Below are 85,552 nucleotides of genomic sequence, written 5' to 3' on the forward strand. Positions count from 1 at the left end.
ACGTTCTGGAAAACGAAATCACTCGACATCGGATCACCTCCTTTCGATTTGTTGAACACACCCTCATGATGGGGTGCGTTGCAGCAAAAGACAAGGCGTCGGTTTGGAAAAGCTATGCAGGCAGCTCCCGAGCCCGAGGTGGGTTGCGACCAGCCGAGCTGACGGGCAAACTGCCGGACCACGCCATGGTCTGGGAGGAAAGCGGCATGGAGGCAGCCGAGAGGGCAGCTCGGATCGTTCGAACGATCATCGAGACGTTGAAGCCAGGCTTCGCGGTCAGATTGTGGACCGGCGAACGGATCGGCCCCGTCACCGGCCCCGTGCTCACCATCAACGACCAGGACATCGTCTGGCAGATGGTCCGCCACCCCACCTTGTCGACGCTGATCGAAATGTGGATTTCCAAGACCGTCGACATCGAAGAGGGATCGCTGTTCGACTTCTACGCGCTGCCTTCGCAGGGCAAGCTGAGGACGAAGCTCAAATCGCTGCCGAAGCTGGCGATCCTGCGAGACCTGCCGGCAGTTCTGTTTTCGCGAAAGCAGATGACGGCGCGGACCGATCTTTCGGGACGCAATCCCTTCGTCAGCGGTTCAAGCCAGGAGGCGATCCAGCATCACTATGACATCTCGAACGCTTTCTATCGGCTCTTCCTCGACGAGCGCATGGTCTACAGCTGCGGCTACTTCAAGGATTTCGCCAACAGCATCGATCAAGCCCAGATCGACAAGCTCGACCATATCTGTCGCAAGCTCCGGCTGAAGCCCGGCGAAAGGCTGCTCGACATCGGCTGCGGCTGGGGAGCGATGCTCATCCATGCCGCGAAGAACTATGGCGTCATCGGCCACGGTGTCTCGCTGTCGCATGCGCAGACCAATCTTGCCCGTGAGCGCATCCGCGCAGAAGGGCTGGAGGACCGCATCACCATCGAGATAAAATCCTATGCCGAACTCTCCGGCTCGTTCGACAAGATATCGTCAATCGGCATGTTCGAGCATCTCGGCCTTGCCAATCATGCGGCCTATTTCTCGACCGTTCATCGCCTGCTCAATCCGGGTGGCATCTACCTGCATCACGCCATCACCAGGCGCAGCAAGGGCGATATGAAAAAGACCTTGCGCAAAGGACCGGAATACAAGGCGCTGATCAAATACATCTTCCCCGGCGGCGAACTCGACACCATCGGCATGACGCTCGGCAATCTCGAGGCCCATGGTTTTCTCGTCTACGATGTCGAGAACCTGCGCGAGCACTACGCCCGCACCTGCAGGCTGTGGGCCGAGCGCCTGCACGCACGCTTCGGTGAGGCAATCGCCGAGGTGGGCGAGCCGAAGGCACGCCTGTGGCTGCTCTACCTGACCGGCTGTTCGATCACCTTCGAGCGCGCCTCGGCGCAGATTTTCCAGACCGTTGCCACCAAGCGCGCGCGTGGCCCGAGCGGCTTGCCGCCGACGCGGGCGGATCTGTATCGGTAGCTTACCGGAAGCGCATCATGTCGCCGATCTCGATGCTGGCCGGCCGGTCGACCGTGCAATAGACGCCGAGATTGTGCGCGTTGTGGCGAACCAGATTGCGCAGGATCGCCGGATCGTTGTCGAAGCCATCCTGGGCGATGATGGTGAAACCGCAGCGGCGGCACGGTTCCGAGATGGTTAGCAGGAGATCACCGATGGCAAGCTTGCGGCCGATCCATTCCGTCTCGGGAAACGACCCTTCGATTGCCGCCATGTCGACGACGATGTTGGGGCGGAAGCGGCGTGGGTCGGTGGCCCCTTCCGGATGCAGCGCCTTCAAGCGGGCCAGTGAAGCCGTGGTCAGAAGATGGATCGGGGCCTTGCGATAGCGTTCCGCCGTCAGCGGGCCGGAATAGCCCGAGGCGGCGTTCTCCCGGCGAAACGGCCGGATCGAGGCCTCGAAGCCAAGATAGGCCGATACCGCGCGGTCGCTCTCGATACCCGGCGCAGCCAGCCAGTCGCCGTTCGGAACGGCGATCTCGAGTTCGCGGCCAGGCGACAATCGGGTCCGGATGCGCGGCACCTTGTGCCACTTCGCCTCGCGGTCCGGTCGTGCGATCTCGTTGTCGGACGCGTCGACAAGGCCGAACAAGCGGTCGCCGTCGATGCTTTCCGAGCCGACAAGGATCGCGTCGAGCCGCTCGCCGGCGAGCGAACTCGCCGGATAACGCCAAAGCTCGGTGACGGAACCCAGTGCGGTCCTGGTTTGCATCAAGCCTTCTTGTTTTGCCGGTTGGCGATCAGGTCGTCGACGACGGCCGGATCGGCCAGCGTCGAGGTGTCGCCGAGTGCCGAAAAATCATCCTCGGCGATCTTGCGCAGGATGCGGCGCATGATCTTGCCCGAGCGGGTCTTCGGCAGGCCGGGCGCGAACTGGATCTTGTCGGGCGAAGCGATGGCACCGATCTCCTTGCGGACATGGGCGATCAGCTCCTTGCGCAATTCCTCGCTCGGCTGCTCGCCGGCCATCAGCGTGACGTAGCAGTAAATGCCCTGGCCCTTGATATCGTGCGGATAGCCTACGACGGCGGCTTCCGAAACCTTGTCGTGACTGACAAGCGCGGATTCGACTTCCGCCGTGCCCATGCGATGGCCGGAGACGTTGATGACATCATCGACGCGGCCGGTGATCCAGTAATAGCCGTCGGCGTCACGGCGGCAGCCGTCGCCGGTGAAGTACTTGCCCTTGTAGGTCGAGAAATAGGTCTGGATGAAGCGGTCGTGGTCGCCATAGACGGTGCGCATCTGGCCGGGCCAGGAATCGGAGATGCAGAGATTGCCGTCGGCGGCACCCTCCAGCACCTTACCTTCGCCGTCGACCAACTGCGGCTTGACGCCGAAGAACGGCCGCGTCGCCGAACCTGCCTTGAGATCGGTGGCGCCAGGCAGCGGCGTGATCAGGATGCCGCCGGTCTCGGTCTGCCACCAGGTGTCGACGATCGGCACCTTGCCGTTGCCGACGACTTTGAAATACCACTCCCAGGCTTCCGGGTTGATCGGCTCGCCGACCGAACCCAGCACGCGCAGCGACTTGCGCGACGTCTTGGTGACATGTGCATCGCCGGCGCCCATCAGCGCGCGCAGCGCCGTCGGCGCGGTATAGAAGATGTTGACCTTGTGTTTGTCGATGACGTCCCAGAAGCGCGACTGCGACGGATAGTTCGGTACGCCTTCGAACATCAGCGTGGTGGCGCCGTTGGCGAGCGGGCCGTAGACGATGTAGCTGTGGCCGGTCACCCAGCCGACATCGGCGGTGCACCAGTAGATGTCGCCGTCATGGTAATCGAAGACATATTGGTGCGTCATCGAGACGTAGACGAGGTAGCCGGCAGTGGTATGCAGCACGCCTTTCGGCTTGCCGGTCGAGCCCGAGGTGTAGAGGATGAACAGCGGATCCTCGGCCTTCATCTTCTCGGGCTTGCACTCGGCCTTCACCGTCGCGACCTCGTCATGGTACCAGACGTCGCGTCCGGCGACCCAGCCGGTCTTGCCGCCGGTGCGGCGCACGACCACCACCTTTTCGACTTTCGTTCCGGCTTTCGCCGCGATCTCGATCGCCTTGTCGGTGTTGTCCTTCAACGGGATCGGCTTGCCGCCACGCAGGCCCTCGTCCGCGGTGATAACGAAGGTCGACTTGCAATCGTCGATGCGGCCGGCCAGTGCATCCGGCGAAAAGCCGCCGAAGACGATGGAGTGGATGGCGCCGATGCGCGTGCAGGCCAGCATCGCATAGGCGGCTTCCGGGATCATCGGCATGTAGATGGTGACGCGGTCGCCCTTCTTGACGCCGTGCTTCTTCATCACATTGGCAAGCCGGCAGACGTGCTCGTAGAGCTCGTTGTAGGTGATCTTCTTGTCGTCGTAGGGATTGTCGCCTTCCCAGATGATGGCGGTCTGGTTGCCGCGCTTCTTCAGGTGCCGGTCGATGCAGTTGACCGAGACGTTGGTCAGTCCATCCTCGAACCATTTGATCGAGACCTTGCCATCGAAGGAGGTGTTCTTGACTTTGCCGTAGGGCTTGAACCAGTCGATGCGCTTGCCGTGCTTGCCCCAGAACTTGTCCGGGTTCTTGACGCTGTCGGCATACCATTTCAGGTAGGTGTCATTGTCGATCAGCGCGTTTTTCTTCCACGCCGGCTGGACGCGATGGACATGAGCCTCGGACATTCCTGACTTTCCTCCCAAACCGATCCGCCGACTTGAAACGCCGGCGGGATCGCGGCAAAGCCGCCGCGAATTCGGCGGCATTATTACCAGTTCGTCCGCCATCGCAATATTAGACGTTGGATTCGCGTGGCGGGATGCCGCAGGGACTTTCTCCAGGGCTGTCAGCACTCAGTTCGGCTCGCTGCTAACTGCATGTTTTCGCGCGGAAAACCCGTTTTCGATCAGGAAAAATCAATAGACAGTTAAGCAACGGCGCGCACAATCTGACGTTGGGAGGAAAGGAGACTCAACCAGAGACCGCCCAAGGGGACCGCCATGCGCGACCATTCCGAAATGGATCTGATGTTCAAAGGCTATGGCCTGACCACGGCCAAGATTCTCTATCATTTTCCCGACCACCCGCATCTGCTGCAGAGCTTCATCTGGCAAGACTACGATCTGGCGCCGAAGTTTCCGGTGCTGATCAAGTTCATCGAATTCTGGAAGGCCGAGCTGGACGGGCCGCTGCATTCGATCAGCTACACACACCAGAAGCTGATCGCACCGAACGAATGGCGGAAGGTCGACGGCGAGTTCGTGCTGCATTAGTTTCTTGGCGCAGAAGTTTGACGCCAGCGAACCGCATACCTTGGCGATTGGCGGAAACGCCCATCATCTTCGTCATCCACGGGCGGAGCAAGGAGCGTAGCGACGCAGCGCAGACCCGAGGATCCATGCCGCGATTTCAGAGCGTTGCTGCGGTCCAGAATCTGCTCCGTCGCATTCCTCGACAGCCGTCACGGAATGGATCCCAGGGTCTCCGCGACGGAGCTTCGCTCCTGCTTCGCCCAGGGATGACGAAGTTGGGGAAGCATCGGCCAATCTCGAACGTTCCGCCGACACGAACGATCACGATATCAAACCGCCGGCGGGTTGAGCCGGGCGAAACCTTCCTGACGACGATAGGGGAAATACGGGTAGGGCGCGGTGACTTCGCTCGCCGCCTCGAGCTTTTTCATCTGATCCGGCGTCAAATTCCAGCCGACGGCGCCGAGATTCTGGCGCAACTGTTCCTCGTTGCGGGCGCCGATGATGACGGACGACACGGTCGGGCGCTGCAGCAGCCAGTTGATGGCGATCTGCGGCACGGTCTTGCCGGTTTCCTCCGCCACTGCGTCAAGGGCATCCATGACCCGGTAGAGATGCTCGTCCTCGACCGGTGGCCCGAAGCTTGCTGTGTCGTGCAGCCGGCTCTTTTCCGGCAAAGCCTGGCCACGGCGGATCTTGCCGGTCAGGCGGCCCCAACCGAGCGGGCTCCACACCAGCGCGCCGACGCCCTGGTCGAGGCCGAGCGGCATCAGTTCCCATTCATAGTCGCGGCCGGCCAGCGAATAATAGACCTGATGCGCGACATAACGCGGGTAGCCGTGCTTGTCGGCTTCTCCCAGCGACTTCATCACTTGCCAGCCGGAGAAATTGGAGACGCCGACATAGCGCAGCTTGCCGGCGCGCACGAGCTCGTCCAGCGTCGACAGCACCTCCTCGATCGGCGTGCCGGCATCGAAGGCGTGCAGCTGCAAGAGGTCGATGTAGTCGGTGCAGAGGCGCCTGAGCGCATCGTCCACGGATTTGATCAGCCGCGAACGCGACGAGCCGTAATCGGCCGGACCGTCGCCCATCGGCAGCGAAGTCTTGGTCGAGATCAGCACGGCATCGCGGCGGCCTTTTATCGCTTCGCCAAGCACCTCTTCCGAAGCGCCGTTCGAATAGACGTCGGCGGTGTCGAACAAATTGACGCCGGCCTCGAGGCAAATGTCGATCAGCCGCCGCGCTTCCCTGGCATCGCTGTTGCCCCAGGCGCCGAACAGCGGGCCGGAACCGCCAAAGGTTCCCGCGCCAAATGAGAGTGCGGGCACTTTCAGGCCCGATGCACCGAGGCGTCGATAGTCCATTTTCTTGCTCCTGATGGTGTGAAAAGATGGGTGTCGAAAGCGATCCGGTTTAGGTATTCACGACCGGACGGAGGCTGGTGCGCCGAGCGACTGGGTGCGATCGAGACGCAGCGCCAGCCCCGCCACGGAAAGTGCCGCGAGCGGCAGCAGGGCGGCGACCCAGGTCAGCGAACCAAGGCCAAGGCCATGCGCAATCACCGCACCACCAAGCCAGGCGCCCGCGGCGTTGCCGAGATTGAAGGCGGCGATGTTGAAGGACGAGGCGAGGCTCTGGCCGGCACCTTGCGCCTTGTCCAGCACCCACATCTGCAGCGGCGCCACGGTGGCGAAGGCGGCAGCACCCAGCAACCCGACATAGATGACGGCCATCACCTGGCTGTGGATGGCGAAGGTCATGGTTGCGAGCACCAGGGCCAGCACCACGAGACTGCCCAGCACGGCGGGCACCAGCCAGCGGTCGGCGACCTTGCCGCCGGCGAGATTGCCGGCGATGAGACCGCCACCGAAGACGAGCAGGATCGGCGATACGGCGGTTTCCCTAAAGCCGCTTATCTCGGTCAGCAACGGAGCGATATAGGTGAAGACGGCGAATACACCGGCATAGCCGAGCACGGTGGTGGCGAGGCCGAGCAGGACAGGCGTGCGGCGCAAAACGGCGAGATCGGCGCGCAAATCGCTCTTTTCGGGCGCCGTCCGGCTGCGCGGCACCAGAGCCAGGATGACGGCGAAGGCCGCCAGGCCGACCAATGTCACCGCCCAGAAGGTCGCCCGCCAGCCAAAGGCTTGGCCGAGCCACGTGCCGAAGGGCACGCCGAGGATGTTGGCGATGGTCAGGCCGGTGAACATGAGCGCGATCGCCGAGGCCTTCTTGTTAGGCGCGACCAGCCCGGTGGCGACCACGGAGCCGACGCCAAAGAAGGTGCCATGGGCAAAGGCGGTGATGACGCGGGCGCCCATCAGCGTCCAGTAGTCCGGCGCCAGCGCACAGGCGAGATTGCCGAGCGTGAAGATCGCCATCAGCGCCAGAAGCACGGTCTTGCGCGGCCAGTTGCCGGTGGCGATGGTCAGCAAGGGCGCGCCGATGACGACGCCGAGCGCGTAGCCCGAAATGAGCTGGCCGGCGGCCGAGATCGAGACGCCGAGATCCTTGCTGACATCGAGCAGCAGACCCATGATGACAAATTCGGTGACACCGATGCCGAAGGCACCGGCGGCGAGCGCGTAGAGAGCAAGAGGCATGGCGAGTTCCACTTCGATGACGAAGAGCGCCGTCCCGCGCCCCGACCCGAAAGATCGTGTTGCCATGCATTGTGAACCAGACTTGCCTCGGGCACATTTTCTGTGAAATAGATTCACAGATGGCTAGACCCGACGTCAATCGCTCCGGCGAGATCGAAGTGTTCGTGCGTGTCGTCGAGGAAGGTAGTTTTTCCTCCGCCGCACGCGCATTGCGGATGACGCCGTCGGCGGTCAGCAAACTGATCGCGCGGCTGGAGGCCCGGTTGGGCGCGCGGCTGGTCAGCCGTTCGACGCGAAAACTGCAGCTGACGCCGGAAGGCACCGCGTTCTACGAAAGCGGCCTGCGCATTCTCGCCGACATGGCGGCGGCCGAGCAGGAGGCCGCGGCGGGTGCGGCACCGCGCGGACGGCTGCGCGTCAACAGCTATGTGCCCTTCGGAGTGCACCGGCTGATCCCGCTTCTGCCGCGCTTCCTCGAGCGCTACCCCGAGATTTCGGTCGATCTGGTGCTGAGCGACAGCGTCATCGACCTGATGGCGGAACGTGCCGATGTCGCCATTCGTGCCGGGCCGCTCAGCGAATCACGGCTGATGGCGCGCAAGCTTGGGCAAAGTCCGGTGGTCGTCGTCGCGGCGCCCTCATACCTCGAAACGCACGGCACGCCGCCGACACCGGCCGATCTCGACAGCCACAACCGCATGGGCTTCGGTTTCGTGCGGCACCTCGACGGCTGGCCTTTTCTCGATGCGGCCGGCAATTCCATCATGGTTCCAATCATCGGCAACACGCTGGTGAGCGATGGCGAGGCGATGCGGCTGATGGCGCTGGCGGGCGCGGGCATCGCCCGGCTGGCCCGCTGGCATGTGGCGGCCGATATAGCTGTCGGACGGCTGGTGCCGATGCTCGAGGATTTCAATCCAGGCGACGAGGAGGCCACCCACGCCGTCTATGTCGGCCAAGGCCGGCATCTGCCAGCGCGGGTGCGCGCCTTTCTCGATTTTCTCGGGGAAAACGTTCGGCTGAGCTGACTGGTACTCGGGAGCCCATGGGCTCCCGAGATGTCGGCGTTGGCCGCGTTATGCTTTCGGCGAGAACGGGGCCGGGCGTCGGCCCGCGGCCTGACGCTCCAGCATCCAGCCGGGATATTCGGCCGGCAAGGCGCTGATCTCATCGAGGCGGACGAGATCATCGGTGTCGAGCTCCAGCCGTGTCGCCGCAAGATTCTGCTCCAGCTGCTCCATGCGGCTCGCACCGATGATGACGCTCATCACAAAAGGCTTGGCCAGGACATAGCCGAGCGCCACGGTGGCGACACTCACGTCATGCTTTTTGGCGATCTCGCGCATGACGGCCACAGCCGCCCAGGCACGGTCCTCGTTGACCGGCGGGAAGTTGAAGGAAGCGCGGCGTCCTTCGCCATTGCCCGGTGCGCCGGGGCCGTATTTGCCCGACAGCAGTCCGCCGGCCATCGGCGACCACACCATCAGGCCGAGCTTCTCCTCATTGAGCAGTGGGACGATTTCGCGTTCAAGGTCGCGACCGGCGATCGAGTAATACGACTGGACGGTCTCGAAACGAGCAAAACCCTTGCGCTCAGCGATGCCGAGCGCCTTAGCGATGCGCCAGGCCTGCCAGTTGGAGACACCGACATAGCGGACCTTGCCGCTGGCAACGAGGTCGTCGAGCACCCGCAGCGTCTCGTCGATCGGCGTCACCGTGTCGGTGCCGTGCAATTGATAGAGATCGATATGGTCGAGCTGCAGCCGCTCCAAGCTGGCGTCGACCGAGTCCATGATGTGGCCGCGCGACGAGCCGCGCTGGTTGGGGCCGTCACCCATGGCGCCGTGGACCTTCGTGGCGATGACCACGTTCTGTCTGTCGACGCCGAGATCCCTGAGCGACTGGCCGAGCAGCCGTTCGGACTGGCCGAAGGAGTAGACGTCGGCGGTATCGAAGAAATTGACGCCGGCGGCGAGCGAGCGGGCGACGATCTCGTTGACGCCCTTCTGGTCGAGGCTGGCGATCAGGCCCCATTGGGCATTTTCACCGGCGGCACCGAACGTCATGGTGCCGAGGCATAGTTCGGAGACGAACATCCCCGTATTTCCAAGCTGGTTGTAATGCATGGTCGAGCTCCAGAGAGTGCTGTAACATCCGAGTAAATAGGAACGGAACGTTTCGTTTCCAGCCCTTGCTCAAAAAATTCCTCATCTAGCCGGGCGTCGATAGTGCCTGCCGGCGTTCAGCCGGCCAGCAGCGCCACGATCGCGAAAGCCGTCATGCCGAAAGCGACGGCGGCGAGCGGCAGCAGAATTTCAAGCGGCGCTCGCTTGGTGGTGACGCGGTTGCCCTGGCCGAGATCGAATTCGCCAGCGATCCAATCCTCGAAACTGACGTTCGAAGGTGTCCAAAGCCGGCGCCGATGCCGGATATGTCCGGCGATCGCCGGCAGCGCCACCGCGATGACGAGGAATCCTGTCATGACGACAAGAAGGTAGTCGGCGTAGCTGCTGCCGCCGAAACCCACCCAGGCAGACAGCGCATACCATCCGGCAAGCCGGCCATCGCAAGATAGACGTCTGAATGCAGCCTGTCGGAGACATGCCTGTTGTGAGGCCGGTCACTGGGCTGCTGCCCTTGGTGGGCGTGTTGGTTGCTCATGATGCCTCCTTCGACATTGCAAAGGAACGGCCATGATGGTCGCTCGGGTTCCCTGCTGGAATTAGGGAACGCCACCGACTTCGCAATGCGGTGCCATGACGCGGCTACCTGGCTCCGAAGATCGCCGAACCAACCCGGACACTGGTGGCGCCGAAGGCGATCGCCGTCTCGTAGTCGCCGGACATGCCCATCGACAGTTTGGCGACGCCGGCCTCTTGGCCAAGCTTCTCCAGCAGGGCAAAGTGCGGACCGGGATTTTCGTCGGCCGGCGGGATGCACATCAGGCCTTCGATGGCGAGGCCATGCACATCGCGGCAGCGGGCGACGAAGGCGACGGCCTCGCGCGGCTCGATGCCGGCTTTCTGCGGCTCGGAACCGGTGTTGACCTGGACGTAGAGTTTTGGTGCCAGGCGTTGCCTGGCAATCTCCTTGGCCAGTTCGGCGGCGATCTTCTCGCGATCGACCGTCTCGATGACATCGAACAACGTCACCGCTTCCTTGGCCTTGTTGGATTGCAGCGGACCGATCAGATGCAGTTCGATATCCGGGAAAGCCTCCTTCAGCGCCGGCCATTTGCCTTGCGCTTCCTGCACCCGGTTTTCGCCGAAGACGCGCTGACCGGCCTCGATGACCGGGCGTATATCGGCGGTGTCAAAAGTCTTGGAAACCGCGACCAGCGTCACCGCGCCAGCCTGGCGGCCAGCCTCGTGTTCTGCCGCAGCAATCTTGGCCTTGACCGTGAAAAACCGCTGAACGGCGTCGCCCATATGTAAATCCCGCTGTTTTGGCCCGCGTTTTTGTCAGACGCGATACCCATATGGTTGACGGGTTTGCCAAACCATGGTGAACACCCGGACCACATTCCCTGAACTGCCGAGCCGTCGCCCGCGGTTCGCGCATGCTTTTAAGTGAAAATAATCCCATGGCAACCGAACGATACAATCCGCGCGCGTCAGAGCCCAAATGGCAGAAGGCCTGGGACGCCAAGAAGCTGTTCGAAGCGCACAATGACGATCCGCGCCCGAAATACTACGTGCTGGAGATGTTCCCCTATCCGTCGGGGCGCATCCATATCGGCCATACCCGTAACTACACGATGGGCGACGTCGTGGCGCGCTACAAGCGGGCCAAGGGCTTCAACGTGCTGCACCCGATGGGCTGGGACGCCTTCGGCATGCCGGCCGAGAACGCGGCGATGCAGAACAAGGTCCATCCCAAGGAATGGACCTACCAGAACATCGCCACCATGCGCGAGCAGCTCAAGGTCATGGGCCTGTCGCTGGACTGGGCGCGCGAATTCGCCACCTGCGACGTCGACTACTACCACCGCCAGCAGATGTTGTTCCTCGATTTCGTCGAGAAGGGGCTGGTGACGCGCAAATCCTCCAAGGTCAATTGGGACCCGGAGGACATGACCGTGCTCGCCAACGAGCAGGTCATCGACGGACGCGGCTGGCGCTCGGGCGCGCTGGTCGAACAGCGCGAACTGACGCAGTGGTTCTTCAAGATCACCGACTTCGCGCAGGACCTGCTGGATTCGCTTGAGGGCCTCGACGAATGGCCGGAAAAAGTGAAGCTGATGCAACAGAACTGGATCGGCCGCTCGGAAGGCCTGCTGATCCGCTGGCCGCTGGCGGATGCTGCCGGTGGCGAGCATGAGCTGGAAGTCTATACGACACGGCCCGACACCATTTTCGGCGCTTCCTTCATGGCCGTCGCCGCCGATCATCCGCTGGCCAAGAAGGCCGCCGAGAGCAATCCGGCGCTGGCCAAGTTCATCGAGGATATCAGCCATGTGGGCACCTCCGCGGCGGCGCTGGAGACGGCTGAGAAGAAGGGTTTTGATACCGGCGTCCGGGTTGTTCACCCGTTTGACGACACATGGACGCTACCTGTCTACGTCGCCAATTTCGTGCTGATGGAATACGGCACCGGCGCCATTTTCGGTTGTCCGTCCGGTGACCAGCGCGACCTCGACTTCGCCAACAAATACGGCCTGCCGGTGATCCCGGTGGTGATGCCGGAGGGCGAGAATCCGGCGAGTTTCCAGATCATCGATGAAGCCTATGTCGACGACGGCGTGATGATCAACTCGCGCTTCCTCGACGGCATGAAGCCCGATCAGGCTTTCGACGAGGTGGCGAAACTGCTGGAACAGAAGACCATCGGCAACCGGCCGATGGCCGAGCGCAAGGTGAATTTCCGCCTGCGCGACTGGGGCATTTCGCGCCAGCGCTACTGGGGCTGCCCGATTCCGATGATCCATTGCGAGGATTGCGGCGTGGTGCCGGTGCCGAAGGCCGACCTGCCGGTCAAGCTGCCCGACGATGTCGATTTCGACCGGCCGGGCAATCCGCTCGACCGGCATCCGACATGGCGCCATGTGAAATGTCCGCGCTGCGGCAAGGATGCGCGGCGCGAAACCGACACGATGGATACATTCGTCGATTCGTCCTGGTATTTTGCCCGCTTCACCGCACCCTGGGCGCATGAGCCGACCGATCCAAACGCTGCGAATGAATGGCTGCCGGTCGACCAGTATATTGGTGGCATCGAGCACGCGATCCTGCATCTGCTCTATTCGCGCTTCTTCACCCGCGCCATGCGCGAGGCCGGCCATGTCGATCTGGCCGAGCCGTTCAAGGGCCTGTTCACGCAAGGCATGGTGGTGCACGAGACCTACCGCGTCGGCTCGGCATCGAATGGCCGCTGGCTGGCGCCCACCGAGGTTCGGCTGGAGGACGTCGACGGCAAGCGCCGCGCCATCGAGATCTCTACGGGCGAGACGGCGACGATCGGTCCGCTCGAAAAGATGTCGAAGTCGAAGAAGAACACGGTCAGTCCGGAAGACATCACCGATGGCTACGGCGCCGACACGGCGCGCTGGTTCATGCTGTCGGATTCACCGCCAGAGCGCGACGTCGAGTGGACCGACGAAGGCGCCGCCGGCGCGCATCGCTTCATCCAGCGCATCTGGCGCCTGGTGTCGACGGCGGCCGAGACGCTGGCCGGCATCGAGCCAACGGCGGCTGACAGCGGCGAGGCCGTTGTGGTTTCCAAGGCCGCGCACAAGATCCTGAAGGCGGTCGGCGAGGATATCGAGAAGCTCGCTTTCAACCGCGCCATCGCCCGTATCTACGAACTGGCCAACGCGCTGACCACGCCGCTCAATGAGGTGGCCGAAGGCAAGGCCGAAGCGGTGCTGAAAGGCGCCTGCCGGCAGGCCGTGGAGGTTCTGGTGCATCTGATCGCACCGGTCATGCCGCATCTGGCCGAGGAGTGCTGGAAAACGCTCGGCGGCACCGATCTGGTTGCCGAACGGCCGTGGCCGGTGTTCGATCCGGCGCTGGTCGTCGACAACGAAGTCACCTATCCGGTGCAGGTCAACGGCAAGAAGCGGGGAGATTTGACAATTGCCCGCGACGCGGACCAAGGTGCTGTCGAAAAAGCGGTATTGGCTCTCGACTTCGTGCAGAAAGCGCTCGAAGGAAAGGCTCCGCGCAAGGTGATCATCGTGCCGCAGAGGATCGTCAATGTCGTTGCCTGATCAGGAAAAAACAGGGCTGAGCCGTGTGCTGCGCCATATCGCGTTCGCCGGCCTGGTCGGCTCGCTCGCGCTTGTCTCGGCCTGCACGGTGCGGCCGCTCTATTCGAGCGCGGCGCTGTCGGGTTCGCAGGCGAGCGCCAGCGCCGAACTGGCTTCGATCGCCATCAAGCCGGTCGGCTCGCGTTATGCCCAGCAGGTGCGCAACAATCTGATTTTCGGGTTTGGACGAGGTGCCGGCGAGCCGGCCTCACCGGCCTATTCGCTCAATCTCGGCGTGACCGAAGCCGTCGAATCAGCGGCGCTTGTGCAGGTGGGAACCAACGAGGACGAACCGACCGCCGGTTCCGTGACGCTGACTGGCAACTATACGCTGTCCGACGCGAAGTCCGGCGTGGTCATCGCATCCGGCAAGCGTTCGATCACCTCGTCGTTCGACAGGCCGCGTCAGGAGTTCGCCGCGTACCGGGCGCAGATCGATGCCGAGAATCGCGCCGCGCGCGAACTGGCCGAAGCGCTGCAACTGTCCATCGCCCAGGATCTGGTCAGGCACGCGAAGGCCGGCTAGCGCGGCTTATCGGTCTAGCGCCCAAGCATCATCAAACTCCCCACGGCACAGCGAGCAGATCGCGCCACCGGCGTGCGCTGTGAGATGACGATCCGGCGGCGTCGTCCGCAAAGGTTTGTCACGACGATTTCGCTGCCCAAGGATCGTTGCCGATCCATCCGGGAAGCAACTGTTAACCACTCGCTCCCTATTGCTCGGCAGACATTTCAGAGTGAGTCTTGAGAATGGAAGCCAGGCGTTTTTCCCGGGTCAATTTACTGAAGGCAGCGTCGCCCGATGATCCCGAGGTGAAGCGTTACGACGGCATCGGCGACAAGGGCGGGCAGCGAACGTCTTCAGCTGCGGCAGGCAATCTTGATCGTCCGGCTCACACGGGGCTGGACGGCCGGCGGCCCGGCACACACCAGGCCGGCTATTCCGCGCCGGTTGTCGATCTCGGCGGCAACAAGCGGCCCTACATGGAGCCGAGGGGTAGCTCGAAGGAGGCGCCTTCGAAAGTCGGCGATATCGAAAGTCCTGCCTGGCAAGAATATTTCTTCCTCGCGCCCAACGTGCGTTTTACCCGCACACCGGACTATGAGGCCAAGAAGCATCGTCCGCGGCACGAGCGTATTGTCGAGCAAGGCAATGCAGACGCGCTCCCAAAGCAGCAGGCAGTCGCGCAAGCCATGGTTGACGAGGCATCCTCCGCGCCCTCGCTCCTGGCATTGCCGGCGTCGGTGAAAAGCCATGCCTCCCAGCCGCTGGCCGACCGAGGAGCCGCGCAAAGGCCGTCACCGCCGACCGCGGCTTTCGTTCCCCCGGGGCGCGCCAGGGAGAACGCGCGCGTCGTTGCTCCGGTGCCGCCGGTGACGGCCGCAACGGGACGAGCTTCCGCGCGCGGGATTGCCGCTCCGGGCGCGCCGATCAAACCGGCCACTGCCGAAAAGCCGCGCTGGCCCTATCTTTCGGATCACGCCTTCTTCGAGGCCATGGCACCCTATCTGGTCGATGTTTCGTCACAGGCCCGGCAGGCCAGCCCAGCCTCGCCTGCACCGGTCGCCGCGGTGCCTGTCGCCGCTGCGTGGGTCGGCATCCGCCCGCCGATAGTGACCGATGCCACCTCGCTGTTTCGCGTCATCGAATGTCTTCCAGGCCAAGCCTCGAAGCCGTTGCCGGATGTTTGGCCGGCAACCTCGAACGAGGCTCTCGCCCAGGCTGAAGTGCCAGCGAGCAACGCGTCACTGAAGGCCCAGCCCGCTGCAATCCCCGCTGCGGCGCGCGATGCCGTTCCCGTGCCCGCCCTCGCAAGTGGAGACGCCACTATCAGGGTGGCGACCGCGCGTCCTTCTTCACGCTTGCCTCGGACCGGCAAAACTGTGCCATCAAAATCGGGCGATCCCTATGAGCTTCCCCCGGAAGACCTGTTGCAACAGCCACCGGAGGGACAAGGCTTCTATATGTCGCAGGAGCGGCTCGAGCAGAACGCCGATTTGCTGGAAAGCGTGCTCGAGGATTTCGGTGTGCGCGGCGAGATCATTCATGTTCGCCCCGGCCCGGTCGTCACGCTCTATGAGTTCGAGCCGGCGCCGGGCGTCAAATCCTCTCGGGTCATCGGGCTTGCCGATGATATCGCCCGCTCCATGTCAGCGATTTCGGCGCGCGTCGCGGTCGTGCCTGGCCGCAACGTCATCGGCATCGAGCTTCCGAACGAGACGCGCGAAACCGTCTATTTCCGCGAGCTGATCGAATCGGAGGGCTTCCGCAAGACCAGCTGCAAGTTGGCGCTTTGTCTGGGCAAGACGATCGGCGGTGAGCCTGTCATCGCCGAGCTGGCGAAGATGCCTCACCTGCTCGTGGCCGGAACCACCGGCTCCGGCAAGTCGGTTGCCATCAACACCATGATCCTGTCGTTGCTCTACCGGCTGAAGCCGGAAGAATGCCGGCTGATCATGGTCGATCCCAAGATGCTCGAGCTCTCCGTCTATGACGGCATCCCGCATCTTCTGACGCCCGTCGTCACGGACCCCAAAAAAGCCGTCACCGCGCTGAAATGGGCGGTGCGCGAGATGGAGGACCGCTACCGCAAGATGGCGCGGCTCGGCGTGCGCAACATCGATGGCTACAATGAGCGCGCGGCCGCTGCCCGCGACAAGGGCGAGACGGTCGTCATGACCGTGCAGACCGGCTTCGAAAAGGGCACCGGCGAGCCGCTTTTCGAACAGCAGGAAATCGACCTTGCGCCGATGCCGTACATCGTCGTCATCGTCGACGAGATGGCCGACCTGATGATGGTCGCCGGCAAGGAGATCGAAGGCGCGATCCAGCGTCTGGCACAGATGGCGCGCGCTGCCGGCATTCACCTGATCATGGCAACGCAGCGCCCCTCGGTCGACGTCATCACGGGTACGATAAAGGCCAACTTCCCGACCCGGATTTCCTTCCAGGTAACATCGAAGATCGACAGCCGCACCATCCTTGGCGAGCAGGGCGCCGAACAGCTGCTCGGCCAGGGCGACATGCTGCACATGATGGGTGGGGGGCGCATTTCCCGCGTGCATGGTCCCTTCGTTTCAGATGCGGAGGTCGAGCACGTCGTGGCGCATCTGAAGGCTCAGGGCCGGCCTGAATATCTGGAAACCGTGACAGCCGAAGAGGATGAGGAAGAAGCCGAAGCCGACCAAGGCGCGGTCTTCGACAAGGGATCGGTTGCAGCCGAAGACAGTGATGCCATCTACGACGAGGCGGTCAAGGTGGTGGTGCGCGACAAGAAGTGTTCGACGTCGTACATCCAGCGCCGCCTCGGCGTCGGCTACAACCGCGCCGCATCCCTGGTCGAGCGGATGGAAAAGGAAGGGCTGGTCGGCGCCCCCAACCATGTCGGCAAACGCGAAATCATCATGGGCCGGCGCCAGCAGGCGAGCACGCCTGTCGACGATGGCACGGATTGATAGGCAGGTCGTTTGAAGCGCATATGAAAAAAGGCCGGTTGCCCGGCCTTTTTGTTGTTGACACGGTGTGACCTCAGCCGATCTTCTGGCCGGTCTTTGCCCAGTCGGCGAGGAAAGCGGCGAGGCCCTTGTCGGTCAGCGGATGGTTGACCAGCGCCTTCAGGGTCGCCGGCGGCGCGGTAACGACATCGGCGCCGATCAGGGCGGCCTGCTTGATATGGTTCACGGTGCGAACCGAAGCGACGAGGATCTCGGTCTGGAAATCGTAATTGTCGTAGATCTGCCGGATTTCCTGGATCAGCTCCATACCGTCCGAGCCGGTGTCATCGACGCGGCCGACGAAGGGCGAGATGAACGACGCGCCGGCCTTGGCCGCCAGCAGCGCCTGGTTGGCCGAAAAGCACAGCGTGACGTTGACCATACGGTTCATCTGGGTGCGGATCGTCTTGCAGGCCTTCAGTCCGTCGAGCGTCAACGGTACCTTGATGCAGACATTGGGCGCGATCTTGGCCAGCACCTCGGCCTCCGCCATCATGTCCTTGAATTCGGTCGCCACGACCTCCGCCGAGACCGGACCCTCGATGATATCGCAGATCTGCCTGGTGACGTCGGCGATCTTGCCGCCCGATTTGAGGATCAGCGACGGGTTGGTGGTGACGCCGTCGAGCAGTCCCAGATCGTTCAGCTCACGGATATCCTTGATGTCGGCGGTGTCGACAAAAAATTTCATGGCGGGTCTCCTGAAGATTTTTATGTGCATGCCATGCACATTCGGGGTCGGCCTTTGATCTAGACCAAAGTCAGGGCAAGGTCACGCCTCATGATCGAAGATTCGCCCTTTGTCGCGGCCGCACCGGTGCTGGTGCCGATGCCCGCCGAACGCCCCTACACCTATGCCGTGCCCGCCGGCATGCGCGTGGTGCCGGGCTCGATCGTGCGCGTGCCGCTCGGCCCTCGCCAGGTCGCCGGCATCGTCTGGGATGGCGCCGTCGAGAAGGTCGACGCGAAAAAGCTGCGCCCCATCGAACAGGTCTTCGACTGCCCGCCGATCGATCGCGCGATGCGCCGCTTCGTCGACTGGGTGGCGCAGTACACGCTGTCGCCACCGGGCATGGTGGCGCGCATGCTGCTCAGGGCACCCGAAGCATTCGATCCCGAACCATGGATCGAGGGGCTGCAGCGCACGCTTCTCGCACCCGATCGGATGACGGCTGCCCGAGAGCGTGTGCTGGAGACGGCTGAAGGCGGGCTGGCCTGGACGCGGTCCGGCCTCGCCCATGCTGCCGGCGTGTCGTCGACGGTGATCGACGGCCTGAGGGCGCAAGGCGTGTTCGAGACGGTGATGATCCCGCCGCGCCCGGTCGTGGCGGCACCCGATTCCAGCTACGCCATACCGGAATTGATGCCGGACCAGCGCGACGCCGCGCTGATGCTGCGCTCCAATGTCGCAGCCGGCGTGTTCAACGTCGCGCTGCTCGACGGCGTCACCGGATCGGGCAAGACGGAGGTTTATTTCGAGGCGGTGGCGGCCGCGCTCGACCAGGGCAAGCAGGTGTTGATCCTGCTGCCGGAAATCGCGCTGACGCATGCCTTTCTCGAGCGCTTCCAGCAGCGCTTCGGTGCCAAGCCGGGCGAATGGCATTCCGACCTGCCGCCCAGGATGCGCGAAAAAGTCTGGCGGCAAGTGGCGGAAGGCGGCGTGCGGGTCGTCGCCGGCGCGCGCTCGGCGCTGTTCCTGCCGTTCAAGGAGCTCGGCCTGATCGTCGTCGACGAGGAGCACGACCCTGCCTACAAGCAGGAAGACCGTGTTTTCTACAATGCGCGCGACATGGCAGTGGTGCGCGGTCATATCGGCAGTTTTCCGGTGGTGCTGGCATCGGCGACGCCATCGGTTGAAAGCCGCGTCAATGCGAGCCAAGGCAAATACAACAGAGCCGTCCTCTCTGCCCGTTTCGCCGAGGCGGCGCTTCCCCATCTCAAGGCAGTCGATATGCGCCGGGCACCCCCGGCGCGCGGCGGCTTCCTGTCACCGGTGCTGCTCGACCAGATGCGCCAGACGCTGGAGAGGAAGGAGCAGTCGCTGCTGTTCCTCAACCGGCGCGGCTATGCCCCGCTGACGCTGTGCCGGGTCTGCGGCCATCGCTTCGGCTGCCCGGTCTGCTCGGCCTGGCTGGTCGAGCACCGGTTTCGCGGCCAGCTCGTCTGCCATCATTGCGGGCACAATGAGCGCCGCCCCGAAGCCTGCCCTGAATGCGGGACACTGGATCATCTGGTCGCCTGCGGGCCAGGTGTCGAGCGCATCGCCGAAGAGGTCGTCGCGCATTTTCCCGACGCGCGCACCATCGTGCTGTCGTCCGACCTGATGGGCGGTGTGCGGCGGCTGCGGCTGGAGCTGGAAGCGATCGCCAATGGCGAGGCCGACATCGTCATCGGCACGCAGCTCGTCGCCAAGGGCCACAATTTCCCCAACATGACGCTGGTGGGCGTCGTCGATGCCGATCTCGGCCTTGCCAATGGCGATCCGCGCGCCGCCGAGCGCACCTTCCAGCTGCTCAGCCAGGTGACCGGCCGCGCCGGCCGCACCGGCAAGAAGAGCCTTGGCCTGCTGCAGACCTTCCAGCCCGAGCATCCGGTGATGCGGGCGATCGTCTCCGGCGACGCCGAGGCGTTTTACGAGCGCGAGATCGCCGAGCGCGAGCGGGCCGCCCTGCCGCCCTTCGGCCGGCTGGCCGGTGTCATCGTCAGCGCGGTGACGCGGGCCGAAGCCGAGGGCCATGCGCGCGGCCTGCGCCGCGCCGCGCCCGAGGCCGCCGACCTGTTCGTGCTCGGCCCGGCCGAGGCGCCGCTCTCCTTGCTCGGCGGCCGCCACCGCTTTCGCCTGCTGATCCAGGGCGAACGGCGCGCCGACATGCAAGGCTTCATCCGCGCCATGCTGGCCAACGGGCCGAAGCAGCGCGGCTCGGTCAGGGTGCAGGTCGACATCGACCCGCAGAGCTTTTTGTAAGTTGAACGCCGTCGGCCACTCTCGGCAAATGGGTTCATCGAGAGCGGATCAAAATTCGACGTCCCTCAATGGCGATTCATTTCGCTCAAGTTCGATGCCGCCCGGATACCGAAGCAAAAAGTCCCCGAAATTTTCCTGGCTGTCTTGCGGATAAAGCTTTCGCCCTTCAGCAACCGGAATGACCATGGTGGTCGGCCTGCCGTTTCTCGTGACAATGGTTGGCTCGTCGTTTCCTGCGGCATCGACGATTGCCGAGAGTCTCGCCTTGGCCTGCCGAAGCTCAATAGTTTTCACGACGACCTCCCTTATAGTCTCGTGTGTTTATGATATCGGGATTACCCAGCAAAGGAACAGCCCTTATGAAAACCCTTGGCCTTCTGGGCGGCATGAGCTGGGAATCGACCGCCATCTACTATCGCCTGCTGAATGAGGTCGTGCGCGAGCGGCTCGGCGGGCTGCATTCGGCCAAATTGCTGCTGTGGTCATTCGACTTCACCGAAATCGCCGAGCGGCAGCATCGTGGCGACTGGGACGGCGCCGGCGTGCTTCTCGTCGAAGCGGCGCGCAAGCTCGAGGCGGGCGGCGCGGAAGGCTTGCTTCTGTGCACCAACACCATGCACAAACTGGCCGACCAGGTGCAGGCGTCGGTGTCGATCCCGCTGATCCACATCGCCGACGCCACGGCGGTCGCGGTCAAGCGCGCCGGCATGCAGCGCCCGGCACTGCTGGCGACGCGGTTCACCATGGAGCAGGATTTCTACAAGAGCCGGCTCGCCGACAAATACGGCCTGCGGCCCGTCGTCCCCAATGCTACCGGGCGCGACATGATCCATCGCGTCATCTACGAGGAATTGTGCCAGGGCATCGTCACCGAAGCCTCCAAGGCGGCTTATATCGCCGAGACCGAACGCCTGCGCCGCGATGAGGCCGCCGACAGCGTCATCATGGGCTGCACCGAGATTACCATGCTGATCGGTCAGCAGGATTTCGACATTCCGGTCTTCGACACGACGCGCATCCATGCCGAGGCGGCGGTCGAATTCGCGCTGGGCTGACAGGCTTCCGCAAATTGCCGGACTCCATCTGGCGTCGTTTCTTTCCTTCGCTAGAATGCCCGGAATTTCAAAACAGGCATTCGAGGGGACAAGATGGATTTTGCGCTTCCGTGGCCGACGAGCCAGGGCGAATGGCTGGCATGGTCGAGCGCCGTCGTCACCGTGTTGCTCGGGCTTTTGTTCTTTCTGGCACCCAGCCTCGCCTTCCGTGCCCTGCGCTTGCAAGTCAAGCCCGAGAAGACGGCGGCGATCGCCGAGGGGCGCGGCAGGATGTCGGGCTTCTATCTGGGTGTCGGCCTGTGCTGTATCCTGCTGGCGCAGCCGCTGATCTACATGGCGCTCGGCTTCTCCTGGCTGTTCACCGCCTTTGGCCGGCTGCTGTCGATGATGTCGGATGGCGCCAACACGCCTTTCAATTGGGTTTCCATCGTGGTGGAATTGGTGCTGGCGGCGTTGCCGCTCGCCTTTGCCTTCGGCTTTCTGCCTTGAATCGTTGGGTATTCCGCGATGGAAGACGGGTGACTTTCGCCGGATGCGACAATAGTGCCTGAAAACCATGCGGAACGACGCATTGCGGTCTTAAAATGCCTGTGCTAGACGGCAATCGACTTTCGGCCGGGGATAGCGGAAGCCGCGCCTCCGTGCTCGAAAAAATGCAGTAAGGTCAAAGATTTAGCCAGAGTTTTTGCTCGCGCCAACAATCTACGGCCTGTCAGACAAGAGAAAAGACGGTCCGTGGCTCAATCGTCATCGCCAATCTCAGGTGTCGCAGAACGGTATGCGGGTTCGCTGTTCGAACTCGCCCTGCAGGCAAATTCCGTCGCCAAGGTCGAAGCCGATCTCAACAGCTTCGAAGCCATGCTCGCGGGCAGCGCGGACCTTACCCGGCTGATCAACAGCCCGGTGTTCTCCAGCGAGGACCAGGCCAAAGCCATCGCGGCGATCGCCGACAAGGCCGGCATTACCGGCCTCACCGGCAATTTTCTGCGCGTCGTCGCCAGAAACCGCCGGCTGTTCGCCATTCCCGGCATGATCAGGGCGTTCCGCCAGATCGCCGCCGAACATCGTGGCGAAACCGCTGCTGAAGTGACGTCGGCTCACGAGCTGACGGCTGCCCAGCAAACCGAACTCAAGGCGGCGCTGAAGAGCGTTGCCGGCAAGGACGTGGCCATCTCCGTCACCGTCGATCCGTCGCTGCTCGGCGGGCTGGTGGTCAAGATGGGCTCGCGTCAGATCGATACGTCGCTCAAAACCAAACTCAATTCGCTCAAGCTTGCACTGAAAGAGGTCGGCTGATGGACATCCGCGCCGCGGAAATTTCCGCAATTCTGAAAGACCAGATCAAGAATTTCGGCAAGGAGGCCGAGGTCTCCGAAGTTGGACAGGTGCTGTCCGTCGGTGACGGTATCGCCCGCGTCTACGGTCTCGACAATGTCCAGGCCGGCGAAATGGTCGAATTTCCCGGCGGCATTCGCGGCATGGCGCTCAACCTCGAAGCCGACAATGTCGGCGTCGTCATCTTCGGCGCCGACCGCGACATCAAGGAAGGCGACATCGTCAAGCGCACCGGCGCCATCGTCGACGTCCCCGTCGGCCCCGGCCTGCTCGGCCGCGTCGTCGACGCGCTCGGCAATCCGATCGACGGCAAGGGGCCGATCAAGGCAGTCGAGCGCAAGCGCGTCGACGTCAAGGCGCCCGGCATCATCCCGCGCAAGTCGGTGAACGAGCCGATGTCGACCGGCCTCAAGGCCATCGATGCGCTGATCCCGGTCGGCCGAGGCCAGCGCGAGCTGGTCATCGGCGATCGCCAGACCGGCAAGACCGCCATCATCCTCGACACGATGCTCAACCAGAAGTCGGTGCACGACAACGGCCCCGAAAAGGAAAAGCTCTACTGCGTCTACGTCGCCGTCGGCCAGAAGCGCTCGACCGTCGCGCAGTTCGTCAAGGTGCTGGAAGAGCGCGGCGCGCTCGAATACTCGATCATCATCGCCGCCACCGCTTCCGACCCGGCGCCGATGCAGTTCCTGGCGCCGTTCGCCGGTGCCACCATGGGCGAGTACTTCCGCGACAACGGCATGCATGCGCTGATCAGCTATGACGATCTGTCGAAGCAGGCCGTCGCCTATCGCCAGATGTCGCTGCTGCTGCGCCGCCCGCCGGGCCGCGAAGCCTATCCCGGCGACGTCTTCTACCTGCATTCGCGCCTGCTCGAGCGCGCCGCCAAGCTCAACGACGATCTGGGCGGTGGTTCATTGACCGCTTTGCCGATCATCGAAACGCAGGCCAACGACGTGTCGGCCTACATCCCGACCAACGTGATCTCGATCACCGACGGCCAGATCTTCCTCGAAACCAACCTGTTCTTCCAGGGCATCCGTCCTGCGGTGAACGTCGGCCTCTCGGTCAGCCGCGTCGGCTCCGCCGCGCAGATCAAGGCGATGAAGCAGGTTGCCGGCTCGATCAAGGGCGAGCTCGCGCAGTACCGCGAAATGGCGGCTTTCGCGCAGTTCGGCTCGGATCTCGACGCCGCCACGCAGCGCCTGCTCAACCGCGGATCGCGCCTGACCGAACTCCTGAAGCAGCCGCAGTTCTCGCCGCTGAAGACGGAAGAGCAGGTCGCGGTGATCTTCGCCGGCGTCAACGGCTATCTCGACAAGCTGCCGGTCAACCAGGTCGGCAAGTTCGAGCATGGCCTGCTCAGCCACATGCGTGCGGCCGGCAAGGACGTTCTCGAAGCCATCCGCAACGAAAAGGCGCTGTCGGACGATCTGCGCGCCAAGCTGAAGGCTGAGATCGATGCTTTCGCCAAGACCTTCGCCTGAGCGAAGCGCAAGACGGGATCAGGTTTGAAGCATGCCTTCATTAAAAGACCTTCGTAACCGTATCGCCTCGGTCAAGGCGACGCAGAAGATCACCAAGGCGATGCAGATGGTTGCCGCGGCGAAGCTGCGCCGTGCGCAAGAGGCCGCGGAAGCAGCGCGCCCCTATTCGGAGCGCATGGGTTCCGTGCTGGCCAACATCACCCAGGCGATCGGTGGCGGCGGCGATGCCCCGGCGCTGATGACCGGCACCGGCAAGGACGACGTGCATCTGCTCGTGGTCTGCACAGCCGAGCGCGGCCTGTGCGGTGGCTTCAATTCGCAGATCGCCCGCGTCGCCCGCGACCACATCCGCAAGCTGCTGGCCGACGGCAAGCAGGTCAAGATCATCTGCGTCGGCAAGAAGGGTTTCGACATCCTGCGCCGCGACTATGCATCGCTGATCATCGACCGTGTCGATCTGCGCGAGGTCAAGACGCTCGGCTTCGTCAATGCCGACGCCATCGCCAAGAAGGTCATCCAGCTCTTCAACGAGGGCGGCTTCGACATCTGCACGCTGTTCTATTCGCAGTTCAAGTCGGTGATCAGCCAGATTCCGACCGCGCAGCAGATCATCCCGGCCGGCATTGCTTCGGCTCCGGCGGAAGTGACGGATGGCGGCAACGCCGTCCACGAGTACGAACCGGAGCCGGGCGAAATCCTCTCCGACCTTATTCCGCGCAACATCTCGGTGCAGGTTTTCCGGGCGCTGCTCGAAAACGCGGCCGGCGAAATGGGCGCCAAGATGAGCGCCATGGACAATGCGACGCGCAACGCCGGCGAGATGATCAACAAGCTGTCGATCACCTACAACCGCCAGCGGCAGGCGCAGATCACCAAGGAACTGATCGAAATCATTTCGGGCGCCGAGGCGCTCTAGGCGCGGTCCGCGGGTCATCGACCCGCGACCGGACCGCGTGAGAAACAAAGGACGAAAAAGGGTAAAGACGATGGCGAAAGCAGCGACCCCCCAGAAGGCGGCCCCCAAGGCGGCAGCCGCGAAGACCGCGGCCCCCGCGAAAGCGGCGGCCAAGGCTCCAGCAGCGAAGGCGGCTCCGCCCAAGACGGCCGCAGCACCGGTGAAGGCCGCTGCGGCCAAGACATCGGCAGTGGCCAGCAAGGCAACCGGCGTTGTCGGTAAGGTCCGCCAGGTCATCGGCGCCGTCGTCGACGTCCAGTTCGGCGATCACCTGCCGGCGATCCTGAACGCGCTCGAGACGACCAATGTCGGCAACCGCCTGGTGCTCGAAGTTGCCCAGCATCTGGGTGAAAACACCGTCCGCTGCATCGCCATGGACTCGACCGAAGGTCTGGTTCGCGGCCAGGACGTGCGTGACACCGGTGCGCCGATCACCGTGCCGGTCGGTCCGGGCATGCTCGGCCGCATCATCAACGTCATCGGCGAGCCGGTCGACGAAGAAGGTCCGGTCGACGCGATCGAAATGCGCTCCATCCACCAGCCAGCTCCGACCTATGTCGAGCAGTCGACGGAAGCGCAGATCCTGATCACCGGCATCAAGGTGCTCGACCTACTGGCTCCCTACGCCAAGGGCGGCAAGATCGGCCTGTTCGGCGGCGCCGGCGTCGGCAAGACCGTGCTGATCCAGGAACTGATCAACAACATCGCCAAGGCGCATGGCGGCTATTCGGTGTTCGCCGGCGTCGGCGAGCGCACCCGCGAAGGCAACGATCTCTATCACGAGTTCATCGAGTCCGGCGTCAACAAGAAGGGCGGTGGCGAAGGCTCCAAGGCGGCGCTCGTCTATGGCCAGATGAACGAGCCGCCGGGCGCGCGCGCCCGCGTCGGCCTGACCGGCCTGACGGTCGCCGAATATTTCCGCGACCAGGGCCAGGACGTGCTGTTCTTCGTCGACAACATCTTCCGCTTCACGCAGGCGGGTTCGGAAGTGTCGGCTCTGCTCGGCCGTATCCCGTCGGCCGTCGGCTATCAGCCGACGCTCGCCACCGACATGGGCGCGCTGCAGGAACGCATCACCACCACCACCAAGGGCTCGATCACGTCGGTGCAGGCCATCTACGTGCCCGCCGACGACTTGACCGATCCGGCGCCGGCGACCTCGTTTGCCCACCTTGACGCGACGACGACGCTCAACCGCGCCATCGCCGAAAAGGGCATCTACCCGGCCGTCGATCCGCTCGATTCGACCTCGCGCATGCTCGACCCGCTGGTCGTCGGCGACGAGCACTATGGCGTCGCGCGCCAGGTGCAGTCGATCCTCCAGCGCTACAAGTCGCTGCAGGACATCATCGCCATCCTGGGCATGGACGAGCTGTCGGAAGAGGACAAGCAGACCGTGGCCCGCGCCCGCAAGATCGAGCGCTTCCTGTCGCAGCCCTTCTTCGTCGCCGAAGTGTTCACCGGCGCGCCGGGCAAGCTGGTCGATCTCGCCGATACCATCAAGGGCTTCAAGGGCCTCTGCAACGGCGACTACGATCACCTTCCGGAAGCTGCCTTCTACATGGTTGGCGGCATCGAGGAAGCAGTCGAGAAGGCACAGCGCCTGGCGGCTGAAGCAGCATAAAAAAGCGAATAGCGAATAGGGAGTAGCGAATAGGGGATATGGGGCGGCGAATTCTTCTGACTACTCGCTACTCGCTATTCGCTATTCGCTAAATTGACATGGCTGAAGCTTTCAAGTTCGAACTGGTCTCGCCGGAGCGCCTGCTGGTTTCCGAGCAGGTCGAATCCGTCGTCATTCCGGGCGCCGAAGGCGAGATGACCGTGATGGCGCATCACGCCCCGGTCATGACCACGATCAAGCCTGGCGTCGTCACGGTGAAGACCGTGTCGGGCGGCGAAGAGCGCTATGTGGTGTTCGGCGGCTTCGCCGACATCGTTCCTGCGGGCTGCACGCTGCTGGCGGAATCGGCTGTCGCGGTGAAGGATGTCGACCGCGCCGATCTCGCGCGCCGCATCCAGGAAGCCAGGGAAGACGCCGCCGACGCCAAGGACGACCAAGCGAGAAGCAAGGCCGAACAGTTCCTTAGCCAGCTCACGACGCTGGAAGCTGCCATCCTGCCGGCGTAAGGGCCGGCTATCTCCTCGCCATCCGGGTAGAGCGAACGCGAGGCGGAGCGCAGTAGCGCAAAGGAGCGTTCTGTAGCGATCCTTCACGCCCCCCTCTGTCCTGCCGGACATCTCCCCCACAAGTGGGGAGATCGGCCGTCATCGCGGCTTTCGCAAATCTCCAGCGTTGTAGGGTTGGCGCCGGCATCCGAGCTGCCAATCTCCCCCTCGAGGGCCCTCGTGGGGGAGATGTCCGGCAGGACAGAGGGGGGCGCTGTCCCGCCGACGTCAACGGTCTGCGCCCATCACAACCATCAAGTCATAGCTCAGGATTGCTCGCAAGGGCTGGCCCGCCCTGCTTGAGATGGACGATGTGGGTGGCCACGAACTCGATCAGCGTCTGACGCGAGGCGTGGTCCTTGGCGAAGCCGGCGAGGTCGAATACAGCCGCTACCGTCTCTTCCGTCGGCAGATTCCGACCGAAAAGCGTGGCCAGTGCTGAGTCAAGCGGATCAGTGAAATGGCCCTCCGGCAAGGTCTTGCCGCGCGCCTCGCAGGCCGCGATCCAGGCGGCGATCACCAGCGTCAGATGTTCGGGCACAGCGCCGGCCTCGATGCTCTCCAAGGCGGAAGCGACGATGCGCTGCGGCAGTTTCTGGCTGCCGTCATTGGCGATCTGTGCCGTGCGGTGGGCAAGAGCGGTGTTTGAAAACCGCTCGGCCAGTTCAGCCGTATAACTCGCCGTGTCGAGCCCGGCATTCCTGGGCAGTGTCGGGATGGCCTCGGCCCAGAGCGCATCGACAAAGGCCCGTATCGCCGGATCGGCGAAGGCGCGGTCGACGGTGGCGTGACCGCTGAGCAGGCCGAGATAGGCGATGGCCGAATGCGAGCCGTTGAGCAGGCGTAGCTTCATGTCCTCGAAGGGGCCGACGTCGTCGACCATGGTGACGCCGAACTGTTCCCAGGCCGGGCGGCCCCCCGGGAAATCGTCTTCGACCACCCATTGGCAGAACGGCTCGGTCATCACAGGCCAGGCGTCCTCGACGCCGAGTTCTTCTGCGATCCGCACCCGGTCGGCATCGGTGGTTGCCGGTACGATGCGATCGACCATGCTCGACGGAAAGGCGACCGCATCGGCGATGTGTTTGGCGAGCCCGGCATCGCCCTTCGCATCGAGCTTGGCATCCCGCAATTCGGCGAATTCGATCAGCAGCCGGTGCAGCGTGGCGCCGTTGGCCGGCAGGTTGTCGCAGCACAGCACGGTGAAGGGCGCCGTGCCGGCGGCGCGTCGCCGGGCAAGCGCCTCGGTCAGAAAACCATGCGCCGTCTTCGGCGTCTGCGGCTCTGCCAGGTCGTGGACGATATCGGGATGAGCGGTATCCAGTCCACCGCCCGCTGCCCGCAGATACGCCTTTTCGGTGATCGTCAGCGTGACGATGCGGGTGCGCGGATCGGTCAGCGCGGCCAGCACCGCGCTTGGGTCTTCCGGCGCCACCAGCATCGAGGCGATCGAACCGATGACGCGAAGCTTTTCCTCGCCGCTGCTTCTGATCGCCAGCGTATAGAGGCCGTCCTGCGGCGTGAGCGCGTCGCGTGTGTCGGCGCTGCGCAGCGACACGCCTGTTATGCCCCAGCCTGTCTCGCCAGCAGCCAGGCAGTCGTCGACATAGGCCGCCTGATGGGCGCGATGGAAGGCGCCGACGCCGAGATGCACGATGCCCGGGACGACGCGGCTGCGATCGTACAAAGGTGTCGCGATCGAAGCCGGCAATGCCCGCGCCGTTATCGAGGAAAGGCGTTTGGTCGTTGTGGCGCGGCTGGTTCGGTCGGATGGCATGAAAAAAGCCTCAGGGAGTGGTCGGCAAGCGGCGTAACATTCGATTTCCTGCCACACAATGGGCCGAAAAGTCATCATACAACAATCTAATTTTTGTATGTTGACATTATTTCTTGCCGACCCTACCGATAGCCGCTCTGGGAGGATGATCGTGGCACTGACCGATGCGGATTTGCTGTTTCCCGCCGAGGCGCATTCGCGCTCGGTCGCCCGCGATCTTTATGCCGGGATCAAGGATCTGCCCCTGGTCAGCCCGCACGGTCACACCGACCCGCGCTGGTATGCGCTGAACGAGCCGTTCCCGGATCCGGCGCAACTGCTCATCGTCCCGGACCACTACATTTTCCGCATGCTGTTCAGCCAGGGCGTCCGCCTCGAGGATCTCGGCGTGGCGACGCTGGACGGCGCGCCTGTCGAGACCGACGGCAGGACGATCTGGCGGCGCTTTGCCGAGCACTATTTTCTGTTTCGCGGCACGCCGACCCGGCTGTGGTTCGACCATGTGCTGGCGCATCTGTTCGGCATCGACGAACCGTTGACCGCCGCGACCGCCGACAGCCACTACGACACCATCGCGACGCTGCTGCAGTGGGAGAATTTCCGCCCGCGCGCGCTGTTCGAGCGCTTCAACATCGAGGTCATCGCGACGACCGAAGGCGCGCTCGACGATCTCAAATGGCACCAGATGATCCGCGACAGCGGCTGGGAGGGCCGCGTTATCACCGCCTACCGGCCGGACGCGGTCGTCGATCCCGACTTCGAAGGATTCTCGGCCAATCTCGACCGGCTCGGCGAAATCACCGGCTGCGACACCGGCAGCTGGGCCGGCTATCTCGATGCGCATCGCCGGCGGCGCGCCTTCTTCAAGAGTTTTGGCGCGACCTCGTCCGATCATGGCCATCCGACGGCGGAGACCGCCAATCTCTCGGATGCGGCGGCCGAGGAGCTGTTCAATCGGATTCGCCGTGGTTCCGACGACGAGCGCGAGCGCAAACTGTTCCGCGCGCAGATGCTGACCGAGATGGCCAAGATGAGCCTCGACGACGGGCTGGTGCTGCAGATCCATCCCGGCTCCTGGCGCAACCATTCGCCGGCAATCTTCCAGAAGTTCGGCCGCGACAAGGGCTTCGATATCCCAACCCGGACCGACTATGTGACGGCGCTGAAACCGCTGCTCGATTGCGTCGGGCTGGAGCGTGATCTCACCATCATACTCTTCACGCTCGACGAGACCAGCTATGCGCGCGAACTGGCGCCGCTCGCCGGCGTCTACCCGGCGCTGAAACTCGGGCCGGCCTGGTGGTTTCACGACAGCCCGGAAGGCATGCGGCGCTTCCGCGAGATGACCACCGAGACGGCCGGCTTCTACAACACCGTCGGCTTCAACGACGACACCCGCGCCTTTCCATCCATTCCGGCGCGTCACGATGTGGCGCGCCGGGTCGACTGCGCGTTCCTCGCGCGTCTCGTCGCCGAGCACAGGCTGCGCGAGGACGAGGCGCATGAGCTTGCGCGGGAGCTCGCCTACACGCTTGCCAAGAAGGCGTACCGGCTCTGAGCCGGGCGCTCCGATTTTTAAAAGGGAGGAAGTCATGTTGCATTTTTCGAAATTGACGGCGGCTACGTTTGCCTTCGGCTCACTGCTGGTCGGCATTGCCAATGCCGACACCGTGCTGAGGTCATCGGATACCCATCCCGACGGCTATCCGACCGTCGAGGCGGTCAAATACATGGGCGACCTGATCAAGCAGCGCACCAATGGCCGCTACTCGGTCGAGGTCTACCATTCGGCGCAGCTCGGAGAGGAAAAGGACACGATCGAGCAGACCCAGGCCGGTGTCATCGACCTCAACCGCGTCTCGATGGGACCGTTCAACGGCGTCGTGCCGGAAACGGCGGTTCCGTCCCTGCCCTACATGTTCCGCTCGGTCGAGCATATGCGCCATGTCATGGACGGCCCGATCGGGGACGAAATCCTGAAAGCCTTTGAGACTCACGATCTCGTCGGCCTCGCCTTCTACGATTCCGGGGCGCGCTCCTTCTACAACACCAAGAAGGACGTCACCTCGATGGCCGATATGAAAGGGATGAAGTTCCGCGTCATCCAGTCGGACGTGTTCGTCGACATGGTCAATGCGTTGGGTGCCAATGCCACGCCGATGGCCTATGGCGAGGTCTATTCGGCTCTGCAGACCGGTGTCATCGACGGCGCCGAGAACAACTGGCCGAGCTTCGAATCCGCCAAGCACTACGAGGTCGCCAAGCATTACACCATGGACCAGCACCAGATCGTTCCGGAAGTGCTGGTGCTGTCGAAGGCGAGCTGGGATAAGCTCGCGCCGGAAGACCAGGCGATCGTCCGGCAAGCGGCAAAAGACAGCGTCGTCAAGATGCGCGAATTGTGGGACGCGCAGGAGAAGAAGTCGCGCGACATCGTCGAGAAGGCCGGCGTCAAGGTCAGCGAGATCGACAAACAGCCGCTGATCGATGCGATGAAGCCGGTCTACGACAAGTATCTGTCGACGCCCGAGTTGAAAGACCTCGCGTCGCGTATCCAGGCAACCAAGTAATCCGTTCGTGGCAAATGATGGCGCGATTGTCCGCGCCATCATCCGGGGGAGGTGTGCATATGAAATCATTTTGGCTCGCAATAGAGCGGCTGCTGTCAGGATTGGCGAGGCTTGCGCTATGGGTCAGCGGCATCGGGCTGACCCTGATGACGGTGATCATCTTCTGGCAGGTATTTTCGCGTTATGTGCTCAACAGTTCGCCAAGCTGGACGGAACCCTTCTCGGTGCTCTTGATGGGTTGGTTCATCTTCCTGGGCGCAGCAGTCGGTGTTCGCGAGCGCACCCATCTGGGTTTCGATGTGTTGCTCTATTTCCTGCCGTCCGCCGCCAAGGCGGTGCTGCGCAGCATTTCGGATATCGTCGTGCTCGCCTTCGGTGCCGGCATGATCGTCTACGGCGTCCAGCTTGCCAGGCTGACCTGGAACACGGTGATGCCGTCTCTGGCTTTCCCGGGCGGCATCGGCTTCCTGCCGGTCATCCTGGGCGGCGCGCTTGTCTGCCTGTTTTCGCTTGAGCGGCTGGCCGGACGGTTTGCCGGATTGCCGGTCGATGCCGATCAGTACGCCACGGGCGAGGAGGGTCTGTGATGGCACTGACGGTTCTGTTCGGCACCTTCGTCTTCCTGCTGATCATCGGCACGCCTATCGCGTTCTGCCTCGGCGTCGCCAGCTTCGCGACGGTTCTGGTGCTGGGTCTGCCCCCGCTTGTGGTGTTCCAGCGCCTCAACTCGGGCGTTTCCGTGTTCTCGTTGATGGCAATCCCGTTCTTCATCTTCGCCGGCGACCTGATGGTGCGCGGCGGCATTGCCGCCCGGCTGGTGGCGCTTGCAGGGTCACTGGTCGGCCATCTGCGCGGCGGCTTAGGTCAGGTCAACATCGCTGCCTCGACCATGTTCGGCGGCATTTCCGGCTCGGCGGTGGCCGATGCCTCGGCGGTCGGCGGGCTGATGATCCCGCAGATGAAGGCGCGCGGCTATGGCGTCGACTATGCCGTCAACATCACCTCCGTCGGCGCCATCATTGCGCTGCTGATCCCGCCCTCGCACAACATGATCATCTATTCGATCTCGGCCGGCGGCCGCATCTCGATCGCCGACCTGTTCACCGCGGGCGTCATACCCGGCTTGCTGTTGGCGCTGTCTCTCATGATCACGGCTTATTGGGTCGCCAGCCGTCGCGGCTATCCGACCGAGCCTTTCGCGGGCTTCGGCCGCGCATTGCAACTGCTTGTCGCCGCGATTCCAGGCCTGGTCCTGATCGGCATCATCTTCGGCGGCGTCCGCTCCGGCATCTTCACGGCCACTGAAAGCTCATGCATCGCCATCGTCTACGCCTTCCTGGTGACGCTTTTCATATACCGCTCGATGAGCTGGAACGACTTCGTCGCCGCCACAACGGCTGCCGTGCGCACGACGGCAATGGTGCTGATGATCATCGGCTGTGCTGCTGCCTTTGGCTGGCTGCTGGCCTATCTCAGGGTCCCCGCCGCGCTCGTCGCCTTCCTGCAGTCCGTGTCCGACAACAAGCTGGTCATCCTGCTGATGATCAATGTCGTCTTGCTTATCCTCGGCACGTTCATGGATATGTCGCCGCTGATCATCATCACCACGCCGATCTTCCTGCCCGTGGTGATGGCCTACGGGGTCGACCCCGTGCATTTCGGCGTCATCCTGATCCTCAATCTCGGCATCGGCCTGTGCACGCCACCGGTGGGGGCGGTGCTGTTCGTCAGCTGCGCCATCGGGCGCATCCCGATCTGGACGGCGATGCGCTCGATCTGGCCGTTCTACGGCGCCGCTTTCGTCGTGTTGATGCTTGTCACCTACATACCGGAAATCTCATTGTGGCTGCCGAGCCTGTTCCACTAGAGTTTTGACGCAATTCCGGACGGAAAACCGTTTCACACTTTTCCTGGAATTGCTTAAGGAGACCATCAAGTGTCCGCTGCATCCGCCGACCTCAAGGTCGAGAGAAAACCCAAGCTGTCGGAAACCGTCGTCGCGGCGATCCGTAGGCAGCTGCAGGCGGGCGAGATTCAGCCTGGCCACAAATTGCCGACCGAGGGCCAGCTGACCGAGACCTTCGGCGTCAGCCGCACCGTCGTCCGCGAGGCGTTGGCCAAGCTTGCCGCCGACGGGCTGGTCGAGCCGCGCCAGGGCGCCGGCGTCTTCGTCACCGAGCACATCTCGACGATGTTCGGCGCGCTGGCCGCCGACATGGGCAGCAAGGATTCGATCGCGCTCAACGTGCTCGAAGTGCGGCTTGCGATCGAGATCGAATCTGCGGGGATTGCCGCCATCCGTCGCAACGCCGCGCAGGAAGCGGCAATCCAGGAAGCTTTCTTCGAGTTCGAGCGGCTGCTGCTTGCCAGCGAGCCGACCGGTCCGGCCGATCTCGCCTTCCACCGCGCGATCGCCAGCGCCACCAACAACCCGTTCTATGTCGAGATGCTCGACGTGCTCGGCCGGCGCGCCATTCCGTGCGACGTGACCTCGCCCTGGTCGACAGAGCTGGTGCAATCCGACAGCTACCAGCGCGGGCTGCAGCGCGAGCATCTGGTGATCCTCAACGCCATTTCATCGGGCGATGCCGAGGCCGCGCGTGAAGCGATGCGGACGCATCTCACCGCCAGCCAGCAGCGCTACCGCGAGCGCCTGCATGCGCGTCAGGCTTTTTACACCGACTCGGTCAAAGCCGCCGCTACCGGCGAATAATTATCTCAAGTCAGGACAACAATGAGCCAGAGCCATATCGACTTCACCTCCCGCTTTGCCATCGATCCGGTCGCCGCCGCGGCGATGGGAACCGACGAGCTGCGCCACAATTTCCACATCGAAGACCTGTTCCAGCCCGGCCGCGTCAGCCTGACCTATACCCATTACGACCGCATGATCGTCGGCGGCGCCGTGCCGACCGGTTCGCCGCTTCAACTGGAGGCGATCAAGCCGACCGGCACCAAGAACTTCCTCGACCGCCGCGAGCTGATCGCAGTCAACATCGGTGGGGCAGGCGTCATCGAGGCCGGCGGCCAGTCCTTTGAATTGCAGGCGCGCGACATGCTCTATCTCGGCATGGGGACAGCCGACGTGTCGTTCGCGTCGGCGGAGAAGAGCGCGCCGGCCAAATTCTACCTGCTCAGCGCGCCGGCGCATCAGGCTCATCCCAGCCGGCTGATCCGCATCGGCGATGCCAAACGCCTCGACCTCGGCAGCAAGGATGCCTGCAACGAACGCTCGATCTTCCAGTTCATCCATGCCGAGGGCGCAAAGACCTGCCAGTTGGTGGTCGGCATGACGCAGCTCGCTCCTGGCTCGGTGTGGAACACCATGCCGTGCCATGTGCATGACCGGCGCATGGAAGCCTATCTCTATTTCGACCTGGCCGAGACGGCGCGCGTCTTCCACTTCATGGGCGAGCCGGACGAGACGCGCCATCTGGTGATGCGCAACGAGGAAGCGGTGCTGTCGCCGGGCTGGTCGATCCATTCGGGCGCCGGCACATCCAACTACGCTTTCATCTGGGCGATGGCCGGGGACAATGTCGACTATACCGACGTTGACCCGGTGGCCTTGGACGAATTGCGGTGAGCGACCTCTCCGCCTTCAGCCTGGCCGGAAAGCGCATCCTCGTCACCGGCGCCAACACCGGCATCGGCCAGGGCATCGCGGTGTCGATCGCACGCGCCGGCGGCGTGGTGATCGGCGTCGGCCGCTCGTCGATGGACGAAACGGCAAGCAACGTCGCCGCGATGGGCGGGGAATTCGAGGCGGTGAGCGCCGACCTTGCCGACACGGCTGCCGCCGGCCCGATGCTCGACCGTATCTGGGACGGAAGCGGTCCGCTCGACGGGCTGGTCAACAATGCCGGCATCATCCGGCGCGCCGATGCCGTCGATCTCAGCGAGACCGATTGGGACGACGTCATGGACGTCAACCTGAAGACGGCTTTTTTGCTCTGCCAGTCCTTTGCCAGGCGTGTCCTGGCCGGCGGGCGCCAGGGAAAGATCGTCAACATCGCCTCGGTGCTGAGTTTCCAGGGCGGCATCCGCGTTGCGTCCTACACCGCCTCGAAGCATGGCGTGCTCGGCATCACTCGGCTGCTCGCCTGCGAATGGGCGCAAAAGGGCATCAACGTCAACGCCATCGCGCCCGGCTATATCGAGACCAACAACACGCAGGCGCTGCGTGCCGATCCCGATCGCAGCGCCGCCATCCTGGCGCGCATCCCGGCCGGCCGGTGGGGCGAGGCGGGTGATATTGGTGACGCCGCCGTCTTCCTGCTGGCGCCGGCGTCGAACTACATGCATGGCGCGGTGGTGCCGGTGGATGGCGGCTGGCTGGCGCGCTAGCACGGTTCATCGTTTTACGGAAGCGCCGAACTGCGCTACCTCTTTGTTTTGACGCAATTCCGGACGGAAGACCGTTTCACACTTTTCCTGGAATTGCTCTGAGGAGATGACGATGACCGCAAGGATTTTCGCGCACGCCGGCGAGGGCGCTTGGACGGCGACGCCGGACGGCAACAGGCGACGCGTTCTCCTGTACACGGACGAATTGATGATGGTCGAGTTCGCCTTCGACAAGGGTGGGGTCGGCGCCTTGCATTCGCACCCACATGTCCAGGCGAGCTACGTCGCCGAGGGTCGCTTCGAGGTGACCATCGACGGCCGGACCGAAATCCTCGCGGCCGGCGGCAGCTTCATCGTGCCGTCCGGTCTGGTTCACGGCGTCAAGGCGCTGGAAGCGGGGCGGCTGGTCGACAGCTTTACGCCGCACCGGGCCGATTTTCTCGCCTAGCCGAAGAGATCGAGCAGGGAAGACCCGCGCCCCAAAGGGAGGCGCGGGTTGTTGCCTGGGCGCTTGTGGCGCCGCGGTACTCAAGACATGACCGCAGGATGCGGAAGCTGCCGCATGATGGTGAAGATAGTCTTAACGCGCCGGTGCAGAGTGGTGACGATGGCTGATGGCCGCGTTCGGTCGGGTGATGTGCCGTAGCAGGCTGAAAAGCCGCTCGAACGTCTTGCCGTAAGGCGGGCGCAGCAAGGCCCCGGCGCTCAGGCGGGATTGAGCACGCGGTTGCCGGCGGCGAGCGCCGCCGTGACCGGCGCGACGGCGAGCTGGAAAGGATAATTCCAGGGCGACACGATGCCGAGCGGCTGCGCGACGAGGCGATTTCTGCCCGGCAGGAACGGCATGGCGGTGGCAATGTGACGCTCGCGCATCCAGCCCCTGAGATGGGACAGCGCGTGGCGGATGCCGGCGCACGACAAACAGTTCCGCAAGTCGCGTCTCGCGCGCGGAACGGCCGCCGAAGTCGGCATCGATGGCCGAGCAGATCTCGGCCTCGTGCCGCCCGGTCAGCGCCAGCAGGCGCCTCAGGCGATCCTTGCGGACGCCATTGTCGGGGAAAGGCTGCGCCTCGAAGGCCGCACGCTGCAACCGGAACCGCTCGCCGAGAGCATCCTGTCTGGTCCGCAGCATCGCGCCCTCCCTGGCTTGCCTGGCCGAGCTTACATCGTGGTGCGTGAGGGAACCAGCGGGGGTGGAGCTGCCCCTGGAGAAGGCCTGCCCTTGCTCAATGCCGCCGATCGGTCGGCCTGCTTATACCGACCTGTTCATGTTGTGGTCCGATGCCGGCTGCGCTAAGCCAAGGCGTCCATGCAGAGAGTCGTTTTGACCGGTTTCCACATCCTCTCCAATTCACGAAATTCCAGCCCGGTGTCTGCCTGATGCAGGCATCGGCAATGAGCGTCCCAGCCGAGGATCCCAAGCGGCGTGTCCTGAAGGACGTGTTCGGCTTCGATGATTTTCGTCCCGGCCAGGCCGATGTCATGGACGCGCTGCTGGCCGGGCGCCATGTGCTGGCTGTCATGCCGACGGGCGCGGGCAAATCGCTTTGCTATCAGGTGCCGGCGCTGGTCCTGGGCGGGCTCACCATTGTCGTCTCGCCGCTGGTCGCGCTGATGCAGGATCAGGTCGCCGCCTTGCGCCTTGCCGGCGTGGCGGCCGACACGATCAATTCCTCGATCGACCGCGATGCCAATATCGCCGCCTGGCGGCGCGTCGCTTCGGGCCAGACGCGCCTGCTCTACCTCGCGCCGGAGCGGCTGATGACCGAGCGGATGCTCGACGCGCTGGCCAGGCTCGATATCAGCCTGATTGCCGTCGACGAGGCGCATTGCATCTCGCAATGGGGCCCGGCGTTCCGGCGCGAGTATGAGGACCTGTCGCGGCTGCGCGGCATTTTCCCCAACGTGCCGATCATCGCGCTGACGGCGACAGCAGACGAGAGCACGCGCACGGATATCGAAGCCCGGCTGTTCGGCGAGCGTGTCGAAACCCTGGTGCTTGGCTTCGACCGGCCGAACATCAAGCTTGCCATCGAGGCCAAGCAGGACAGCAAGCGCCAGTTGCTGCGCTTCGTCGAGCGTCATCCGGGCCGCAGCGGCATCGTCTATTGCCTGTCGCGCAAGAAGACGGAAGAGATGGCGGCCTTCCTCGAAAAGAACGGCGTCACCGCGCTCGCCTATCATGCCGGCATGAGCAAGGAGGCACGTGATGCGAATCAAAACGCCTTCATGACGCTCTCCGGCGTTGTCATGGTGGCGACCATCGCCTTCGGCATGGGCATCGACAAGCCCGATGTCGCCTATGTCTTCCACACCGATATGCCGGGCAGCCTGGAGGCCTACTATCAGGAGATCGGCCGTGCCGGCCGCGATGGGCGAGATGCGGAAGCGCATATGCTGTTCGGCCTTGGCGACATCCGCATGCGCCGGCTTTTCATCGACGATGAGGACGCTGCCGTGGAGCACAAACGGCGCTCGCATCGCCGGCTCGACACGCTGATCGGCTATTGCGAGACGGCGCAGTGCCGCCGCCAGGTGCTGCTTGGTTATTTCGGTGAAGAGGCTTCGCCCTGCGGCAATTGCGACACCTGCCTCGATCAGGCGCCGCGCGCCGACGGCGGGGCGGAGGCGCGGGTCATCCTGGCGGCCATCGCGCAGAGCGGCGAACGTTTTGGTGCCGGTCATGTCATCGACATTCTGCTCGGCCATGAAACCGAGAAGGTGCTGACCAGAAGCCACCAGAGGCTTGCCAGCTTCGGCAGCGGACTGGCGCACAAGAAGGATTTCTGGCTGTCGCTGATCCGGCAGCTTGCCGCGGGCGGGTTCCTGGAACCTGATCCGAGCGGCCATGGTGGCCTCGCCATCTCCGAAAAAGGCCATGCGCTCGGCCGTGGCGAGACGCCCTTCCACTATCGGGTCGAAGTCCGCACCCGCGCCTTGCGCAAGATGCGAGCGACCGAGGGTATGAACGCCGAAGGCGTGGACGCATCTCTGCTGGCCACGCTCAAATCCTTGCGCCTGCGGCTCGCCAAGGAGCGTCAGGTGCCGGCCTATGTGGTGTTCTCCGATCGCACGCTGATCGATATGGCCGAACGCTGCCCTCGCGACCTCGACGCCTTTGCCGAGGTGAATGGTGTGGGGGCGGCGAAGCTGAAGGAGTTTGGCCAGGTTTTTCTGAGCGCGATCAAGGGGCATCGGGCGGGTGGTGCGGGCTGACGTCAGGCCTTCCCCCTGCAGAGAATACCTAAACCCCATGTCTCCTGGCTACGACTTCGGTCCCGATCTTGAGGAACTCAGATCGGCGCCGGATTGACGCCCGCGGCCCTTAGCTGAGCCCCCAGTTTGGTCCGGGTAGCACAGGCGGACTTGTTGCCGGCAATGCACTGATTATTGGCTGACGACCAATCCAGTAGGGCGGTATTTATCCAGCTGCCAGGTGCGCGCTGCTGGCCAAAGCCACCGGCCGGAGTGGCCGGATTGGCAACTGCGGCCGACGCCTTTCCTTGAGGTGCCCGTTTCCAGCCGCTGATGATCAGACAGTTCTTCATGTATTGATCTTCGGCTATCGCATTGCCGAGTGCGTTGCCAAGGCCAGCGCCGGCAACAAAGGCCGGCGATCCGATGGCAAGATAACCTTGGTCCACCGACCCTTTCCGCATCTCACACTGAGCATGCGCAACCTCGAAACTGGGTCCATATCCGATTTGCATGTAGTCGGCTTGATTGCTTGTTTGGCAGCCACCGAGCAGCACAATGGCAGTGAGTGCCATCAATGTTCTTCTTTTCATCCCCAAGCCCTCCCAAGGCCAGGGATCAGCATCTCCTAAAGCGAATATTTCCGCAAGAGACGGCAGTTATTTCAGCAAATTCTCGTCGGCGCGGATCGCAAAGTATATCCGGGTCACCGCGAGAGGTATATCCGGTTATTACTCTTCTGCATCGGAGGGGCGGAGATGTGCGACCACGAACTCGCGGATGGCCCCGGCCGTGGCTGGACGCCTTCGGTGCCGAGCAGCAGGATGTCGGACAGGCATGCTTCGACCGCATTGCGGATCCTGCGAGCGTGGTCCGATCCCCGACGCATTCGACGTTGCGAAGTCGCGCAGATGGATAGGATCGACAGCCATGTTCCGGTGAATGATCCATCCAGTGCCCTGTCGGCAGCGATCAGGTGCGTGGGCGCTCGTTGATCCGGCAGTCCATGCGCTCGCGGCGCTGTAGATTCGTGAACACTATCAGCAGGCGATGCCGATGCTGATCAGCGTGATCGGCGCCAGGCCGGTAAGCGTGACGAGCAGGCTCTGCCAGGAGTTGAAATCAAACGCTATTTCCCGAGTTCGTGTGTCCGTCTCGTCCTGGCGATGTGGCGGAACAGCAAAGGTTTTTGACAAAGTTTGCCAAAATACCCCATAATGGCAATCAATGGAGGCCGATATGGCGACTATGAACGTATCCTTGCCCGACCCCATGAAAGACTGGGTCGAGGCGCAAACTAGAACAGGTCGCTATGCAAATGCCAGCGACTATGTGCGTGATCTGATCCGCCGGGATCAGGAGCGCAATGACAAGATTGCGGCCATGCAGCGCTATGTCGATGACGGGCTGAAAAGTGGCATCGGGGGTCGTTCCAAAGACGCACTTTTTGCAGCCGCGTTGACGCGGGCCGATGCGACGCGCGGCAACGGGTAATGGGGTTCCGCCTTTCCCTGGCGGCGGAAGAAGACGTTGTCGCTATTGCCGAGCAGGGAGTGCGTCTGTTCGGCGCGGTGCAGGCTAGACAGTATCATGAGGGGTTGTTTGCGGTCTTTGAGTTGATCGCCGCCAATCCGCGCATGGCGCGGGAGCGCCGGGAGATCTCGCCGCCAATGCGCATCCACCCGTGCAAGGCCCATCTTGTCGTGTACCGGATCGAAGCGGACGGCGACATCCTCATTGTCCGAATCCGCCACGGACATGAGGATTGGGCGGGCGACCCTTTCTAGATTGGATTAGGGCCAAAAACTGCCGTATCCTTCCAGATACTCGGTGATTTTCGGCAGCGGAATGGACCGAAGCAGAGTGGCGGAGAGGGAGGGATTCGAACCCCCGATGGGCTTGCACCCATGCCGCATTTCGAGTGCGGTGCATTCGACCACTCTGCCACCTCTCCGCGGTCATGGTCGGCCGTTGCCGGCGCGGCGCACTAGATAACGGCTGAACGGGCAGGTTACAAGGCCAAATCCGTCAGTTATTTGGCTTGCCGGACAAGCGGCGGATTCGCGGCGGGTCCGGTGCAGGGAGACCGAGGCAGGTTGCCGACCAGTCACGCATCCTTGCCTCCACAGCGCGGCGCGGTGCTGTCGACACGGCCAGTGCCTGCCGCCAATAACAGTCCCCGGCGCGGCTGTCTGCCTTGACTCACACTCAACCTTCGGTTAGGGACAGCGCGCAATCGGCGTGGAGGGTTCTTCCGCGCCGCTTGTTTTTTGAACCCGCAGACTGACAAAAAGACGGCTGAACCGCCCGAGGCGGTTCATCAAGGCCGACCGAACAGCGAAAGGCAAAAAATGTTCGCAGTCATTAAAACGGGTGGCAAGCAGTATCGCGTTGCCGCCAACGATCTCCTGAAGATCGAAAAAGTCGAAGCCAATGTCGGCGATATGGTCGAGATCGGCCACGTTCTCGCGCATGGCGAAGGCGAAAATGTCACGTTCGGCGCGCCGTTCGTCGACGGCGCGGTGGTCACCGCCGAAGTCGTCGAGCAGGGCAAGAACCGCACGGTCATCGCCTTCAAGAAGCGCCGCCGGCAGAATTCGCGCCGCAAGATCGGCCATCGTCAGCTTCTGACCACCGTGCGGATCTCCGAGATCCTGCTGGGTGGTGCCAAGCCGACGAAGACGGCAGCGGTCAAGGCGCCGAAGAAGGAAGCCAAGGCAGAGGCAGCCACGGAAGCGAAGGCGGAAGCCGCGCCGAAGAAGGAGCCCAAGGCCAAGGCAGCCGAGACAAAGGCAGCCGAGACCGCGTCAGCGCCGTTGTTCAAGGCGCCGAAGGGCGAGCCGGACGATCTGACCGTGATCAAGGGAATCGGCCCGGTCGCAGCCAAGGATCTGAACGAGCAGGGCATCATCACCTTTGCTCAGCTCGCCAAGCTGACCGACAAGGATGTCGCCAAGATCGACGAGCACATGCCCTTCAGCGCCGACCAGATCAAGGACTGGCGCGAGCAGGCCAAGGAATTGGCGGCGAAGTAATTTTTCTGGCGATCAGGTCGCCGGATCGGACTTGAAACGGAACGCGAACGCGTTCATAACGCCTTTTAGGCGCCTTGCGGCGCAACGGAGTTAGTTAGATGGCACACAAGAAAGCTGGCGGCTCGTCGCGCAACGGTCGCGACTCGCATTCCAAGCGTCTGGGCGTGAAGAAGTTCGGCGGCGAAGCCGTCATCCCGGGCAACATCATCATTCGTCAACGCGGCACCACGTGGCATCCCGGCGTCAATGTCGGCATGGGTACGGACCACACGCTTTTTGCGCTCGAGACCGGCGCCGTGACGTTCAACAAAAAAGCCAACGGCCGAACCTACGTATCGGTCAACCCGATTACCAAAGCCGCGGAGTAGCCGGTTCCGCACTAGAACACCGGCGCCCATCTCGGGACCGGTGTCTGGCAAAACCAGGAAATGGATCAGGGGAGATGGGTTTCCATCTCCCTTTTTTCTTGTGCCTGGAGGACTTCAAATGGTTGCCGAAGCGGAAGACTCAGAAGACGAAAGTTACGCGATAGACTGCCCGGTGCTGGTCACCGAGCGACTGGTGATGCGAGCGCCGCACGAAGGCGATATCGCGCAGCTGGTCGAGCTTGCCGACAACCGTCATGTCGCCGAAATGCTGGCCCGCATGCCGCACCCCTATGGAGAGGCCGAGGCGCGCGCCTTCCTCGCCATGACCAAGTCGCGCCGGGCGGGCATCGCCTACGCCCTGACGCTGGCCGGCACCGACACTTTCGTCGGTTGTGCCGGTCTCAACACCACCGATCGCGGACTGGAACTCGGCTACTGGATCGGCGAGCCCTACTGGAAGAAGGGCTATGCGACGGAAGCAGCGCATGCGCTGGTCGATCTCGCCTTCCAGAGGACGTCGATCCAAGTGCTGCATGCCTCGACGCGGGTCATCAATCCGGCTTCGCGCCGTGTCATCCACAAATGCGGGTTCCAGTATGCCGGCCAGGGCATGCTGAACTCGATCGTCGCCGGCCAGGTGCCGGTCGAGCGCTACCGGCTCGACAGGAAGACCTGGACCAGCCTGCGGAACTGGGTGCACTTTTAGATATGTTGATATTCAGGTGAGGCCGGCCTGCAAACGTTGGTTTTCTGCGCTTCCGGTGCTCGCGTACTTAAGTACGCTCCGCTCCGGTTCTCGAAAACCAGCGTTTTCGGCTCGGCCTGACCTGAATCTCAACACATCTCGGCGCGTCGCGTTGAAACCAAGGGTTCGGGCTAAACTTGTGTCAGCCCAGTTCGACCCAGACCGGCAAGTGGTCCGAGCCGACGGCCTTTCGGTCGACCCATAGGCGCTGCAGGGATTTGGCAAGCGAAGCGCTGGTGAAGATGTAGTCGATGCGCTTGTGGCGGTTGGGGTCAGTGGGTTGTTTGGGGTCGACCCAGCTGACGAGATCGTCGCCGGCGGCGTTCAGGCGCAAGGCGACATCGACGGCGAAATCGGCGGTCAGCGGCATGCCGAATTCGTGGTCCGGCCGGCCGGCGAGTTCGACATATTCGGGCGAGCCGGCCAGCATGTTGAAATCGCCCATGCCGACAAAGGCTTCGGGATGCGGCAATTCCGGCAGGCCGATCTCGGCGACGCCGGACAGCGCGCCCCCCTCGAGCGCATAATTCAACAGGCGCCGGCGCAGGAACTGGATCTGGCTGGCGCGTTCGACCGGGCTGCGGTGATCGAGATGGATGGAATAGAAGCGGATGAAACCCAGCGGTGTCTCGATCAGCGCTTCCAGCGCGCCACGCTGGAAGTTCATCATCTCGAAGCTGCGGCTGCGCGGCAAAAGCAGGTTGCGCGACAGATGAATAGGCGTCTTCGACAGCACCATATTGCCGAGCTGGAAGGTTTTCGTGATGGCGCGGCCGTTCTCGAGGTGGGAGCCGATGTTGGCTTCGAAATTGCTGCCATAGACGGCGAAGTAATCGGGCAGTGCCTCGCCGATCTCGGCGACCATGTCGCGGCCGCCGTTCCTGGGGTTGTTGCGGGTAACCTCCTGCAGTGCGATCACATCGGCGCCGCGCACGGCGTCAGCGACGCGCCCGACGTCGTACTGCCCGTCGAGACCGATACCGTACTGGATGTTGTAAGTTACAAGCTTCATTCCAACATCTCTCCGGCCGATCCCGCGCGGCCATTGTCATAAAACGCCCTCGCCCTTCGCCGCGCCTTGGTTTAGAGCAAGGCCCAAGGTTTAGAGCAATGCCGCAAAGCCACTAGTAGAAACTGCGAAATCCCATGAAATTTCTCGATCAAGCCAAAGTCTACATCCGCTCCGGTGACGGCGGCGCCGGCTCGGTGTCGTTCCGGCGCGAAAAATTCATCGAATTCGGAGGGCCGGACGGCGGCGATGGCGGTCGTGGCGGCGATGTCTGGGTGGAGGCCGTCGACGGGCTGAATACGCTGATCGACTATCGCTACCAGCAGCATTTCAAGGCCAAGACCGGAGTCCATGGCATGGGCCGCAACATGACCGGCGCCAAGGGCGCCGATGTCACGCTGAAAGTGCCGGCGGGAACGCAGGTGTTCGAAGAGGACAACGAGACGCTGATCTGCGACCTGACCGTGGTCGGCCAGCGCTTTCTCTTGGCCAAGGGCGGCAATGGCGGTTTCGGCAACCAGCATTTCAAGACCTCGACCAATCAGGCGCCGCGCCGCGCCAATCCCGGCCTGCCGGGCGAAGAGCTCAACATCTGGCTGCGGCTGAAGCTGATCGCCGATGCCGGGCTGGTCGGGCTGCCCAATGCCGGCAAGTCGACATTCCTGGCCGCGGTCACCGCCGCCAAGCCGAAGATCGCCGATTATCCGTTCACGACGCTGCATCCCGGCCTCGGCGTTGCCCGCATCGATGCACGTGAATTCGTCATCGCCGACATTCCGGGCCTCATCGAAGGCGCGCATGAGGGCGTCGGCATCGGCGACCGCTTCCTTGGCCATGTCGAGCGCACCCGCGTGCTGCTGCATCTGGTTTCGGCGCAGGAGGAGAATCCGGGCAAGGCCTACAAGACCGTGCGCGCCGAGCTCGATGCCTATGGCAACGGCCTGACCGACAAGGTCGAGATCGTGGCGCTTTCCCAGGTCGACACGCTCGACGCCGAGGCTCGCAAGAAGAAGGTCGCCTCGCTGAAGCGTGCCGCCGGCCGCGCGCCGATGCTGTTGTCGGCGGTCACCGGCGAGGGTGTCGAGGCGGTGCTGCGGGCGCTGATGTCGGTGGTGGCCGAGGCACGCGCGCGGATCGCTGCACCGGTCGAGACGCGCTGGGACAGATAGGACTATGCAGTCGCTGAAAAAATATCGGCGCATCACCGTCAAGATCGGCTCGGCGCTGCTCGTCGACCGCGCGACGGGCCTGAAGCGCGACTGGCTGGATTCGCTCGCCGACGACATTGCCGTGCTTGCCCAGGGCGGTGCTGAAATCCTCGTCGTGTCGTCCGGCGCCATCGCGCTCGGCCGCACCATCCTTGGCCTCGGCAAGCGCGCCTTGAAGCTCGAGGAGAGCCAAGCCGCGGCAGCCGTCGGGCAGATCGCACTGGCCGGCGCCTGGTCGGATGCGCTCGGCAAGGGCAGCCTGAAATCGGGCCAGATCCTGCTGACACTCGGCGACACCGAGGAGCGCCGCCGTTACCTCAACGCGCGGGCCACGATCTCGACGCTCCTGAAGATGAAGGCGGTGCCGGTCATCAACGAGAACGACACGGTTGCCACCTCCGAAATCCGCTACGGCGACAATGACCGGCTGGCGGCTCGCGTCGCCACCATGATGGGCGCCGACCTTTTGGTGCTGCTTTCCGACATAGACGGGCTCTACACGGCGCCTCCGGCGCGGGACCCCAATGCAAAGTTCATTCCGGTGGTCGACCGGATCACATCGGACATCGAGGCGATGGCGGGAGCCGCCGCTTCCGAGCTGTCGCGCGGCGGCATGCGCACGAAACTCGATGCCGGCAAGATCGCGACCGCCGCCGGCACGGCGATGATCATCACGTCCGGCACGCGGCTGTCGCCGCTGATGGCGATCGAACGCGGCGATCGCGCCACCTTCTTCCGGCCGAGCAGCAACCCGGTCAAGGGCTACAAGACCTGGATCGCCGGCCAGCTCGAACCGGCTGGCCGGCTGACGGTCGATGCCGGCGCCATTGGTGCGCTTCTGTCGGGCAAGTCGTTGCTGCCGGCCGGCGTCAAGCTGGTCAGTGGCAATTTCTCGCGCGGCGACACGGTGGCGATCCTGTCGCCCGAGGGCCGCGAGATCGCCCGTGGGCTGGTTGCCTATGATGCCGCCGATGCCGTAAGGATCGCTGGTCTGAAGACGGCCGAGATCGAAACCGTGCTCGGCTACGAGGCGCGTTCGGCGATGATCCACCGCGACGACCTTGTGGTGAGCCATTCCAGTGACCAAGTAGGAGCCGGTAACCAAGTGCTGGCCGGTGGCGATGTAAGCGGAGGATGAGCATGCTGAAATTGCATGAAAAATCCGGGGACGACACCGTCGCGCTGATGGCCGATATCGGCCGCCGCGCCCGCGCCGCCGCCCGACCGCTGGCCATTGCCACGACCGCCGCCAAGAACGCCGCACTCCTCGCCATGGCCGAGGCGATCGTCGCGCGTGGGCAGGATATCCTCGACGCCAACGCCATCGATGTCTCGAATGGTCAGGAATCCGGGCTTTCCGTCTCCTTCATGGACCGACTGAAGCTCGATCCGGCGCGCATTCTGGCCATGGCCGAAGGCATCAGGGAGATCGCCGCGCTGCGCGATCCGGTCGGCGACGTGATCGCGCAATGGGACAGGCCGAACGGCCTGCATATCGAGCGCGTGCGCACGCCACTCGGCGTCGTCGGCGTCATCTACGAGAGCCGGCCGAACGTCACGGCCGATGCCGGCGCGCTCTGCCTCAAGGCTGGCAATCCGGTGATCCTGCGCGGCGGCTCGGATTCGCTCAATTCGTCGGCCGCCATCCATGCCTGCCTCGTCGAGGGGCTGAAGGAAGCCGGCCTGCCGGAAGACGCCATCCAGCTGGTGCCGACCACCGACCGCGCCGCCGTCGGCGAGATGCTGAAAGGACTGGACGGTACGCTCGACGTCATCATCCCGCGCGGTGGCAAAAGCCTCGTCGGGCGGGTGCAGACCGAGGCACGGGTGCCGGTCTTCGCGCATCTCGAAGGCATCTGCCATCTCTACATCGACCGCTCAGCCGAGCTCGACATGGCGGTGCGGATCGCCGTCAACGCCAAGATGCGGCGCACCGGCGTCTGCGGTGCCGCCGAGACGCTGCTGATCGACCGTGCGGTTGCCTCCACGCATCTGGTGCCGATCCTCGACGCACTTCGAACGGCCGGCTGCGAAATCCATGCCGATGCCGAAGTGCTGAAAGTGTTTTTCGACGCCAAGCCGGCAACCGATGCCGACTGGGTGGCCGAATATCTCGATGCCATCATCGCGGTGAAGCTGGTCGACGGTATCGCTGGTGCGATCGAGCACATCGAGACGTTCTCCTCGCATCACACCGAGGCGATCGTCGCCGAGGACGCGCAGGCGGTCGAGCGCTTCTTCAACGAGATCGATTCGGCGATCCTGCTGCACAACGCCTCGACCCAGTTCGCCGACGGCGGCGAGTTCGGCATGGGCGCAGAGATCGGCATCGCCACCGGCAAGATGCATGCGCGCGGACCGGTCGGCATCGAGCAGCTGACTTCGTTCAAATACCGCGTGCGAGGGTCCGGACAGGTGAGGCCTTGACGTCTTTTGCCCGAAGGGCCTGAAGCTTGCGCCCAGACACCCCCCTCTGTCCTGCCGGACATCTCCCCCGCAAGGGGGGAGATTGGCTGACATTTCTGATTTCGCCAATCTTCAACGCTGCAAGATTGACGCCTACGCCGAAACTGCTGATCTCCCCCCTTGCGGGGGAGATGCCCGGTAGGGCAGAGGGGGGTGCCTAGCGCGATGCTATCCCCTTCCCCACCCGCAATCCCCTCCCACTATCTCAAGATGCCGCATGCCGAGAAGGGGCTGGCCGTCGGCCTGTTCGGCGGTTCGTTCAATCCGCCGCATGCCGGCCATGCGCTGGTTGCCGAGATTGCGCTCCGGCGCCTGGCACTCGACCAGCTCTGGTGGATGGTGACGCCCGGCAACCCGCTGAAGAGCACAGGCGAGCTGGCGCCGCTCAGCGAACGGCTGCAACTGTCCGAGCAGATCGCCAAGAACCCCAAGATCAAGGTCACCGCTTTCGAAGCCGCGCACCATGTGCGCTATACCGCCGACGCGCTGGCGCTGGTCAAGGCGCGCAATCCCGGCGTCGACTTCGTCTGGATCATGGGTGCGGATAGTTTGCGCGATTTCCATCGCTGGCAGCGCTGGCGCGAGATCGTCATGACCCTCCCGATCGCGGTGATCGACCGGCCGGGAGCGACGCTGTCGTTCCTGTCGTCGGTTGTCGCCAAGACCTTCGACTATGCCCGCGTCGACGAAGGCGATGCGCCACGGCTTGCCCGCAGGAAGGCGCCGGCCTGGACGTTCATCCACGGCCCGCGTTCGTCGCTGTCGTCGAGCGCGATCCGCAAACTGGCACAGGGGTAGCGTCCGCGCGGATTTCCCTTCTCCCACAAGGGGAGAAGGCAAGACCGGTCATGTCGCTTTTATCGCTCCCTTTGCCTGTTTCGTGGGCAATCCTGAGCAGGCATGTCGATTCCCAGGGAAAACCGCAGCGAAGTCGAGCAGGGCACCGAGCCCACGCCGCTGATCGCGATTGCCAGCGTCATCGCGTCGATGGCGCTGATCGCCGTCGGCAATGGGCTGATGTTTGCCTATATCCCGGTCCGGCTCGGCGCCGAGGGCTTCGATCCGACCTGGGCCGGGCTGATCATCACCGGACTTTCGGCCGGCGGCCTCGCCGGCTGCATCCTGACGGGACCGCTGGTCAGAAGGGTTGGCCATGCCCGCGCCTTCATGGTGCTGTCGGCGCTGATCGCGCTGGCCAACGCCGCTGTCGGCGCCGGCCCGCATCCGCTGCTGTGGATCGCCGCCCGCGCGCTCTACGGCTTTGCCATATGCGGTCTGTTCATCGTCGCGCAGAGCTGGCTGAACGATGCCATTGCCAATGCCATCCGCGGCAGGGTGATGGCTTTCTTCTACGTTGCCTATGTCGCCGGGCTCGGCGTCGGCTACGCGACGCTGGCGCTGATCGATATCAGGACCGCCGATGCGCCGCTGATCGGTATCGCCTTCACCGCTTTGTCGATCCTCCCCGTCGGGATGACCAGGCTGGCCCAGCCGCCGGCACCGCGGGCGGCCTCGGTGGCGCTCGGACGGGCCTGGCGGATTTCGCCCGTCGGCGTCGCCGGCATGCTGGCGGTCGGCGGCCTGTCGATGTCGATCGCGGGCTTCGCGCCGATCCACGCCACGGCCAAGGGCTACAGCCAAGCCGATGTGGCGCTGCTGCTTTCGGCGATGCCGGTCGGCACGCTGATCCTGCAGATCCCGCTTGGCTGGATTTCCGACCGCACCGACCGCCGCTATGTGCTGGTCGCCGCATCCGCACTCGCCATGGTCGCCGGCCTGTTCGCGCTTGGGTTCGACGGCGGCGCGCTGGCGGCGCTGGTGGTGATCTACATCATCTGGGATGGCGCCTCGGAATCGATCTATTCGCTTTCCAGCGCGCATGCCTCCGACCGTGCCGGTAAGGAGGACATGGTGGCGATGTCCAGTACGCTGTTGTTTGCTTGGTCGCTTTCGGGCTTCATCGTGCCGGGCATCGTAACGGCGCTTTCGGCAGTCTTCGGGACGCGGACCTTCATCTATGTGGCGATCCTCATCGCGGCAGCCTTCTGCCTGTTCGTGCTTCTGCGTGTGTTCACGACACGTCCGGTTCCCGCCGGTGAAACCGGCAGTTTCGCACCGATGACCGCGCAGGCGCCTTTGCCGGTCGAACTTGCGTTCGCGCCGGATGAGCAAGACCGGCGCAACGGCTAACCGATCATTGCCGGCGGGCCTCCGGCGCCGGCGCTTCCGGTGGCGGCAGCGGAATCGATATGCCTTCCGAGTCGAATTGCTGCTTGGCACGTTTGGTGAGGTCGGTCTGGGTGGCGAAGAAGTCCGCCGAAGATGTCCAGTAGCGCAAGGCGATCGACACGGTGCTGTCGCCCAATGTCGCGACGAAAGCGATCGGCGCCGGCTCACGCTTCACCCGCCGGTCGGCGGCGGCAATGGCGAGCAAGGTCTTCTGGGCGCGGTCGATGTCGTTCCAGGAGCCGATGGAGAGTGTGATGTCGGTGCGGCGCACACCGTTGCGGGTGAAGTTGCGCACCGGCTGATTCCACAGCGTCGAATTGGGCGCCAGGATATAGACGCCTTCGGCGGTCCTGAGCTTGGTCGCGAACAGGCCGATCTCCTCGATCGTGCCGGCAATCGAACCGACCTCGACGGATTCGCCGATGCGGAACGGCCGCAGCGCCAGAAGCATGATGCCGGCGGCGATGTTCTGCAGCGTGCCTTGCAACGCCAGGCCGATGGCCAGGCCTATGGCGCCGATGGCGGCGATGATCGACGCCGTCTGCACGCCGAATTGGCCAAGCACCATGATGGTGACGAGGATCAGGATGGCATAGCGGACGATCTTGGAGAAGAAATGCCGCAGCGTTTGGTCGAAGCCATGGATATGGCCGAGTCCGGCGAAGATCGAACGTTCGGCAAGCCCAGCGATGATGTAGCCGACAACCAAAAGGATGACGGCGCCGATGGCCGAGAAAGAGTATGAAATGATCAGCGTGCTCAGTTGCGCGAGGCCGGCCTGGACGGTGGCAAGGGTGTTTTGTGGGTCGATCGGCATGGTGAAAATCCGGTTGGTCGGTGAGCCGATAACCCATGCGGGGAGCGAGGGTTCCGATCTTTTCCGGCGTGCGGCGGTACCACAGGAACGAGAATACGTTCGTGCCAGGCAGCTCCCGTCTTGAAACTGTAAGGGAACTCTGCCTATCTAAGTGGCGTCACCTGCTTTCAAGGGTGATTTGGTTGTTCTTGCTGCGAAAGGAAATACACTGAGAACAGCACTGCGGAAGAAGGCCGATATCATGCCTTCGCCGGCCAGGATCAGCGTAGACGACGCCGTGTCCCGCGCCATCAAGACAGTCCTTGCCAGTCTGGAAGACTCCAAGGCCGAAAACATTGTCTCCATCGACATCCAGGGAAAATCGAGCCTCGGCGACTACATGGTCGTCGCTTCGGGTCGATCGCACCGTCATGTCTCGGCTGTCGCCGATCACCTTCTCAAAGCGCTCAAAGATGCCGGGCTCGGCATGGCGCGCGTCGAGGGGTTGGCAGGTGCCGACTGGGTCCTGATCGATTCGGGCGACATCATCGTCCACGTCTTCCGCCCCGAGGTCCGCGAATTCTACAATCTTGAAAAGATGTGGCAGGCGCCGGATCTCGAGGAAGAGACCCTCCACTAAGCCGCCTTTGTTTTGATGCATGTCATCGCATGCATCAGCGGCTTATAGGGGCAAGGATGAAGATATCAGTTCATGCCGTGGGCCGGATGAAAGCCGGCCCCGAGAAGCTGCTCGCCGACCGCTATTTCGAGCGCTTCGCCAAGAGCGGCCCGGCGGTGGGGCTTGAATTCGCCGGCATTGCCGAGATCGCCGAAGGTCGCGGTCAGACCGCCAACGAGCGGCGGCGCGAGGAAGGTCAGAAGCTGCAGACGCAGTTGCAACCCGGCACCGCGCTGATCCTGCTCGACGAACGCGGCAAGAGTTTTTCCTCGGAAGATTTCGCCGGGCGCCTCGGCCTGTTGCGTGACGGTGGCCGCAAGGCGCTGATCATCGCCATCGGCGGCGCCGACGGCCACGACCAGTCGCTGCGCGATCAGGCCGACCTGGTGATGTCGTTCGGATTGCTGACCTGGCCGCACCAACTGGTGCGCGTGATGCTGGGAGAGCAGCTTTATCGGGTGGCCACCATCCTTTCGGGACATCCCTATCATCGCTCATAAACTGGTGAATTGGCGCGACCCGCCCGGATTTCCGCCCCAATGCCGCGCAAGATTGGACCTTTGGTTTTGCATTCGTTTTTCCCAAACCGGGACCACTTTTGGGCGACATGCATTCGGAAACGGGCCTCTCAAACATGGTTGATGGTTCGTTAACGAAGCCGCGGATAGAGTCGACGCCGAATGTCTGAAGGTTGGAAATCGAGAACGGGCTCATGGCGCGCGCGCTGCGGCATCGCGGCGGCGGTGCTTGTCCTGTCGCTGCATGCGGGGCGGGCCGAGAACTCGCTCGACTTGGCTCCAGATCCGGACCAGAGCCGCGCCGAATACGAACGGGTCTCGAAGGAGATCACGCTGTCGTCGGAACGATTGGCCAAGCTCTCCGCCGACATCGCGACCATCAAGAAGGATCACGCTTCGATCACGGCAGCCCTGATCCAGTCGGCGATGACCGAGCAGAAGCTCGGCCAGGACATAGAGGACATCGGCGCAAGGCTGGAAGGGCTGAAGGGCCAGGAACAGAAAATCCGCGTCTCGCTTGCGTCTCGGCGTGACGTGCTGGCCGAAGTGTTGGGTGCGCTGCAGCGCATGGGGCTGAACCCGCCGCCGGCGATCCTGGTCAAGCCGGAGGACGCGCTGTCGTCGGTGCGCAGTGCCATCCTGCTTGGCGCCGTGGTGCCGGAACTGCGTCAGCAGACCGAGAGCCTGTTGGCGGATCTCAAGGAGCAGTCGCGGGTCACGGGCTCGATCGAGGCCGAACGAGCGCGGCTGACTGCGGCGGTCGGCGATCAGACGACGGAAAAAAAGCGTCTAAGCATGTTGCTGGAGGCCAAGCAGAAGCTCGAAGCCGACACGCAAACCCAAATGGCCGCTGAAAAGCAGCGATCCGAGGCGCTGGCGGCCAAGGCCGGCAGCTTGAAGGAATTGATCGCATCGCTCGAAGCGCAGGCCGACAAGACCCGCAAGGCAGCCGATGCGGCCAAGGCCGCCGAGCAGAAGACGGCGGACGGCGACAAGCCATCAACGCCGGCGGAACTGGCGTCGCTGCCGGTGCCGGAAGGCAATCGGCTTGCCGCTGCGGCACCTTTTTCAGCGTTGCAGGGACAGATCGCGCTGCCGGTGACCGGCCGCATCAAACGGCGATTCGGCGCCGATGACGGTAACGGCGCGATGATGCTTGGCGACATGGTTGCGACACAATCAGGAGCCATCGTTACCGCGCCGGCGGATGGGAATGTGCTTTATGCGGGGCCGTTTCGCTCTTATGGTCAACTCTTGATCCTTAACGCAGGCGACGGCTATCATGTCGTTTTGGCGGGGATGAGCAGAATCAGCGTCGCGACCGGTCAATCAGTGCTCGCAGGAGAGCCGGTCGGCGCGATGGGAGAGGCCAGGGTGGCGAGCACCTCGGTTTCGAAGAATGGAAATGCCACGCCGGAACTCTATGTCGAGTTCCGCAAGGATGGAAAACCCGTCGATCCGGCCCCATGGTGGGCGGACCGTTTTTCTGGAAGGACGTGAATAATGCGGAAACTGTCGCTTCTGTTTGCCGGTGCGCTGATGGGCGCGTCCGCCATGAGCCTTGTTTATGGCACGCCCGGCTCGGCGGCGAACGCCGCAGGGTCGGAGACCTACAAGCAATTGGCGATCTTCGGCGATATCTTCGAGCGGGTGCGGGCGCAGTATGTGACGCCGCCCGACGACAAGTCGCTGGTCGAGAACGCCATCAACGGCATGCTCGCCTCGCTTGACCCGCACTCCTCCTATATGAACGCCGAGCAGGCGCAGGATATGCGCGTCCAGACGAAGGGCGAGTTCGGCGGGCTCGGCATCGAGGTCACCATGGAGAACGATCTGGTCAAGGTGATCACGCCGATCGACGACACACCGGCCGCCAAGGCAGGCGTGCTGGCCGGCGACTATATCGCCAAGATCGACGGGGAAGAGGTTCGCGGCCTCACCCTCAACGATGCGGTCGACAAGATGCGCGGCCTGGTCAACACACCGATCAAGCTTACCATCCTGCGCCAGGGCGCCGACAAGCCGATCGAACTGACGGTCGTGCGCGACATCATCAAGGTCAAGGCGGTCAAGTTCCGGGTCGAGAACGACATCGGCTACATGAAGATCACCTCCTTCACCGAAAAGACCTATGACGACCTCGAGAACGCCATCGACACCATCAAGAAGCAGGTGCCGGACGACAAGCTCAAGGGCTATGTGCTCGATCTGCGCCTCAATCCGGGTGGCCTGCTCGACCAGGCGGTGAGCGTGTCCGATGCCTTCCTCAACCGCGGCGAGATCGTCTCGACGCGCGGCCGTGATCCCAAGGACGTCACTCGCTTCGACGCCAAGCCTAAGCAGGTCGACGACATCAACGGCAAGCCGATGATCGTTCTGGTCAATGGCGGTTCGGCCAGCGCGTCGGAAATCGTCGCCGGCGCGCTGCAGGATCTGCGCCGTGTCACGGTGGTCGGCACGCAGTCCTTCGGCAAGGGTTCGGTGCAGACCATCATTCCGCTCGGCGAGAATGGCGCGCTCAGGCTGACGACGGCGCTCTATTACACGCCGTCCGGCAAGTCGATCCAGGGCAAGGGCATCACGCCCGACATCAAGGTCGACCAGCCGCTGCCGCCGGAACTGCAGGGCAGGGACCTGACGCGCGGCGAATCCGACCTCAAGGGCCATATCAAGGGCGCCGACGAGAGCACGACCGGTTCGGGCTCGGCGGCCTATGTGCCGCCGGATCCGAAGGACGATCTGCAGCTCATCTATGCCGAGCAGCTGCTGCGCGGCCAGAAGACCGATCCGTCCTTCCCGCCCAATCCGCAGAAGGCCGTTCTCAACCAGTAGCGGTGGGGCCGGACAAGTAGGTCTGGCCGCCCGATGGAAGCAATGCGATGCTGCCGGGACCGAAAGGTTCCGGCAGTTTGATTCGGGGGCAAGGCAAAGCCCCAAACACGGCGCCAGGGGTGCGCCAGGATTGATGAATTCGCGCATGTCCTTTCGAAGCGGTTTCGTCTTCGAAGCTGATGCGCCCCGGGGATTAGGCTTGGCTGATATAGGCAAGGACATCGAACGCCCGCTCGGACAGGCTGTCCGGTCGCCGCGCGCTGCTGGCAAGGTCAGCGGCGGTGCGATCATGGCAACGGTGGCCGTGCTCGCGGTGGTCGGCGTCTCCGGTGCGATCGCGCTCCGGGAAAAGCCGTTTCGAAAGCCGCAGGAGGTTGCCGTTTCGACGCCGAAAGTAACAGCGGCAGCCGAACCCGCTGCCGCGCCGACCGCATTGGCCCCAGTGACGGCACCCAAGACGGAGACGCCGACAAAGACAGGCGGGCCGCAGATCATCCGCGTGCAGACGGAAGAGGGCGATGGCCCGCCCAAGGCGGCGATCGTCATTCGCGACCCGTCGACCATCGGCCAGAACCTGAAGATCGCGCATATTCCCGACAAGGCGCTGATCGAAGCCAGCGATACCGGACCCTTGCCTGTGCGCGCCACCGATGGAAGGCGGCCGTTCGACGTCTATGCGCGGCCCTGGTCGGGCGGGCGCGGCGCGCGGGTGGCGATCGTCATCGGCGGGCTTTCCGTTTCGCAGACAGGCACCCAGGCGGCCATCGCCAAGCTGCCGGCGGAAGTGACACTGGCCTTCGCGCCGCAAGGCAACAGCATCGGCCGCTGGATGCAGGCCGCCCGGCAAAGCGGCCACGAGATCGTCATGCAGGTGCCGCTCGAACCGTTCGACTATCCGAACATCAATCCCGGCCGTAACACGCTGACGGTGGCGGCGAGCGCGGACGAGAATTTGAAGAACCTGCATTGGGCGCTGTCGCGGACGACCAACTACACCGGCGTCATGAACTATATGGGCGCGCGCTTTTCCGCCGACGCGGCGGCGATGGAGCCGTTCATGGCCGAACTCGGCAAACGCGGCCTCGCTTATATCGATGACGGATCGTCGGCGCGCAGCCTGGCGCCCGACCTCGCGCTCAGGGATGGCGTGCCCTTCGTCTCCGGCGACATGGCGATCGATGCGGTGCAGGATCGTGGCGAAATCCTCAAGAAACTGGACAGTCTCGAAGCGACCGCGCGGGCCAAAGGCACTGCCGTCGGCATCGGCTCGGCCTTCGACCTGACGGTCGACACCGTGTCGTCGTGGGTGGTCGAGGCAAAGAAGCGCGGCATCGAGATCGTGCCGATTTCAGCGGTGGCGATCGATCCGCAAAAAGGCTAACAGCCGTCTTGATAATTCTACTCCGGCGGGCATCTGGCGACGTTTTCTGCGCTTCCGGTGCTCACGTACTTTAAGTACGCTCCGCTCCGGTTCTCGAAACCGCTCGCCACCTGCCTCACCGGAGCGAATTCTCAAAACGGCTGGACCCCATCACGCATGGCTAAAAAGATTGACCGCGAAACGCTGCCTTATCGCCCCTGCGTCGGATTGATGATCCTCAATGCCGAGGGCCTGGTCTGGGTCGGGCATCGCATTGCCGAGCCGGACAGTGAATTCGCCGGCACGACGCAGCTCTGGCAGATGCCGCAAGGCGGCATCGACAAGGGCGAGGAGCCGTTGCAGGCGGCCGAGCGCGAACTCTACGAAGAGACCGGCATGCGCGGCGTCTCTTTGCTGGCCGAGGCGCCGGACTGGATCAACTATGATTTGCCGGACCATCTCGTCGGCGTCGCCTTCAAGGGGCGGTATCGCGGCCAGACGCAGAAATGGTTCGCGTTTCGCTTCCACGGCGATGTCAGCGAGATCCAGATCAATCCGCCGCCGGGCGGCCACACCGCCGAGTTCGACAAATGGGCATGGCGGCCGATGCAGGATCTGCCCGACCTGATCGTGCCGTTCAAGCGCCATGTCTATGAGGACGTGGTGGCGGCATTTCGGCATCTGGTGCAATAGGCTCAACACAACGACCCTGGTTGCTGCGCCGGCCCGGCGGTCCTATTGATGTGTCTATCCACTGCGCAAAGGGTCGCCATGAACGACGCCCCCAAAAAGTCGCTGCCCGAAGAGGTCACCGCCACAAGCGAAGTGGCGGCCGGCGCCGTCCTCACCATCGATCTCGGCGCGATCCGTGAAAACTACCGGCGGCTCAAAGCGCGGTTGGGCGATGTTCGCTGTGCCGGCGTGCTCAAGGCCGACGGCTACGGTGTTGGTGCCAGCCAGGTCGCGGCGGCGCTGCTGCGCGAAGGCTGCGATACCTTCTTCGTTGCGCTTCTGGCCGAAGGCGTCACCTTGCGCCGCTCGCTTGGGCCGGATCCCGCCATTTTCGTCTTGAACGGCATTCCGCCCGGCGCAGAGCCGGACGCCGTGGCGGCGGACCTTTGCGCCGTCATCAACAGCCCGGAACAATTGGCGGCCTGGCGTGCGGCGGCTCGGCGCGCCGGCCGAAAACTGCCGGCCGCGATCCAGGTCGACAGCGGCATGTCGCGGCTCGGCATGGCGCCCCGGGATGTGGAGCGCGTTGCCGCCGATCCGCATGCCTTCGACGGCATCGACATCCACTTCGTGATGAGCCATCTGGCCTGCGCCGACGAGCCCGAGCATCCGGCCAATGAGCGGCAGCGGCTGGCGTTCGAGCGGCTGCGCGCACTATTGCCGAAGGCGCCGGCCTCGCTCGCCAATTCGTCCGGCATCTTTCTGGGGCGGCGCTTCCACTACGATCTCGCCCGCCCCGGTGCCGCGCTCTACGGCATCAATCCGACACCGGCCAGGCCGAACCCGATGCTGCCGGTGGTGCGGCTGGAGGCCAAGGTCGTGCAGACACGCATGCTGGAGGCCGGCGTCGGTGTCGGCTATGGCCACATGTTCCAAACGACGGCTCCGCTCGCTGCCGCGACGATCTCGCTGGGCTATGCCGATGGCTGGCACCGGCGGGCGGCGTCCGCAGCCTGGTTCGAGGGCGCGCGCCTGCCCTTCCTCGGGCGGGTGTCGATGGATTCGATCATTCTCGACATCTCCGCTCTGCCGTCCGGCAGGCTACGCGAGGGTGATCTCGTCGAACTGCTCGGTCCCTCACAAAGCGTCGATGTGGCTGCCGGCCATGCCGGCACCATCGGCTACGAGATCCTGACCAGCCTCGGCCCGCGCTTCCATCGGCGCTATGTCGATAGCTAACGCTTAGCGTGTAGCCCCTTGGCGGGCGCCACAGAATCCGGCAGACAGAAGATGGCCGGTTTGGGCGTCGCCGTGGGAGTGTTGTACGATGAAGATCATGGTGCTGGGCGGTGGCGTCATCGGGGTGACCACGGCGTATTATCTCGCCGAAGCCGGTCACGAGGTGACGGTTCTCGACCGCCAGAAAGGCCCGGCGCTGGAAACCAGCTTTGCAAATGCCGGCGAGATATCCCCCGGCTACGCCTCGCCCTGGGCCGGACCCGGCATTCCGCTGAAGGCGATCAAATGGCTGCTGATGAAGCATGGCCCGCTGGTGGTGCGGCCGGCCTTCGATCCGCATATGTGGACCTGGCTGATCAAGATGCTGCGCAACTGCACGGCCGAGCGATACGCGATCAACAAGGCGCGCATGGTGCCGCTGGCCGAATACAGCCGCGACACGCTGAAGGCGCTGCGCGAAGCGACCGGCATCGCCTATGACGAGCGGACCCAGGGCACGCTGCAGCTGTTTCGCACGCAAAAACAGCTCGACGGCACCGGCGGCGATGTCGAGGTGCTGAAGAAGTATGGCGTGCCCTACGAGATCCTCGACCAGGACGGCTGCATCGCGGCCGAGCCTGGCCTGGCCGGGGTGCGCGAAAAGTTCGTCGGCGGCCTCAGGCTGCCGCATGACGAGACCGGCGACTGCAAGATGTTCACCGACAGGCTGGCCGAACTCTGCGTGGCGCGCGGCATCAAGTTCGAATACGACGTGACGATCTGGCGTGTCATCCGCAGCCGAAACCGCATCGCAAATCTCAGCACCAGCAAGGGCTGGAAGGCCGCCGACGCCTATGTGATGGCGATGGGCAGTTATTCGGCGGGTTTCATGCGCCGGGTGAAGCGGCCGATCCCGGTCTATCCGGTCAAGGGCTATTCGATCACCGTGCCGATCAAGGATGCCGCGGCGGCACCGGTGTCGACGGTGATGGACGAGACATACAAGGTGGCGATCACCCGGCTAGGGAACCGCATTCGGGTTGGCGGTACGGCGGAGATTTCCGGCTTCGACCTCAGGCTGCATGAATCGCGACGGCGCACGCTGGAGCACTCGGTCGGCGATCTGTTTCCGGGCGCCGGCGCGATGCGGGACGCGACCTTCTGGTGCGGGCTGCGGCCGATGACGCCGGACGGCCCGCCGCTGATCGGCCGCACCGAGCTTTCCAATCTCTACCTCAACACCGGCCACGGCACGCTCGGCTGGACCATGGCCTGCGGCTCGGGCAAGGTTCTGGCCGATATCATCTCCAGCCGGGTGCCGGACATCGATGTCCGCGACCTCGCACAGGAGCGCTATCTGCGATAAAAGGTCGGAACGACTGCCGGACCCAGTCTTCGTAGAATGGGCGCCATTGGCGGACAAGGGTTGAGCGTGTGGTGAATTCGTTTGTGCTCGACCCGCCCCAGATGGCGGATTTATTTTGCCGGATTTGCGAAATCAGGTGAAGAGGCCCCGCTCCCGCTCCACCATCTTAGTGATGAAGCTGGCGACGATCTGGACGCGGCGCAGCGGCCTGACCGATTCGTGATAGACCAGCCAGTAGGCGCGACGGATGGGTGCGACCACATCGACCGGCACCAATTCCGGCATCGAGCGGGCGACGAAGGTGTGCAGGATGCCGATGCCGGCGCCCGAGCGCACCGCCTCGGCCTGGCCGAGTGCGGAGGAGATGGCGAAGCTGGTGCGCCAGTCGGCGCTGAACTCGGCCGCGTAGTCGAGCGAGGGACTGACGATGAGGTCCGGCACGTAGCCGATGAGGGTGTGCTGGCCAAGCTCGGCGGCAGTTTTGGGCAAGCCATACGCCTCGACATAGTCACGCGAGGCAAACAGGCCGAGCGAATAGTCGACCAGCTTTCCCGCCACCAGCCGGCCTTCGGTCGGCCGCTCGACGGTGATGGCGATATCGGCCTCGCGGCGCGACAGGGAGAAGGAACGCGGCACCGGCACGAGCTGGATCGTCAGTTCGCGGTGCAGCGCGGTTAGTTCGCCGAGGCGCTTGGCCAGGAAGGCGACGCCAAAGCCGTCCGGCGCGCCGATGCGCACCGTGCCGGAGACGTCGTCGCCTTCGCCGGCAATGGTCGAGCGCGCGGCGATCATGTCGCCCTCCATACGCTCGGCAATGTCGAGGAAGCGCTCGCCGGCCGGCGTCAGTTCGCTGCCGGTGGTCAGCCGGCGAAACAGTTTTGTGCGCAGCGCATCCTCGAGTGCGGCGATGCGGCGCGAGACGGTGGCGTGGTTGAGCTCCAGCCGTTTGGCCGCGCCAAGGATCTGGCCGGCGCGGGCCACGGCCAGGAAGATGCGGACGTCATCCCAGTTCATGGCGATCCTTGAAATGTATGTTGCGGTCTCATCCTTTGCGGGAATTGATGCTCGCCCGTCAATCGTTATCTACTTTCCGCACAACGGTTGCGTTCTCCCTCGCGTTGCCATCGCCGCTGCAAAGGCGGACAATACGCCATCATAAACAAAGGGAGAGAAATCATGATCGACTACGGTCATTTCATCGGCGGCAAGCATGTCGCCGGGACCAGCGGCCGCAAGCAGGATGTCATGCAGCCGATGGACGGCTCCGTGCGCGGCACGGTGGCGCTGGCTTCGCAGGCGGAACTGCGCGCGGCGGTCGAGAATGCCAAGGCAGCGCAGCCGAAGTGGGCGGCAACGAACCCGCAGCGCCGCGTGCGCGTGCTGATGAAGTTCCTCGAACTCGTCGCCCGCGACTATGACGAATTGGCCGACATTCTGGCGCGCGAACACGGCAAGACGATCGCCGACGCCAAGGGCGACATCCAGCGCGGCCTAGAAGTGGTCGAAGTCTGCATCGGCGCGCCGCATATGATGAAGGGTGAATTCACCGACGGCGCCGGCCCCGGCATCGACGTCTATTCGATGCGCCAGCCGCTCGGCGTCGTCGCCGGCATCACGCCGTTCAACTTCCCGGCGATGATCCCGCTGTGGAAGATCGCGCCTGCCATCGCCTGCGGCAACGCCTTCATCCTGAAGCCGTCGGAGCGCGACCCGGGCGTGCCGATGCGCATTGCCGAACTGTTCCTCGAAGCCGGCCTGCCTGCCGGCATCCTCAACGTCGTCAATGGCGACAAGGACGTGGTCGACGCCATCCTCGACGATCCCGACATCAAGGCCATCGGCTTTGTCGGCTCGACGCCGATCGCCCACTACATCTATTCGCGCGGCACCGCCGCCGGCAAGCGCGTGCAGTGCTTCGGCGGCGCCAAGAACCACATGATCATCATGCCCGACGCCGACATGGACCAGACCGTCGACGCCCTGATCGGCGCCGGCTACGGCTCGGCCGGCGAACGCTGCATGGCGATCTCGGTGGCCGTTCCGGTCGGCAACGACACCGCCAACCGGCTGATGGAAAAGCTGATCCCGCGCGTCGAGAGCCTGAAGGTCGGACCTTCGACCGACTCTTCCGCCGACTTCGGCCCGCTGGTGACGGCGCAGGCGCTGGAGCGGGTCAAGGGTTATGTCGACACCGGCGTCAAGGAAGGCGCCAAGCTGGTCGTCGACGGCCGCGGCTTCTCCATGCAGGGTTATGAAGACGGCTACTACATGGGCGGCTGCCTGTTCGACAACGTCACGTCGGACATGCGCATCTACAAGGAAGAGATCTTTGGGCCGGTGCTCTCGGTCGTGCGCGCGCCGACCTATGAGAGCGCGATCAAGCTCGCCAACGACCACGAGATGGGCAATGGCGTCGCCATCTTCACCCGCGACGGTGACGCGGCGCGCGATTTTGCCTCGCGTGTCCAGGTCGGCATGGTCGGCATCAACGTGCCGATCCCGGTGCCGATCGCGTACTACACGTTCGGCGGCTGGAAGGCATCTTCCTTCGGCGACCTCAACCAGCACGGTCCGGACGCGTTCCGCTTCTACACCAAGACCAAGACGGTCACCTCGCGCTGGCCGTCCGGCATCAAGGACGGTGCGGAGTTCGTCATCCCGACCATGAACTAGACGGACGATTTCTTGCTTGCGCGTCCTCGCCTACCTACTGCCGCGGGCGGGCAGGCATCAAGAACAGTGCGGAATTCGTTATCCCGACGATGAACTGGCCGAACGACAATCGATTTTGAACTCAAGGCCCGGGCGCGCTGCGCCCGGGCCTTTTGCAATCCGGTCGCGGGCCGTATCGGCCTAAACGTTAATGTGATGGAACCGGACGGGCGTTTGTAGTCTTAAGTTTCAATCCTGCCGCGAAGGAGGTGCGGCAGATCAACCAACGGCGCTGGCGACAGCTTCGGGGGTACCGCGTGGCGCAAGGAGGTGTCTGATGACACGTCTCATGGCAATGATACTTTGTGCTGCGTCTTCGTCTTTTGCCGTCCCGGCCTTGGCGGCCGGACAATGCGCGGCCCGAGCGGACATGATCAAGGCGCTCGGCGAGAAGTTCCACGAAAGCGAGGCGGCGCGCGGCGTGGTCAACCCGAGCGTGATTCTCGAGATCTTCGTTTCCGACCAAGGCACCTGGACTATCCTGGCCACCGATACGCAGGGTCAGAGCTGCGTCATCACGGCAGGTGAAGGTTGGGACGGTCCTTTGGTGGAGGCTGCCTTGCCAGGCACCTAGACCGAAGCGTTGGAAAGACACCGAACGCCCGGCGGACCTAACGGCGCTCAGCGTGTCGCCGCCACCTCGGCGTGGCCGCGCAGCAGCGCCATCAGCCGCTTGGCGTCCTTGGCCGCGGCCTCCTCGTCGCCGTCGAGGATCGAGCGGATCAGAGCGACATGGTGTTCTGCCGATTCCGCCAAGCCGGTGTCGGCCTTGTAGCGGAACCAGAAGCGGCGGCTGTGGGTCTGCAAGGGGGCGGCCAGCCGAGCGGCGAACGGATTGTCGGCGGCCAGGGCCAGCGCCTCGTCGAGTGCCTTGTCGGCCTGGATGAAGGCAAGCACATTGCCCGCGATCACTGCTTTCTGCATGGCAAGGGCTGCTTCGTGAAACAGGTCGGCGGCTTCGCGGGTGACGAAGCGGGCGGCCGAGCGGGCCAGGACCACCTCGACACCGCGGCGCGCATCAAGCACGCGCAGCCAGTCGCCGGGATGGAGCGGAGCGATCGCGATGCCCGCGCGCGGCCGCACGTCGAGCAACCCTTCCCAGGCTAGCCGCTGGATCGCCTCGCGCACCGGTGTCCGCCCGAGCCCGAGCCTTTCGATCAGGGCGCCCTCGGTGACGAAGCTCGCAGGGGCCAGTTCGAGCGTGACGATCATGTGCTCGAGCACGTGATAGGCCTTGGTCGCGGCTGGCTCGGTCACGGTGCTGGCTTCCATGGATATCAAAGGCGCTCTCCTGATATATCTTGCATATATCATAACGGAATCCGTGTTGACAGGCCGTTTCTTAACAGATATACGGCTGATATATCAGATGGAGAGATGATCATGTGGAGCGGAGTTTTTCCAGCCGTCACGACCAAATTCACCGCGGATGATCGTCTCGATCATGCCGAGATGGAGCGCTGCTTCAACCTGCAGATGGAGGCTGGCTGCGACGGTATCATCGTTTGCGGATCGCTCGGCGAAGGGCCGATGCTGTCGCCCGACGAGAAGATCGAGGTGCTGAAGACCGCGCAGAAGGTCGCCGGCAAGAAGCCGGTGCTGCTGACGGTCAACGAGGCCGGCACACGCGAGGCGGCCAGCATTGCCAAGCGTGCGGCGAAAGAAGGCGCCAACGGCCTGATGGTCGTGCCGAGCCCGATCTACCACACCAATGCGGAAGAGACGGTCGCCGCACTTCGTGCCGTAGCCGAGGCCGGCGACCTGCCGGTCATGATCTACTCCAACCGGCTTGCCTACCGCGTCGACGTCACTGTGGACCAGATGGAGGAGTTGGCGTCGGACAAGCGCTTCGTCGCCATCAAGGAATCATCCGACGACATCCGCCGCTCGACCGAGATCATCAATCGCCTCGGCACTCGCTACGACCTGTTCACCGGCGTCGACAATCTCGCCTTCGAGGCGCTGTCGGTCGGCGCCATCGGCTGGGTGGCCGGGTTGGTCACCGCGTTCCCCCGCGAGACGGTCGCCATCTATCAGCTGATGAAGCAGGGCCGCCGCGAAGAGGCGCTCGCCATCTACCGCTGGTTCCGGCCGCTGCTCGATCTCGACGTCTCGACCTATCTGGTGCAGAACATCAAGCTTGCCGAAGTGTTCGCGATCAACACCAATGATCGCGTGCGCATGCCGCGCCAGCCATTGTCGGGCGAGCGCCGCAAGGCAGTCGAGAAGATCGTCAAGGACGCGCTGGCGGTGCGGCCGACGCTGCCGTCGTTCTGAGGCTGACCGCAGGGTGAAGCGGGGCGGAGACTGGACATGCGGCTTGGCGTGCAACGATGAATAGCAACGTTGCAATCGACATCGCCATCATCGGTGGCGGCATCATCGGCATCTGCGCCGCCGCCGCTCTCGCCGAGGCGGGACGCGATGTCACGATCTTCGATCGGACGGGCATTTGCGAGGAGACGAGCTCCGGCAATGCCGCCGCCTTTGCCTTCTCCGACGTGCTGCCGATGGCGCATAAGGGCATGATGCGGCAGCTGCCGAAATGGCTGGCCGATCCGCTCGGCCCGCTCAGCATTCCGCCGGCCTATCTGCCAAAACTTCTGCCCTGGCTGATCCGCTTCTGGCGCGCCGGCGCGCCGGGAAAATACGAGGCGAGCCTCGCCGCTCAGGCGGGCATGATGAAGCTCGCCGAAGCGGAATGGATGGGCCTGCTCGATCGGTCCGGTACACGATCGATGCTGCGCGAGGATGGTTCGCTCGAACTCTACGAAAGCGAGGCCGAGTTTCAGGCTGGGCTGCCTGGCTGGGCGGCGCGCGGGCGTTTCGGCATCGGTTTCCGCCATGTCGAGGGCGAGGACCTGGCTGCCTTGCAGCCGGGGCTTTCGCCGCGCTTCGTCAAGGGCACGTTCGTCCCGGGATGGATGACGGTCGCCGACCCGAAACTGCTCGGCAAGGCGGTGTGGGCCTACGCGCAGACCAAGGGGGCACGCTTTGAGATGGCTCGGATCGAGCGCGTCGCGGCGGATCATGACGGCGCCGCGCTGACATTGGCCGACGGCACGACGAGGCAAGCCAGGCACCTTGTCGTCGCCGCCGGCGCCTGGTCGCATCTGCTGGCGAGGCAACTCGGCGATCGCATTCCGCTCGAAACCGAGCGCGGCTACAACACGACGCTGCCGACCAGCGCCTTCGACGTGAAGCGGATGCTGATCTTCTCCGGCCATGGCTTCGTCATCACACCGCTCGAAACGGGGCTGCGCGTCGGCGGCGCCGTCGAACTCGGCGGTATCGAGCGACCGCCCAATTATGCCAGGTCGAAAGCGCTGCTACGGAAGGCGCAGAAATTCCTGCCGGGGCTCGATCCCTCGGGCGGGCGCGAATGGATGGGGTTCCGTCCCTCGCTGCCGGATTCAGTGCCCGTCATCGGTCATGCATCGGGAAGCCGATCGGTGGTTTATGCTTTCGGCCACGGCCATCTCGGCTTGACCCAGGCAGCCGCCACCGGACGGTTGATCCGGGAACTCGTCCTGGGGCAGACTCCGTCGATCGATCTGGCCCCCTTCAGTCCACATCGTTTTTGATTTTCGTGAGTTTCGATTTTTCGAGGAGCGTCATGGCCAAGAAATCCTTCTTTTGCATAGACGGCCACACCTGCGGCAACCCGGTCCGTCTGGTCGCCGGTGGCGGCCCGCTGCTGCAGGGTTCGACGATGATGGAACGGCGGGCGCATTTTCTGGCCGAATATGACTGGATCCGCACCGGGCTGATGTTCGAGCCGCGCGGCCATGACGTGATGTCCGGCTCGATCCTCTATCCGCCGACGCGCGAGGATTGCGACATCGCCATCCTGTTCATCGAAACCTCCGGCTGCCTGCCGATGTGCGGCCACGGCACGATCGGCACGGTGACGATGGCGATCGAGCACGGGCTGATCAAGCCGAAGACGCCGGGCGTGCTCAGGCTCGACACGCCGGCCGGCCTGGTCGTCGCCGAGTACAAGCAGGTTGGCGATTATGTCGAGGAGGTGCGCATCACCAATGTGCCGTCTTTCCTCCATGCGGAAGGGCTGACGGTCGAATGCCCGCAGCTCGGCGAAATTGCCGTCGACGTCGCCTATGGCGGCAATTTCTACGCCATCGTCGAGCCGCAGAAGAACTATCGCGACATGGCCGACTATTCGGCGGGCGACTTCATCGCCTGGAGCCCGGTGGTGCGTCAGCGGCTCAATGAGAAATATTCCTTCGTGCATCCCGAGAACCCAGGCATCAACCGGCTGTCGCACATGCTGTGGACCGGCAAGCCGACCAACCCCGAGGCCGACGCCCGCAATGCCGTTTTCTACGGCGACAAGGCGATCGACCGCTCACCCTGTGGCACCGGCACCTCGGCGCGCATGGCGCAGCTTCATGCCAAGGGCAAACTCAAGGCCGGCGACAGCTTCGTCCATGAATCGATCATCGGTTCGCTGTTCAAGGGCAAGGTCGAAAAGGATGTCACCGTCGCGGGCAAACCGGCCATTGTTCCCTCGATCGGTGGCTGGGCGCGGATGACCGGATTGAACACCATTTTCATCGACGACCGCGATCCGTTCGCGCATGGTTTCGTGGTCAAGTGAAGGGAAAGCTGACCCTACGGAAAGGAGCGGAAGGAAAAACGGTCTATGTCAGTAACGCAATGATTCTTCTCATCACCTAATTTTGACGGCGATTTCTTCGAAACGAGGCGCATCATGCAGTCGAATCGTCAAAGACATTGCGTTATGCCAATGGTAGGGTCCGCGATAGTCCAGGGGCCGGGTGGGAAAAAACGGGCAATCCGACGGCGTGTCGGCAAAACGCGCATGACGATTGAAAAATGACGTTGCAATCCGGGCTCGAAACTTTACGACTAGGGGAAATACGAAAAGGAATGCGTCTGCATGGGCGACATTCCAGGGGAGCCACGTACACATGCAGTACTTTGTCCAGCAGCTTATCAATGGGCTGACGCTGGGATCGATCTATGGGCTGATCGCGATCGGCTACACGATGGTCTACGGCATTATCGGCATGATCAACTTCGCTCATGGCGACATTTTCATGGTGGGTGCCTTCACGGCCCTGATTGTCTTCCTCGCTCTAGGCGCGCTGTTCTATTCGGTGCCCGTGGTGCTGGCGCTGCTGCTCATGATGATCGTGGCGATGCTGCTCACCAGCCTCTACAACTGGACGATCGAGAAGGTTGCCTACCGGCCACTGCGCGGCTCCTTCCGGCTGGCGCCGCTGATCACCGCGATCGGCATGTCGATCGCGCTGTCGAACTTCGTCCAAGTGACGCAGGGGCCGCGCAACAAGCCGATCCCGCCGATGGTCAGCCAAGTCTACAACATCAACGGCATCAGCGTGTCGCTGAAGCAGATCATCATCGTCATCGTCACGGCGCTGCTGCTGGCGCTGTTCTGGTACCTGGTCAACAGGACTTCGCTTGGCCGAGCGCAACGCGCCTGCGAGCAGGACCGCAAAATGGCGGCGCTGCTCGGCATCGATGTCGACCGTACCATATCGATCACCTTCATAATGGGCGCGGCGCTTGCCGCCGTCGCCGGCACCTTGTTCCTGATGTATTACGGTGTCATCGCCTTCTCGGACGGCTTCACGCCGGGCGTGAAAGCCTTTACCGCAGCGGTGCTGGGCGGCATCGGTTCGCTGCCGGGCGCGGTGCTCGGCGGGCTGATGATCGGCTTCATCGAGAGCATGTGGTCGGCCTATTTCTCGATCGACTACAAGGACGTCGCGGCGTTCTCGATCCTGGCGATCGTGCTGATCTTCCTGCCTTCCGGCATACTGGGCCGGCCAGAAGTCGAAAAGGTCTGAGACCATGGCCGTCACCGTATCTCCGGAGCGCGACGTCGTCGCCACCCCTGTCCAACGCGCCCTCAAGGAAGCCTTCTATGCCGGCGCCATCGCGCTTGGCCTGTTCGTGCTGTTCATCGGGCTGAAGACCGGTCAGAACATCTCCAATGAACTGGTCCTGACCGCGCGCTGGGGCCTACTTGCCGCAGTGGTGATCGCCACGGCGGTCGGGCGGTTTCTTTATGTCGCCTATGGCCAGCCCTTCTTGGCCAACCAGAAGATCGCCGATGTCGCCACCGGCCTGTTGCCGGCCAGCGTCGCATCACGCTTCTTCCAGTTGCCGGCCTTCATAGCGGCCGTCATCGCCGCGGTGCTGCTGTTCGTTTTCAGCAATTCTCTCCCCGGATGGGTCGGAGCAGAACCGGCCGGCTATCTGCAATTCCTGCGCGCGCTCGCGGTCATCTATCTGCTGGCTTGCGTGATCTATTATTTCCGCGCCTTCATCCATGCCAACTTCAACAAATTGGGCGTCACGGCTCTGGTGCTGTATCCGATCCTCGTGGTGGCGGTGCTGTCGCTGAACGCCTGGTCGATCGCCAGCGGGCTGCAGGGTTCGCTGAAATGGGTCGACAATTTCGGCATCCAGATCCTGATCTATGTGATGCTGGCCTGGGGCCTGAACATCGTTGTCGGCCTCGCCGGCCTGCTCGACCTCGGCTACGTCGCCTTTTATGCGCTTGGCGCCTATTCCTATGCGCTTCTCGCCACGCACTTCGGCCTGTCGTTCTGGATCCTGTTGCCGGCCGCCGGCGCCATGGCCGCCCTCTGGGGCGTGCTGCTCGGCTTCCCCGTGCTGCGCCTGCGTGGCGACTATCTGGCTATCGTGACGCTGGCTTTCGGCGAGATCATCCGCCTGGTGCTGATCAACTGGCGCGACGTGACCAACGGTTCGGCCGGCATTTCCGGCATTCCCAAGGTCAGCTTCTTCGGCCTGATGTCGTTCAACGTGTCTGACTCGAACTACATCGCCAAGGTGCTGGGCATCGCCCAGTCCGGCGCCTACTACAAGATTTTCCTCTATTATCTGATCCTGGGCCTGTGCCTGCTCACCGCCTTCGTCACCATCAGGCTGCGGCGTCTGCCGGTCGGCCGCGCCTGGGAAGCGTTGCGTGAGGATGAGATCGCCTGCCGGTCTCTGGGCATCAACACGACGACGACCAAGCTCACGGCTTTTGCCACGGGCGCCATGTTCGGCGGCTTCGCCGGCTCGTTCTTCGCCGCGCGGCAAGGCTTCGTCAGCCCGGAATCCTTCGTCTTCCTGGAATCGGCCATCATCCTGGCCATCGTCGTTCTCGGCGGCATGGGCTCGCTGGTCGGCATCGCGGTTGCCGCGATGGTGATGATCGGCGGCACCGAGGCGCTGCGCGAACTCGACTTCCTCAAGCAGATATTCGGGCCGGACTTCACACCGGAGCTCTACCGCATGCTTCTGTTCGGCATGGCCATGGTCATCGTCATGCTGTGGAAGCCGCGCGGCTTCGTCGGCAGTCGCGAGCCGACCGCCTTCCTCAAGGTGCGAAGAGCGGTCTCCGGTTCCTTCACCAAGGAAGGCCACGGCTGATGAATGCGAGCACACCCATGAACGAGGCGATCCTGCGGGTCGAGCATCTGTCGATGAAGTTCGGCGGCCTGGTCGCCATCGGCGACCTGTCCTTCACCGCCAAGCGCGGTGAGATCACCGCGCTGATCGGACCCAACGGTGCCGGCAAGACCACCGTGTTCAACTGCATCACCGGCTTCTACAAGCCGTCGGAAGGCATGATCACGCTCAACCGGAACGACGGCTCGAGCTATTTGCTCGAACGTCTGCCCAACCACGAGATCCCGGCGCGCGCCAAGGTGGCGCGTACCTTCCAGAACATCCGCCTGTTCTCGGGCATGACGCTGCTGGAGAACCTTTTGGTTGCCCAGCACAACAAGCTGATGAAGGCCTCGGGCTATACGGTCCTTGGCCTGTTTGGCTTCAGCGGCTACCGCAAGGCTTCCGCCGAATCGGTCGAACTTGCCAGGCACTGGCTGGAGAAGGCCGATCTCGTCGACCGCGCCGACGATCCGGCCGGCGACCTGCCCTATGGCGCGCAGCGGCGCCTCGAGATCGCCCGCGCCATGTGCACCGGTCCGGAGCTTTTGTGCCTGGACGAGCCGGCCGCTGGCCTCAATCCAAAGGAATCCGCAGCGCTCAACGAACTGCTGATCGACATCAAGAACACATCAGGCACCTCGATCCTGTTGATCGAGCATGACATGTCGGTGGTCATGCAGATATCGGACCACGTCGTGGTGCTGGAATATGGCCGCAAGATCTCGGACGGCAGCCCGCAATCGGTGCGTACCGACCCGCGCGTCATCGCAGCCTATCTCGGCGTCGACGACGAGGAAGTCGAGTCGGTGCTGACAGAAGTCGGCGACGAAGACGTCATCGAACAGCTCGATACGGGACCGGATGCAGCACACGGCCCGGGAACATCGTCGTCCTATCTCGCCGGGCCGGTGACCGACACGGTCGGCCACAGTTCGGGCGAGCGGGTCACGGTGGCCAAGGGCGCGTCAAAGGCCGGTCAGGTCGACGCAAAATCGCTCGCCGCGGCAAACAAGGCGGCCTCGCTGGCGGCTGTGCCGGCGGCTTCGGCAAAGCCCGTCTCCGCGGCAAAAGCAAAGCCTGCGCCGAAAGCGTCAAAGGCGGCAACCGGAACGGCGGTGAAGTCGACTGCGCCGGCCAAGCCGGCAGCCAAGGCTCCTGCCGCGAAGGCCCCTGCAGCGACGGCTGGGGGAATCTCCAACCGGCTGCCAGCGCCTCGCGGCGGCAAGGCCGATAATTTGACCCGCATCAAGGGCATCGGTTCGGTCAACGAGAAGAAGCTCAACGATCACGGCATCTTCCACTTCGACCAGATCGGCGCCTGGAAAAAGTCCGACGTCGAAGCCGCCGAAGCCTATCTTGCCTTCGATGGGCGCATCGCTCGTGAGGAGTGGGTCAAGCAGGCCAGGCTGCTCAGCCAGGGCAAGGACACGGAATTCTCGCGCCGCGTCGATGCGGGCAAGGTGGCGACCAGCCATACTTCCGGGAAGACTGCCGCCAAGCCCGTGGCGGGCAAGCGCAGAGGGGGCAAGTGATGGCCGGGACAACGCTGCTCGATATCAAGGGCGTGCAGACCTATTACGGCAACATCCGGGCGCTGAACGGCGTCGATGTCACCGTGAAGGAAGGTGAGATCGTGGCGCTGATCGGCGCCAACGGCGCCGGCAAGTCGACGCTGATGATGACTATCTTCGGTGCGCCGCGCGCTCGAGCCGGCACCATCACATTCGCCGGCACCGACATCACCCAGATGCCGACGCATGAGATCGCACGCATGCGCATTGCCCAATCGCCCGAGGGCCGGCGCATCTTCCCGCGCATGACGGTGATGGAAAACCTGCAAATGGGCGCCAGCCTCGACAACCTCGAGCACTATGACGAGGACGTCGAGAAGGTGTTCACGCTGTTCCCGCGGCTGAAGGAGCGCATCGCCCAGCGCGGCGGCACGCTGTCGGGCGGCGAGCAACAGATGCTGTCGATCGGACGCGCGCTGATGGCGCGGCCAAAGCTGCTTTTGCTCGACGAACCGTCGCTGGGTCTCGCGCCGCTGATCGTCAAACAGATCTTCGACGCCATCCGCGAGCTGAACCGCACCCAGGGGCTGACCGTGTTCCTGGTCGAGCAGAACGCCTTCGGCGCGCTCAAGCTCGCCACGCGCGGCTATGTCATGGTCAACGGCAACGTGACGATGAGCGGTACCGGCAAGGAACTGCTCGCCAATCCGGAAGTGCGCGCCGCCTATCTCGAAGGCGGACACCACTGAGTTTAGAGCGGATGTGTGCGTTCGATATTCCGCTCCAAATTGTTTGTTTGTCGCATGATCCTTGTCCGAAAAGTCTGCAACTTTTCGGGATCATGCTAAGGAGACTTCATCATGCAGGGCATTCTCTATGAGGAACCCTCGATCTGGCAGTTCTTCTTCGTCACCTGTCTGCTCGGCGGCTGGGCGGCCTGGATGACGGGCAAGGCCAGCGCGCAGACCTGGCGCAGCTTCATCCAGCTGTTCGCCTACATGCTGGGTCTCGGCATCGGCATCCGCTTCATCCATCACGCGCTGTTCGGCGGCACGATGTTCTCGCTGCACTACTATGTCGTCGATACAATCGTGCTGATGATCCTCGGTTTTGTCGGCTTTCAATACACGCGCACCAACCAGATGGTGACACAGTATAATTGGCTCTACGAAAGAGCTTCAATCTTGAGCTGGAAACCGAAAGGTTGACGTTCATCATTAGCGCCGCATCGGAATTGAATCGGCGTGACAAGTGCCTGAAAATCGGCAAACTATGCTTTCTGCGATAAGGGTGGGCATCGCATGAAAGCTTCATCCACGCCCACTCCGTAAATGGGAGCGTTTAAATGAAAAAGTCACTTTTGTCCGCCGTCGCCCTGACCGCGCTGGTCGCGTTCGGCGGCAACGCGTGGGCTGACGTCATGTTCGGCGTAGCCGGTCCGATCACTGGTCCGAATGCCGCATTCGGCGCGCAGCTTCAGAAGGGTGCGGAAGCCGCTGTGGCCGACATCAATGCCAAGGGCGGCATCAATGGCGAGCAGATCAAGCTCGAAGTCGGCGACGACGTCTCCGATCCGAAGCAGGGCATCTCGGTTGCCAACAAGTTCGTCGGCGACGGTGTCAAGTTCGTGGTCGGGCACTTCAACTCGGGCGTCTCGATCCCGGCATCGGAAGTCTATGCGGAAAACGGCATCGTCGAGATCACCCCGGCCGCCACCAACCCGAAGCTCACCGAGCGCGGCCTGTGGAACGTGTTCCGCACCTGCGGACGCGATGACCAGCAGGGTAGCATCGCCGGCGCTTATCTCGCCGCGAACTTCAAGGACGCCAAGATCGCCGTCGTTCACGACAAGACCACCTACGGTCAGGGCCTTGCCGACGAAACCAAGAAGGCGATGAATGCCAAGGGCCTGACGGAAGTCATGTACGAAGGCATCAATGTCGGCGACAAGGACTTCTCGGCACTGATCGCCAAGATGAAGGAAGCCGGCGTAACCATCATCTACTGGGGCGGCCTGCACACCGAAGCCGGCCTTATCATCCGCCAGGCGGCTGACCAGGGCCTCAAGGCGACACTGATTTCCGGCGACGGCATCGTGTCGAACGAGCTGGCTTCGATCGCAGGTGACGCGGTTGCGGGCACGCTCAACACGTTCGGCCCGGACCCGCGCCTGATCCCCGCCAACAAGGAACTCGTCGAGAAGTTCCGCGCGCAGGGCTTCGAGCCGGAAGCCTACACGCTCTACTCCTACGCCGCCGTACAGGCGCTCGCCGAAGCAGCGACCGCTGCCAAGTCGAACGACCCGCAGGCAGTTGCCAAGGCGCTGCATGAAAACGGCCCGTTCAAGACCGTGCTCGGCGACCTGTCCTATGACGCCAAGGGCGACCCGACGCTGCCCGGCTACGTCATGTACGAATGGAAGAAGGGCGCCGACGGCAAGTACACCTACATCCAGAAGATGTAAGCTCGTCAGTCTCCAGACTTTACGGATGCCCGGTGCTTCGCGCCGGGCATTTTTCTTTTGAGGCCGTTGCCTCTCCATCGAGGCCGGCAGACCAATCCAGCCCGGGCCTTTAGCCCGGAAACGATCGCGCGTTGACCGCAATGCCCATCGCTTCGCTGCGTGTTCGACTGAATGCGACCGCCCTTGGCGCAAAGATTCCATTTCAATCGGTTTAAATGCCTGTCAATTTCGTTTGCACTGCAGCATTTTCACGCTAATCATTGCGCCGATTTCTCTTCCCTTCCGTTGCTGGAGCCTCAGTCCTTGGCCATCACGAAGATCCTCGTCGCCAACCGGTCCGAAATCGCCATTCGCGTCTTTCGCGCGGCCAACGAACTCGGTCTCAAAACCGTGGCGATCTGGGCCGAGGAGGACAAATACTCCCTGCATCGCTTCAAGGCCGACGAGAGCTACCAGGTCGGACGCGGGCCGCATCTGACCCGGGACATGGGACCGATCGAAAGCTATCTGTCGATCGAGGAGGTGATCCGCGTCGCCAGGCTCTCGGGCGCCGATGCCATTCATCCCGGCTACGGCCTGTTGTCGGAAGGCCCCGAATTCGCCGATGCCTGTGCCGAGGCCGGCATCACCTTCATCGGGCCGAAGCCGGATACGATGCGCCGGCTCGGCAACAAGGTCGCGGCGCGCAATCTCGCCATCGAGGTCGGCGTGCCGGTGATCCCCGCCACCGATCCGTTGCCGGACGACATGGATGCGGTCAAGAAACTGGCCAAGCAGATCGGCTATCCGGTGATGCTGAAGGCATCATGGGGCGGTGGCGGCCGCGGCATGCGCGCCATTCGCGCCGAAGCCGACCTTGCCCGTGAAGTCACGGAAGGCAAGCGCGAGGCGAAAGCCGCATTCGGCAAGGACGAGGTCTATCTCGAAAAGCTGATAGAGCGCGCCCGCCATGTCGAGGTGCAGGTGCTGGGCGACACGCATGGCAACGCCGTGCATCTGTTCGAGCGCGACTGCTCGATCCAGCGCCGCAACCAGAAGGTCGTCGAGCGGGCGCCGGCGCCATACCTCGAAATGTCGCAGCGCGAGGAGCTTTGCGGCCATGCGCTGAAGATCGCCCGCGAAACCAGCTATATCGGCGCCGGCACGGTCGAGTTCCTGCAGGACGCCGACACCGGCAAATTCTACTTCATCGAGGTCAACCCGCGCATCCAGGTCGAGCACACCGTCACCGAGCAGGTGACCGGCATCGACATCGTCAAGGCGCAGATCCACATCCTCGACGGCTTCGCCATCGGCACGCCGGAATCGGGCGTGCCGATGCAGATGGACATCAGGCTGAACGGCCATGCCTTGCAGTGCCGCATCACCACGGAAGATCCCGAGCATAATTTCATCCCGGACTACGGTCGCATAACCGCCTATCGCGGCGCGACGGGTTTCGGCATCCGCCTCGATGGCGGCACCGCCTATTCCGGGGCGGTGATCACCCGCTTCTACGATCCGCTGCTGGAGAAGGTGACGGCGTGGGCGCCGACGCCGGCGGAGACCATCGCCCGCATGAACCGGGCGCTGCGCGAGTTCCGCATCCGCGGCGTCGCCACCAATTTGACCTTCCTCGAAGCGATCATCAACCACCCGAGCTTCGCCGACAATTCCTACACGACGAAGTTCATCGACACGACGCCGGAGCTGTTCCAGCAGGTCAAGCGGCAGGACCGCGCCACCAAGCTGCTCAACTATCTGGCCGACGTGTCGGTCAACGGTCATCCCGAGACGCGCGGCCGGCCGCAGCCGAAGGCCGACGCGGCCGCACCATTGGTGCCCTATCTCAACGGCAATGTGCCTGATGGCAGCAAGCAGAAGCTCGACGTGCTCGGACCGGAGAAATTCGCCGGCTGGATGCGCGACCGGAAAGAGGTGCTGGTCACCGACACGACGATGCGTGACGGCCACCAGTCGCTGCTGGCGACGCGCATGCGCACGCATGACATCGCCGGCATTGCCGGCACTTATGCGCGCGCCCTGCCGCAGCTCCTGTCGCTCGAATGCTGGGGCGGCGCCACCTTCGACGTTGCCATGCGCTTCCTAACCGAAGACCCGTGGGAGCGGCTGTCGCTGGTGCGCGAGGCGGCGCCCAATGTGCTGCTGCAGATGCTGCTGCGCGGCGCCAACGGCGTTGGCTACACCAACTATCCCGACAATGTCGTGCAGCATTTCGTCAAGCAGGCGGCCGCCGGCGGCATCGACCTGTTCCGCGTCTTCGACTGCCTGAACTGGGTCGAGAACATGCGCGTCGCCATGGATGCGGTCGGCGCCGAGGGCAAGCTGATCGAAGCGGCGATCTGCTACACCGGCGACATCCTCGATCCGGCGCGGGCGAAATACGACCTCAAATACTATGTCGGCCTGGCCGGGGAATTGCAGGCGGCCGGCGCCCACATCATCGCCGTCAAGGACATGGCCGGACTGCTGAAGCCTTCCGCCGCACGTGTGCTGTTCAAAGCGCTGCGCGAAGCGACCGACTTGCCGATCCATTTCCACACCCACGACACGTCAGGCCTGTCGGCGGCGACGGTGCTGGCGGCGGTCGACAGCGGCGTCGATGCTATCGACGCGGCGATGGATTCGCTCTCGGGCAACACCTCGCAGCCATGTCTCGGCTCCATCGTCGAGGCGCTGAAGGGCACCGAGCGCGATCCGGGCCTCGATCCACAGTGGATCAGGAAGATCTCGTTCTACTGGGAAGCGGTGCGCAACCAGTATGCCGCCTTCGAAAGCGACCTCAAGGGACCGGCCTCGGAAGTCTACCTGCACGAGATGCCGGGCGGGCAGTTCACCAATCTCAAGGAGCAGGCGCGTTCGCTCGGGCTGGAGACACGCTGGCACGAGGTGGCGCAGACCTATCACGACGTCAATCTGATGTTCGGCGACATCGTCAAGGTGACGCCGTCGTCCAAGGTCGTCGGCGACATGGCGCTGATGATGGTGAGCCAGGATCTCACCGTCGCCGATGTCGAGAACCCCAGCAAGGACATCGCCTTTCCGGACTCCGTGGTGTCGATGCTGCGCGGCGATCTCGGCCAGTCGCCCGGCGGCTGGCCTGAGAAGCTGCAGAAGAAGGTGCTAAAAGGCGACAAGCCGATAAAGGCGCGGCCTGGCTCGCTGCTGAAGCCCGCGGACCTCAAGGCCAACCGCAAGGAGATCGAGGAGAAGCTCGAGCGCAAACTCTCGGAGTTCGAATTCGCCTCGTGGCTGATGTACCCGAAGGTGTTTACGGATTTCGCCGGCGCGCAGGAAACCTACGGTCCGGTCAGCGTCCTGCCGACGCCGACCTATTTCTACGGCATGAAGCCGGAAGACGAGATATTCGTCGATATCGAGAAGGGCAAGACGCTGGTGGTGCGCTGCCTTGCCATCGGCGATGTCGACGAAAAGGGCATGGTCACCGTGTTCTTCGAGCTCAACGGCCAGCCGCGCCGCGTCAAGGTGCCCGACAGGGCGCATGGCGCGTCCGCCGCCAAGGCCCGCCGCAAGGCCGAGCCCGGCAACGAGGCCCATGTCGGTGCGCCGATGCCGGGTGTCGTCTCCGCACTTTCGGTTGCCGCCGGCCAGGCCGTGAAGGCCGGCGACGTGCTGCTTTCCATCGAGGCGATGAAGATGGAAACGGCGCTGCATGCCGAGCGCGACGGCACCGTCGCCGAGGTGCTGGTCAAGGCCGGCGACCAGATCGATGCCAAGGATCTGCTGATCGTCTTCGGATAAGGTGTATTGATATTCAGATGATGCCGGCCTGACCTCAATCTCAACACACCTTAGGGTGTGCCCAACCCTTCATGCAGCATCGATAACGGCTTGACCCGCCGCCGCCGGTCGGGCATCGAACCGGCTCGAATTTGCCGCCGTCGTCGCCGAGTCGCGGCGCGGAAACGATGTGGAGAAAAAATGGCCGACGATATCACCGATACCAGCCAGACTGTTGCCGCCGGCCAGCTGCGTGCCTTCATCGAGCGCATAGAGCGGCTCGAGGAAGAGAAGAAGACCATTTCCGACGACATCAAGGAAGTGTTCGCCGAGGCCAAGGGCACCGGCTTCGACACCAAGGCGATGCGCACGATCATCCGGCTGCGCAAGAAGGACCAGGCCGAGCGGCAGGAAGAGGAAACTATCCTCGACCTGTACAAGGCCGCGCTCGGCATGGTGTAAGACTAACCGACCCGGCATCCAATGCGGTTGCCGGAGAAACGGTTTGAACCATGAGCGAATTCGACTTCGGCGCCCGCCGTGCTTCTGAATTCCGCCAACGCGGCTTCTGGATGCTGTTCGCCGAGCGGCATCCGGAAGAAAAGCCTCTGATGGCGAGGCGCGGACCCTGGTTCTGGCAACGCGGGCTGCCCGACTTCGCGTTGGTCCTTTCCATGTATGTCGCGCCGGCGCAGAACCATGTCGGCGTCTTCTTCGGCCGCAACGAGAAGTTCGGCGCCACGCAAGCCTGGTCGCGGTTGAAGCCGTTCCAGCCGGCGATCGAAGACAGGCTGAAGCTCAGGCCGGAACAGAGTTGCGAGGGCCTCGGCATCAATTCGATGTGGCGGGTGAATTGTTATGCCGAGGACAATTGGCCGGCTATGACCGACTGGCTGGTGACCGAATGTTCGCGTATCGAATATGCGGTGACCGAAGTCCTGGGGCAGGGGTGATATCAGGTGTTGCCAGAAGGCGTCGGATCCTTCTTCCGCTCACGTTGGCAAGGCCGGGTGCCGCTCGACCGGCTGTTCTGGCGCGACCTTGCCCTTGTCGGCACGGCGCTCAACGTTGCGTCCGCGGTGACCGCGATTATCGTGCTTGCGCTGAAGCTGCCGCTTGTGCTGGTTCTGGCGGTGCATTTCGCGCTGGTGCCCTACAACATCTTCCTGACCTTTGCCGTCTGGCGAACCACGGAAAGGGCCGGTGGCACCAAGGCCTCGTTGATGGCGCTCGGGGCTACACTGTGGCTGATCCTGACGGTCGTGGCCTGATAGCGCGAGGCGGGCGCCTGTCGTGTTCGCCGGAGTTCCTGCCGCCCAAAGAAAAGAAAAGGGCGGCCGCAGCCGCCCTTTCCACTTATCCAGCGATCGTTTGGCTCAAAGCGCGTCGCGCTTTGAATTACTGTTTCTATGCATGTCGTTGTCCCAAAACCGCTGCGCACTTTTGGGCGACTTGCATCAAGCCGCCGGCTCGAATTTCAGCGCCACGCCGTTGATGCAATAGCGCAGGCCGGTCGGCGGCGGGCCATCCTCGAAGACATGGCCGAGATGGCTGCCGCAGCGGGCGCAGTGGCATTCGGTGCGGACCATGCCGTAGCTGCGATCGACGGTGTTCTCGACCGAGCCCGGCACCGGATCGTTGAAGCTCGGCCAGCCGGTGCCGCTCTCGAACTTCAGCTTGGATTCAAAAAGCGGCTGGTCGCAGCCGACGCAGGAAAAGGTGCCGGCGCGCTTCTCGTAGAGCAAAGCGCAGCTTCCCGGCCGTTCGGTGCCGTGGCCGCGCATGACGGCATATTGCTCCGGCGTCAGCCGGGCGCGCCATTCGGCCTCGGTACGGGTTACGGGGTAGGTGTGGGTGTCCATTCGATCTCCTCAGCCTTGCCGGCTTGCTACTACAGCGCCGCGCGTCCATCGGACGCGCAAAGGACGCTGAAGCACTTTTGGCATTGCGCATGATCCTTTCCGAACCGGAGGTTCGGGGTCATGCGCGGATTGCAACCTCATATTCGCACCAACATAGGCATTTGTTACGCGCCTGCCCAGTTCCGAGAAGGCCGGCAAGGTTCAGTGCTTTCTTGAAAGCTGCTTTGTCGCGCCTTCGAGCCCGGCCAGTGTCAACGGGAACATGCGGCCGCCGAAGATGTCGCGGATCATGGCGATCGAATGGGTATAACCCCAGTTCGTTTCGGCCTCAGGGTTCAGCCACACCGCGTTCGGCCATTGCAGCAGCAGGCGGCCGAGCCAGACGACCCCGGCTTCCGGATTCCAGTGCTCGACCGAGCCACCGGGGTGAGCGATCTCGTAGGGGCTCATCGAGGCATCGCCGACGACGATCACCTTGTAGTCCGGCCCGTATTTGTGGATGAGGTCGAAGGTCGGAATCACCTCGGCATGCCTGCGGCGATTGTCCTTCCACACGCCTTCATAGAGGCAGTTGTGGAAGTAGAAATATTCGAGCTGGCGGAATTCGGCGCGGGCGGCCGAGAACAGCTCCTCGACGCTCTTGATGTGGTCGTCCATCGAGCCGCCGACATCGAAGAACATCAGCAGCTTCACGGCGTTGCGCCGTTCCGGCCGCGTCCGCACGTCGAGATAGCCATGTTCGGCCGTGGCGTGGATGGTGCCGGGCAGGTCGAACTCCTCCTCGGCACCCTCGCGCACCCAGCGGCGCAGGCGCTTCAGCGCGATCTTGATGTTGCGCGTGCCGAGCTCGATGGCATCGTCGAAATTCCTGAACTCGCGCTTGTCCCAGACTTTCACCGCGCGGCGGTTGCGGCTTTCGTGCTGGCCGATGCGCACGCCTTCGGGATTGTAGCCATAGGCGCCGAAAGGCGAGGTGCCGCCGGTGCCGATCCATTTCGAACCACCCTGGTGGCGGCCTTTTTGCTCTTCGAGCCGCTGCTTCAAGGTCTCCATCAGCTTTTCGAAGCCGCCGAGCGCCTCGACCAGCTTTTTCTCTTCGTCGGTCAGATGCTTTTCGGCGAGGCGGCGCAGCCATTCCTCGGGAATGTTCGCAACGTCGACCGCATCCGGTCCGCCCAGCGCTTCGATGCCCTTGAAGACATGCGCAAACACCTGGTCGAAGCGGTCGATATGGCGCTCGTCCTTCACCAGTGCGGTGCGGGCGAGGTAATAAAAGCCTTCGACGTCATAGTCGACCAGCCCGGCTTCCAGCCCCTCCAGCAGCGACAGGTATTCCCGCAGCGAAACGGGAACGCGCGCTGCCTTCAGTTCGAGGAAGAAGGGGATGAACATCGTCGGTTATCTGTGGCCTTCGATCTTCTCTCGTGCGGCGCTTGCAATGAATGCGGAACGCGTCAGGCCACGTCGGCCTGCTTCTTCGTCGATCGCCGCCAGAAGACCGGCGTCGAGCGACAGATTGGCTCGGACGGGCCGGCCGGAGTCGATCAGCACCGGGATCATCACGGCGGATTCGCCGGCGGCAGTATCGAGTTCGTCTTGCAGGAGCAATTGCGCCACCGTACGCGAGACCGGTAACTGCAGATGTTTCGTCGCACGTGCTTCGACCCATTCGCGCACGGCGGAAGTCGCATCGGCAATGGCTTCTTCGGGGCTTGCGCCGCCGCCGTGGCAGCCGGGAAGATCAGGGACTCGCACCCCCCAGATGTCCTCTGCCCCATCGAGAATTCCGACATAATGCGTCATGCGGTCTGTCCTCAAATCCATGCAGCCAGTCGGGCGATCGACCGGGCGACACCGGGAGATTGTTCACGATGCCTAGGTACGATGATCATCACCTCTGGCCGTTCCGGATGCTCATACTTGTCGTGCTTGCCGCCGCCGACACTTATCCAGCCATCGCGCAAAAGCCTGATGACAATTTTGCGCGTATTGGTCTCGATCAACGGCATTACACACTCAGATCATGCGCAATATATTGCGCAATGGCGACCATTTCAATCTCCCACTTTCTTCACAATAGATCATACTCGATGAAGCCCGTTCGCCGCGCCACATGGTCATAGAGCTTGCGCGCGGTGGTGTTGGTCTCGTGCGTCATCCAGTAGACGTTCTTGACGCCGATTTTCGCAGCTTCTTGTTGTACCGCCCTGATCAGCGCCGCGCCGATGCCCTTGCCGCGCACATCCGGGTCGGCAAACAGGTCCTGCAGATAGCAGTTGTTTTTTTCCGACCAGCCGGAGCGGTGGTAGAGATAGTGGGTGAGGCCGACCGCCTTGCCGTCGAGCGTGGCGATGAAGCCCTTCGGTTCGAACTCACCTTCCGTGAACAGCCGTTTCCAGGTGACGGCGTAGACCTCTTCCGGCAGCTTTGTCTCATAGAAGGTGAGGTAGTCGGTCCATAGCCGCCGCCAGTCGGCGTGGTCGGACCGCGCGAGCGGACGGACGACAATCTCAGACATTTCATCTCCTCCGAAGGTTCTGGCCGAACCTGCCTGCCTGTTCGGCTGTCGGCAACGGTCCACAGAAGGGAAAGCGCTGCTGCTGCTACCCTATTGCTGCCTTCGCGCCATGAAGGCCAGCCGTTCGAACAGGTGCACGTCCTGTTCGTTCTTCAACAGCGCGCCATGCAGCTTGGGCAGGGCGTTCTTCGGATCGGCGCGCAGATCCTCCGGCGCGATGTCGTCGGCGACCAGCAGGCGTATCCAGTCGAGCGCCTCGGAGGTCGAAGGCTTCTTCTTCAGCCCCGGCACACCGCGGATCTCGTAGAACTGGGTCAGCGCCGTTCGCACCAGATTCTGCTTGATGCCGGGATAGTGGACATCGACGATTTTGTGCAGCGTGTCGACGTCGGGAAAGCGAATGTAGTGGAAGAAGCAGCGGCGCAGGAAGGCGTCCGGCAGTTCCTTCTCGTTGTTGGAGGTGATGATGACGATCGGCCGGACCGCGGCGCGGATCGTCTCGCCGGTCTCGTAGACGAAGAACTCCATGCGATCGAGTTCCTGCAGCAAATCGTTGGGGAATTCGATGTCGGCCTTGTCGATCTCGTCGATCAAGAGCACGATCTTCTTGCCGGCCGCGAACGCCTCCCAAAGCTTGCCGCGCTTGATGTAGTTCCTGATGTCGTTGAACCTGATATCGCCGAGCTGGCTGTCGCGCAAGCGCGAGACGGCGTCATACTCGTAAAGACCTTGCTGCGCCCTGGTCGTCGACTTGACGTGCCATTCGATCAGGTCGAGGCCAAGTGCCGCCGCCACCTGGTGCGCCAGTTCCGTCTTGCCTGTTCCCGGCTCGCCCTTGACCAGCAAGGGCCGTTCCAGCGCGATCGCCGCGTTGACGGCCACCATCAGATCCTTGTCGGCGACATAGGCCGCCGTGCCTTCGAAACGCATTTTTGCTCCCTGGTTGCCATGACAACCGTAAGGAGGCGGACTTGCCAGTGCAAGACACGGCGGCGAACGGCGCTGAACAGGGGTAACGGATTCGCAGAGAATAAAGTCGCCGGCAACGCTGTCTCTCTGGCGCTTGCCCGATGAGCAGCCTATATTGCAGATGACGGTCTGTGCTTCCCGGCAGGAGAACATTTTCCCCGGGGCCTTAACGATCCTTAGGGAGCTGTCCCTGGGAAGACCCGTGGGTTTTCTCACACGGCGCCCACCTACTTTGTAGGTTCCCGGGATCGCTCTCTCCACCGGTTGTGTGGACCGTCACTATTGCCTCGCGTCCACGCATTTCGGTGGATGATGCGGTGGAAACCGTCGCTCCCAACACTCCACCCAGCCCTGTCCTTTTCTACCTTGGCCGCATGACCTCTCCCAGAGACCTGAAAAAGCAGCTTCGCCGCGAGGCACTCGGGCGCCGCGACGCGCTCGATGAGTTCTGGCGGGTCGAGGTCGCTCTCGAAATGGCCGAGACGGCGCGCGATCACCTCCACATCGAGGCGGGCCAGATCGTTTCCGGCTTCTGGCCGATGCGTTCGGAAGTCGACGTCAGGCCGCTGATGTTTGCCTTGCGCGAGAAGGGCGCACGGCTTTGCCTGCCGGCCATTCTCGACAAGACCACCATCGTCTTTCGCGAGCTGGTGCGCGGCGCGCCGATGGTCGACATGGGTTTTGGTACGATCGGCCCGCATGAGGAAGCCGAGGTGCTCGACCCCTCGGTGATGCTGGTTCCGCTCGCCGCCTTCGATGCGCGCGGCCATCGCATCGGCTATGGCGCCGGCTACTACGATCGCGCTATCGCCAGGCTGATCGACAAGGGACAGCCGCCGCGACTGATCGGCATCGCCTTTGATTGCCAAGAGGTGGCGCAGGTGCCGGATGAGGAGCATGACGTCATCATCGCGGAAATACTCACCGAGAGCGGGTTGCGCCGCTTCGTGCCAAAATTGTAGATAAATGGACGCATGATCTTCCACTGGCGTCATGCAACTTTTGCTTTGCTGACTTTCGGTGCGGGATCTTATGAGACTTCTCTTCCTCGGTGACATGGTTGGAAAAACGGGACGCACGGCGGTGTGGGAACAACTGCCGGGGCTGATCTCCGATTTCAAACTCGATTTCGTCATCGTCAATGGCGAGAATGCCGCCGGCGGCTTCGGCATTACCGAAGACATCTTTCGCGAGACGATCGCAGCCGGCGCCGATGTCGTCACCACGGGCAACCATGTCTGGGACCAGCGTGACGCTTTGGCCTTCGCGCCGCGCGAAGAGCGCTTCCTGCGCCCCTCCAACTTTCCCAAGGGCACGCCCGGACGCGGCTCCGGCGTCTACATCGCCAGGAGCGGCGCGCGCGTGCTGGTCGCCAACATCATGGGCCGCGTGTTCATGCATCCCGAGCTCGACGACCCGTTCCAGGCCGGCGAACGCGAGCTTGCCGCCTGCCCGCTCGGCGAGCAGGCGGACGCGGTGGTCATCGACTTCCACGCCGAGGCGACCTCGGAAAAGATGTGCTTCGCGCATTTCGTCGATGGCCGCGCCAGCCTCGTCATTGGCACCCACACGCACCAGCCGACCGGCGATCACCAGATCCTCAATGGCGGCACCGGCTATATGTCCGACGCCGGCATGTGCGGCGACTATGATTCCTCGCTCGGCATGGACAAGGAGGAACCGCTCAACCGGTTCCTGTCGAAGGTGCCGAAAGGGCGCTTCGAGGCCGCGACCGGACCGGCGACATTGTGCGGCGTCGGCGTCGACATTTCCGACCGCACCGGGCTGACCGAGCGGATCGCGCCGTTTCGTCGCGGCCCACGGCTGGAGGAAACCGCGCCGTCCTTCTGGTCGTGACATTGATATAGGCGCGCTTAGTACCTAATTGCCGGCGACACTGCTCTAGATCGTTAAAAGAGGGGACGACCTCCATGCAGCTCATCGAATTCCTGGCGCCGCATTTTCAATTCGTGTCCGATCCAACAGCCTGGGTCGCGCTGCTGACGCTGGTGGTGCTCGAGATCGTCCTCGGCATCGACAATCTGATCTTCATCTCGATCCTGACCAACAAGCTGCCGCAAGCGCAAAGGGCCCGCGCCCGCCGGCTCGGCATTTCGGCGGCGCTGATCATGCGGCTGGTGCTGCTGGCCACCATTTCCATCATCGTCCAACTGACGACGCCGGTGTTCACCGCCCTCGGCCACGGCTTCTCCTGGCGCGACCTGATCCTGATCGCAGGCGGCCTGTTCCTGGTCTGGAAGGCGACCAAGGAAATCCATCACACGGTCGATCCCGACGACCACAGGGATACGATGCTGGGCGAGACGCTGCAGATCAGCCTTGCCGGCGCGATCTTCCAGATATTGCTGCTCGACCTCGTCTTCTCGATCGATTCGATCATCACCGCCGTCGGCATGACCGACGAGATCGCCATCATGTACATCGCCGTGATCGTCGCGGTGAGCGTGATGATGCTGGCGGCCGGACCGCTGGCGGATTTCATCGCCAGGAACCCGAGCATCGTCATGCTGGCGCTGGGCTTCCTTTTGATGATCGGCATGACGCTTATCGCCGACGGCATGGGTTACCATGTGCCGAAGGGTTATATTTACGCGGCGATGGGCTTTTCGGCGCTGGTCGAGGGGCTGAACATGCTGGCGCGGCGGCGCAAGAAGGCGAAGTCGGGCGGCGGGCACTGAGCCTTGTCCGTCGGGGCAAGCCTAATGCCCCGACTTCGGGTGACGGTCGCCGATCAGGCCTAGCCCGGATATCTCACACTGTCTTTTGGCGTAGGTCTGAAGCGGGGATTTTGCGAGCGCGTGAGTTGCAGGCAAGGGCTGTCGCCGC

Annotated in this window: 82 protein-coding genes, 1 tRNA gene and 1 other RNA gene; 61 read left to right on the forward strand and 23 right to left on the reverse strand. The window is 63.3% G+C overall.

All coding sequences use genetic code 11. The annotated features are described in order from the left end of the window. The first annotated feature begins 206 nt into the window (after positions 1-206). Complete coding sequence (locus NKH02_RS10840; RefSeq protein ID WP_352878683.1) at positions 207-1,475, forward strand: class I SAM-dependent methyltransferase; 1,269 nt, start codon at positions 207-209, stop codon at positions 1,473-1,475. Position 1,476: 1 nt separating this feature from the next. Here the strand turns inward: NKH02_RS10840 and NKH02_RS10845 are convergent, their stop codons facing one another. Next, a complete protein-coding gene (locus NKH02_RS10845) occupies positions 1,477-2,226 on the reverse strand; it encodes an MOSC domain-containing protein (protein WP_352865067.1) in 750 nt (249 codons plus the stop codon). After that, the gene (gene acs / locus NKH02_RS10850; protein WP_352878560.1) at positions 2,226-4,181 is read right to left on the reverse strand and encodes an acetate--CoA ligase; all 1,956 of its coding nucleotides are present in this window, start codon (positions 4,179-4,181) and stop codon (positions 2,226-2,228) included. Before acs ends, NKH02_RS10845 begins: the two co-directional genes overlap by 1 nt. Before the next feature lie 315 nt (positions 4,182-4,496). Between acs and NKH02_RS10855 the strand changes: the two genes are divergently transcribed. Continuing rightward, positions 4,497-4,769 (forward strand): usg protein, encoded by a 273-nt coding sequence (locus NKH02_RS10855; protein WP_352865063.1) that lies wholly within the window; start codon positions 4,497-4,499, stop codon positions 4,767-4,769. A 308-nt stretch (positions 4,770-5,077) separates the two neighbouring features. Here the strand turns inward: NKH02_RS10855 and NKH02_RS10860 are convergent, their stop codons facing one another. Further along, positions 5,078-6,112, reverse strand: coding sequence for an aldo/keto reductase (locus NKH02_RS10860; protein WP_352878562.1), 1,035 nt, complete (start codon positions 6,110-6,112; stop codon positions 5,078-5,080). 57 nt (positions 6,113-6,169) lie between these two features. Next, complete coding sequence (locus tag NKH02_RS10865) at positions 6,170-7,351, reverse strand: MFS transporter (RefSeq protein WP_352878686.1); 1,182 nt, start codon at positions 7,349-7,351, stop codon at positions 6,170-6,172. A gap of 119 nt (positions 7,352-7,470) precedes the next feature. On the opposite strand from NKH02_RS10865, the gene NKH02_RS10870 reads away from it, so the two are divergent. Further along, positions 7,471-8,379, forward strand: a complete 909-nt coding sequence (locus NKH02_RS10870) for a LysR family transcriptional regulator (protein ID WP_352878564.1) — start codon at positions 7,471-7,473, stop codon at positions 8,377-8,379. 48 nt (positions 8,380-8,427) lie between these two features. Here NKH02_RS10870 and NKH02_RS10875 read toward each other — a convergent pair whose 3' ends face one another. The 3 genes from NKH02_RS10875 to NKH02_RS10885 form a co-directional block, all read right to left on the reverse strand. Beyond that, the gene (locus NKH02_RS10875; protein WP_352878566.1) at positions 8,428-9,477 is read right to left on the reverse strand and encodes an aldo/keto reductase; all 1,050 of its coding nucleotides are present in this window, start codon (positions 9,475-9,477) and stop codon (positions 8,428-8,430) included. Positions 9,478-9,593: 116 nt separating this feature from the next. Then, positions 9,594-9,878 (reverse strand): hypothetical protein, encoded by a 285-nt coding sequence (locus NKH02_RS10880; protein ID WP_352878569.1) that lies wholly within the window; start codon positions 9,876-9,878, stop codon positions 9,594-9,596. Positions 9,879-10,116: 238 nt separating this feature from the next. Next, the gene (locus NKH02_RS10885; RefSeq protein ID WP_352865048.1) at positions 10,117-10,779 is read right to left on the reverse strand and encodes a YggS family pyridoxal phosphate-dependent enzyme; all 663 of its coding nucleotides are present in this window, start codon (positions 10,777-10,779) and stop codon (positions 10,117-10,119) included. Between the two features lie 155 nt (positions 10,780-10,934). On the opposite strand from NKH02_RS10885, the gene leuS reads away from it, so the two are divergent. The 3 genes from leuS to NKH02_RS10900 all read left to right on the forward strand — a co-directional run bounded on the left by leuS (position 10,935) and on the right by NKH02_RS10900 (position 17,054). Next, positions 10,935-13,559: a leucine--tRNA ligase gene (gene leuS, locus NKH02_RS10890; RefSeq protein WP_352878570.1), complete on the forward strand. Its 2,625-nt coding sequence runs from the start codon at positions 10,935-10,937 to the stop codon at positions 13,557-13,559. After that, positions 13,546-14,124, forward strand: coding sequence for an LPS assembly lipoprotein LptE (locus NKH02_RS10895; RefSeq protein ID WP_352865043.1), 579 nt, complete (start codon positions 13,546-13,548; stop codon positions 14,122-14,124). The genes leuS and NKH02_RS10895 overlap by 14 nt, the downstream gene beginning before the upstream one ends. A gap of 224 nt (positions 14,125-14,348) precedes the next feature. Next, positions 14,349-17,054, forward strand: coding sequence for a DNA translocase FtsK (locus NKH02_RS10900; protein ID WP_352878573.1), 2,706 nt, complete (start codon positions 14,349-14,351; stop codon positions 17,052-17,054). Between the two features lie 73 nt (positions 17,055-17,127). Here NKH02_RS10900 and fsa read toward each other — a convergent pair whose 3' ends face one another. Beyond that, positions 17,128-17,784 carry a fructose-6-phosphate aldolase gene (gene fsa, locus NKH02_RS10905; RefSeq protein ID WP_352865039.1) on the reverse strand — a complete coding sequence of 219 codons (657 nt, stop codon included), beginning with the start codon at positions 17,782-17,784 and terminating at the stop codon, positions 17,128-17,130. A gap of 90 nt (positions 17,785-17,874) precedes the next feature. Here fsa and NKH02_RS10910 point away from each other — a divergent pair, with 90 nt between their 5' ends. Then, positions 17,875-20,058, forward strand: coding sequence for a primosomal protein N' (locus NKH02_RS10910; protein WP_352878576.1), 2,184 nt, complete (start codon positions 17,875-17,877; stop codon positions 20,056-20,058). A 48-nt stretch (positions 20,059-20,106) separates the two neighbouring features. On the opposite strand, the gene NKH02_RS10915 is transcribed toward NKH02_RS10910, so the two are convergent. After that, positions 20,107-20,352 (reverse strand): type II toxin-antitoxin system Phd/YefM family antitoxin, encoded by a 246-nt coding sequence (locus NKH02_RS10915; RefSeq protein WP_352878578.1) that lies wholly within the window; start codon positions 20,350-20,352, stop codon positions 20,107-20,109. Between the two features lie 65 nt (positions 20,353-20,417). On the opposite strand from NKH02_RS10915, the gene NKH02_RS10920 reads away from it, so the two are divergent. The 7 genes from NKH02_RS10920 (at position 20,418) to NKH02_RS10950 (ending at position 27,023) form a co-directional block, all read left to right on the forward strand. After that, a complete protein-coding gene (locus tag NKH02_RS10920; protein ID WP_352878580.1) occupies positions 20,418-21,113 on the forward strand; it encodes an aspartate/glutamate racemase family protein in 696 nt (231 codons plus the stop codon). Positions 21,114-21,206: 93 nt separating this feature from the next. Then, on the forward strand, positions 21,207-21,602 hold the full coding sequence (locus NKH02_RS10925; protein WP_352878583.1) for an AGROH133_08824 family phage infection protein: 396 nt from the start codon (positions 21,207-21,209) through the stop codon (positions 21,600-21,602). 246 nt (positions 21,603-21,848) lie between these two features. After that, on the forward strand, positions 21,849-22,409 hold the full coding sequence (locus NKH02_RS10930; RefSeq protein WP_109664418.1) for a F0F1 ATP synthase subunit delta: 561 nt from the start codon (positions 21,849-21,851) through the stop codon (positions 22,407-22,409). Next, positions 22,409-23,938, forward strand: a complete 1,530-nt coding sequence (gene atpA, locus NKH02_RS10935; protein WP_352865033.1) for a F0F1 ATP synthase subunit alpha — start codon at positions 22,409-22,411, stop codon at positions 23,936-23,938. The genes NKH02_RS10930 and atpA overlap by 1 nt, the downstream gene beginning before the upstream one ends. Positions 23,939-23,969: 31 nt before the next feature. Further along, positions 23,970-24,854 (forward strand): F0F1 ATP synthase subunit gamma, encoded by an 885-nt coding sequence (locus tag NKH02_RS10940; protein ID WP_352878586.1) that lies wholly within the window; start codon positions 23,970-23,972, stop codon positions 24,852-24,854. A gap of 70 nt (positions 24,855-24,924) precedes the next feature. Then, positions 24,925-26,517, forward strand: coding sequence for a F0F1 ATP synthase subunit beta (atpD, locus tag NKH02_RS10945; RefSeq protein ID WP_352878589.1), 1,593 nt, complete (start codon positions 24,925-24,927; stop codon positions 26,515-26,517). 98 nt (positions 26,518-26,615) lie between these two features. Further along, the gene (locus tag NKH02_RS10950; protein WP_352865027.1) at positions 26,616-27,023 is read left to right on the forward strand and encodes a F0F1 ATP synthase subunit epsilon; all 408 of its coding nucleotides are present in this window, start codon (positions 26,616-26,618) and stop codon (positions 27,021-27,023) included. Between the two features lie 298 nt (positions 27,024-27,321). Here the strand turns inward: NKH02_RS10950 and NKH02_RS10955 are convergent, their stop codons facing one another. Continuing rightward, positions 27,322-28,839, reverse strand: a complete 1,518-nt coding sequence (locus tag NKH02_RS10955) for a mannitol dehydrogenase family protein (protein WP_352878592.1) — start codon at positions 28,837-28,839, stop codon at positions 27,322-27,324. 145 nt (positions 28,840-28,984) lie between these two features. Between NKH02_RS10955 and uxaC the strand changes: the two genes are divergently transcribed. From uxaC to NKH02_RS10995, 8 genes are all read left to right on the forward strand, one after another. After that, positions 28,985-30,397: a glucuronate isomerase gene (gene uxaC, locus NKH02_RS10960; RefSeq protein WP_502910881.1), complete on the forward strand. Its 1,413-nt coding sequence runs from the start codon at positions 28,985-28,987 to the stop codon at positions 30,395-30,397. Positions 30,398-30,431: 34 nt separating this feature from the next. Further along, entirely contained in the window at positions 30,432-31,409 is a 978-nt protein-coding gene (locus NKH02_RS10965) for a TRAP transporter substrate-binding protein (RefSeq protein ID WP_352878595.1), read from the forward strand. Between the two features lie 59 nt (positions 31,410-31,468). Beyond that, a complete protein-coding gene (locus tag NKH02_RS10970) occupies positions 31,469-31,996 on the forward strand; it encodes a TRAP transporter small permease (protein WP_352865021.1) in 528 nt (175 codons plus the stop codon). After that, on the forward strand, positions 31,996-33,276 hold the full coding sequence (locus NKH02_RS10975; protein ID WP_352865019.1) for a TRAP transporter large permease: 1,281 nt from the start codon (positions 31,996-31,998) through the stop codon (positions 33,274-33,276). The genes NKH02_RS10970 and NKH02_RS10975 overlap by 1 nt, the downstream gene beginning before the upstream one ends. Before the next feature lie 69 nt (positions 33,277-33,345). Further along, entirely contained in the window at positions 33,346-34,122 is a 777-nt protein-coding gene (locus NKH02_RS10980; RefSeq protein WP_352865016.1) for a FadR/GntR family transcriptional regulator, read from the forward strand. A gap of 21 nt (positions 34,123-34,143) precedes the next feature. Next, positions 34,144-34,995, forward strand: coding sequence for a 5-dehydro-4-deoxy-D-glucuronate isomerase (gene kduI / locus NKH02_RS10985; RefSeq protein WP_352865013.1), 852 nt, complete (start codon positions 34,144-34,146; stop codon positions 34,993-34,995). Then, on the forward strand, positions 34,992-35,756 hold the full coding sequence (kduD, locus tag NKH02_RS10990; protein ID WP_352878597.1) for a 2-dehydro-3-deoxy-D-gluconate 5-dehydrogenase KduD: 765 nt from the start codon (positions 34,992-34,994) through the stop codon (positions 35,754-35,756). The genes kduI and kduD overlap by 4 nt, the downstream gene beginning before the upstream one ends. Positions 35,757-35,868: 112 nt before the next feature. Then, positions 35,869-36,204, forward strand: coding sequence for a cupin domain-containing protein (locus tag NKH02_RS10995; RefSeq protein ID WP_352878600.1), 336 nt, complete (start codon positions 35,869-35,871; stop codon positions 36,202-36,204). A 257-nt stretch (positions 36,205-36,461) separates the two neighbouring features. Here the strand turns inward: NKH02_RS10995 and NKH02_RS34540 are convergent, their stop codons facing one another. Then, on the reverse strand, positions 36,462-36,629 hold the full coding sequence (locus tag NKH02_RS34540; protein WP_502913801.1) for an aldehyde dehydrogenase family protein: 168 nt from the start codon (positions 36,627-36,629) through the stop codon (positions 36,462-36,464). Between the two features lie 31 nt (positions 36,630-36,660). Between NKH02_RS34540 and NKH02_RS34545 the strand changes: the two genes are divergently transcribed. Further along, positions 36,661-37,053 (forward strand): hypothetical protein, encoded by a 393-nt coding sequence (locus NKH02_RS34545; RefSeq protein ID WP_502913802.1) that lies wholly within the window; start codon positions 36,661-36,663, stop codon positions 37,051-37,053. Positions 37,054-37,136: 83 nt separating this feature from the next. Continuing rightward, the gene (gene recQ / locus NKH02_RS11005) at positions 37,137-38,972 is read left to right on the forward strand and encodes a DNA helicase RecQ (protein ID WP_352878603.1); all 1,836 of its coding nucleotides are present in this window, start codon (positions 37,137-37,139) and stop codon (positions 38,970-38,972) included. Between the two features lie 77 nt (positions 38,973-39,049). On the opposite strand, the gene NKH02_RS11010 is transcribed toward recQ, so the two are convergent. After that, a complete protein-coding gene (locus NKH02_RS11010; RefSeq protein ID WP_352878606.1) occupies positions 39,050-39,544 on the reverse strand; it encodes a hypothetical protein in 495 nt (164 codons plus the stop codon). 646 nt (positions 39,545-40,190) lie between these two features. Between NKH02_RS11010 and NKH02_RS11015 the strand changes: the two genes are divergently transcribed. Further along, positions 40,191-40,445: a type II toxin-antitoxin system ParD family antitoxin gene (locus NKH02_RS11015; RefSeq protein ID WP_352865000.1), complete on the forward strand. Its 255-nt coding sequence runs from the start codon at positions 40,191-40,193 to the stop codon at positions 40,443-40,445. After that, entirely contained in the window at positions 40,445-40,738 is a 294-nt protein-coding gene (locus NKH02_RS11020) for a type II toxin-antitoxin system RelE/ParE family toxin (protein WP_352864998.1), read from the forward strand. Before NKH02_RS11015 ends, NKH02_RS11020 begins: the two co-directional genes overlap by 1 nt. Before the next feature lie 77 nt (positions 40,739-40,815). Here NKH02_RS11020 and NKH02_RS11025 read toward each other — a convergent pair. Beyond that, a tRNA-Ser gene (locus NKH02_RS11025) sits at positions 40,816-40,905 on the reverse strand. Between the two features lie 397 nt (positions 40,906-41,302). On the opposite strand from NKH02_RS11025, the gene NKH02_RS11030 reads away from it, so the two are divergent. The 3 genes from NKH02_RS11030 to NKH02_RS11040 all read left to right on the forward strand — a co-directional run bounded on the left by NKH02_RS11030 (position 41,303) and on the right by NKH02_RS11040 (position 43,060). Then, positions 41,303-41,986: a 50S ribosomal protein L21 gene (locus NKH02_RS11030; RefSeq protein ID WP_352864996.1), complete on the forward strand. Its 684-nt coding sequence runs from the start codon at positions 41,303-41,305 to the stop codon at positions 41,984-41,986. 98 nt (positions 41,987-42,084) lie between these two features. Then, positions 42,085-42,354, forward strand: coding sequence for a 50S ribosomal protein L27 (rpmA, locus tag NKH02_RS11035; protein ID WP_015315190.1), 270 nt, complete (start codon positions 42,085-42,087; stop codon positions 42,352-42,354). A 118-nt stretch (positions 42,355-42,472) separates the two neighbouring features. Further along, positions 42,473-43,060 carry a GNAT family N-acetyltransferase gene (locus NKH02_RS11040; protein ID WP_023758577.1) on the forward strand — a complete coding sequence of 196 codons (588 nt, stop codon included), beginning with the start codon at positions 42,473-42,475 and terminating at the stop codon, positions 43,058-43,060. 181 nt (positions 43,061-43,241) lie between these two features. Here the strand turns inward: NKH02_RS11040 and NKH02_RS11045 are convergent, their stop codons facing one another. Then, complete coding sequence (locus tag NKH02_RS11045) at positions 43,242-44,111, reverse strand: endonuclease/exonuclease/phosphatase family protein (protein WP_352878609.1); 870 nt, start codon at positions 44,109-44,111, stop codon at positions 43,242-43,244. A gap of 134 nt (positions 44,112-44,245) precedes the next feature. On the opposite strand from NKH02_RS11045, the gene obgE reads away from it, so the two are divergent. The 5 genes from obgE to NKH02_RS11070 all read left to right on the forward strand — a co-directional run bounded on the left by obgE (position 44,246) and on the right by NKH02_RS11070 (position 49,972). After that, positions 44,246-45,277, forward strand: a complete 1,032-nt coding sequence (obgE, locus tag NKH02_RS11050; protein ID WP_352878612.1) for a GTPase ObgE — start codon at positions 44,246-44,248, stop codon at positions 45,275-45,277. Positions 45,278-45,281: 4 nt separating this feature from the next. Next, positions 45,282-46,454 carry a glutamate 5-kinase gene (proB, locus tag NKH02_RS11055; protein WP_352878615.1) on the forward strand — a complete coding sequence of 391 codons (1,173 nt, stop codon included), beginning with the start codon at positions 45,282-45,284 and terminating at the stop codon, positions 46,452-46,454. A 2-nt stretch (positions 46,455-46,456) separates the two neighbouring features. Beyond that, positions 46,457-47,743, forward strand: a complete 1,287-nt coding sequence (locus tag NKH02_RS11060) for a glutamate-5-semialdehyde dehydrogenase (RefSeq protein ID WP_352878618.1) — start codon at positions 46,457-46,459, stop codon at positions 47,741-47,743. A gap of 204 nt (positions 47,744-47,947) precedes the next feature. After that, on the forward strand, positions 47,948-48,580 hold the full coding sequence (locus NKH02_RS11065; RefSeq protein ID WP_352878620.1) for a nicotinate-nucleotide adenylyltransferase: 633 nt from the start codon (positions 47,948-47,950) through the stop codon (positions 48,578-48,580). Between the two features lie 102 nt (positions 48,581-48,682). After that, positions 48,683-49,972, forward strand: coding sequence for an MFS transporter (locus NKH02_RS11070; RefSeq protein ID WP_352878623.1), 1,290 nt, complete (start codon positions 48,683-48,685; stop codon positions 49,970-49,972). A 4-nt stretch (positions 49,973-49,976) separates the two neighbouring features. On the opposite strand, the gene NKH02_RS11075 is transcribed toward NKH02_RS11070, so the two are convergent. Beyond that, positions 49,977-50,828 carry a mechanosensitive ion channel family protein gene (locus NKH02_RS11075; RefSeq protein ID WP_352878626.1) on the reverse strand — a complete coding sequence of 284 codons (852 nt, stop codon included), beginning with the start codon at positions 50,826-50,828 and terminating at the stop codon, positions 49,977-49,979. Between the two features lie 241 nt (positions 50,829-51,069). On the opposite strand from NKH02_RS11075, the gene rsfS reads away from it, so the two are divergent. The 8 genes from rsfS (at position 51,070) to NKH02_RS11115 (ending at position 59,452) form a co-directional block, all read left to right on the forward strand. After that, the gene (gene rsfS, locus NKH02_RS11080) at positions 51,070-51,447 is read left to right on the forward strand and encodes a ribosome silencing factor (protein WP_023758584.1); all 378 of its coding nucleotides are present in this window, start codon (positions 51,070-51,072) and stop codon (positions 51,445-51,447) included. Between the two features lie 56 nt (positions 51,448-51,503). Further along, entirely contained in the window at positions 51,504-51,986 is a 483-nt protein-coding gene (gene rlmH / locus NKH02_RS11085) for a 23S rRNA (pseudouridine(1915)-N(3))-methyltransferase RlmH (protein ID WP_352878629.1), read from the forward strand. 180 nt (positions 51,987-52,166) lie between these two features. Continuing rightward, a complete protein-coding gene (locus tag NKH02_RS11090; RefSeq protein WP_352878632.1) occupies positions 52,167-53,504 on the forward strand; it encodes a murein hydrolase activator EnvC family protein in 1,338 nt (445 codons plus the stop codon). After that, entirely contained in the window at positions 53,505-54,836 is a 1,332-nt protein-coding gene (locus NKH02_RS11095) for a S41 family peptidase (RefSeq protein WP_056586250.1), read from the forward strand. It begins immediately after the preceding gene. Positions 54,837-55,035: 199 nt separating this feature from the next. Then, complete coding sequence (locus NKH02_RS11100) at positions 55,036-56,217, forward strand: divergent polysaccharide deacetylase family protein (protein WP_352878634.1); 1,182 nt, start codon at positions 55,036-55,038, stop codon at positions 56,215-56,217. A 156-nt stretch (positions 56,218-56,373) separates the two neighbouring features. Next, entirely contained in the window at positions 56,374-56,889 is a 516-nt protein-coding gene (locus NKH02_RS11105) for an RNA pyrophosphohydrolase (RefSeq protein ID WP_352878637.1), read from the forward strand. 78 nt (positions 56,890-56,967) lie between these two features. Beyond that, positions 56,968-58,107 carry an alanine racemase gene (alr, locus tag NKH02_RS11110; RefSeq protein WP_352878640.1) on the forward strand — a complete coding sequence of 380 codons (1,140 nt, stop codon included), beginning with the start codon at positions 56,968-56,970 and terminating at the stop codon, positions 58,105-58,107. 88 nt (positions 58,108-58,195) lie between these two features. Next, on the forward strand, positions 58,196-59,452 hold the full coding sequence (locus NKH02_RS11115; RefSeq protein ID WP_352878643.1) for a D-amino acid dehydrogenase: 1,257 nt from the start codon (positions 58,196-58,198) through the stop codon (positions 59,450-59,452). A 132-nt stretch (positions 59,453-59,584) separates the two neighbouring features. Here NKH02_RS11115 and NKH02_RS11120 read toward each other — a convergent pair whose 3' ends face one another. Beyond that, positions 59,585-60,466, reverse strand: a complete 882-nt coding sequence (locus NKH02_RS11120; RefSeq protein WP_352878646.1) for a LysR family transcriptional regulator — start codon at positions 60,464-60,466, stop codon at positions 59,585-59,587. A gap of 162 nt (positions 60,467-60,628) precedes the next feature. Between NKH02_RS11120 and NKH02_RS11125 the strand changes: the two genes are divergently transcribed. After that, positions 60,629-62,125 carry a CoA-acylating methylmalonate-semialdehyde dehydrogenase gene (locus NKH02_RS11125; RefSeq protein ID WP_352864972.1) on the forward strand — a complete coding sequence of 499 codons (1,497 nt, stop codon included), beginning with the start codon at positions 60,629-60,631 and terminating at the stop codon, positions 62,123-62,125. A 409-nt stretch (positions 62,126-62,534) separates the two neighbouring features. After that, positions 62,535-62,738, forward strand: coding sequence for a hypothetical protein (locus NKH02_RS11130; protein ID WP_352864970.1), 204 nt, complete (start codon positions 62,535-62,537; stop codon positions 62,736-62,738). A gap of 47 nt (positions 62,739-62,785) precedes the next feature. On the opposite strand, the gene NKH02_RS11135 is transcribed toward NKH02_RS11130, so the two are convergent. Next, positions 62,786-63,478 carry a GntR family transcriptional regulator gene (locus NKH02_RS11135; protein ID WP_352864969.1) on the reverse strand — a complete coding sequence of 231 codons (693 nt, stop codon included), beginning with the start codon at positions 63,476-63,478 and terminating at the stop codon, positions 62,786-62,788. 69 nt (positions 63,479-63,547) lie between these two features. Here NKH02_RS11135 and NKH02_RS11140 point away from each other — a divergent pair, with 69 nt between their 5' ends. From NKH02_RS11140 to NKH02_RS11200, 13 genes are all read left to right on the forward strand, one after another. Continuing rightward, the gene (locus NKH02_RS11140; RefSeq protein WP_352864967.1) at positions 63,548-64,441 is read left to right on the forward strand and encodes a dihydrodipicolinate synthase family protein; all 894 of its coding nucleotides are present in this window, start codon (positions 63,548-63,550) and stop codon (positions 64,439-64,441) included. A 56-nt stretch (positions 64,442-64,497) separates the two neighbouring features. Next, positions 64,498-65,748 carry an NAD(P)/FAD-dependent oxidoreductase gene (locus tag NKH02_RS11145; protein WP_352878649.1) on the forward strand — a complete coding sequence of 417 codons (1,251 nt, stop codon included), beginning with the start codon at positions 64,498-64,500 and terminating at the stop codon, positions 65,746-65,748. 32 nt (positions 65,749-65,780) lie between these two features. Further along, positions 65,781-66,782 (forward strand): 4-hydroxyproline epimerase, encoded by a 1,002-nt coding sequence (locus NKH02_RS11150; protein WP_352878652.1) that lies wholly within the window; start codon positions 65,781-65,783, stop codon positions 66,780-66,782. Positions 66,783-67,116: 334 nt separating this feature from the next. Beyond that, on the forward strand, positions 67,117-68,019 hold the full coding sequence (locus NKH02_RS11155) for a branched-chain amino acid ABC transporter permease (protein ID WP_352631950.1): 903 nt from the start codon (positions 67,117-67,119) through the stop codon (positions 68,017-68,019). Positions 68,020-68,023: 4 nt separating this feature from the next. Next, positions 68,024-69,619 (forward strand): high-affinity branched-chain amino acid ABC transporter permease LivM, encoded by a 1,596-nt coding sequence (livM, locus tag NKH02_RS11160; protein ID WP_352864961.1) that lies wholly within the window; start codon positions 68,024-68,026, stop codon positions 69,617-69,619. Then, a complete protein-coding gene (locus NKH02_RS11165; protein WP_352878655.1) occupies positions 69,619-71,172 on the forward strand; it encodes an ATP-binding cassette domain-containing protein in 1,554 nt (517 codons plus the stop codon). Before livM ends, NKH02_RS11165 begins: the two co-directional genes overlap by 1 nt. Beyond that, positions 71,172-71,900 (forward strand): ABC transporter ATP-binding protein, encoded by a 729-nt coding sequence (locus NKH02_RS11170; protein WP_352878657.1) that lies wholly within the window; start codon positions 71,172-71,174, stop codon positions 71,898-71,900. The genes NKH02_RS11165 and NKH02_RS11170 overlap by 1 nt, the downstream gene beginning before the upstream one ends. A 111-nt stretch (positions 71,901-72,011) precedes the next feature. Further along, positions 72,012-72,359, forward strand: a complete 348-nt coding sequence (locus NKH02_RS11175; protein ID WP_352864956.1) for a DUF6867 family protein — start codon at positions 72,012-72,014, stop codon at positions 72,357-72,359. Positions 72,360-72,496: 137 nt separating this feature from the next. Next, positions 72,497-73,615 carry a branched-chain amino acid ABC transporter substrate-binding protein gene (locus NKH02_RS11180; protein WP_352864953.1) on the forward strand — a complete coding sequence of 373 codons (1,119 nt, stop codon included), beginning with the start codon at positions 72,497-72,499 and terminating at the stop codon, positions 73,613-73,615. 303 nt (positions 73,616-73,918) lie between these two features. Then, entirely contained in the window at positions 73,919-77,377 is a 3,459-nt protein-coding gene (gene pyc, locus NKH02_RS11185) for a pyruvate carboxylase (protein ID WP_352878660.1), read from the forward strand. 180 nt (positions 77,378-77,557) lie between these two features. Next, a complete protein-coding gene (locus tag NKH02_RS11190; RefSeq protein WP_013529099.1) occupies positions 77,558-77,818 on the forward strand; it encodes a DUF2312 domain-containing protein in 261 nt (86 codons plus the stop codon). Positions 77,819-77,868: 50 nt separating this feature from the next. After that, the gene (locus tag NKH02_RS11195; protein ID WP_352878663.1) at positions 77,869-78,309 is read left to right on the forward strand and encodes a hypothetical protein; all 441 of its coding nucleotides are present in this window, start codon (positions 77,869-77,871) and stop codon (positions 78,307-78,309) included. A 6-nt stretch (positions 78,310-78,315) separates the two neighbouring features. Then, positions 78,316-78,627 carry a hypothetical protein gene (locus NKH02_RS11200; protein WP_352864947.1) on the forward strand — a complete coding sequence of 104 codons (312 nt, stop codon included), beginning with the start codon at positions 78,316-78,318 and terminating at the stop codon, positions 78,625-78,627. A 186-nt stretch (positions 78,628-78,813) separates the two neighbouring features. Here NKH02_RS11200 and msrB read toward each other — a convergent pair whose 3' ends face one another. From msrB to NKH02_RS11230, 6 genes are all read right to left on the reverse strand, one after another. After that, on the reverse strand, positions 78,814-79,218 hold the full coding sequence (msrB, locus tag NKH02_RS11205) for a peptide-methionine (R)-S-oxide reductase MsrB (RefSeq protein ID WP_352878666.1): 405 nt from the start codon (positions 79,216-79,218) through the stop codon (positions 78,814-78,816). A 201-nt stretch (positions 79,219-79,419) separates the two neighbouring features. Beyond that, positions 79,420-80,610 (reverse strand): vWA domain-containing protein, encoded by a 1,191-nt coding sequence (locus NKH02_RS11210; protein ID WP_352878668.1) that lies wholly within the window; start codon positions 80,608-80,610, stop codon positions 79,420-79,422. A 6-nt stretch (positions 80,611-80,616) separates the two neighbouring features. After that, complete coding sequence (locus NKH02_RS11215; RefSeq protein ID WP_023758609.1) at positions 80,617-81,021, reverse strand: type II toxin-antitoxin system HicB family antitoxin; 405 nt, start codon at positions 81,019-81,021, stop codon at positions 80,617-80,619. A gap of 11 nt (positions 81,022-81,032) precedes the next feature. Next, positions 81,033-81,227, reverse strand: coding sequence for a type II toxin-antitoxin system HicA family toxin (locus tag NKH02_RS11220; RefSeq protein ID WP_352864939.1), 195 nt, complete (start codon positions 81,225-81,227; stop codon positions 81,033-81,035). Between the two features lie 62 nt (positions 81,228-81,289). Then, positions 81,290-81,736, reverse strand: a complete 447-nt coding sequence (locus NKH02_RS11225) for a GNAT family N-acetyltransferase (protein ID WP_352878671.1) — start codon at positions 81,734-81,736, stop codon at positions 81,290-81,292. A gap of 90 nt (positions 81,737-81,826) precedes the next feature. Further along, positions 81,827-82,666: an AAA family ATPase gene (locus NKH02_RS11230; protein WP_352878673.1), complete on the reverse strand. Its 840-nt coding sequence runs from the start codon at positions 82,664-82,666 to the stop codon at positions 81,827-81,829. Between the two features lie 162 nt (positions 82,667-82,828). On the opposite strand from NKH02_RS11230, the gene ssrS reads away from it, so the two are divergent. From ssrS to NKH02_RS11250, 4 genes are all read left to right on the forward strand, one after another. Then, positions 82,829-82,984: non-coding RNA, 6S RNA (gene ssrS, locus NKH02_RS11235), on the forward strand. A 95-nt stretch (positions 82,985-83,079) separates the two neighbouring features. Next, positions 83,080-83,667: a 5-formyltetrahydrofolate cyclo-ligase gene (locus NKH02_RS11240; protein ID WP_352878689.1), complete on the forward strand. Its 588-nt coding sequence runs from the start codon at positions 83,080-83,082 to the stop codon at positions 83,665-83,667. A gap of 70 nt (positions 83,668-83,737) precedes the next feature. Further along, positions 83,738-84,562 (forward strand): TIGR00282 family metallophosphoesterase, encoded by an 825-nt coding sequence (locus tag NKH02_RS11245; RefSeq protein WP_352631978.1) that lies wholly within the window; start codon positions 83,738-83,740, stop codon positions 84,560-84,562. A gap of 74 nt (positions 84,563-84,636) precedes the next feature. Then, on the forward strand, positions 84,637-85,404 hold the full coding sequence (locus NKH02_RS11250) for a TerC family protein (protein WP_352864933.1): 768 nt from the start codon (positions 84,637-84,639) through the stop codon (positions 85,402-85,404). Positions 85,405-85,552 lie beyond the last annotated feature (148 nt).

The sequence above is a fragment of the Mesorhizobium sp. M1396 genome (assembly GCF_040317725.1).
In the GTDB taxonomy this organism is placed as follows: domain Bacteria; phylum Pseudomonadota; class Alphaproteobacteria; order Rhizobiales; family Rhizobiaceae; genus Mesorhizobium.

Excerpts from the sequence above, each read along its gene's own strand:
- NKH02_RS10840 (WP_352878683.1), top strand. The coding sequence starts at position 207 with ATGGAGGCAGCCGAGAGGGCAGCTCGGATCGTTCGAACGATCATCGAG.
- NKH02_RS10845 (WP_352865067.1), bottom strand. The coding sequence starts at position 2,226 with ATGCAAACCAGGACCGCACTGGGTTCCGTCACCGAGCTTTGGCGTTAT.
- acs (WP_352878560.1), bottom strand. The coding sequence starts at position 4,181 with ATGTCCGAGGCTCATGTCCATCGCGTCCAGCCGGCGTGGAAGAAAAAC.
- NKH02_RS10855 (WP_352865063.1), top strand. The coding sequence starts at position 4,497 with ATGCGCGACCATTCCGAAATGGATCTGATGTTCAAAGGCTATGGCCTG.
- NKH02_RS10860 (WP_352878562.1), bottom strand. The coding sequence starts at position 6,112 with ATGGACTATCGACGCCTCGGTGCATCGGGCCTGAAAGTGCCCGCACTC.
- NKH02_RS10865 (WP_352878686.1), bottom strand. The coding sequence starts at position 7,351 with ATGCCTCTTGCTCTCTACGCGCTCGCCGCCGGTGCCTTCGGCATCGGT.
- NKH02_RS10870 (WP_352878564.1), top strand. The coding sequence starts at position 7,471 with ATGGCTAGACCCGACGTCAATCGCTCCGGCGAGATCGAAGTGTTCGTG.
- NKH02_RS10875 (WP_352878566.1), bottom strand. The coding sequence starts at position 9,477 with ATGCATTACAACCAGCTTGGAAATACGGGGATGTTCGTCTCCGAACTA.
- NKH02_RS10885 (WP_352865048.1), bottom strand. The coding sequence starts at position 10,779 with ATGGGCGACGCCGTTCAGCGGTTTTTCACGGTCAAGGCCAAGATTGCT.
- leuS (WP_352878570.1), top strand. The coding sequence starts at position 10,935 with ATGGCAACCGAACGATACAATCCGCGCGCGTCAGAGCCCAAATGGCAG.
- NKH02_RS10895 (WP_352865043.1), top strand. The coding sequence starts at position 13,546 with ATGTCGTTGCCTGATCAGGAAAAAACAGGGCTGAGCCGTGTGCTGCGC.
- NKH02_RS10900 (WP_352878573.1), top strand. The coding sequence starts at position 14,349 with ATGGAAGCCAGGCGTTTTTCCCGGGTCAATTTACTGAAGGCAGCGTCG.
- fsa (WP_352865039.1), bottom strand. The coding sequence starts at position 17,784 with ATGAAATTTTTTGTCGACACCGCCGACATCAAGGATATCCGTGAGCTG.
- NKH02_RS10910 (WP_352878576.1), top strand. The coding sequence starts at position 17,875 with ATGATCGAAGATTCGCCCTTTGTCGCGGCCGCACCGGTGCTGGTGCCG.
- NKH02_RS10920 (WP_352878580.1), top strand. The coding sequence starts at position 20,418 with ATGAAAACCCTTGGCCTTCTGGGCGGCATGAGCTGGGAATCGACCGCC.
- NKH02_RS10925 (WP_352878583.1), top strand. The coding sequence starts at position 21,207 with ATGGATTTTGCGCTTCCGTGGCCGACGAGCCAGGGCGAATGGCTGGCA.
- atpA (WP_352865033.1), top strand. The coding sequence starts at position 22,409 with ATGGACATCCGCGCCGCGGAAATTTCCGCAATTCTGAAAGACCAGATC.
- NKH02_RS10940 (WP_352878586.1), top strand. The coding sequence starts at position 23,970 with ATGCCTTCATTAAAAGACCTTCGTAACCGTATCGCCTCGGTCAAGGCG.
- atpD (WP_352878589.1), top strand. The coding sequence starts at position 24,925 with ATGGCGAAAGCAGCGACCCCCCAGAAGGCGGCCCCCAAGGCGGCAGCC.
- NKH02_RS10950 (WP_352865027.1), top strand. The coding sequence starts at position 26,616 with ATGGCTGAAGCTTTCAAGTTCGAACTGGTCTCGCCGGAGCGCCTGCTG.
- NKH02_RS10955 (WP_352878592.1), bottom strand. The coding sequence starts at position 28,839 with ATGCCATCCGACCGAACCAGCCGCGCCACAACGACCAAACGCCTTTCC.
- uxaC (WP_502910881.1), top strand. The coding sequence starts at position 28,985 with ATGATCGTGGCACTGACCGATGCGGATTTGCTGTTTCCCGCCGAGGCG.
- NKH02_RS10965 (WP_352878595.1), top strand. The coding sequence starts at position 30,432 with ATGTTGCATTTTTCGAAATTGACGGCGGCTACGTTTGCCTTCGGCTCA.
- NKH02_RS10970 (WP_352865021.1), top strand. The coding sequence starts at position 31,469 with ATGAAATCATTTTGGCTCGCAATAGAGCGGCTGCTGTCAGGATTGGCG.
- NKH02_RS10975 (WP_352865019.1), top strand. The coding sequence starts at position 31,996 with ATGGCACTGACGGTTCTGTTCGGCACCTTCGTCTTCCTGCTGATCATC.
- kduI (WP_352865013.1), top strand. The coding sequence starts at position 34,144 with ATGAGCCAGAGCCATATCGACTTCACCTCCCGCTTTGCCATCGATCCG.
- NKH02_RS10995 (WP_352878600.1), top strand. The coding sequence starts at position 35,869 with ATGACCGCAAGGATTTTCGCGCACGCCGGCGAGGGCGCTTGGACGGCG.
- NKH02_RS34540 (WP_502913801.1), bottom strand. The coding sequence starts at position 36,629 with ATGCGCGAGCGTCACATTGCCACCGCCATGCCGTTCCTGCCGGGCAGA.
- NKH02_RS34545 (WP_502913802.1), top strand. The coding sequence starts at position 36,661 with ATGCCGGCGCACGACAAACAGTTCCGCAAGTCGCGTCTCGCGCGCGGA.
- recQ (WP_352878603.1), top strand. The coding sequence starts at position 37,137 with ATGCAGGCATCGGCAATGAGCGTCCCAGCCGAGGATCCCAAGCGGCGT.
- NKH02_RS11010 (WP_352878606.1), bottom strand. The coding sequence starts at position 39,544 with ATGAAAAGAAGAACATTGATGGCACTCACTGCCATTGTGCTGCTCGGT.
- NKH02_RS11015 (WP_352865000.1), top strand. The coding sequence starts at position 40,191 with ATGGCGACTATGAACGTATCCTTGCCCGACCCCATGAAAGACTGGGTC.
- NKH02_RS11020 (WP_352864998.1), top strand. The coding sequence starts at position 40,445 with ATGGGGTTCCGCCTTTCCCTGGCGGCGGAAGAAGACGTTGTCGCTATT.
- NKH02_RS11030 (WP_352864996.1), top strand. The coding sequence starts at position 41,303 with ATGTTCGCAGTCATTAAAACGGGTGGCAAGCAGTATCGCGTTGCCGCC.
- rpmA (WP_015315190.1), top strand. The coding sequence starts at position 42,085 with ATGGCACACAAGAAAGCTGGCGGCTCGTCGCGCAACGGTCGCGACTCG.
- NKH02_RS11040 (WP_023758577.1), top strand. The coding sequence starts at position 42,473 with ATGGTTGCCGAAGCGGAAGACTCAGAAGACGAAAGTTACGCGATAGAC.
- NKH02_RS11045 (WP_352878609.1), bottom strand. The coding sequence starts at position 44,111 with ATGAAGCTTGTAACTTACAACATCCAGTACGGTATCGGTCTCGACGGG.
- obgE (WP_352878612.1), top strand. The coding sequence starts at position 44,246 with ATGAAATTTCTCGATCAAGCCAAAGTCTACATCCGCTCCGGTGACGGC.
- proB (WP_352878615.1), top strand. The coding sequence starts at position 45,282 with ATGCAGTCGCTGAAAAAATATCGGCGCATCACCGTCAAGATCGGCTCG.
- NKH02_RS11060 (WP_352878618.1), top strand. The coding sequence starts at position 46,457 with ATGCTGAAATTGCATGAAAAATCCGGGGACGACACCGTCGCGCTGATG.
- NKH02_RS11065 (WP_352878620.1), top strand. The coding sequence starts at position 47,948 with ATGCTATCCCCTTCCCCACCCGCAATCCCCTCCCACTATCTCAAGATG.
- NKH02_RS11070 (WP_352878623.1), top strand. The coding sequence starts at position 48,683 with ATGTCGATTCCCAGGGAAAACCGCAGCGAAGTCGAGCAGGGCACCGAG.
- NKH02_RS11075 (WP_352878626.1), bottom strand. The coding sequence starts at position 50,828 with ATGCCGATCGACCCACAAAACACCCTTGCCACCGTCCAGGCCGGCCTC.
- rsfS (WP_023758584.1), top strand. The coding sequence starts at position 51,070 with ATGCCTTCGCCGGCCAGGATCAGCGTAGACGACGCCGTGTCCCGCGCC.
- rlmH (WP_352878629.1), top strand. The coding sequence starts at position 51,504 with ATGAAGATATCAGTTCATGCCGTGGGCCGGATGAAAGCCGGCCCCGAG.
- NKH02_RS11090 (WP_352878632.1), top strand. The coding sequence starts at position 52,167 with ATGTCTGAAGGTTGGAAATCGAGAACGGGCTCATGGCGCGCGCGCTGC.
- NKH02_RS11105 (WP_352878637.1), top strand. The coding sequence starts at position 56,374 with ATGGCTAAAAAGATTGACCGCGAAACGCTGCCTTATCGCCCCTGCGTC.
- alr (WP_352878640.1), top strand. The coding sequence starts at position 56,968 with ATGAACGACGCCCCCAAAAAGTCGCTGCCCGAAGAGGTCACCGCCACA.
- NKH02_RS11115 (WP_352878643.1), top strand. The coding sequence starts at position 58,196 with ATGAAGATCATGGTGCTGGGCGGTGGCGTCATCGGGGTGACCACGGCG.
- NKH02_RS11120 (WP_352878646.1), bottom strand. The coding sequence starts at position 60,466 with ATGAACTGGGATGACGTCCGCATCTTCCTGGCCGTGGCCCGCGCCGGC.
- NKH02_RS11125 (WP_352864972.1), top strand. The coding sequence starts at position 60,629 with ATGATCGACTACGGTCATTTCATCGGCGGCAAGCATGTCGCCGGGACC.
- NKH02_RS11130 (WP_352864970.1), top strand. The coding sequence starts at position 62,535 with ATGATCAAGGCGCTCGGCGAGAAGTTCCACGAAAGCGAGGCGGCGCGC.
- NKH02_RS11135 (WP_352864969.1), bottom strand. The coding sequence starts at position 63,478 with ATGATATATGCAAGATATATCAGGAGAGCGCCTTTGATATCCATGGAA.
- NKH02_RS11140 (WP_352864967.1), top strand. The coding sequence starts at position 63,548 with ATGTGGAGCGGAGTTTTTCCAGCCGTCACGACCAAATTCACCGCGGAT.
- NKH02_RS11145 (WP_352878649.1), top strand. The coding sequence starts at position 64,498 with ATGAATAGCAACGTTGCAATCGACATCGCCATCATCGGTGGCGGCATC.
- NKH02_RS11150 (WP_352878652.1), top strand. The coding sequence starts at position 65,781 with ATGGCCAAGAAATCCTTCTTTTGCATAGACGGCCACACCTGCGGCAAC.
- NKH02_RS11155 (WP_352631950.1), top strand. The coding sequence starts at position 67,117 with ATGCAGTACTTTGTCCAGCAGCTTATCAATGGGCTGACGCTGGGATCG.
- livM (WP_352864961.1), top strand. The coding sequence starts at position 68,024 with ATGGCCGTCACCGTATCTCCGGAGCGCGACGTCGTCGCCACCCCTGTC.
- NKH02_RS11165 (WP_352878655.1), top strand. The coding sequence starts at position 69,619 with ATGAATGCGAGCACACCCATGAACGAGGCGATCCTGCGGGTCGAGCAT.
- NKH02_RS11170 (WP_352878657.1), top strand. The coding sequence starts at position 71,172 with ATGGCCGGGACAACGCTGCTCGATATCAAGGGCGTGCAGACCTATTAC.
- NKH02_RS11175 (WP_352864956.1), top strand. The coding sequence starts at position 72,012 with ATGCAGGGCATTCTCTATGAGGAACCCTCGATCTGGCAGTTCTTCTTC.
- NKH02_RS11180 (WP_352864953.1), top strand. The coding sequence starts at position 72,497 with ATGAAAAAGTCACTTTTGTCCGCCGTCGCCCTGACCGCGCTGGTCGCG.
- NKH02_RS11190 (WP_013529099.1), top strand. The coding sequence starts at position 77,558 with ATGGCCGACGATATCACCGATACCAGCCAGACTGTTGCCGCCGGCCAG.
- NKH02_RS11195 (WP_352878663.1), top strand. The coding sequence starts at position 77,869 with ATGAGCGAATTCGACTTCGGCGCCCGCCGTGCTTCTGAATTCCGCCAA.
- msrB (WP_352878666.1), bottom strand. The coding sequence starts at position 79,218 with ATGGACACCCACACCTACCCCGTAACCCGTACCGAGGCCGAATGGCGC.
- NKH02_RS11210 (WP_352878668.1), bottom strand. The coding sequence starts at position 80,610 with ATGTTCATCCCCTTCTTCCTCGAACTGAAGGCAGCGCGCGTTCCCGTT.
- NKH02_RS11215 (WP_023758609.1), bottom strand. The coding sequence starts at position 81,021 with ATGACGCATTATGTCGGAATTCTCGATGGGGCAGAGGACATCTGGGGG.
- NKH02_RS11220 (WP_352864939.1), bottom strand. The coding sequence starts at position 81,227 with ATGCCGTTGATCGAGACCAATACGCGCAAAATTGTCATCAGGCTTTTG.
- NKH02_RS11225 (WP_352878671.1), bottom strand. The coding sequence starts at position 81,736 with ATGTCTGAGATTGTCGTCCGTCCGCTCGCGCGGTCCGACCACGCCGAC.
- NKH02_RS11230 (WP_352878673.1), bottom strand. The coding sequence starts at position 82,666 with ATGCGTTTCGAAGGCACGGCGGCCTATGTCGCCGACAAGGATCTGATG.
- NKH02_RS11240 (WP_352878689.1), top strand. The coding sequence starts at position 83,080 with ATGACCTCTCCCAGAGACCTGAAAAAGCAGCTTCGCCGCGAGGCACTC.
- NKH02_RS11245 (WP_352631978.1), top strand. The coding sequence starts at position 83,738 with ATGAGACTTCTCTTCCTCGGTGACATGGTTGGAAAAACGGGACGCACG.
- NKH02_RS11250 (WP_352864933.1), top strand. The coding sequence starts at position 84,637 with ATGCAGCTCATCGAATTCCTGGCGCCGCATTTTCAATTCGTGTCCGAT.